Annotated in this window: 98 protein-coding genes (1 of these 98 running past the window's edge); 64 read left to right on the top strand and 34 right to left on the bottom strand. The window is 57.6% G+C overall.

The window, feature by feature from the left end:
• The 3 genes from ABIE59_RS03680 to ABIE59_RS03670 form a co-directional block, all read left to right on the top strand.
• On the top strand, positions 1 to 537 hold the 3' portion of the coding sequence (locus ABIE59_RS03680) for a DUF2931 family protein (RefSeq protein WP_354444350.1). 93 nt of this gene lie to the left of the window's left edge; only the last 537 of its 630 coding nucleotides appear in the window; its start codon lies beyond the left edge, outside the window; the stop codon is at positions 535 to 537.
• A 324-nt stretch (positions 538 to 861) separates the two neighbouring features.
• Positions 862 to 1200, top strand: coding sequence for a hypothetical protein (locus tag ABIE59_RS03675; RefSeq protein ID WP_072677933.1), 339 nt, complete (start codon positions 862 to 864; stop codon positions 1198 to 1200).
• Positions 1201 to 1689, top strand: a complete 489-nt coding sequence (locus tag ABIE59_RS03670; RefSeq protein WP_354444348.1) for a hypothetical protein — start codon at positions 1201 to 1203, stop codon at positions 1687 to 1689.
• A gap of 51 nt (positions 1690 to 1740) precedes the next feature.
• Here ABIE59_RS03670 and ABIE59_RS03665 read toward each other — a convergent pair whose 3' ends face one another.
• From ABIE59_RS03665 to ABIE59_RS03655, 3 genes are read right to left on the bottom strand one after another with little or no spacing between them, the layout of a single operon-like run.
• Complete coding sequence (locus ABIE59_RS03665; RefSeq protein ID WP_354444346.1) at positions 1741 to 3399, bottom strand: acetolactate synthase large subunit; 1659 nt, start codon at positions 3397 to 3399, stop codon at positions 1741 to 1743.
• Positions 3396 to 4583: an L-lactate dehydrogenase gene (locus ABIE59_RS03660; protein WP_061332324.1), complete on the bottom strand. Its 1188-nt coding sequence runs from the start codon at positions 4581 to 4583 to the stop codon at positions 3396 to 3398. Before ABIE59_RS03660 ends, ABIE59_RS03665 begins: the two co-directional genes overlap by 4 nt.
• A gap of 4 nt (positions 4584 to 4587) precedes the next feature.
• Positions 4588 to 6201, bottom strand: a complete 1614-nt coding sequence (locus ABIE59_RS03655) for an FAD-binding dehydrogenase (protein ID WP_354444344.1) — start codon at positions 6199 to 6201, stop codon at positions 4588 to 4590.
• A 90-nt stretch (positions 6202 to 6291) separates the two neighbouring features.
• Between ABIE59_RS03655 and ABIE59_RS03650 the strand changes: the two genes are divergently transcribed.
• Positions 6292 to 7296 (top strand): AraC family transcriptional regulator, encoded by a 1005-nt coding sequence (locus ABIE59_RS03650; protein WP_354444342.1) that lies wholly within the window; start codon positions 6292 to 6294, stop codon positions 7294 to 7296.
• Positions 7297 to 7298: 2 nt separating this feature from the next.
• Here ABIE59_RS03650 and ABIE59_RS03645 read toward each other — a convergent pair whose 3' ends face one another.
• The 4 genes from ABIE59_RS03645 to ABIE59_RS03630 form a co-directional block, all read right to left on the bottom strand.
• The gene (locus tag ABIE59_RS03645; protein ID WP_354444340.1) at positions 7299 to 9236 is read right to left on the bottom strand and encodes a CocE/NonD family hydrolase; all 1938 of its coding nucleotides are present in this window, start codon (positions 9234 to 9236) and stop codon (positions 7299 to 7301) included.
• Positions 9237 to 9413: 177 nt separating this feature from the next.
• Positions 9414 to 10799, bottom strand: a complete 1386-nt coding sequence (locus tag ABIE59_RS03640) for a PhoH family protein (RefSeq protein WP_061332321.1) — start codon at positions 10797 to 10799, stop codon at positions 9414 to 9416.
• Positions 10800 to 10823: 24 nt separating this feature from the next.
• On the bottom strand, positions 10824 to 11315 hold the full coding sequence (locus ABIE59_RS03635) for a CBS domain-containing protein (protein WP_072677927.1): 492 nt from the start codon (positions 11313 to 11315) through the stop codon (positions 10824 to 10826).
• Between the two features lie 104 nt (positions 11316 to 11419).
• Entirely contained in the window at positions 11420 to 12151 is a 732-nt protein-coding gene (locus tag ABIE59_RS03630) for an START domain-containing protein (protein WP_354444337.1), read from the bottom strand.
• A 137-nt stretch (positions 12152 to 12288) separates the two neighbouring features.
• On the opposite strand from ABIE59_RS03630, the gene ABIE59_RS03625 reads away from it, so the two are divergent.
• Positions 12289 to 13296 carry a DUF2804 domain-containing protein gene (locus ABIE59_RS03625; RefSeq protein WP_354444335.1) on the top strand — a complete coding sequence of 336 codons (1008 nt, stop codon included), beginning with the start codon at positions 12289 to 12291 and terminating at the stop codon, positions 13294 to 13296.
• Positions 13297 to 13310: 14 nt separating this feature from the next.
• Here the strand turns inward: ABIE59_RS03625 and minE are convergent, their stop codons facing one another.
• The 5 genes from minE to ABIE59_RS03600 all read right to left on the bottom strand — a co-directional run bounded on the left by minE (position 13311) and on the right by ABIE59_RS03600 (position 15871).
• Complete coding sequence (minE, locus tag ABIE59_RS03620) at positions 13311 to 13562, bottom strand: cell division topological specificity factor MinE (RefSeq protein ID WP_061332319.1); 252 nt, start codon at positions 13560 to 13562, stop codon at positions 13311 to 13313.
• A 3-nt stretch (positions 13563 to 13565) separates the two neighbouring features.
• Positions 13566 to 14378: a septum site-determining protein MinD gene (gene minD / locus ABIE59_RS03615; protein WP_061332318.1), complete on the bottom strand. Its 813-nt coding sequence runs from the start codon at positions 14376 to 14378 to the stop codon at positions 13566 to 13568.
• 64 nt (positions 14379 to 14442) lie between these two features.
• Positions 14443 to 15207 carry a septum site-determining protein MinC gene (gene minC, locus ABIE59_RS03610; protein WP_354444333.1) on the bottom strand — a complete coding sequence of 255 codons (765 nt, stop codon included), beginning with the start codon at positions 15205 to 15207 and terminating at the stop codon, positions 14443 to 14445.
• A gap of 23 nt (positions 15208 to 15230) precedes the next feature.
• Positions 15231 to 15593 carry a HopJ type III effector protein gene (locus ABIE59_RS03605; RefSeq protein WP_354444331.1) on the bottom strand — a complete coding sequence of 121 codons (363 nt, stop codon included), beginning with the start codon at positions 15591 to 15593 and terminating at the stop codon, positions 15231 to 15233.
• A complete protein-coding gene (locus ABIE59_RS03600) occupies positions 15593 to 15871 on the bottom strand; it encodes a DUF1244 domain-containing protein (RefSeq protein ID WP_058091762.1) in 279 nt (92 codons plus the stop codon). Before ABIE59_RS03600 ends, ABIE59_RS03605 begins: the two co-directional genes overlap by 1 nt.
• A gap of 115 nt (positions 15872 to 15986) precedes the next feature.
• On the opposite strand from ABIE59_RS03600, the gene dinB reads away from it, so the two are divergent.
• Positions 15987 to 17051 (top strand): DNA polymerase IV, encoded by a 1065-nt coding sequence (dinB, locus tag ABIE59_RS03595; RefSeq protein ID WP_354444328.1) that lies wholly within the window; start codon positions 15987 to 15989, stop codon positions 17049 to 17051.
• A 38-nt stretch (positions 17052 to 17089) separates the two neighbouring features.
• On the opposite strand, the gene ABIE59_RS03590 is transcribed toward dinB, so the two are convergent.
• On the bottom strand, positions 17090 to 17635 hold the full coding sequence (locus ABIE59_RS03590) for a phosphatase PAP2 family protein (RefSeq protein ID WP_354444326.1): 546 nt from the start codon (positions 17633 to 17635) through the stop codon (positions 17090 to 17092).
• Positions 17601 to 18848, bottom strand: coding sequence for a glycosyltransferase family 4 protein (locus ABIE59_RS03585; protein WP_354444324.1), 1248 nt, complete (start codon positions 18846 to 18848; stop codon positions 17601 to 17603). The genes ABIE59_RS03590 and ABIE59_RS03585 overlap by 35 nt, the downstream gene beginning before the upstream one ends.
• A gap of 86 nt (positions 18849 to 18934) precedes the next feature.
• On the opposite strand from ABIE59_RS03585, the gene ABIE59_RS03580 reads away from it, so the two are divergent.
• The 4 genes from ABIE59_RS03580 to ABIE59_RS03565 all read left to right on the top strand — a co-directional run bounded on the left by ABIE59_RS03580 (position 18935) and on the right by ABIE59_RS03565 (position 23363).
• Positions 18935 to 19972, top strand: a complete 1038-nt coding sequence (locus tag ABIE59_RS03580; protein WP_354444322.1) for an NADP(H)-dependent aldo-keto reductase — start codon at positions 18935 to 18937, stop codon at positions 19970 to 19972.
• A gap of 221 nt (positions 19973 to 20193) precedes the next feature.
• A complete protein-coding gene (locus ABIE59_RS03575; protein WP_354444320.1) occupies positions 20194 to 20529 on the top strand; it encodes a hypothetical protein in 336 nt (111 codons plus the stop codon).
• A gap of 144 nt (positions 20530 to 20673) precedes the next feature.
• Entirely contained in the window at positions 20674 to 22887 is a 2214-nt protein-coding gene (locus ABIE59_RS03570; protein ID WP_354444318.1) for an acetyl-CoA hydrolase/transferase C-terminal domain-containing protein, read from the top strand.
• Positions 22887 to 23363 carry an FKBP-type peptidyl-prolyl cis-trans isomerase gene (locus ABIE59_RS03565; RefSeq protein WP_354444316.1) on the top strand — a complete coding sequence of 159 codons (477 nt, stop codon included), beginning with the start codon at positions 22887 to 22889 and terminating at the stop codon, positions 23361 to 23363. The genes ABIE59_RS03570 and ABIE59_RS03565 overlap by 1 nt, the downstream gene beginning before the upstream one ends.
• Here ABIE59_RS03565 and ABIE59_RS03560 read toward each other — a convergent pair.
• Together ABIE59_RS03560 and ABIE59_RS03555 are read right to left on the bottom strand one after the other, a co-directional pair.
• On the bottom strand, positions 23323 to 24138 hold the full coding sequence (locus tag ABIE59_RS03560; protein WP_354444314.1) for a lysophospholipid acyltransferase family protein: 816 nt from the start codon (positions 24136 to 24138) through the stop codon (positions 23323 to 23325). The genes ABIE59_RS03565 and ABIE59_RS03560 overlap by 41 nt on opposite strands.
• 17 nt (positions 24139 to 24155) lie before the next feature.
• A complete protein-coding gene (locus ABIE59_RS03555; RefSeq protein ID WP_354444312.1) occupies positions 24156 to 24917 on the bottom strand; it encodes a GNAT family N-acetyltransferase in 762 nt (253 codons plus the stop codon).
• 241 nt (positions 24918 to 25158) lie between these two features.
• Here ABIE59_RS03555 and ABIE59_RS03550 point away from each other — a divergent pair, with 241 nt between their 5' ends.
• The 3 genes from ABIE59_RS03550 to glpK all read left to right on the top strand — a co-directional run bounded on the left by ABIE59_RS03550 (position 25159) and on the right by glpK (position 29265).
• Positions 25159 to 25893: a response regulator gene (locus ABIE59_RS03550; protein WP_354444310.1), complete on the top strand. Its 735-nt coding sequence runs from the start codon at positions 25159 to 25161 to the stop codon at positions 25891 to 25893.
• 58 nt (positions 25894 to 25951) lie between these two features.
• The gene (locus ABIE59_RS03545; protein ID WP_354444308.1) at positions 25952 to 27526 is read left to right on the top strand and encodes an ATP-binding protein; all 1575 of its coding nucleotides are present in this window, start codon (positions 25952 to 25954) and stop codon (positions 27524 to 27526) included.
• A gap of 257 nt (positions 27527 to 27783) precedes the next feature.
• Positions 27784 to 29265: a glycerol kinase GlpK gene (gene glpK / locus ABIE59_RS03540; RefSeq protein WP_354444306.1), complete on the top strand. Its 1482-nt coding sequence runs from the start codon at positions 27784 to 27786 to the stop codon at positions 29263 to 29265.
• 9 nt (positions 29266 to 29274) lie between these two features.
• Here glpK and ABIE59_RS03535 read toward each other — a convergent pair whose 3' ends face one another.
• Both ABIE59_RS03535 and argF read right to left on the bottom strand, forming a co-directional pair.
• Positions 29275 to 30348, bottom strand: coding sequence for an ABC transporter ATP-binding protein (locus tag ABIE59_RS03535; RefSeq protein ID WP_354444304.1), 1074 nt, complete (start codon positions 30346 to 30348; stop codon positions 29275 to 29277).
• Between the two features lie 3 nt (positions 30349 to 30351).
• Positions 30352 to 31266 carry an ornithine carbamoyltransferase gene (gene argF, locus ABIE59_RS03530; RefSeq protein ID WP_354444302.1) on the bottom strand — a complete coding sequence of 305 codons (915 nt, stop codon included), beginning with the start codon at positions 31264 to 31266 and terminating at the stop codon, positions 30352 to 30354.
• A 210-nt stretch (positions 31267 to 31476) separates the two neighbouring features.
• Here argF and grxD point away from each other — a divergent pair, with 210 nt between their 5' ends.
• Positions 31477 to 31803, top strand: a complete 327-nt coding sequence (grxD, locus tag ABIE59_RS03525; RefSeq protein WP_061332302.1) for a Grx4 family monothiol glutaredoxin — start codon at positions 31477 to 31479, stop codon at positions 31801 to 31803.
• 8 nt (positions 31804 to 31811) lie between these two features.
• Here grxD and ABIE59_RS03520 read toward each other — a convergent pair whose 3' ends face one another.
• From ABIE59_RS03520 to ABIE59_RS03505, 4 genes are all read right to left on the bottom strand, one after another.
• Positions 31812 to 32477 (bottom strand): TonB family protein, encoded by a 666-nt coding sequence (locus ABIE59_RS03520; protein WP_354444299.1) that lies wholly within the window; start codon positions 32475 to 32477, stop codon positions 31812 to 31814.
• A 98-nt stretch (positions 32478 to 32575) separates the two neighbouring features.
• Positions 32576 to 34786 (bottom strand): DUF1631 domain-containing protein, encoded by a 2211-nt coding sequence (locus ABIE59_RS03515; RefSeq protein WP_354444297.1) that lies wholly within the window; start codon positions 34784 to 34786, stop codon positions 32576 to 32578.
• Positions 34787 to 34947: 161 nt separating this feature from the next.
• Complete coding sequence (locus tag ABIE59_RS03510) at positions 34948 to 36249, bottom strand: HlyC/CorC family transporter (RefSeq protein WP_354444295.1); 1302 nt, start codon at positions 36247 to 36249, stop codon at positions 34948 to 34950.
• A 75-nt stretch (positions 36250 to 36324) separates the two neighbouring features.
• Positions 36325 to 37131, bottom strand: coding sequence for a cytochrome C assembly family protein (locus ABIE59_RS03505; RefSeq protein ID WP_354444293.1), 807 nt, complete (start codon positions 37129 to 37131; stop codon positions 36325 to 36327).
• Positions 37132 to 37290: 159 nt separating this feature from the next.
• Here ABIE59_RS03505 and ffh point away from each other — a divergent pair, with 159 nt between their 5' ends.
• The 13 genes from ffh (at position 37291) to ung (ending at position 50970) form a co-directional block, all read left to right on the top strand.
• Positions 37291 to 38676, top strand: a complete 1386-nt coding sequence (ffh, locus tag ABIE59_RS03500; RefSeq protein WP_354444291.1) for a signal recognition particle protein — start codon at positions 37291 to 37293, stop codon at positions 38674 to 38676.
• Positions 38677 to 38841: 165 nt separating this feature from the next.
• A complete protein-coding gene (gene rpsP / locus ABIE59_RS03495; protein WP_058091782.1) occupies positions 38842 to 39081 on the top strand; it encodes a 30S ribosomal protein S16 in 240 nt (79 codons plus the stop codon).
• A gap of 29 nt (positions 39082 to 39110) precedes the next feature.
• Positions 39111 to 39638: a ribosome maturation factor RimM gene (rimM, locus tag ABIE59_RS03490; RefSeq protein WP_152437468.1), complete on the top strand. Its 528-nt coding sequence runs from the start codon at positions 39111 to 39113 to the stop codon at positions 39636 to 39638.
• A gap of 3 nt (positions 39639 to 39641) precedes the next feature.
• Positions 39642 to 40400, top strand: coding sequence for a tRNA (guanosine(37)-N1)-methyltransferase TrmD (gene trmD, locus ABIE59_RS03485; RefSeq protein WP_354444288.1), 759 nt, complete (start codon positions 39642 to 39644; stop codon positions 40398 to 40400).
• Between the two features lie 25 nt (positions 40401 to 40425).
• The gene (gene rplS, locus ABIE59_RS03480; protein WP_022988899.1) at positions 40426 to 40782 is read left to right on the top strand and encodes a 50S ribosomal protein L19; all 357 of its coding nucleotides are present in this window, start codon (positions 40426 to 40428) and stop codon (positions 40780 to 40782) included.
• A gap of 99 nt (positions 40783 to 40881) precedes the next feature.
• Entirely contained in the window at positions 40882 to 41787 is a 906-nt protein-coding gene (xerD, locus tag ABIE59_RS03475; RefSeq protein WP_354444286.1) for a site-specific tyrosine recombinase XerD, read from the top strand.
• A gap of 90 nt (positions 41788 to 41877) precedes the next feature.
• The gene (locus tag ABIE59_RS03470; protein WP_354444284.1) at positions 41878 to 42612 is read left to right on the top strand and encodes a DsbC family protein; all 735 of its coding nucleotides are present in this window, start codon (positions 41878 to 41880) and stop codon (positions 42610 to 42612) included.
• A gap of 143 nt (positions 42613 to 42755) precedes the next feature.
• A complete protein-coding gene (locus ABIE59_RS03465) occupies positions 42756 to 44057 on the top strand; it encodes a homoserine dehydrogenase (protein WP_354444282.1) in 1302 nt (433 codons plus the stop codon).
• Positions 44058 to 44068: 11 nt separating this feature from the next.
• Positions 44069 to 45469: a threonine synthase gene (thrC, locus tag ABIE59_RS03460; RefSeq protein ID WP_354444280.1), complete on the top strand. Its 1401-nt coding sequence runs from the start codon at positions 44069 to 44071 to the stop codon at positions 45467 to 45469.
• 6 nt (positions 45470 to 45475) lie between these two features.
• Positions 45476 to 47209, top strand: a complete 1734-nt coding sequence (gene recJ / locus ABIE59_RS03455; protein ID WP_354444278.1) for a single-stranded-DNA-specific exonuclease RecJ — start codon at positions 45476 to 45478, stop codon at positions 47207 to 47209.
• 339 nt (positions 47210 to 47548) lie between these two features.
• Positions 47549 to 48644 (top strand): peptide chain release factor 2 gene (prfB, locus tag ABIE59_RS03450; RefSeq protein ID WP_354444276.1). Its coding sequence is split into 2 segments (ribosomal slippage): positions 47549 to 47620 and positions 47622 to 48644, totalling 1095 coding nucleotides; the frame shifts between segments, so codons are not numbered across the junction.
• A 51-nt stretch (positions 48645 to 48695) separates the two neighbouring features.
• Positions 48696 to 50231 carry a lysine--tRNA ligase gene (lysS, locus tag ABIE59_RS03445; protein WP_354444274.1) on the top strand — a complete coding sequence of 512 codons (1536 nt, stop codon included), beginning with the start codon at positions 48696 to 48698 and terminating at the stop codon, positions 50229 to 50231.
• A gap of 4 nt (positions 50232 to 50235) precedes the next feature.
• Entirely contained in the window at positions 50236 to 50970 is a 735-nt protein-coding gene (ung, locus tag ABIE59_RS03440) for a uracil-DNA glycosylase (protein WP_354444272.1), read from the top strand.
• A gap of 157 nt (positions 50971 to 51127) precedes the next feature.
• Here the strand turns inward: ung and ABIE59_RS03435 are convergent, their stop codons facing one another.
• From ABIE59_RS03435 to nadB, 5 genes are all read right to left on the bottom strand, one after another.
• Positions 51128 to 51961, bottom strand: a complete 834-nt coding sequence (locus ABIE59_RS03435) for an HDOD domain-containing protein (protein ID WP_354444270.1) — start codon at positions 51959 to 51961, stop codon at positions 51128 to 51130.
• A 102-nt stretch (positions 51962 to 52063) separates the two neighbouring features.
• Positions 52064 to 53047: a CAF17-like 4Fe-4S cluster assembly/insertion protein YgfZ gene (gene ygfZ, locus ABIE59_RS03430; RefSeq protein WP_354444268.1), complete on the bottom strand. Its 984-nt coding sequence runs from the start codon at positions 53045 to 53047 to the stop codon at positions 52064 to 52066.
• Positions 53048 to 53075: 28 nt separating this feature from the next.
• Positions 53076 to 53537 carry a hypothetical protein gene (locus tag ABIE59_RS03425; protein ID WP_354444266.1) on the bottom strand — a complete coding sequence of 154 codons (462 nt, stop codon included), beginning with the start codon at positions 53535 to 53537 and terminating at the stop codon, positions 53076 to 53078.
• Positions 53521 to 53793: an FAD assembly factor SdhE gene (locus ABIE59_RS03420; RefSeq protein ID WP_061332284.1), complete on the bottom strand. Its 273-nt coding sequence runs from the start codon at positions 53791 to 53793 to the stop codon at positions 53521 to 53523. Before ABIE59_RS03420 ends, ABIE59_RS03425 begins: the two co-directional genes overlap by 17 nt.
• Before the next feature lie 36 nt (positions 53794 to 53829).
• Positions 53830 to 55437 carry an L-aspartate oxidase gene (nadB, locus tag ABIE59_RS03415; protein WP_354444264.1) on the bottom strand — a complete coding sequence of 536 codons (1608 nt, stop codon included), beginning with the start codon at positions 55435 to 55437 and terminating at the stop codon, positions 53830 to 53832.
• A 211-nt stretch (positions 55438 to 55648) separates the two neighbouring features.
• On the opposite strand from nadB, the gene rpoE reads away from it, so the two are divergent.
• The 13 genes from rpoE (at position 55649) to pdxJ (ending at position 68967) form a co-directional block, all read left to right on the top strand.
• Entirely contained in the window at positions 55649 to 56266 is a 618-nt protein-coding gene (gene rpoE, locus ABIE59_RS03410; RefSeq protein ID WP_106693516.1) for an RNA polymerase sigma factor RpoE, read from the top strand.
• A gap of 15 nt (positions 56267 to 56281) precedes the next feature.
• On the top strand, positions 56282 to 56845 hold the full coding sequence (locus ABIE59_RS03405) for a sigma-E factor negative regulatory protein (RefSeq protein ID WP_354444261.1): 564 nt from the start codon (positions 56282 to 56284) through the stop codon (positions 56843 to 56845).
• 16 nt (positions 56846 to 56861) lie between these two features.
• Positions 56862 to 57914, top strand: a complete 1053-nt coding sequence (locus tag ABIE59_RS03400) for a MucB/RseB C-terminal domain-containing protein (protein ID WP_354444259.1) — start codon at positions 56862 to 56864, stop codon at positions 57912 to 57914.
• A complete protein-coding gene (locus ABIE59_RS03395) occupies positions 57911 to 58360 on the top strand; it encodes a SoxR reducing system RseC family protein (protein WP_354444257.1) in 450 nt (149 codons plus the stop codon). The genes ABIE59_RS03400 and ABIE59_RS03395 overlap by 4 nt, the downstream gene beginning before the upstream one ends.
• An 81-nt stretch (positions 58361 to 58441) precedes the next feature.
• Positions 58442 to 59920 carry a DegQ family serine endoprotease gene (locus ABIE59_RS03390; protein WP_354444255.1) on the top strand — a complete coding sequence of 493 codons (1479 nt, stop codon included), beginning with the start codon at positions 58442 to 58444 and terminating at the stop codon, positions 59918 to 59920.
• Between the two features lie 116 nt (positions 59921 to 60036).
• Entirely contained in the window at positions 60037 to 62763 is a 2727-nt protein-coding gene (locus ABIE59_RS03385) for a bifunctional diguanylate cyclase/phosphodiesterase (RefSeq protein WP_354444253.1), read from the top strand.
• A gap of 103 nt (positions 62764 to 62866) precedes the next feature.
• A complete protein-coding gene (gene lepA, locus ABIE59_RS03380) occupies positions 62867 to 64669 on the top strand; it encodes a translation elongation factor 4 (RefSeq protein WP_354444251.1) in 1803 nt (600 codons plus the stop codon).
• 15 nt (positions 64670 to 64684) lie between these two features.
• On the top strand, positions 64685 to 65473 hold the full coding sequence (gene lepB, locus ABIE59_RS03375; RefSeq protein ID WP_354444249.1) for a signal peptidase I: 789 nt from the start codon (positions 64685 to 64687) through the stop codon (positions 65471 to 65473).
• Positions 65474 to 65498: 25 nt separating this feature from the next.
• The gene (locus ABIE59_RS03370; protein WP_354444573.1) at positions 65499 to 65885 is read left to right on the top strand and encodes a DUF4845 domain-containing protein; all 387 of its coding nucleotides are present in this window, start codon (positions 65499 to 65501) and stop codon (positions 65883 to 65885) included.
• Entirely contained in the window at positions 65882 to 66571 is a 690-nt protein-coding gene (gene rnc, locus ABIE59_RS03365; RefSeq protein WP_354444247.1) for a ribonuclease III, read from the top strand. Before ABIE59_RS03370 ends, rnc begins: the two co-directional genes overlap by 4 nt.
• Positions 66571 to 67488, top strand: a complete 918-nt coding sequence (gene era, locus ABIE59_RS03360) for a GTPase Era (RefSeq protein WP_354444245.1) — start codon at positions 66571 to 66573, stop codon at positions 67486 to 67488. Before rnc ends, era begins: the two co-directional genes overlap by 1 nt.
• Before the next feature lie 7 nt (positions 67489 to 67495).
• On the top strand, positions 67496 to 68236 hold the full coding sequence (recO, locus tag ABIE59_RS03355; RefSeq protein ID WP_354444243.1) for a DNA repair protein RecO: 741 nt from the start codon (positions 67496 to 67498) through the stop codon (positions 68234 to 68236).
• Positions 68233 to 68967, top strand: a complete 735-nt coding sequence (gene pdxJ, locus ABIE59_RS03350) for a pyridoxine 5'-phosphate synthase (RefSeq protein ID WP_354444241.1) — start codon at positions 68233 to 68235, stop codon at positions 68965 to 68967. Before recO ends, pdxJ begins: the two co-directional genes overlap by 4 nt.
• Before the next feature lie 7 nt (positions 68968 to 68974).
• On the opposite strand, the gene ABIE59_RS03345 is transcribed toward pdxJ, so the two are convergent.
• Complete coding sequence (locus tag ABIE59_RS03345) at positions 68975 to 71845, bottom strand: ATP-binding protein (protein ID WP_354444239.1); 2871 nt, start codon at positions 71843 to 71845, stop codon at positions 68975 to 68977.
• 225 nt (positions 71846 to 72070) lie between these two features.
• Between ABIE59_RS03345 and cysM the strand changes: the two genes are divergently transcribed.
• The 5 genes from cysM (at position 72071) to ABIE59_RS03320 (ending at position 78001) form a co-directional block, all read left to right on the top strand.
• On the top strand, positions 72071 to 72964 hold the full coding sequence (gene cysM / locus ABIE59_RS03340) for a cysteine synthase CysM (protein ID WP_354444237.1): 894 nt from the start codon (positions 72071 to 72073) through the stop codon (positions 72962 to 72964).
• A 41-nt stretch (positions 72965 to 73005) separates the two neighbouring features.
• The gene (gene rlmD / locus ABIE59_RS03335) at positions 73006 to 74349 is read left to right on the top strand and encodes a 23S rRNA (uracil(1939)-C(5))-methyltransferase RlmD (protein ID WP_354444235.1); all 1344 of its coding nucleotides are present in this window, start codon (positions 73006 to 73008) and stop codon (positions 74347 to 74349) included.
• 85 nt (positions 74350 to 74434) lie between these two features.
• Positions 74435 to 76672: a GTP diphosphokinase gene (gene relA, locus ABIE59_RS03330; RefSeq protein ID WP_354444571.1), complete on the top strand. Its 2238-nt coding sequence runs from the start codon at positions 74435 to 74437 to the stop codon at positions 76670 to 76672.
• A complete protein-coding gene (mazG, locus tag ABIE59_RS03325; RefSeq protein ID WP_354444233.1) occupies positions 76669 to 77508 on the top strand; it encodes a nucleoside triphosphate pyrophosphohydrolase in 840 nt (279 codons plus the stop codon). The genes relA and mazG overlap by 4 nt, the downstream gene beginning before the upstream one ends.
• Positions 77509 to 77656: 148 nt before the next feature.
• On the top strand, positions 77657 to 78001 hold the full coding sequence (locus tag ABIE59_RS03320; RefSeq protein WP_061332269.1) for a hypothetical protein: 345 nt from the start codon (positions 77657 to 77659) through the stop codon (positions 77999 to 78001).
• Positions 78002 to 78081: 80 nt separating this feature from the next.
• Here ABIE59_RS03320 and ABIE59_RS03315 read toward each other — a convergent pair whose 3' ends face one another.
• Positions 78082 to 78315 carry a hypothetical protein gene (locus ABIE59_RS03315; protein WP_354444231.1) on the bottom strand — a complete coding sequence of 78 codons (234 nt, stop codon included), beginning with the start codon at positions 78313 to 78315 and terminating at the stop codon, positions 78082 to 78084.
• A 104-nt stretch (positions 78316 to 78419) separates the two neighbouring features.
• On the opposite strand from ABIE59_RS03315, the gene ppc reads away from it, so the two are divergent.
• The 6 genes from ppc (at position 78420) to ABIE59_RS03285 (ending at position 85415) form a co-directional block, all read left to right on the top strand.
• Positions 78420 to 81065, top strand: a complete 2646-nt coding sequence (gene ppc, locus ABIE59_RS03310; RefSeq protein ID WP_354444229.1) for a phosphoenolpyruvate carboxylase — start codon at positions 78420 to 78422, stop codon at positions 81063 to 81065.
• A gap of 57 nt (positions 81066 to 81122) precedes the next feature.
• Positions 81123 to 82493: an HDOD domain-containing protein gene (locus ABIE59_RS03305; protein WP_354444227.1), complete on the top strand. Its 1371-nt coding sequence runs from the start codon at positions 81123 to 81125 to the stop codon at positions 82491 to 82493.
• 228 nt (positions 82494 to 82721) lie between these two features.
• Positions 82722 to 83375 (top strand): adenylate kinase, encoded by a 654-nt coding sequence (gene adk, locus ABIE59_RS03300; RefSeq protein ID WP_354444225.1) that lies wholly within the window; start codon positions 82722 to 82724, stop codon positions 83373 to 83375.
• A gap of 33 nt (positions 83376 to 83408) precedes the next feature.
• Positions 83409 to 84113 (top strand): tRNA (adenosine(37)-N6)-threonylcarbamoyltransferase complex dimerization subunit type 1 TsaB, encoded by a 705-nt coding sequence (tsaB, locus tag ABIE59_RS03295; protein ID WP_354444223.1) that lies wholly within the window; start codon positions 83409 to 83411, stop codon positions 84111 to 84113.
• A gap of 103 nt (positions 84114 to 84216) precedes the next feature.
• Positions 84217 to 84591 carry a UDP pyrophosphate phosphatase gene (locus tag ABIE59_RS03290; RefSeq protein WP_354444221.1) on the top strand — a complete coding sequence of 125 codons (375 nt, stop codon included), beginning with the start codon at positions 84217 to 84219 and terminating at the stop codon, positions 84589 to 84591.
• Positions 84591 to 85415, top strand: coding sequence for a class I SAM-dependent methyltransferase (locus tag ABIE59_RS03285; RefSeq protein ID WP_354444219.1), 825 nt, complete (start codon positions 84591 to 84593; stop codon positions 85413 to 85415). The genes ABIE59_RS03290 and ABIE59_RS03285 overlap by 1 nt, the downstream gene beginning before the upstream one ends.
• Positions 85416 to 85444: 29 nt before the next feature.
• Here the strand turns inward: ABIE59_RS03285 and plsB are convergent, their stop codons facing one another.
• Positions 85445 to 87916 carry a glycerol-3-phosphate 1-O-acyltransferase PlsB gene (gene plsB, locus ABIE59_RS03280; protein ID WP_354444217.1) on the bottom strand — a complete coding sequence of 824 codons (2472 nt, stop codon included), beginning with the start codon at positions 87914 to 87916 and terminating at the stop codon, positions 85445 to 85447.
• A gap of 140 nt (positions 87917 to 88056) precedes the next feature.
• On the opposite strand from plsB, the gene nudC reads away from it, so the two are divergent.
• Complete coding sequence (gene nudC / locus ABIE59_RS03275; RefSeq protein ID WP_354444215.1) at positions 88057 to 88887, top strand: NAD(+) diphosphatase; 831 nt, start codon at positions 88057 to 88059, stop codon at positions 88885 to 88887.
• Positions 88887 to 89732, top strand: coding sequence for a glutamate racemase (murI, locus tag ABIE59_RS03270; RefSeq protein WP_502915330.1), 846 nt, complete (start codon positions 88887 to 88889; stop codon positions 89730 to 89732). Before nudC ends, murI begins: the two co-directional genes overlap by 1 nt.
• Here murI and ABIE59_RS03265 read toward each other — a convergent pair.
• From ABIE59_RS03265 to ABIE59_RS03250, 4 genes are all read right to left on the bottom strand, one after another.
• On the bottom strand, positions 89710 to 90717 hold the full coding sequence (locus tag ABIE59_RS03265; RefSeq protein WP_068351570.1) for a DUF2156 domain-containing protein: 1008 nt from the start codon (positions 90715 to 90717) through the stop codon (positions 89710 to 89712). The genes murI and ABIE59_RS03265 overlap by 23 nt on opposite strands.
• 45 nt (positions 90718 to 90762) lie before the next feature.
• Positions 90763 to 91416, bottom strand: coding sequence for a class I SAM-dependent methyltransferase (locus ABIE59_RS03260; RefSeq protein WP_061332259.1), 654 nt, complete (start codon positions 91414 to 91416; stop codon positions 90763 to 90765).
• 234 nt (positions 91417 to 91650) lie between these two features.
• Complete coding sequence (locus ABIE59_RS03255) at positions 91651 to 93828, bottom strand: EAL domain-containing protein (RefSeq protein ID WP_354444211.1); 2178 nt, start codon at positions 93826 to 93828, stop codon at positions 91651 to 91653.
• Between the two features lie 21 nt (positions 93829 to 93849).
• A complete protein-coding gene (locus ABIE59_RS03250) occupies positions 93850 to 95814 on the bottom strand; it encodes an HDOD domain-containing protein (protein ID WP_354444209.1) in 1965 nt (654 codons plus the stop codon).
• 287 nt (positions 95815 to 96101) lie between these two features.
• Here ABIE59_RS03250 and ABIE59_RS03245 point away from each other — a divergent pair, with 287 nt between their 5' ends.
• The 11 genes from ABIE59_RS03245 to ABIE59_RS03195 all read left to right on the top strand — a co-directional run bounded on the left by ABIE59_RS03245 (position 96102) and on the right by ABIE59_RS03195 (position 115281).
• Positions 96102 to 97379 carry a MinD/ParA family ATP-binding protein gene (locus ABIE59_RS03245; protein ID WP_354444207.1) on the top strand — a complete coding sequence of 426 codons (1278 nt, stop codon included), beginning with the start codon at positions 96102 to 96104 and terminating at the stop codon, positions 97377 to 97379.
• A gap of 253 nt (positions 97380 to 97632) precedes the next feature.
• Positions 97633 to 99171: a fatty acyl-CoA reductase gene (locus tag ABIE59_RS03240; protein WP_354444205.1), complete on the top strand. Its 1539-nt coding sequence runs from the start codon at positions 97633 to 97635 to the stop codon at positions 99169 to 99171.
• A 300-nt stretch (positions 99172 to 99471) separates the two neighbouring features.
• Positions 99472 to 101421: an acetate--CoA ligase gene (gene acs, locus ABIE59_RS03235; RefSeq protein ID WP_354444203.1), complete on the top strand. Its 1950-nt coding sequence runs from the start codon at positions 99472 to 99474 to the stop codon at positions 101419 to 101421.
• A gap of 41 nt (positions 101422 to 101462) precedes the next feature.
• Positions 101463 to 102128: a LuxR C-terminal-related transcriptional regulator gene (locus ABIE59_RS03230; protein WP_058090659.1), complete on the top strand. Its 666-nt coding sequence runs from the start codon at positions 101463 to 101465 to the stop codon at positions 102126 to 102128.
• Between the two features lie 353 nt (positions 102129 to 102481).
• Positions 102482 to 103573, top strand: a complete 1092-nt coding sequence (locus ABIE59_RS03225) for a fatty acid desaturase family protein (RefSeq protein ID WP_354444201.1) — start codon at positions 102482 to 102484, stop codon at positions 103571 to 103573.
• Positions 103574 to 103714: 141 nt separating this feature from the next.
• Positions 103715 to 106564, top strand: coding sequence for an SNF2-related protein (locus ABIE59_RS03220; protein WP_354444199.1), 2850 nt, complete (start codon positions 103715 to 103717; stop codon positions 106562 to 106564).
• Positions 106565 to 106583: 19 nt separating this feature from the next.
• Positions 106584 to 107834: an ATP-binding protein gene (locus tag ABIE59_RS03215; protein ID WP_354444197.1), complete on the top strand. Its 1251-nt coding sequence runs from the start codon at positions 106584 to 106586 to the stop codon at positions 107832 to 107834.
• Positions 107831 to 109243: a DUF6880 family protein gene (locus ABIE59_RS03210; RefSeq protein WP_354444195.1), complete on the top strand. Its 1413-nt coding sequence runs from the start codon at positions 107831 to 107833 to the stop codon at positions 109241 to 109243. The genes ABIE59_RS03215 and ABIE59_RS03210 overlap by 4 nt, the downstream gene beginning before the upstream one ends.
• Before the next feature lie 60 nt (positions 109244 to 109303).
• Positions 109304 to 111256, top strand: coding sequence for a site-specific DNA-methyltransferase (locus ABIE59_RS03205; protein WP_354444193.1), 1953 nt, complete (start codon positions 109304 to 109306; stop codon positions 111254 to 111256).
• Positions 111257 to 111283: 27 nt separating this feature from the next.
• Complete coding sequence (locus tag ABIE59_RS03200) at positions 111284 to 112972, top strand: AIPR family protein (RefSeq protein ID WP_354444191.1); 1689 nt, start codon at positions 111284 to 111286, stop codon at positions 112970 to 112972.
• On the top strand, positions 112969 to 115281 hold the full coding sequence (locus ABIE59_RS03195) for a DEAD/DEAH box helicase family protein (protein WP_354444189.1): 2313 nt from the start codon (positions 112969 to 112971) through the stop codon (positions 115279 to 115281). Before ABIE59_RS03200 ends, ABIE59_RS03195 begins: the two co-directional genes overlap by 4 nt.
• The last annotated feature ends 62 nt before the right edge of the window (positions 115282 to 115343 follow it).

Genomic DNA, 115343 nt, shown 5'->3' with positions numbered 1-115343 from the left:
GCCGTTTCTGTTGCGGGTGGGCCGCAGGGATGGCCAGTTTGGGTAGAAGATATTTCCTTCGATGAAACGTGGAGTGCCCGTGGCGGGGCACTCCGTGGCGGTTATGATCGCGTGCCCCCCGGGGGAGCTATTGTGGGTATAAGCCCTAAACCTGCCCCCAGCACCGTGCACGCCCGCTGGTTTTCTTTCCGAACCCAAACGTTCTATGAGGTCACCTTCTCGCTACCCGAGGATCTTGATGACAAGCTGCGCAAATGGTACAGAGACTATCCGCTTGATGACTACAACCATACTCTGATCGTTGGGTTTTCGGGTAAAGGCGAAGCACTTGCCTGGTGGGAGGCGTTCTGTAACACCTGCAATTATGATCGCAGCCACGATTTCCACACGCCACTGGCTGAAGACGTTGTCGCTGAAATTGTCGAAGGTGATCCTGGCCGCTACAACGTCAGAACTCGCGATTATGTAGAGGAAGGAATTATTCCGCCACCACCAGCCTGGCTCAGCCGTCGGGCTGATGGTGATGCAGTAAATTGAGAAGCAACTACTCAGGTTAACGGAATTGTGAGTTGGGAGAGGTGAGTGCGCAATAACACGATTCTCAGAATCGGGGTGATTATCCTGCTGCCGCTTTTAGTCACAGCCTGCTCATCGGAACCCCGCGAGTACGACTTCGCCGTGTCCGTGGCGGGAGGCCCAAAAGGCTGGCCGGTTTGGGGCATGGCGTCGCGCTTCATACGTGCGTAGAAGCTGTACGTTATGCCCTCGCTACCTGTCGCAAATACACGGATTTACATGTAGCTGGTTCGGGGATAGTCTCTTGAATGCAACAAATGGACGGTGTAACTCAAGGAGGAAAAAATGGAATGTCCTGATATTACTGGACTAAAGCTTGATTATGATGATTGGGAAGCCATCGAGGATATTCGCAGAAGACAAAGGGCAGGGAATATGCTCGAAATTATAATGCCCGCAGGGGCGTTGGCAACGATATTTCTTGGAAATAATTCGGCACAAGCGACCTTCAATATCAGTGGCTTTGACTTCGTTCTTTTCACGAAAGCAATGTCTCAGGCAGGAGATATTGTAAGAAAATCAATAGAAAAGGAAGCTAGAATGCAATACTTGTCTCCTGGTAAGAGCTATGAGCAGCGTCAGTTCTGGAAGGCTATCTATAGCGGCTGCACAGGAGGTGTATAAATGAAACGTGTAATGATTATTTGTCTTCTTTTCCCAGGGCTTGTTTTGGCTGAAGGCCCAGATTTCGCCAAGAAAACTATTGACCTGAAATTACAGAAGTACGAAGAAAAATTGGTTGCATGCGAAAGGGTAGAGAGTAACAGATATTCACCGGGAGACGATGCATTAGATGTACTGAGAAGGTATGACGACGATGATGTTAGGCGCTTTCTCGTGTCTAAAAGCTCTATATCCCTCCATAACTGCACGATGCCTGAAATAGGTGATGCATCGTTCATCGTCGGAGCCATTCTCGAGTCCCGTGATGTGAGTGAGGCTACTAAAACGTATGCCGCTGACAAGCAATTTCTACTTCACGTGTCATCTTGGGGCTTCTACGAACATTTAAACAACCTTCCTCCAGATATGTTGGCTGAACTGGCAAATTATCATTATTTTGACGAGCCTTTCGATGCACTAAAAATTCTGGATGAGTTGGGTGTTTTCTGATCCAAAGGGCGCAGCCATTCTCCAGTGGTTGCGCCCTTTCTAATTAGCCCCTCAGGGCGCAATTTTCTTCTTAAGCGCCTTGGTCAGTGGCCTTGGCAGGCTCGGCAGCGATTTCAGCAGCCAGGGCAGAACCTTTCTTTTCACACCATTCAATGATTCCGGTACCACCGCCTCAATCAGGTGGGGGCCGGGGTTGTGTTTGGCGTATTCCATGGCTTTGATCAGTTCTTCGGCGGTGGTCACCCGGGTGCCGTGCACCCCCATGCTCTGGGCCAGCAGCGCGTAATTGGTCACCGGGCCACTGATGTCGAGTTGAGACTTGGCCTTGGCCCCCGCTTCCTCTGCGCCAACCCGTTCCAGCTCCACGTTCAGGATGGAGTAGGAGGCGTTGTTGAAGATAATGGTGGTCACGTTCAGGTTTTCCCGGGCCATGGTCCACAGGGCCTGGTTGGTGTACATGGCGGTGCCGTCACCGATCAGTGCGTAGACCTGGCGGTCGGGGCAGGCGATGGCCGCGCCGACCGCGTTTGGCATGCCTTGCCCGATGGCGCCACCGGTGAGGGTGATCATGTCGTGCCTCGGCGAGCCGGCGGTCATGGCGTTGAGCATCAGGCCAGAGGTAATGGATTCATCCACGATGATGCTGTTCTCGGGCATCAGTTCGCCCACCGCACGGCAAACCTTTTCAGCGGTGAGTTTGCCTTTCGGCAGTCCGGGGCGGCCAGGCGCCTGCAGCTTTGGTTGAGCGCTGCTGGCACCGAGGGTATCGGCCAGCTTCTTGAGGCTGGCGGCGGCATCCTGTTCCGGTGTGCTCAGGGTGTGAGCGGTGCAGTTGTCCGGCACCAGGTAACTCTGTTTGCCCGGATAGGCGAAGAAAGATACCGGCGCCTTGGCGTCCACCAGAATCAGATGGTCGAACTCGGAAAGCTGCAGGGTAGCGAGTTCTGCCAGGTAGGCGATCCGCTCCACCGGCGGCAGGCCGGCGCCCCGTTCAATGCGGGTCGGGAAGGTTTCAGCAAACAGGGTGACACCCTTGTGGGCGGCAATGCGGGCTGCTTCCAACAGGGCGGGCTCACGCAGGGCACGACCACCCAGCAGCAGAGCGGTTTTCTTGCCACTGCCAATGGCCTCGGCGGCGGCCTGAACGGCATGGTCATCGGCCGCCGGTGCCTGCGGCTGTGTTGGTGCTGCACAAGGTTTGCCGCCTTCGCCCCAGGACACGTCCGCCGGCAGAATCAGCGTGGCTACCTGGCCCGGCAAACCCCGGGCCGCGGTGATGGCTTCGGCGGCGTCCTGGCAAAGGGCTTCTGTGCTTTGTGACGTGCGCACAAAATTGGGGGAGATGTTGCGGGCCACGGTTTCGATGTCGGACTGCAACTGGGCGTCGTATTTCACATGGTAGGTGGCATGGTCGCCAACAATGTTGACCACCGGCACCTTGCCTTTGCGGGCGTTGTGCAGGTTGGCCAGGCCGTTGCCCAGGCCGCAGCCAAGGTGCAGCAAGGTGGCGGCGGGTTTGTCGGCCATCCGGGCATAGCCGTCGGCGGCACCGGTGGCGACGCCTTCAAACAGGGCCAGCACCGCTCGCATCTTGGGTTCGCTGTCCAGGGCGGCGACAAAATGCATTTCGCTGGTGCCGGGGTTGGTAAAGCAGACTTCAATACCCGAATCCACCAGGGTTTTCATGAGTGCCTGAGCGCCGTTGGTCATTGTTGTTCTCCAGCTTGGGTCAATTTGTGTGTGTTTGGCAGATCCAGGTGGGCTGCGCTGATGTCAGCAATTCGGGTGACGCCGGTCAGGGTCATGGCCAGTTTCAGTTCCTGCTGCCAGGTGTTCAGGAGTCGGGTTAATCCGGCCTGGCCTTCCGCCGCCAGGGCCCAGGCCCAGGGGCGGCCAACCATCACGCCGTTAGCCCCCAGGGCGAGGGCGCGGAAAACGTCCACGCCGTTGCGGATGCCGCCATCCACCAGGATCTCGGTGTCTTTACCAACGGCGGCAACGATATCAGGGAGTTTGCTGGCGGTGGCGGCCACACCGTCGAGCTGGCGACCGCCGTGGTTGGAGACCACGATGCCATCGGCACCCACGTTGACGGCTGCTTTGGCATCGTCCACCTCCAGAATGCCTTTGAGGATCAGCTTGCCGGGCCAGCGTTCCCGCAGCCATTCGATGGCCTGCCAGGTAACGGAGGCATCAAACTGGGTATCCACCCACTGTTTGAACGAATCCAGATTGCTGGCCTCTGGCACTGCGTCGCTCAGGTTGCCGAAGGTCAGCGGTTTGCCTTTTATGGCCACTTGCCAAAGCCAACCCGGCCGCGACAGCAGTTGCTGTGCCTTGAGGGCGACGGAACGGGCACCGCTGCTGTCCAGACCGTTGCGGGTGTCCCGGTGTCTGGGGCCAGGTAGGGGCAGGTCGATGGTGAAAATCAGGGTCTGGCAGCCGGCATTCCAGGCTTTTTTCAGCAGAGTGTCCACGTACTCCCGGTCACGAATCATGTACAACTGGAACCAGAAGGGTGCATTGGCGGCGGCTTTCACTTCGTCCAGCGGGCAGATGCCAACGGTGGATAGGGTGAACGGTACCTCGGCGGCATTGGCTGCCCTTACCGCCTGGGCTTCTCCCCGCTGTGCCATCATGCCGGCCAGCCCCAGGGGCGCCAGGGCCACTGGCATGCTGCAGGATTGGCCGGCCAGCTGGGCGCGGGTGTCTACGTTGTCGACATCAATCAGAACACGCTGGCGCAGGGCGATATCCTGCCAACCGCTGACATTGGCCCGCAGGGTTTGCTCTTCGGTGGCACCGCCGTCCAGGTAGTCTGCCAGGAAACGGGGCAGTTTACGGCGGGCGAGGATCTGGTAATCGGCGGCAGTGGCCGGATAACTCAGGGGCATGGTGTCAGCCTCCGTTGGTGATGGAACGGGCGGCCGCCCGGGCAGTCAGAATGCAACCGGGCAGGAAGGTGCCTTCCAGTGATCGCTTGCCGTTGCTGCCGCCGCCACCAAAACCGGCCGCTTCACCCACACAGTACAGGCCTCGGATGGGCTGGCCGCTGGCATCCAGCACCCGGCTTTGCAGGTCGGTACGAAGGCCGCCCAGGCTCTTGCGGGTGGTCAGTTGCATGTGGATGGCGATGAAGGGGCCGGCCCCTGGTTTTTGCAGTGGTGCCGGTTTGCAGGTGCGCAGCCGGTCCGGCCCCCACTGGCGGGCATGGCGTATCATGCGGATTTGCGGATCGTTGTTCAGCTGGCTGCCTTTGCTGAAATTCGCGTCGAAGGCATCGGCGGAGGCCTTCAAGGTGGCGGCGTCGATGTCCAGGGAGCAGGTGAGGGCATTCATCTTCTTCGCCAGCCCTTCCAGGGTGTCGTCCACCAGGAAGTGACGGCTTTCGTTCTGCATCTGATTCACCAGCGGTTTGTTGCCCAGCAGCAGTTCTTTCAGGAACAGGGGGAATTGCTTGTCCCGGATGCGGGCGTTGTGTTCGGCACCGGAGATAGCAAATTCTTTCAGGGCGATTCGCCGGTTCAGCAGGTGCCAGGTCCAGGGTTTTTCCTGTTCGGCCACGCGCTGGCACAGCCAATGGGTATCGAAGCCGGTCACCAGGGGCTCCGGCCCGATACGCTCGCCCCGGTGGTTCAGCCAGAGCGCGGATTTACATGGAATGGTAGACAGGCCATGGCCCGGGAAATGCGGGTAGGGGTGGGGAAAGCCTGCCGCATAGTTCCACATTTCGCCGGCGTGGGTAATGCGCGCGCCGAGGTGGTCTTTGGCCCAGTGGTGCAGCTTGCCATCGGCAAACGGGTGGGCGCCATTGAGCATGGTGGCCGGTTGCGGGCGATGTTTGGGCCAGTTGGCCCGGCATTCGGCGTGGCTGCCGTTGATACCGCCCATGGCCAACACCACATTAGAGGCCGCAAAACGGACCTCTCCGCCGGTTTCCTCGTTGATGGCAATGGCGCCGCAGACCTCACCCGCCTGATGGTCCAGCCCGGTGATCCGGTGGCGGTGATGAATGGTGAGGCGGCCGCTGGCATTTTCCTCATGCAGGGCGTTAACCATGCAGCGCACCAATTCCCGGGAGGTGCCCCAGGTAACATGGTAGCGGGGCACGCTGTTGCCATCGCCGAACCGGCCACGCTCTACCCAGTTCACCGCAGGCATGAATTTAATGCCCTCGTTGGCGAGCCAGTCGTGCACCTCGGAACGGGAATGTTCAACGTAATAGCGGGCCCACTGCATGGGCCATTCATCATTGGGGGCCAGTTCACCAAAGCGCAGCCAGTCCTGAAGGGCCAGTTCCGGCGAGTCGGCAATTCCCATACGCCGCTGCAGTGGGGTGTCGATCAGCGCCATGCCACCAAAGGCCCACAACGCGAGGCCGCCAAAGCGTTCGGGGGTGTCCCGGTCAACGATGGTGACAGTCTTGCCCGCCCGCAGGGCTTCGAGGGCGGTAACCATGCCCGCCAGGCCGCCGCCGGCAATCAGGATGTCTGAGCAATCAGGTTTTGCCATGGTGCATGTCCAAAATGTGTTTTTGGTTTTGTTGTTACAGACCATATAACGCTATGATCGGATCTGAATTGACTTCAGAGGCCAGAATAATTGACTTTAGAAGCCACCGTTTCCATGGGGTGGGTCAACACCGTGATCGATACCGCCCGACGTCTGGGGGTTGGCGACACCGTGTTGCTCGAAACTGCGGGCTTGCCAGCACAGGCGCTGAGCTGGGAACGCTGGCCCATCGATTTCATTACCCGGCTCTGGCACGCCGCCGAGCGCTGTACCGACGATCCGGGTTTTGGTCTGAAAGTGGGCACGGGCGTGCGCCCGGCCAGCATTGATGCCGTCAGTTTTGCCATGCAGAGTGCGGCCACGCTGCGCGAAGCCATTACCCTGGTGCAGAAGTATCAGCGCCTGATCTCCGACGGTGGGCGCTTCCAGATGTTGCCCGGTAGCCGGGGTACCTGGATTGTCTACCATCCAAGGCAGGGCCGGCTGGCATTCAGCCCCCACCAGATTGAGGCTGTATTGTCGGCGGTGGTGAGCCTGACAGACTGGATAGCGGGATCGGCGGTGCGGCCGGTGCGGGTGCAGTTCAGTCAGGCGCGGCTTGGGCCGGTTCGCGGTTACCGGGAGGTGTTTGGCTGCCCGGTGGATTTTGAGCAGGCATTCAGCGGGCTGCTGGTCGGAAATGAGTTACTGGACAAACCCTTGCCACAGGCGGATCCGGCCCTGGCTCAAGTGCATGAACAGTACAATGCCGGGCGACTGGCGGCCCTCGAAAAAGGCGCTGTATCGGCGGAGGATCTTCGCCAGTGGCTGATGGCCAGGATAGGGCCAACGCTTCCCCGGCGCGCGGAAGCGGCCAGGGTGCTGGGCATCAGTGAGCGCACCCTGGCGCGTCGCCTGGATACCCAAGGCTACACTTTCAACAGTTTGCTGGACGAAGTACGCCGGGAGCTTGCCCTTGCGGCGGTGCGGGAATCCCGCCAGTCCCTGGCAGACATTGCCCTGTCCCTGGGGTTTGCCGAACCCAGTACCTTCTACCGGGCCTTCCATCGATGGACGGGGATGCCCCCGGCGCGCTGGCGCCGGGAGTCATCATAGCCCTACTTGATGGATGTGAGCCGATTTTGACCATCGGAGGTCAGGATCGGCAGTGCCACTTCGCCGGAAACCTGAACCGCTGGGACCAACAGGTCGCGGGAGAAGGCACCCACAAACGTCGGGTGCTGGCCGTAAATCATCAGTACGAGACGGTCACCATCGCTCAGCCGCTCTGCAATACCCGTGAGCTGAACCTTATGGTTACCCAGGCCGCGGATTGGTTGCACTTGCTCGTCAATGAGTTCCGGTGCGCCAAATCCGTTTTTGATCACGCCCACGCCAACAAACAGGATGGCGTCGCAGGTGCCCAGGCTCAGAATCGGATCAGAACTTTCAAGGCAGGCATTGTCCAGAGTCTCCGAGCCAAGACTGACATTGAGATCGACGGTGGGGATGCCGGCAATCACGCCATCTTCCGGCATGGTGGTCAGGGGAACGATGGTGGGCAGCACACCAGCCGGGCCGATCAGCGCGGAAACCGGGAATGACGCTCCGAGTATGTCATGGGCAATCGGGAAGCTCTGGCCGCCCACGGTCACCTCCGGCGCGGATACAGCGTCACCCGGAGACAGGGTGTAGCAGATCTGTTGGCCGGTGGTGATCACATTGTCTGCATTACCTTTGCCCAGCAGCTTCTCGTTAAACCAGGCCACGGTCGCCCGGTTGATCTCGATATCGCCGCAGCTGGCCAGGGTGTTCAGGCCGGCGGCAGGCAGTTCGGGCACTGCGCCCAAATAGAAATCAAAACTGGCCAGGGTTTCCTGAATCAGCCCCACGTTGGGTGCCAGGTAGTGATGGCTGAACGGGTAGGTCAGCAGCCTCACATCGCCACCGGCTTTCTTCATCGACAGGTAGTTTTCATAGGCTTCGTTAAACGGGAACAGGCTGTCGCGCAGGCCCTGGAACATCAGCACATCCACCGGGTAGGGCGTGCTCTGGGGTGTCTTGATGATATAGCGGCCATCGCTGGTAATGGGCAGCCGGCCGGTGATCGGGTCAAGCAGGTATTCCTGACTGTTACCGCTGTCGAACAGCTCAAGCCCGCGCTCGTTATCCGAGAAGTAGCTGGGGCTGTGGTAGTGGAAGAAGTCCAGAGCGGCCTCCGGGAACCGGTTGCCGACAATGCCATCGATCAGGGTGCTTCGAATAAACGGGTCCATAGCGCCCCCGGTGCCGGCATCACCGGCCAGGGACAGGAACGCTGCCCAGTAGTTCTTGGTGACGCCGCCCTGGTTCAGGCTGTAGGTAAGATCATGCCAGGTGATCTGGGGCACCATGGCGTCCATGCGCTGATCCGGGTCTACGTTGTAGAGCAGATACTGGAAACCACCACCGTAACTGCCTCCAACACCGCCGAGCAGCAGATTGTTGTCCCGGTATTTCAGGTAATCCAGATGGGTTTCGGCCCAATCGACAATCTGTACCAGGTCTTCGCCTTCAAAGTCCGGGTCCATTACCCGAACCGTTCCGCCGCTTTCTCCATGGCCTCGCTGATCAATACTGATCACAGCATAGCCCGCGTCTATCAGCGGCTTGATCGGTGCCAGAGGGTCATCGCCTGCGGTTGTGGTGCGTGAACCACTGAAACCATGGCCCTGCAGTATCAGCGGGTGCTTGGTATCGCAGTCGAACAATGAGGGTTCGAATACCTCGAACACGATGGCGGCACCGTCCACGCGGGATGGCATTTGTACCCGGTAGCTCCGGCCGCCAGCCAGGTCGGTTGCCTGATTACACGAGGCAGGCTCGAGCGCGCTGGTGCTGGCTGGCATGGGGCGGCTGATGGCTCTGGCGGTCGGTTGCGGTTGGTTGGCTTGTGGCGTGCTGGCCTGTACACCGGAGTTGTTGGTTTCCGGGGCGGCGTCGTTGCCACCGCCGCCACAGGCAGCCAGAAGGGCAGCGCTCAAGCTGGTGATAGCGAACTTGGTTAGATGGTTCATCGGTTTGCCTTATTGTGAGTTGTTGTAACGACAGGTGTCGAAATGTGACAGAGTTCACGATAAGGCGGAAAGAGGGGCGGCACGATGGCCAGTCTGCCGGCCAAAAATGGCGAGAGGGCCAAAAGGCCCTCTGCGACAAGTGTCAGAATTGGCCGGCAGGCGGAGCCGGCGATGGCGTTAGAGGTTGGCTTCGGCGAACTCCGCCAGCACCGACCTCGGTACACCTTGCAGGTGAATGTGGCCTCCGTGGCGGAAGCCCTTGAAGCGCTCGGTCATGTAGGTCAGGCCGGAGCTTAGCGGGCTGAGGTAAGGCGTATCGATCTGCGCCAGGTTGCCCAGGCAAATCACCTTGGAGCCGTTACCGGCACGGGTGATGATGGTTTTGATCTGGTGCGGGGTCAGGTTCTGGGACTCGTCAATAATGATCAGGCTGTGCTGGAAGCTGCGGCCGCGGATGTAGTTCATGGATTTGAAGTGCAGCGGCACTTTGCTGAGGATGTAGTCGACGCTGGCGGTCATGTTCTCATCGTCTTCGTGCAGGGCTTCCAGATTGTCCACGATGGCGCCCAGCCAGGGCTCCATTTTCTCCGCCTCGGTGCCAGGCAGAAAGCCGATGTCTTCGTCCAGCCCCTGGGTAGACCGGGTGGCGATGATCCGCTTGTAAAGCTTGCTGGCCACGGTCATTTCAATGCAGGCGGCCAGGGCCAGGATGGTTTTGCCGGAGCCGGCGGAGCCGGTCAGGTTAACCAGGTGGATGTCCGGGTCCAGAAGCAGGTGCAGGGCCATGGCCTGGTAGATATCCCGTGGCACCAGCCCCCAGACTTCCTCGTTCATCAGGTCGTGCTGGTGCAGGTCTTTGATCACCAGCTGGTCGTCGGAGATGTCCACCACCTGGCCGACAAAACCGTGTTCATCAATCACGAACTCGTTGATGTTCAGTCTGGCCAGTTCGCCCTCACGTTTGAGCAGGTGTTCGGTGACCCCTTCACGCTGTACCGTTTCTACCTTGGCGATGTTATCCCAGAAGGAGTTCTGGAACTCCTTGTAGCCTTTCGGTAACAGATCGATGTCATCCAGCAACTGGTCGTTGTGGTAATCCTGGGCTTCCACACCAAAGCCCCGGGCTTTCAGGCGCATGTTGATGTCTTTGCTGACCAGGATAATGTCACGGGATTTGTGCCGGGCCTGCAGGGCGGCCAGGGTATTGATGATCTTGTTGTCGTTCAGGTGTTCCGGCAGGGAATGATTGCCGATGCCCTCGGTACTCATGATGATCGACAGGGTGCCCAAAGGCTCCGCCTTTTTGCCGCGAACAATCGGCACACCTTTTTCAATCACTTTCGGGCTGGCATCGCCCAACAATTTGTCGATGTTGCGAATGGCCTGGCGGCAATCGGCGGCGACGGTCTGTTTGCCGGACTTGAGGCTGTCGAGTTCTTCGAGAACCGTCATCGGAATGATGACGTCGTGTTCTTCAAAATTCAGGAGGGCGTTCGGGTCGTGAATCAGGACGTTGGTGTCGAGGACGTACATTTTTCGGCGAGCTTGCGGTGCTCTTGGCATAGGTAGGGCTACCTCTCTGGTGGCTCAGTCGTTCTCGGCGCAGCGTTGCGTCAGTTCCTTCTGGGAAATCAGCTTCAGCATATCGTAAGTGGTTATGATACCGGTAATTTTTGAGTCCCTGGTGACAAAAATACGGTGCAGGTGTTCGCGCATCATGATATTGGCAATGTCTCGCACCGGGGTATCTTCGTCAACCGAAAGTACGATGGGGGTCATGATATCTCGCACTTCAACAGGCACCTTGCCCATTTCCTCGAAGATGACCATGCGTAGTCGACGGGCTTCCTCCTGCTCTTCCGGGGTCAGGCTGGGCTGGCCCTCGGAGCGAGTCGCATTCCAACGGAATTCGGTGATGTCCTTGAGCGTCGCGATGCCGATAATATCGCCGTTGTCGTCTGTTACCGGGCTACCGGTGATTTCGTTGTCCGTCAGAAAACGCGCCAGCCGGTCCATGGTCCAGTGGTGTGGTACGGCTTTGACGGTTGGGGTCATGATCTCATGGGCGAGAACGCTCATTGGTGGGCTTCTTCCATTTGCAGTCCTTTTGATGAAGCTTAGCCGTTCCTTGGCTGTCCGTCACCCCTGTATCATTGTGTTGTTCAACCCCTGGCATCGGTTGGTTAACGGTCAGCGGGGATGACCGCCTGAAGATTGCCGTTTTCACCCCATTCAAGTTGGTAGCCTTGATACTTGTCTTCTTTGGCCACGGCCTCCAGCGCTTGCAGGGACTTCACTGGGATGTCGACCAGCAGGTTATTCACCAGCCAACCCGGGAGTGCTCCGTTGGGTTCGGTGTGTTGCACCCAGACCATATGGGTTTTATCGCCGTTAGGGGTGAAACGGTACAGGGTGTCTGAGCGATCAACCCGAACCCGGCTATTGAATTCCGCCCGCATACCCGGCACGGCATTCAGGTCCATCACCACTTCGCCGGTGTCGGCGTTGCCACGGGTGCGTATACGCAGCACGTAATCCCGGTCGGTCACCGGCCAGGGCATGTCGTTAACGGAGTAAGCGTATCGATCGTGGAACTCGCCCTGGCCAAAGGCGTAGGATTCTGTGCAGTTATGGACCCACTCTTTGCAGGATTCCGGGTTGATCATCACTGCCATGAGGTTTTCCAGGGGAACGTCCAGATCAGCCACGGCCTTGAAGGCCTGAAACCCGGAATCGCTCTGGTCCATGGTGTAAATGCGAATGTTGTCGACTTCCTTGCGCAGGGTCCACTCCACGGCATCCTCCGGCGGTAGAGGCGGGTGGTCACTGGCCAGGCTGGGCAAGGTCAGAAACATGAGGGTAGACAGTGCGCCCGCCATCATGCCCTTGAAGCCATGGGCTCTGGTTATTGTCATAATCTACACTTCCGTGATGAAGGTGTGCCGAGCTTACCATGGAGCCGCTTATTGCTTTTCGGCAGGAATTAGGGATTGTGAACCAGGTAGCGTACTGTTGCGCTTCAACTTATGAATGGCCTGATCTGACGACAAATATGAACAAAAAAAACCTGATTGACGCCAAGGGCAGAATTGCACCGGGAGTGCTGGAACACCCGGTTGAGACGATTAACTACATGGACTACGACCTGCGGACGGTCATGGACCGGCCCCGGTCCCGGTTGGCCCGGCGCTGGCGGTTCAACCAGTTCCAGTTTGTCAGCGCCATGGCGCCGGGCTGGGTGTTCGGCATGGCAATTGTGGACCTGAAACTGGTGGGCAACGGTTTTTTCTATCTGTTTGATTTTGAAAGTGGCCAAATGTTTGAGCAGTCGTTCATGCAGCCGCTGGCCCGGCACACCGATATTGAACCCTATCCCGAACATGGTCATGCCCGGTTCCGCAAAGGCGAGGTGTCGATGGCCATCGAGCCGGCTACCGGAGGCCGCAACATCCGGGTAACGGCCCCGGGTAACATTCAGGTGGACCTGGAGTTGCAAGACACCGAACAACCCCTGAGGCTGGTTTGCCCGGCAGGCTACAATGGCTGGGTTTTTACCCGTAAATCGGCCGGTGTGCCGGTTGAGGGAGAGGTGCGTTGGGGCCAGCAGGTGTGGCGCTGTGATGAGCAAACCCGTGGCTCCATCGACTGGAGTTGTGGCTTTATGCGCCGGGAAACTGCCTGGAATTGGGCCTGTCTTGCCGGGGTAACGGAGCGGCGGGTGTCTGTGGGGCTTAATCTGGCGGCCGGTGTGAATGAAACCGGGATGACTGAAAATGCCCTGTGGCTGGATGGCCGGTGTGTGAAGCTGGGCGCCGCCCGCTTCGAGTTTGACCGGTATCGGCCGGGTGCCGATTGGCGGGTTACCACCGAGGATGGCCTGGTGGACCTGAGCTTTGTGCCTGCAGGCATGCGCAAGGAACGCCTGAACGCTGGCGTGCTTGCCTCCAATTTCCGGCAGTTTGTGGGTACGTTCCGGGGCACGGTCAGAGATGAGGCGGGCCAGTCAGTCCCCGTAGACGGGCTGCGGGGACTGATGGAAGACCACTATGCCCGCTGGTAAGGCGGGCGTAGCGATTATTTTTCCGGCAGGGTGACGTTCAGTTCCAGTACCGAGCAACTTTCGTTACGGTCTACGTCTACCTGAACCATATCGTCACTGATCTGCACATACTTGCGAATCACGTCCAGCAGCTCCTTCTGGAGCTGTGGCAGGTAATCCGGCATGTCGCGCTGGCCCCGTTCGTGGGCCACGATAATCTGCAACCGTTCCTTAGCAACGCTCGCAGTATTGGTCTTCTTGCTTCGGAAATAATCCAGAAAACTCATCCCTTAGCCCCCTTTGAACATCCGTGAGAAGAAACCTTTTTTCTGAGAGGTCATGAAGCGGTGTTCGCGCTCCTCTCCCAGAAGCCGGGCAACGGCGTCGTCATAGGCCTGGCCGGCATCGCTCTGGTCTTCCAGAATCACCGGCAGGCCCTGGTTGGAGGCGTTCAGTACCACCTGGCTCTCCGGGATTACGCCCAACAGCGGTATCGCCAGAATCTCTTCGACATCGGTCACCGACAGCATCTCGCCGCGTTCTACCCTGTCCGGGTTGTAGCGGGTCAGCAGCAGGTGTTCCTTGACCGGGTCCTGGCCCATCTCGGCGCGCCGCGACTTGCTCTGGAGGATGCCCAGAATGCGATCGGAATCCCGCACAGAGGAGACTTCGGGGTTGGTGACCACAATGGCCTCATCGGCATAGTACAGGGCCATCAGAGCGCCGTGTTCAATGCCTGCCGGGGAATCGCAGACGATGTAATCGAAGGTTTCCGACAGTTCGTTGATGACCTTTTCCACACCGTCTTTGGTCAGTGCTTCTTTTTCACGGGTCTGGGAGGCGGGCAGAATAAACAGCGTGTCTACCCGTTTGTCTTTGATCAGCGCCTGATTAAGTGTGGCTTCGCCCTGGATCACGTTGACGAAGTCATACACCACGCGGCGCTCACAATTCATGATCAGATCAAGGTTGCGCAGGCCCACATCGAAGTCGATTACGACGGTCTTGTGGCCGCGCTTGGCAAGGCCGGTACTGATTGAGGCGCTGGTGGTGGTTTTGCCAACGCCGCCCTTTCCTGAGGTAACGACAATGATTCTAGCCAAGGTTCAGTTCCTGTTTCGCAGTGGATTCGTCATGTCTTCAACGTTGTTATTGGCTGTCACAACATCAGGCCTTGTCCAGTGGCGTCACCACCAGCAGGTCGTCCCTGAGCTGGATCTGCACAGCGCTTTTCCAGCCATTGTCCTGAAGATCTTCGGAGATTTTATAGTGTCCGGCGATGGACACAAGCTCTGCTTCAAGTGACTGGCAGAATACCCGGGCGGTTTCAGCCCCATGGATGCCTGCCAACGCCCGCCCCCTGAGTGGTCCGTACACGTGGATATTGCCTGCGGCGAGCACTTCGGCACCGGCCTGAACCGGGGCCAGGATGATCAGGTCCCCTTCCGGCGCATAGACCTGCTGGCCCGAGCGAACGGTTTGGCTGACGATCTTGGCCGCAGCCGGTTCGCTGGTGGGAACGTCAGCGGGGCTGGAGGTCTCGGCTTCCGGACTGGATGCCTCATCAGGCTTTGTCCGGGCCGGTGCCTGGTCGCGCGGGCTGCTGCCGGGAAACAGCGCCAGTGAGGCCCCGCGCGCCAGGCGGCGCTGATCGTCGTTGCCGGCCCGAACGCCGATCACATGGATGTTATGGCGGCGGCAGGTGCCGATCATCTTGAAGAAGTCCAGCTCACTGTCCAGCCCCTCGTATTTCTCCAGGCTGATCACCAGGGGGATATCTTTGAAAAATCCCGGAGCCTGGCTGATCTTGTCCCGGAGATTGGCTTCGAAATCGTCGTTGTCGAAGTAATAAAGTTCCAGGGCTGTCAGCGAAACAGAGGCACTTTTCAGCTGGAAACTCTGTTTTAGCCCGGAGGCGGCGGTATCGCTCATGAATCAGTGTCTTCCCTGGTGGCTTACTGGTTGGGTTCGTTGCGGGCTCGCAGTGGCTGCTGATCAAACCGGATGCCAGACCAGCCTGTGCTGATGAACTGGCGGATGTTGCCATGGCTTTCGCCTGCTGGGTCGCCCAGTACCTGCTGATAGTGTTGGGCAAACAGGTTCAGGGTATCCGCCTCGTTCAGGTTGCAGTACTGGCCCAGTGCGAAGACCCGGCAGGAACCGGCATTTTCGCCGGCTTCATTTCTCAGGGGGCCATTGTTGAAGCCCGTGGGCTGAAATTCGAAATACTGGTCGATCAGCGCCAGGGTATCATCAAAATTGGCGTGGCCCGCGTCGAGAGAAGCCAGGTGGATGCGCACTGCCTCATTGATATTCATTATTTGTGATCCTGCTTCGGACCAATCTGATATTTTTCTTTCCACTGCTCATAGGGCATGCCGTAGATTTCTTCCCGGGCGTCCGGATCGGATAGCTCAAAGCCTCTTTCCTGTGCTTCTGCCCGGTACCATTTGGACAGGCAGTTGCGGCAGAAGCCCGCCAGGTTCATCAGGTCAATGTTCTGCACGTCGGTATTCTGGCGTAAATGCTCCACCAGGCGCCTGAAAGCAGCGGCTTCGATCTCAGTGCGGTCAGACTCGGGTATGGGGTTGGTCATGGGGCCTCGCAGATGACGTTCCGGTTTGATGTTCGGGTTCCTGACATTCTCTGCATGTTAGCTTAAGATACAAGGCTGTATAAATGTACAGATTGTTTACGCGAGCCCACGGACCATGCCCCAGCGCAAGATCATTCATGTGGATTGCGACTGCTTCTATGCGGCGGTCGAGATGCGCGACGACCCAACGCTGAGGGACGTGCCCCTTGCGGTTGGGGGCGCCGGAGGCCGGGGCGTGGTGACGACGTGCAACTACCGGGCAAGGGCCTTTGGTGTGCGCTCGGCCATGCCCGGCAGTGAAGCCCGCAGGCTCTGCCCGGGGCTGGTGACCGTGCCACCGGATATGGCGCGATATCGGGCGGTGTCTCAGCAAGTAATGGCCATTCTCCGGGAAATGACCGATCTGGTTGAGCCCCTCTCACTGGATGAAGCCTTTCTGGATGTGTCTGACATAACGGAACACCGGGGCAGCGCCACCCTGATGGCCCGGCATTTGCGCGAGCGGGTCCGGCAGGAAGTGGGTATTACCATCTCCGCCGGCGTGGCCCCGAACAAGTTTCTGGCCAAGATTGCCAGTGACTGGCGCAAGCCCGATGGCCTGTTTGTGATCACGCCGGAGCAGGTGCCGGAGTTTGTCGAATCCCTGCCGGTGGAAAAGCTGTTCGGTGTGGGACAGGTGACGGCCGCCAAACTGCATTCAATGGGCGTGAAAACCTGCGGTGACATGCAGTTGCTGGGGGTGGACACCCTGATTGAGAAATTCGGCAAGCAGGGCTACCGGTTATCTGAAATGGCTGCGGGCCGGGATGAGCGGCCGGTGATTGTCTCGCGGGTGGCGAAATCGGTCAGCGTGGAGCGGACGTTTTCCCAGGATCTGCCGGATAAGACCGCCTGTGAAACCGTGATGCCCGCCCTGGTGGCGGATCTCAATCTGAGACTGGCCAGGAAGGGGCGGCAGAAGCCCATCCACAAGCTGTTTGTGAAAATCCGCTACAGTGATTTTTCAACCCATACCCTGGAGCGGGTACGGGACTCAGTGGCCGAACCCGAGGTTGCCGATTACCAGCCCTTGCTGGATGAGTTGGTCACCCGCGAGGATCGCCCGGTTCGTTTGTTGGGTGTAGGCGTGCGTTTTCGCAACGATGAAGCCCCGGTTACCCAGCTGAGGCTGTTCGACTGATTTTTCTTTTTGGCTTGAGCTTTCCGGAATTCAAAACATCAAGCGAACATCACCACCGACCCCCAGCCCATGGCAGCGCCGATGACGGCGCCGGCGGCGACGTCGCTCGGATAGTGGAGGCCCAGGACCACCCGAGAGGCGGCTACGGAAAGCGTGAAGGGCAACACATACCAGCCTGCCACCGGCATAACCACGAATAGCATGGCCTGGAAACAGGCCGCATGCAGGGTGTGCCCGGATGGGAAGCTGTAGCGATCCAACGGCGGGGTGCCGCAGTTAATGGCCGGAAACGAGATAAACGGGCGCTCCCGGATCAGTTTGTGTTTCAGGCCTTTGTAGGTGAGGGTGCAGGTGAGTCCGGTAAAGGCCATCAGCACCGCCAGCCCCAACCCCTGTTCCGGAGCCAGCAGAGGCAGGGCGAGGATCAGTGCGTACCAGAACCAGCCGTCGCCAAGGCGGCTGACGACCCGGAAGTAGCTCAGTACAGGCCGGAACCTGACTGTACGGTTGATGGCCTGGCACAGCGCATACTCGCGCTGGTCGGCCAGGTCAAAGAAGCGAGATGCCTTGTTTGCTAATGCCATGGTATCGGGCCTGTGCCGGTTGGTTGAGTACCAGGTGTTCAAACTGTTCAATCTGGCTGTTCCAGCTAAGATCCAGCGCATCCAGGCGGGCCTGGGCGCGAACCCGGTTCAGAAGCGTGGGCTGGTCAGCCAGTCGCAGTGCGTGGTTGATAAAGGCTTCGTCTTCCGCCAGCCCTGCCTTCAGTCCGTTCTCTTCATGGCGAAGGTGCTCGGCGGCCGCGGCGTCGTCAAAGGCGATCACGCCCAGCCCGCTGGCCATGGCCTCAAGGACTACGTTGCCAAAGGTGTCGGTTTTGCTTGGAAACAGAAACAGGTCGCCCGAGGCGTAGTGCCTGGCCAGATCCTCTCCGCGCTGGGTGCCGCAGAAAATGTATTCCGGGTGGCGTTCCGCCAGTTGTTTACGCATTGGGCCATCGCCCACAAGAATGAAACGGGCATTGGGGTGGAGGCCACGGATCCGTTCAAAGCAGGCGACCGCCATGCGCAGGTTCTTCTCGGCGGCCAGTCGGCCCACGTAGAGTACCGCCCGGTCACTGCTGGTCAGCCCCCAGCGGGCGCGCAGGTCATGGTCACGTTTGTGGGGAGTAAAGCGATGACAGTCCACACCGCGGCTCCACAGGCCGGTCGGGTGGATACCCATGGCTTGTGTAACCGTTTGCATTTTGCGGGTTGGCACCAGGGTGATGGCGGTTCGGTTATGGAACCAGCGGCCATAGGCGCAGAGCAGTCGTTCCAGGCCCCCGGCACCGTAGTAACGGGAGTAGCTGTGGAAATTGGTGTGAAAGCCGGACGACACCGGGATGCCAAGACTTCGGGCGGCGGATACCGCCGCGACCCCCAGCGGGCCCTGAGTGGCAACGTAGATGGCGTCTGGGCGTTGGCTTTGCCATAGCCTTTTCAGGCTGGCCTGGCGCGATATGCCGAACTGCAGGTCGCTGTATCCGGGCAGGGGCAGGCCGGTGACCAGCAGTTCACGGGTGAAGAGACCATCGCCCGTGCTTTCAAACAACCCTTTCTGTTCATGGGCCTGCTTGGGCCGCACAACGGTGATCTTGTGTCCGCGCTGCATCAGCCCCTGGCACAGATGCTTCAGGGTGTTGGCCACGCCGTTGATTTCCGGCGGAAACGTCTCCGAAACAATGGTAATGTGTTGCGGGCGCCGGTCAGTCAGCCTGGGGTTGGTCACGATGCGTCCTGAAAATGTCACTGTCATGCTTCTACTATGGAAATCCGGCATGACAGCCATGCGACAACTTTGTGACATTCCCTTTACGTCTTCTATGTGCACGAGGAGAACTCATGCAAACGCGAAAACTTGGACAAACCGACATTGACGTCAGTCTGATCTGCCTGGGAACCATGACCTGGGGAGAGCAGAACACCGAGCAGGAAGCGTTTGAACAACTGGATTATGCCACTGGAGCTGGTATCAACTTCATTGACGTGGCCGAGATGTATCCAGTGCCGCCACGGGCGGAGACCCAGGGTTTGACTGAAAGCTACCTGGGCAACTGGCTTGCTCGCCGGGGACGCCGGGACGATCTGGTCATCGCCACCAAGGTGGCCGGGCCAGGCAATGGTTTGAGTTACCTGCGCGGCGGCCCGAGACTGACTCGGGAGCATATTCGGGAGGCCTGTGAAAACAGCCTGAAGCGTCTGCAAACCGATTACATCGACCTTTATCAGGTGCACTGGCCAGACCGCAGCGCAAACTTCTTTGGCAAGCTGGGGTATCAGCGTAACCCGGATGAAACCTCGACACCCATTGAGGAAACCCTGGGTGCCCTTAATGAGCTGGTCAAGGAGGGCAAGGTTCGCCACGTTGGCTTGTCCAACGAAACGCCCTGGGGGACCATGGAATATCTTCGCCTGGCCCGCGAGAAGCAGTGGCCTAGGGTGGTTTCCATCCAGAATCCTTACAGTCTGCTCAACCGGTCGTTTGAGCTTGGCCTGGCGGAGTTTGCCCACCGGGAAGGCACCGGATTATTGGCCTATTCACCCCTTGCATTCGGCATGCTGACCGGTAAGTATCTGGGGGGCAAATGGCCGGAGAAGGCCCGCTTGACGCTTTACGAACGTTTCAGCCGATACACCGGGGAAAGGGCGGCTGATGCTACTCGTGCCTACGTGGAACTGGCTCATCACCATGGGTTGACCCCGGCGCAGCTGGCGTTGGCCTGGGTGAATAGCCGGGAGTTTGTAACCAGCAATATTATCGGCGCAACCACCATGGATCAGCTGAAGGAAAATATCGGGTCTGCGGATATCCGGCTCAGCCCTGACCTGGTGGCGGCCGTAGAGGCTATTCACGACGAGTTCACCTACCCCTGTCCCTGAAGAGCCAACCGCCAGAGGTGTCGCCCTGTTTCATTGGCTTTGGGCAGGGCAGTTACAGATTGCAATACAAGTGATCATTTGTTGACAAAAAAATAACCAGTTTGCGTCGAACGGCTGGCGCATTTGTGTGCAAAGTCACACCATTTTCGGTGGCAATCATTAGACTTTAGTACTGAAGCATCAATGTTCCGAAATCATTTTTCTGGGTGTGTATTGTTATCATGATCATTCGTCTGTTTGTCGCCCTGCTGGCTCTCAACTTCGTCGCGTTCGTTGTCCGCGCAGAAGCCGCTGAGCCTATTCTGGCCGATCGTATGATGGCTGAGCGTGATGACATGGTATCGGCCGAGGAAATCTACGAGCTTCAGGAGTGGATGTCCGGAGATTACGAGGACGACCATCTGGACGCCTTTGCCGCTATTGGTTCGCGTTTGTTGAGTATTGGATTGAGCCGCCGCGCCCAGCAGAAGACCTACGCATCTGACCCCGCGCAGCCTGATCACGGCATTGGCCTGTTGAACGAGGGTGCGGCCCTTAATTTGCGTTGGCGTTTCTGAGTTACCTTAAAGCCCCCCCGTTTTAGCTTTTTCCCCGAGCTACTTCCTCTAATCAACCAATCTCATGACTTGACGCATTGTCAGCTTCATTCTGTCGTGTGATCATCGAACCCGTTGCGATTCTCAAACAGTGGGGAGCTGGTGATGGCAGAACAGAACGGAGTCTATTATGACGACGCGAACGCGTGCGTCGACCGGGTAATCGAACGGGTTGGCAAGCGGATTACGCTGGGGTTGCCTCTTGGTCTTGGCAAGCCGGTTCGCTTTGCAAATGCCCTCTACCAGCGCGCCAAGGATGATCCGGAAATTCAGCTTCACATTGTCACCGCTTTGTCATTGCTGGCTCCCGAGGGCGCATCATCCCTGGAAAAGCGTTTTCTCGGGCCGTTTACCAAGCGCCTATACGGCAACATTCCCGAGCTCACATACGCGAGAGACGTCAATCGGAACCGGCTGCCAGACAACGTCACCGTCTCGGAGTTCTTCTTCAAGGCAGGCAGTTACCTTAATAATCAGAGCCAGCAGCGCAACTACGTCTCTACCAACTATACACATGCTGTCCGGGACCTGATGGCTCAGGGGGTTAATGTGCTGGGTCAGTTGATGTCACCCGGTGAAGATCATGGTCAGCCGGGACAACTCAGTTTCAGTTGTAATCCCGATTTGTCGCTGGACATCATGCCACTGCTCCGGGAACGGGAAGCTTCGGGCACTCCGGTAGCGATGGTGGCGGAACTGAATCACCACCTGCCGTGGTTCGGTCATCACGCCGAAGTTGACGCCAGCCAGTTTGACGTGATCCTGTCCCACCGGGCCTCTGACTATCCGTTATTCTCCGCACCCCAGATGGCGGTCAGCCCGGCGGACCATATGATCGGGTTTTATGCCAGTAGCTTGCTGAAAGATGGCGGTACCCTGCAGGTGGGGATCGGGTCTCTTGGCGCCGCCCTGGTGCACAGCGCCATTATCAGGCACAAGCATAATGACGCTTGGAAAGCCGTGTTCGATCACTTGCAAGTGAAGGATCAGTTCCCGGTGGTGCAGGAGTATGGTGGAACAGAACCTTTTGAACAGGGGCTGTATGGATGCAGCGAAATGATGGTGGACGGTTTTGTCTATCTGCTGCAGGAGGGCATTCTCAAACGAGAAGTCTATGACCATCCGGAACTGCAGACCCTGATCAATCGCGGTGAACTGACCGAGACTCCAAGCCTGGAAGCCCTCGATGTATTACATAAGGCAGGCCTGATCGACTCGCCGTTGCGGGCGCGGGATGTGAACTGGCTGGTCCGGCACGGGTTGCTGCGTGACCATGTTGAGTTCAAGGGTGGACGGATTCGACTCAATGAGGAAGTATCGGTTGAGGCGGACCTTTCTAATGACGATACCCGAAAGGCGCTTGAGGCGCTGGCGCTGGGTGACAAGCTGGCTGGCGGTATTGCCATGCACGGCGGCTTCTATGTTGGTCCGGAGAAGTTTTATCAGGCCCTGAGAGAGTTGTCAGACGAGCAGCGCGACAAGATCTGTATGACCAGCGTGAATTTCATTAACCACCTGTATGATCACCGTTTTGGTGATCAGAAACTCAAGGCTGCTCAACGGGTTCATGGCCGTTTTATCAACTCTGCCATGATGTATACCCTCAACGGAGCAGCGGTTTCCGACGGTCTGGCGGATGGTCGCGTAGTGAGTGGTGTCGGCGGCCAGTACAACTTTGTGGCCATGGCCCATGAGTTGCCGGGGGCTCGCTCCATCCTGGCGCTGAGGGCTACCCGGATATCCGGTGGCAGGACCGTCTCGAACATTGTGTTCAACTACGCTCACTGCACCATTCCGAGACATCTGCGGGATATAGTGATCACCGAATATGGTATCGCAGACCTTCGTGGGCAGTCTGATGAAGAGGTGTTCCTGAGGCTGATACGGATCGCCGATTCCCGGTTCCAGGAGTCACTGTTGGCCCAGGCCAAGAAAGCCGGAAAGGTAAAGTCGGACTTCAAACTGCCAGCACACTGGCGCCAGAATTCCCCTGAGAACGTTGCCCGGGCCCTGAAAGCCGGGGGTGAGGGCGACTGGTTCCCGGCGTTCCCGTTTGGCAAGGATTTCACCGACGAGGAATTGAAGTTAGGGAAAGCCCTTAAAGGGCTGAAAGCCGCAACCGCCACTCCCCGTGGTAAACTGGCGACCATCTGGCAGGCCCTGAAGGCAGATGACGAAGAAGGACGCTATGATGCCCTGATTGACCGGATGGGGTTGAAAAAGCCGTCAGGATTCCGGGAAAAGCTGGACCGGAAGCTGGTTATCCATGGCCTGCAAAAACTTGAACCCCGTAAAGATACAGGAACCAAAACAAGCTGATGCAAGCCGATAAGCCGCAAGTAAAGCCCGAAGTATTCACTGTCCATTACGTGCTCAAGAACCGAGTGGGTGAACTGGTGGATACCTCGGAAGGCAGTGAGCCACTGCACTTTCTGTACGGCAGCCCCGAAATCATTGCCGGTATCCAGGAAGCCGTGAAAGATCGCCGGGTGGGGGATTGTCTTGAAGTGACCATTCCCCCGGACATGGCCTACGGAGACTATCGCGAGGACCTGGTTCGCAAGGTGCCCCGCTCCCTGTTTGAAGGAGTGGAAAACCTGCAGGTTGGTATGAAATTCCAGACCAACTCGGGTGATCAGGCGCAAGTGGTACAGGTCGCAGCTATTGATGGCAATCTGGTGAAAGTGGACGCCAATCATCCTCTGGCTGGCTTTACCCTGTACTTTGATCTGGAGATTGTCGGCCGCAGGGAGGCTACGGAAGACGAGGTAGCCCAGGGGCGGCCGCTGTTCTGAGGCCGCTGGATGCCGTCTCGAATCCACCAGAATGAATCTGCTTTAGCCCGGAGCTGATCTGCTGGTGGATTAACGCAGTCAGCGCGTTGCTCGATTCCACCTGGGCCGGGTCAATGGCTGGGTGAATCACTACGTCTACCTGGGTCGGCGGTTGCCTGAGCAGCCGAGCCAGGTGGGTGTGGAAGCTGTCGTCGCCAATGAACGGAGCTATCGGATCCGGGCGATGTGCTCTGCGGTAACCTATGGATATCGGCTGGATCGGTGTATTGGCGTTGCTGGCTGCAGCCAACAAAAAGCCGTGGATTGGCAGTACCGCGACACCTGAGCTGGTGGTGCCCTCCGGAAACACCAGGACGGACTCCCCGGCGTTCAGGCACCGGCTTATCTCCGTTTTTATTCGCCTGGCCTGGCCGCTTCCGCGTTGGATGAACAAGGTGCCTGCTTGCCTGGCGAGCCAGCCGATAATTGGCCAGTTGCCCACCTCAGCCTTGGACAGGAATTTCAGAGGCGTTATGCACCCCAGGATTGGAATATCAGACCAACTGATGTGGTTGGCAACGTAGAGTGCATGAGCGTCTGTTGGCTGGCCATGCACCTGAATGCGGAACCCCAGGCACTGGCAGGCCCGGCGGAAGCAGAAAGCGGCCCAGGGCGCCCGGTCGACCGGTTGTCGCCGGAACAGGTCGACCAGTTTCAGGGTGATGGCCAGGGCGCAGGTGCCCGCAAGAAACACCAGGAACCCGGTAAGCCGGATCAGTAATCGTATCCACCCCATTTCCTGCTCCTTTGCCTTCAGGCAGTGCGCCCCATGAAATGCCGACTATACCTGGCGGTCAGTTTGCTGACCTCCAGAACCACCAGCAGGTCCGCGCAGCGGAAGTCCGGATCCCAGCAGGGTTCTCCGCACACCCTGGCGCCAAGGCGCATGTAGGCGCGAATCAGGGCTGGCACGTCATCGCTTTGTTCGTGTTCGGCGCGGGTCAGGTGGGGCAGAGCCCGGCGCGGGGTTGCCCGGAATGCCGGGGCGGCAAGGTATTCATTCTGCAGGTGCCGAGCTATCCGCCAGGCTTTCATGCCGCCATCGGCCATGCTGATACTGGCGCAGCCAATCAGGTAATCTACGTTCCGGCTATCCAGGTATTCCGCCAGGGCTGCCCACAGGAGGGTGATGGTGCCACCATTGCGGTAATCGGGATGCACACAGGTTCTGCCCAGTTCCGCAAGCGTGCCCGGCAAGCTGCCCAGATTGCTCAGATCGAACTCGCCTGACGAGTAGAAGCCGCCAACCGAAGGCACGTCGTTCTGGTGCAGGATGCGAGTGGTTGCAACCACTTCACCGGTGCCGGCGTCGGTAACAATCAGATGGTCGCACAGGGCATCATAGGCATCGGCGTCTATACCCGGCGTGGCGGCGCCAAGATCACTGCCATACTCCTCGGAGAAGACCCGGTAGCGCAGGCGCTGGGCGGTTTCGATGAGCTGTGGGCAGCGTGTCAGGGTGGTTTTTAGCTGGCGTCCCCGGCGTGGCTGGGAGCGGGCGATTTGTGCTGTCATGGCCTTGGCCTCTTGTTTCAATCACAAGCCAAGGCTATGAAGCTCCTGTGACAGTGAGGTTAACTGCCGGTGACGTCTGTATGACAATGGCCGGCAACGTCCACAAACCGGATTTGTGTCACAGGCTGTAACCCTATGACCGTTCCATGTATATTTCTGAATAGCATGTATAATTGCTGTAACGGTACGTTGCCTGTATTGTCGGGTGGACGACCCCAAAAACCGGAATAAAAAAACAGAGATGGATGGCGTGGAACAGACAAACGAGAGTTGGCGAATCCTGATCGTAGAGGACGATGAACGGCTTGCGGACCTTACCCGTGAGTACCTCGAAAATAACGGGCTGACGGTCTCCCTGGAAACTCACGGTGGTGCCGCAGTTGAACGAATCCGTAATGAGCAGCCAGATCTTGTTGTTCTGGACCTCATGTTGCCGGGCGAAGACGGGCTGTCGATCTGCCGTCGAGTCAGGCCTTTCTATTCTGGCCCCATCATCATGCTCACTGCCCGAACCGACGACCTGGATCAGGTACTGGGTCTGGAAATGGGTGCGGATGACTACATCGGCAAGCCGGTGCAGCCAAGGGTTCTGCTGGCCCGCATCAGGGCGATGCTTCGGCGGGTGGAAACCGCACCTGCCGGCAAGCCAGAGGAAGGTGGTGAGGAGCCTGTGCGCCTGCAGTTCAATGACCTGGTGGTTGATCGATCTATGCGGGAGGCCTGGCTCAGTGAAGAAAGCATTGATCTGACCAGCGCAGAATTTGACCTGCTTTGGCTGCTGGCCAGCAATGCGGGGCGGGTGCTTAGCCGCGAAGAGATCTTTACCGCCTTGCGCGGTATCGAATATGACGGCCAGGACCGCTCGATCGATGTTCGGGTGTCCCGTATAAGGCCGAAAATCGGCGATGATCCCATTCACCCCCGTCGCATCAAAACGGTACGCAGTAAAGGCTACCTGTTCGTAAAAGAAGCCTGACCGTTTTTCCGCGGCCTGCACGCTCTGGCGGGCAGGCCGTGTTACCAGGGTAGGCCCCATGTCCCTGAAATTTTTCCTGACAGTCTATGCTCGCCTGGCCGGTGTAACCGCGCTGGTCATCCTCATGTGTGTTCTTCTGTTTAGCGGAATCAACTCCGTTCGTCATCAATTCTGGCATGAGCGTTTTGCAGACCCTTTGATGCGATGGCTGGCGGCGACGCCCGCGCCCGCCAGGCAGTATCACTGGATGCCCTCTCTGTTCGATCTGCGCTCTGGTCCGCCGGAGCAATTTGATCTCGATAAGGTGGTCGTCGAGCGGCTGGGGTATGGGCAGGTGGTGGCGCAACGTACGGATGTTGGGTTTCGCTATCTGGTTCGTTCGTTTGAAGGGGAGGTTGTCAGCCTTCGCCTTGAACAGCCATATCGGGAAATGGCCCAGGCGGTTGCCCTGGTGGTCCGGTGGCACCTCGAAACCGTCAGCCCGGAGCAGCGAGCCGATGTTGCCGGGCAACTGGCGGAAGCGTTAGGCGTGGATGTTGAGCCGATTCAGGACCTGCAGGTACTGCCCGATCAGGATGTCCTTGACGACATCACCAACAATGGCATGGTGGTCTTTAGTGAGCAGGGCACCAGAAACGCCCAGGTGTTACTGCGCCTGTCGGAAGGCGATCTGGTTGTTGTCCGTATGCCGCAGCCATTCAATCCTTGGGCCTGGCCAATGATTGCATTGCTTGCCGTTGTGGTGGGCTCAGTGCTGGCGGTAGCCCTGCTACTGGCCATGCGGTTTGTTGATGGCCATCTCCGGAAGGTGGAGTCTGTAGCAGTGCGTATTGGACGCGGTGAAATGGGGGCAAGAGTGGAGTCGGAGGATGGCACACTGGTGTCGCGGCTCGCCTGCTCTTTCAACAGTATGGCAGAGCACATTCAGCGCCTGGTTCAGGTGCAGCGGGAAATGATTCATGCCGTTTCCCATGAGCTGCGCACTCCCGTTGCCCGAATTCGCTTCGGTGTCCAGATGATCGAATCCGGAAGTAGCCAGGAAGTACTGGAAAAACAACTTGAGGGTATCGACGGTGATATCCAGGAGCTTGATGAGCTGATTGATGAAATACTGACCTATGCTCGTCTGGAGCAGGGCGGGCCGGTTTTCAGCTTGCGCGAGGACTCGGTAACAGACCTGGTTCGGCAGGTGGTATCTGAACAACAGATGATCCGCCCGGAGATCCAGATTGAGTGTCGGATAGATGAAGAATCTGAGCGCTGGGCGCTGTCGGATGTGGAGCCGAGGTACATTCACCGGGCTATCCAGAACCTGGTGGGTAACGCAGGACGCTATGCCGCCGGAAGGGTGCTGGTGAACTGCCATCTTGATGAGGATAACTGCCGGGTTGATGTAGAAGATGATGGCCCGGGGATCCCCGAGCAGGATTGGGAGAAGGTGTTCACGGCCTTTGCCCGGCTGGATGACAGCCGCACCCGAACCTCCGGTGGCTATGGCCTGGGGTTGTCCATTGTACGGCGCATTCTGTACTGGCATGGTGGCCAGGCATTTGTTGGGCGCAGTGACGAACTTGGTGGCGCAAGGTTCAGTCTGGTCTGGCCAAGACGTAAGCCGGACGATGCCATTTTGTGAGCCAGTGCTCATGACCTCACCTGATGTAACAAAGCTCTACAGAATAACTACTGAATGGGGCGGCTCCCCGGCTGAGAATAGACAGCGTAAGGGATGACTTTTGAGGTTGTAGTTCTTACGAACTTTCCTTGTTTCATTCGTCATTTGAGGGCCGGATTTATCCGGCCCTTTTTTTATGCAAAATTTCCCGCCTCTAGTGGTTATTCACACCGGGATTGCGTTCGGGCTGGTAGACTCTCCGAAAAAAGGAGAACCTAATGTCCCGCTATTTGCTTGCCATTGATCAGGGTACCACCAGTTCCCGGGCAATCGTTTTCGATGCCAGGGGGGCACAGGTGGCGGTTACCCAGCAAGAGTTTCACCAGTATTTCCCTCGCGACGGCTGGGTAGAGCATGACCCTGTGGAAATCTGGGACAGCACTCTGGCAGTGTGTCGCAGTGCTCTGGATAAAGCTGGTATCCAGGCATCTGACCTCGCGGGTATCGGCATCACCAACCAACGGGAAACGACGGTTGTATGGGACCGTGAAACCGGCGAACCCATCCACCACGCCATCGTCTGGCAGGATCGCCGTACCGCGTCCCTGTGTACCAAACTCAAGTCGGATGGCCATGAGGCCATGGTGGTTGAGCGTACTGGCCTGCTGATTGATCCGTACTTTTCTGCCACCAAAGTTGCCTGGCTGCTGGATAATGTAGAGGGTGCGCGCGAGAGAGCTGAAGCCGGCAGGCTGGCGTTCGGTACGATCGACACCTGGTTGCTGTGGAACCTGACCAACGGTCAGTCCCATTACACAGATGCCACCAACGCATCGCGAACAGCCCTGTTCAATATCCACAGCCAGGATTGGGATGATGACCTGCTGGCGTTGTTTCGGGTGCCGAAAGCGTTGCTGCCAGAGGTGCTGGACTGCGCCGATGAGTATGGGGACACCCGTGAGGAGTGGCTAGGTGCACCGGTTAAGGTGGCAGGTATTGCCGGTGATCAGCATGCCGCGCTGATCGGGCAGGCCTGTTTCAAACCTGGTATGGCCAAGAGCACCTATGGGACGGGCTGCTTTCTGATGCTGAATACCGGTGATAAAGCCCTGCGTTCGGAAAACCGGTTATTGACCACCCTGGCGTACCGGCTGAATGGCAAACCGTGCTATGCGATCGAGGGCAGTATTTTTGTTGCCGGTGCCGCCATGCAATGGCTCAGAGATGGTCTGCGCTTGATTACCCATGCCAGCGAGTCGGCAGGCCACGCCGAGACGGTGGGCGTGGATAACCCGGTTTACCTGGTGCCCGCTTTTACCGGGCTGGGGGCGCCACACTGGGATCCAAATGCCAGGGGGGCCATTCTGGGCCTTACCCGTGACACGGGGATTGCTGAAATCGTCACCGCCGGGCTGCAATCAGTGTGTTACCAGACCAAGGATCTGGTGAGGGCAATCCGCAATGACGGCGCAAGCCTTGAGTCTATCCGTGTGGATGGCGGCATGGCGGTTAATGACTGGGTAATGCAATTTCTATGTGACATTCTGAACGTGACCGTTGACCGACCCCGGGTAACAGAAACCACGGCGCTGGGGGCGGCGTATCTGGCAGGATTGCAGACCGGGGTGTTCGAGAGTCTGGACCAGATCTCCGACCTGTGGGAGTGCGAGCGGCAATTTCGACCGGATATGAAGCCGGCGCTCAGGGAATCGCTGTATGCTGGCTGGCTGGATGCCGTGGAGCGGGTCTGTAACAACTGACCCGCTCTATTAACTGGTGCGCTCGAAGGCAATCAGGTGATCGGCTTCGACACGCACCGGCACGTGTTCGCCCATGTGGAAATCCAGGTGGCTCCGGAACAGGGCCTCGAATTCGGTATCTTCCGAGCACCGGAACCGGTAAAGGGTTGACGTGCCTGCGAAGGTTTTTTCCACCACTTTTGGCTTCAGGTCTGAGTGCTCGTCGTAGACGATGTCGTCCGGGCGAATCAGAACATCCAGCAGTGTGCCCGGTTTCCATTTATAGGCCCGATTGCCGTGGATCACGCCCAGTTCGGATTCAATGGTGTCGGGCCCCAGAGCAGTGCCGGGAATGAAGCCACCCTGGCCCACAAAGCTGGCTACGAAGCGATTGGCGGGTTCGTGGTACAGGTTGTAAGGCACGTCCCACTGCTGCAGCGTACCGTCTTTGAGGACGGCCACCTGATCACACATGGCGAACGCTTCCTGTTGGTCGTGGGTGACCAGAATAGCGCTGATGCCGAGTGTTTTCAGGATATCCCGCACGTCCAGGCTTAGCCGGCGACGAAGGTCGGTATCCAGGTTTGAGAATGGCTCATCCAACAGAATAAGCGTTGGCTCAGGCGCCAGCGCCCTGGCAAGGGCTACCCGCTGTTGCTGGCCGCCGGACAGCTCGTGGGGGTAGTTGTTCGCCAGGTCTTGCAGATGCACCAGGTTGAGCAGCTCCATGACTTTCTGACGGCGCTCGGCCTTGTCCATGTTCCTCAGGCCAAACCCGACATTATCGGCGATGGTCAGGTGGGGAAAAAGTGCATAATCCTGAAATACCATGCCGATACGGCGCTTCTCGGGAGCCAGGGTGCGCCCGGGGAGGCTGATTGCCTGAGACTGAAGCTGGATTTCTCCGCTGTTTAAAGGCAAGAAACCGGCCAGGGCTCTGAGAATGGTACTTTTGCCGCAGCCGCTGGGGCCGAGCAGGCAACCAATGTCACCATGGCTCAGGGCGAAGCTGACGTCTTTTACGACAGAGTCGCCACCATAGCCGCAGGACAGATTGTTGACTTCCAGCAGCCTGTCGGCTGGTGGCAGTATAGTTTCAGGCATGGATCAGTCCAGGCGATTAAGGATGAGGAACTCGAGCAGGGCCTTCTGGGCGTGTAAACGGTTTTCCGCTTCATGCCACACCACAGAACCGGGGTGCTCCATCATATCGGCGGAAATCTCCTCGCCACGGTGTGCCGGCAGGCAGTGCATGAACAGGGCATCCTTGGCGGCCACAGACATCAGTGCCGGGTTGATCTGGTAGTCCCGGAAGGCCTTCTCGCGGGCTTTCTGTTCGTCTTCCTGGCCCATGGAGGCCCAAACGTCTGTGACCAGCAGGTTGGCGCCCCTTGCAGCGTCTTCCGGATTGCGAACCACGGTTACCCGATCACTGTGAGCGTTCAGCAGCTTGCTGTCAGGTTCATAGCCTTCCGGGCAGGCGACATTCAGGTGAAAGTCGAATTGGGCCGCCGCGTTGATGTAGGAGTGGCACATATTGTTGCCATCCCCAATCCAGGCAACGGTGCCTCCGCGGATGCTGCCGCGATGTTCACGATAGGTTTGCATGTCGGCCAGCAGTTGGCACGGGTGGAATTCGTCGGTCAAGGCATTGATTACCGGCTTGCTGGACGCCGAGGCGAAGCGCTCAACGGTTTCGTGGGCAAAGGTCCGGATCATCACCGCATCCACCATGCTGGAGATCACGATGGCAGAGTCCTCGATGGGCTCACCCCGGCCAAGCTGGGTGTCCCGGGGCGACAGAAACATGGCGGTGCCACCGAGTTGGGTCATGCCCGCTTCAAAGGAAACCCGTGTGCGAGTGGACGACTTTTCAAAGATCATCGCCAAAACCCGGTTTTTCAGGGAATCCCGGGTTTTCCCGGCATGCCACTCTTTACGAAGCCTGGATGCATGATCAAGGAGCTGTTCCAGCTCACTGGTGGTCATGTCGTTCAGTGTCAGAAAATGTCTTGCCGCCATGAAAGGACCCTGTTTCAAGGAAACTGCTGTACGGTTAGCATCTGAAAAGGGCATCAAGTCTAGCCCTTCACAACCCGTAAAACAACGCCAGGCGCGGGGTGGTTGCTCCGGGTCAAACACATCGGTTTGGTGGCTAATCCACCAGCCGTGTACAATAGCGGTTAAATGCCGTGTGACGGTAAACCTGACTTCAACCAGAGGTATGAGTTCATGGATATCAACGAAACCATCAAGAGCCAGCTCGAAGAGAACCCGGTCATTCTGTATATGAAGGGCACTCCGCAGGCACCGCAGTGCGGTTTCTCCGCCCGTACCGTCCAGGCTCTGATGGCGTGCGGTGAGCGGTTTGCGTTCGTGAACATTCTGGACAATCAGGAGCTGCGCGAAGCCCTCAAAGTCTACTCAAGCTGGCCGACCTATCCGCAGCTCTACATCGGTGGTGAACTGGTGGGTGGTTGTGACATCGTTCTGGAAATGTCGGAAAGCGGTGAGCTGGCCAAGGCGGTTAAAGATGCCGTCAAGCAAGCCGAAGCCTGATCTGTCGGTTAGCGGCGCTTCGGGGTGAACACCAGTTTCACCTCGAAGTGGTCCCGCTCTTCTCCTTTTGGCTCCGGATAGGGGCTGGCAGCCAGCGCTGCCCGATACGCTGCCTCATCAATCCCCTGTACACCCGTCGACTCGACAACCCGTGCCCGGGTCAGCGCGCCGTTGGCGAGCAGTCTTAATTCCAGTTCCATCGTGAGTGTTTCCTGCAGACCAGCGATTGCAGGTACCCGTTGCCGCTCTAGTTGTTCCGCCAGATGGGTCGCCAGCAGTATCAGATAAGGATCTTGCTCTGAGGGTGACAGGGTTATCCGCTGAATTGCCTCGGGTTTGTCTGTTGTGGTGGAGGTTGCCGGCTTGATGGCTGCCGATTCAGGGCTAGCCAATTGCTGTGGCGCGCTGTACTGGCTGATCTCGGTTCTGGCTGATGGCTCCGGGCTGCGCCGGGTGGCTTGCTGTGGGGCGGGCCTGGCAATTCGCTGGTTTGCCGAATCGGTGGTGATTCGCTCTGGTGCCTCAATAGTAAAATCCGGATGCCTCAGGCGATGTGGGTCGGCATCGCTGGGGCTGGAAGCGGAACTGGCTTCGGAGGCGGGGGACTGGAGGGTAAATACCAGGCGGTGACTGACCTCGCGGGCTTCCCTGAGTGGTGAGGGAAACCCGGCCAAGAATAATGTGTGTGCAGTCAGGGCAAGGGATATGGCCAGAATCAGCCGATAGGACGCCGGGATCGACGGAGGTCGAGGGCCTGACTCCGGCATCGCTATCAGGCGGTTTTGCTGCGCAGGTTGCCTACAACGGCATTCAGGGCACGGTCAATCAGCGCTCCCTGCTCGAGAAGCGTCAGGCGGCCCCGTCGCATTTCGTGAGCGAGTTCCACCCTCGTTTTCTCGATCACCTTCAGGCCCATGCGATTCACAAAGACGAAACAATTCGCCTCTTCAATCACCGCAGACAGTTTGCATCGGAAGCTGGTGCCGTTGACCAGCTTGAACTCGACCCAGTTGCCAATTTCAATGTCATCCAGCTTCGCTACATACTCTGCAATCGCGGCATCTTCCAGTTCCTGCTGGCGCTCAACCGCTGTCTGATGCACGGTGGGCGCCTCTTCCAACTCTTCGGAGCTGTCCTGGCGTGCCTCGATGGCCGCATTGGTGCGGAAGGCTTCCGCCAGTTCGTGCTTAAGCTGCCCCATCATCTGGTCCAGGCGGGAGGCGTTGTAAGACACTTCTTCAAGGCCGGCCCGGAGTGTCTTGAGCAGGGCAGGAACAACCCGTACCCACTGATCCCGCTCTTCATCTTCCTCGTGGGGGTGCAGGCACCAGATCAGGTCGTCGACCACCCGGGCAGTCTCGTGCCAGCGGTGCTCGGTATCGTCACGCAGGTAGGCCAAAAACATGACCCGGCTCCAGCCATTGATCAGGATGTCGTGCACCGGTTCAGGCAAACGGTACCGGGAGACTTTTTCCTTGAGTAGCCGGTCGACCGCTTCCTGGGCTTTCTGGGACTTGATGCGACCCCGCTCGGACTCCCGGGTGCGTTGTTCCACCAGAGAGGCTTTGCGGTTTTCGCGTTCAAGGAACTGCTCAAACTCCTGGTTCAGGGTTTCAAACAGGGTCACATCGCCGTCAAACTCGTTGAGGATTCGTTGTACCACGTTGTGAATCTGCCCGTAGAGCTTGTCTCTGGCTTTCTCGTCGCTGGAACTCCAGCCAATGCCGGCACGGGCAAGGGAGTTGAGCAATTTTCGGGCAGGATGGGTGGCCTTGCTGAAGAAGCTTTTGTCCTTGATGACGACTTTCAATATCGGAATTTGTAGTCTGCTGATGAGCACTTGCACCGGGGCGGACAGATTGTAGTCATCCAGAATGAACTCAAACAGCATGGAGACCAGGTTGATCAGGTCTTCGTCGACTTCATTCAGCGCCGGTTTGCGCCCATCCTGGCCTTCCGCTCTTGCCAACAATTGCTGAACGACCTGGCGCAAATCTACTTCTACCGGCTTGCCAGTGCTCAGATCGCCGCTGTCCTCAAGGTTGAAGTGGCTGGGCAGGGTATTGAGCATATCTGCCAGTTCCGGCCCTCCGACCACGCGCAAGGCGGGGTCGGCGCTGCGCGGTGGCATGCCTGAATGGGCCCTTTGCAGTGCCAGCATCTGGCGAATCTGATCGAACAGGGCGGTATCTTCAGGCCGTTGCTCGTAACCGGCGTTGTCATCGGCTTTGGACCCGGTTGTATCGCCCTGTGCTGGCTTACCCGCGGCCTTTTGCTGTTGGCCTGCCTTGCCATGGAAACGGAAGTTGGGGATGACGCCGGCCTGGATCAGTATCCGGTTGGCTTCGTCCAGCAGCATGCCCAGGTTGGACACCACGTAGCGGTCAAACTGCTTCAGAACGATCAGCCGCTCCCGAATCTGGATTTCCAGCGCCTGGATGGCCTCGGTAAACGCGCTGCACAGGTGTTCCGGTGCCATAGGATTAATAGGCACTTCTTCTGTGGCGTCCGGGTATACTTCGGTGAATCTTGCCTGCAGCTGAATCAGGGGGCCCTGGAAGTGCGCTTTGGCCTTGGTGATCATTGCATTCAGGGCAACCTGCTCTTCCAGGTCATCGTTACCGACCAGTGACAGGGTGTCTGCACTCGCCTGTTGGGAGGTGTCCTGGGTTTGCAGTTGTCCGGCGTGGGGCGGGTTGGCAAAGAATTGGGCAACAGCGTTCTGGAAATGCCGTTCAACCCCTTTGCGCTTTATGCGGATTTCCCGCATCGCTTCAAAGTATCGATTTTGCTCGTTATTACTACGGGCATTATTCGCCAGTTCGAAGAGTGAATCATCGACAGCGTCAAAAGCCCCTTGCAGCAAATCTCCCAGACCCGCGACAACCGTGTCACGAATACGGGTTACCTCCTTTGGAACCGGCCGGGAACTAGCTGCTTCCCGGTGTTCGCGAAGGTAATGTATGCCGGACTGCTTGTTCATGGCCGACTCCTGTTTACGCCTCAACCGGATACATGACCGAGCTTGCTATTCTTCTATTCTGAATTATTGGTTAAATTTAGCGCATTTTGGGTCGGATTAACATGAATAAACGCTAACCTGAGACGCTTTTCAAAAAGCCGGCCTCATCGGCCGTGTCCGGTTCATCGAGCCGGTCGAGGTTCGAGGGCAGGCCGGGACCGTTTGCCGAGGCGTTTGGGGTGCACAATTGCCGCTTTTACCACGTTGTCTTTGATTTGCAGTACTTCCACACGGTGGCCGCCGACTTTCAGGCAAACGTTGGTTTCTGGAATGTTTTCCAGCTTTTCGGTGATCAATCCGTTCAGGGTCTTCGGGCCATCGGTAGGCAGTTTCCAGCCCAGGGTTTTGTTGATGGATCTGACCGCTGTGCCGCCGTCGATGATATAGGTGCCGTTGTCCTGCGGAATGATGTCCTGTGAGGTGGCCGAGTAGTCAGTGGTGAACTCGCCCACAATCTCCTCGAGTATGTCTTCCAGTGTGGCCAGTCCCAGGACCTCTCCGTATTCGTCCACCACGATGCCAAAGCGGCGACGGCCTTTCTGGAAATTGAGAAGTTGGGTGTTCAGAGGTGTGCTTTCCGGAATGAAATAGGGCTCCTGGCTTAGCTGCATCAGCATGGCTTTGTTGATTTCCGTCTCCTGTAGCAATTTCGCTGCGCTTCGAAGATGCAGAATGCCCTGGATGTTGTTGATGTCTCCTTTATACACTGGCAGTCGTGTGTGCTGGCTGCTTCTGAGCTGGCGCAGGATAGTGTCGGTGTCGTCTTCAAGGTCTATGCCCGCCACTTCGTTGCGGGGCACCATGATGTCGTTCACTGTGACTTTTTCCAGGTCCAGTATGCCAACCAGCATGTCTTTGTGCTTGGCAGGTATCAGTGCGCCAGCCTCATTCACAACGGTCCTGAGTTCTTCCCGGCTCAGGTGGTCCTCGGTGGCCTGGGCTGACGACACGCCAAGCAGGCGCAGAATGCCTGTGGTGAACAGGTTAACTGCCCACACCAGCGGGTAGAGGATCTTCAGTAGCGGCCTGAGCACGTAGCTGGCTGGAAAAGCTATTTTCTCCGGGAACAGGGCGGCCAGTGTTTTCGGGGTAACCTCGGCAAAGATCAGGATGACAATGGTGAGCAGTACGGTGGCGATAGCGATGCCGGCATCACCCCAGATCCGGATGGCGATTACCGTGGCGATGGCTGAGGCAAAGATATTGACGAAGTTGTTGCCGATCAGGATGACGCCGATCAGCTGGTCGGTTCTGTTCAGGAGTTTTTGCGCACGGCGGGCGCCTTTGTGGCCGGTTTTCGCCATGTGTTTCAGGCGGTACCGGTTGAGGGACATCATTCCCGTCTCGGAGCTGGAGAAGAAGCCCGAAAGGATAACCAGGCCGACAAGAAGAATGAACAGCGCCGTCAGCGATGTTTCGTTCAAAAGAAAAGCCCTTATATTGACGACAAGAGTGGAAAATAGGGTGACTGGGTTTGCAGTGTCAAGTGATTCGGGCGATCAGCCGCCTCTCTGGAACAGCAATTCAAGCACAAATTTGCTGCCGTAAAATGCCAGCATCAACAGGGCACACCCCGCCAAGGTCCAGCGGCTGGCTGTCATTCCCCGCCAGCCTTTGGTGTAGCGGCCCACCAGCAGGCCTATAAAGACCATAAGAGAGAGCATTGAGAACAGCGTTTTGTGTGCCAGGTCCTGGGCAAACAGGTCTTCGATAAAGACCGCACCAGTGACAATGGCCAGAACCAGAAGAACAACACCCGCCCAGACCATTTCAAACAGCAGGGATTCCATGGTTTGCAGCGGTGGCAGGTTGCGGATCAGCAGGCTGTTGTAGTTGTGTTTGAGCTGCCGGTTCTGGAAATACAGCAGTACCGCCTGAATGGCTGCAAGGGTGAACAGGCTGTAGGCAGTCACCGACAGAGCAATATGTGACAGCATACCGTAGCTCTGATCCGGCACCAGCCGGGATGGGGTGTGGGTGATCAGTGCCATTACAATCGTCAGTGCCGCTATGGGATAGGCCCCGAGGAACAAGCTGGCGACTGGTTTAGTCAGATTCAGGCCCAATAGAAGAAAGACGATCAGCCAGGAAATGAGCACCGAGCTTTTGAAAAAGCTCAAATCAAAGCCGCCATCCATGTGGACTGTCTGGGCGATCAGCAAACCGTGGCCAATCAGTGCCAGGATGCCAATCAGGGTGGTAATGGCCAGATTACTCTGCACCCGCCCCCTGAAGTGCAAAGCCTGCAGGGCGGTTCCAACGCTGTAAAGAAAGAGTGCGGTAACCGCGAGAATCAGCGTTCCCATGACATCCTTAGAGTGTTGCCTTGTAATGAAAGCGGGCACGGAGTTGTTCAGAGGCTCCGTAGTCTGGGTATAATGTCGCGATTATGCAACAGGAATCAAGCAGCCCGGGCTGGCTTCTTGATTTGTGTGAACAATTTCTCCGGGGTACGGAAGAGCATCATGTTTGAGAACCTCCAGGACCGGCTATCCGGTAGCTTGCGCAAGATCTCCGGCCAGGCACGCCTGACCGACGACAACATCAAAGACACGCTTCGCGAAGTTCGTATGGCGCTGCTGGAAGCGGACGTCGCGCTGCCGGTCGTAAAGGATTTCATTGAAGGTGTCCGGCAGCGGGCTATTGGTCAGGAAGTCCAGCGCAGCCTTACGCCGGGCCAGGTGTTTGTAAAGGTTGTCCAGCAGGAGCTGGAGCGTGTGATGGGCGAGGGCAATGAATCCCTCAACCTGTCTACCCGGCCGCCGGCGGTGATCATGATGGCTGGCTTGCAGGGTGCTGGTAAAACCACGACGGTTGCCAAGCTCTCCCGCTTCCTTAAAGAGCGTCAGAAAAAATCGGTGCTGGTGGTCAGTGCCGATATCTACCGGCCGGCGGCCATCCGACAGTTGGAAACCCTGGCCGGTGAAGTGGGTGTCGAGTTTTTCCCCAGCACCACCGATCAGGATCCCGTGGATATTGCGAACGGTGCGATTGAGGCGGCCCGCCGCAAGCATATCGATGTGGTGATTCTTGATACCGCCGGCCGCCTGCACGTGGATGAGCAGATGATGGGCGAGATCGGGCGGCTGCACAAGGCAGTGAGCCCGGTGGAAACCCTGTTCGTGGTTGACGCCATGACCGGTCAGGATGCCGCCAATACGGCCAAAGCGTTCAATGATGCCCTGCCGCTGACTGGTGTGGTGCTGACCAAAACTGATGGCGATGCCCGCGGCGGTGCGGCCCTGTCTGTGCGTCACATCACCGGCAAGCCGATCAAGTTCCTGGGTGTGGGTGAGAAATCCGATGCCCTGGAGCCGTTTTATCCAGACCGTGTTGCGTCCCGCATTCTGGGGATGGGGGATGTGCTTTCCCTTATTGAGGAAGCAGAGCGCAAGCTGGATAAACAGAAGGCCGAGAAACTTACCAAAAAGATCAAGAAAGGTAAGGGCTTTGATCTGGAAGATTTCCGCGATCAGCTCCAGCAAATGAAGAATATGGGCGGCATTGGCGGCCTGCTGGACAAGTTGCCGGGTATGGGGCAGATGGCTCAGATGGCGCAGCAGCAGGTAAATGACAAGTCTGTTGGTCAGATGGAGGCCATTATCTGCTCCATGACGCCTAAGGAGCGCCGGTACCCGGATGTGATCAACAACTCCCGCAAGCGCCGCATTGCCGCTGGCTCCGGCACTCAGATACAGGATGTGAATCGACTGCTGAAGCAACACAAGCAGATGCAGAAGATGATGAAGAAAGTTGGCAAGAAGGGCGGAATGGCCAACATGATGCGCGGTCTTGGTGGTATGATGCCGCCCGGCGGCGGTGGTGGCATGCCCCCGTTCGGCCGTATGTAAAAAGCCTTACATATAAAATGGGGAAACCGAGCGTTTCCCTGTTTTCATTGGCGCTTTTTTGGCATAGAATAGCGCCCCTTTCGAGTATGGGTCTTCTCGTCAGCCGCCAGTCGGCATGGTGAGAATCGTACAAAGTTCGTACAACAGAACAGGATATTGGTCGAAATGGTAACAATCCGTTTGGCTCGTGGCGGCTCCAAGAAGCGCCCGTTCTACCATCTGACAGTCACTGACAGCCGTAACTCCCGTGACGGCCGTTTCATTGAGCGTGTTGGTTTCTTTAACCCGGTTGCCCGCGGCCAGGAAGAGCGCCTGCGTGTAAATCGTGAGCGCGTTGATTTCTGGCTGGGCCAGGGCGCCCAGGCAAGTGATCGCGTTGCCCAGCTGCTCAAAACTGCTGGTTAATTGCACGTAAAGACCGGGGTTTGACAGGCATGACACAGCATCCACAGGAAACTGTGATCGGCCAGATCACCTCGGTGTTCGGGGTCAAGGGTTGGCTTAAAGTCTTCTCTTACACTGAGCCCCGGGAAGGGATACTCACTTATCGTGACTGGACTCTGGTTCTTGACGGTAAGCGTATCCCGGTAAAGCTTGAGGAGGGTCGCCGCCAGGGGCAGGGGATCGTTGTCAGGCTTAAAGGTATTGATGACCGTGAGCTGGCTCGCTCCTATGGCGGTGCCGAGATCCGGGTTCCAACCGAGCAGTTGCCGGAATTGCCTGAAGGGGAATTCTACTGGCACCAGCTGGAGGGGCTTGAAGTGTTCACGGTTGAAGGTGAGTGCCTGGGTAAGGTGCATCACCTGCTGGAAACAGGCTCCAACGATGTCCTGGTGGTGCGCGCAACGGCGAGCTCCATTGACCAGCGCGAACGGCTTATCCCCTATCTGCCTGATCAGGTGGTTCACGGGGTGGATCTGGACAACTCGCGCATGGTGGTCGACTGGGATCCGGAGTTCTGACGGGTGTGGATTGGCGCGGTCAGTCTGTTCCCGGATATGTTTTCTGCGGTGACGGATTACGGTATTACCGGCAGGGCAGTTCGTGAAGGGTTACTGACCTTCAACTGCTGGAATCCCCGGGACTATACCCACGATCGGCACCGCACGGTGGATGACCGGCCCTATGGTGGCGGCCCGGGAATGCTGATGAAAATTCAGCCCCTCCGGGACGCAATTCATGAGGCCAGGGCATCGGCACCCGGCAAGGCCTGTGTGGTCTACCTTTCGCCCCAGGGCGAAAGGCTGGATCAGTCGGTGGTTGAATCTCTGGCCGCCGAACAGCAGCTGATTCTCGTTGCCGGTCGCTATGAAGGCGTTGATGAGCGCCTGATATCGGCGGAAGTCGACCGGGAAGTGTCACTGGGGGATTTTGTACTCTCCGGTGGCGAACTGGCGGCGATGGCTGTGATTGATGCGGTAACACGCCTCATCCCCGGAGCGCTGGGTCATGCGCAGTCAGCGGAGCAGGATTCCTTTGCTGATGGTTTGCTGGATTGTCCGCACTATACCCGGCCCGAGGTTTACGAAGGTCAGGCGGTGCCGGAAGTTCTTTTGGGCGGTCACCATGAACAGATCCGGCGTTGGCGATTGAAAGAATCGTTGAGGCGAACCCGGGAGCGACGCCCCGACCTGCTGGAAAAGCGGGTGCTTACGGAAGAAGAGCGTCAGCTTCTGGAAGAAATTTTGAACGAACCGGGTGTCTCTGAGTCATCAGGGCATTGAAAGATTGGGTATCAGGAGCATTACGATGAGCGGCAAGAACAACATCATCAGTCAACTTGAAGCAGAACAGATGACCAAGGAAATCCCTGCGTTCGCGCCGGGTGACACCGTGGTTGTTCAGGTTCGCGTAACTGAAGGTAACCGTGAGCGTCTGCAGGCGTTTGAAGGTGTGGTTATCGGCAAGCGCAACCGTGGCATGAACTCTTCCTTCACTGTTCGTAAGATTTCTTACGGCGTGGGCGTTGAGCGTACTTTCCAGACCTTCTCCAAGCTGATCGACAGCGTGAGTGTGAAGCGTCGTGGTGACGTGCGTCAGGCCAAGCTTTACTACCTGCGCGACCTGTCTGGTAAGGCAGCTCGCATCAAGGAAAAGCTTAACTGATTCAGGCCTCTGGCCATTCAGTTGCAAAAAAAAGCAGCCTCGAGGGGCTGCTTTTTTTATGCTGTAATGCCGACAGGCAGCGAGTGAAGAGGTATAGCCTTGCCCCGGCCAGACGATGAGCAGTTGATAACCCGGTTTTCCGATGCCATCTGGTTAGAGGATGGTCTGGGTGAGAAAACCCGTCAAGCCTATGCCAGTGACTTGTTCAGGCTGGCCGATTGGTTGCAGGCCCAGCCCGGTTCGCCAACCCTGCGTGCTGCCCGGCGTACCGATCTACTGGCCTGGATGTCGAGGGGGTTGGCGGACGGTCTCAAAACCAGTACTGCTGCCAGGCGGTTGTCTGGTATTCGTCGTTTTTACCGTTTCCTGCTGCGTGAAGGTTTGATTGCCGAAGATCCGACTCTGAGAATTGACAGCCCGCGTTTGCCCCGGCGTCTGCCGGATACCCTGACAGAGGATGACGTGGACGCCTTGCTCACTGAGCCGGATCCAGAGGAGCCGATTGAGCTGCGGGATCGGGCCATGCTTGAGATTCTCTATGGTTGCGGACTTCGGGTGTCGGAGTTGACAGGGTTGGCCGTTGATCAGGTTAATCTGCGCCAAGGGGTTGTCCGAATCAGTGGCAAGGGAGGTAAAGAACGTCTCGTGCCGCTGGGCGAGGAAGCCGTCGACTGGTTGGTTCGCTATATGAAAGAGGCTCGCGGTGAACTCCTGAAGGGCAAAAGCAGTAACGCCCTGTTTCCTGGTAATCGGGCCACTGCCATGACGCGCCAGACCTTCTGGCACCGAATCAAGCATTATTCGGTTCGTGCCGGGATCCGTAAGCACATTTCACCACATACCCTGCGCCATGCCTTTGCCACACATCTGCTTAATCACGGGGCGGATCTTAGGGTGGTGCAGATGTTGCTGGGGCATTCCGATCTTTCAACAACTCAGATCTACACCCATGTAGCGCGCCAGCGGCTTCAGGATTTGCATCAGGCACACCATCCCCGGGGCTAATCTGGTATGTTAGCCGGATGAACTTTTGCCGAGTGGCGGTGTCGCATCACAAGGTTTCGAAATTACAAACACAGAAGGTAAGTTAAACCCATGAATCTGAATATTGTGGCCGTTGTGGCGGGTCTGGTGATGTCACTGACCGGGGTTTCAGCAGTGAATGCTGGCGACACCGAGGATCGAATTGCCAAGCGCCTGATGGACGCGGTGCCGGGTTTGAAAGTGACTTCGGTACGGAAATCCGAAGCGGCCGGCCTTTTCGAAGTGCAGAGCAATAACGGCGACACCATTTACACCACGGCGGATGGTGTTTACCTGCTGACCGGTGATCTTTTGAAGATTACAGATAATGGCATTGCCAATGTGTCAGAGGCGTCGCGGGCCGGCCAGCGTAAAGAGCAGATGGCCACGTTTTCCGGCAAGGGTGTGATTTCCTATCCGGCCAGGGGTGAGCAAAAGGCGGTGATTAATGTGTTTACCGATATCGATTGCCCTTATTGTCGGAAAATGCATGATGAGGTGCCTCAGTTAAACGAATACGGGATCACTGTGAACTATTACGCGTTCCCTCGCTCGGGCCCCGGAACGCCGTCCTTCAGAAAGTATGTGTCGGTATGGTGTGCTGATGATCAGCGGGAAGCGATGGATGCCGCCAAGGCTGGCAAGTCTGTGGCCCAGAAAACCTGTGATAACCCGGTCGAGGAGCAGTACCGCCTGGGTGGTCAGGTAGGGGTCACTGGCACGCCGGCCATTCTGCTCGAAGACGGTAACATGGTCAGGGGCTACGTACCTGCGCAAAACCTGGCCGAAGGGCTTGGGATTCTGTGATTGCCTCCGGAGCTGGCGCACAGCTCCGACATCCATCGTGTTAACTGCAACCGATTCAGGGCTTATTCAGAGGCCACTGAATCGGTATACTATCGCCCTTTGTTGCAATCCATCAGCACCCCATCGGGATCAGAGGTGAGAGCTTGAAAGACGTTAATGTCGGAATTTGCGGACTGGGAACCGTTGGCGGCGGTACATTCAATGTCCTGACTCGCAATGCTGCGATTATTGCGGGGCGTGCGGGCTGCAATATCCGGATTACCCGGGTGGCCAGCCGTCACAGCCGGGATGATCTGGAGCTTGGCAGCGTTCCTTTCAGTACCGACATCTTCGATGTGGTGAATGATCCTGACATTGATATCGTGGTTGAGCTGATTGGTGGCTATGATGCCGCTAAAGAACTGGTTCTGGCCGCGATTGCCCAGGGCAAGCACGTGGTGACCGCCAACAAGGCATTGATTGCCGTGCACGGCAACGAGATTTTCGAGGCGGCCGAAAAAGCCGGCGTTGTTGTCGCCTACGAAGCCGGCGTTGCCGGTGGTATTCCGGTGATCAAGGCGGTACGTGAAGGCCTGGCGGCCAACCGTATTGATACCATTGCCGGCATCATCAACGGCACGGGTAACTACATCCTGACCGAGATGCGCGCCGGTCGCGAATTTGGCGAAGTTCTGAAAGAAGCCCAGGCCCTGGGATACGCCGAAGCCGACCCGACCTTCGATGTCGAAGGCATTGACGCAGCCCATAAGTTGACCATTCTGGCGGCGTCAGGTTTCGGCGTTCCCCTGCAATTCGAGAAAGCCTACACCGAAGGCATTTCCGGCATTACCCCTTACGACATTTCCCATGCCGAGCTTCTCGGCTATCGGGTAAAGCATCTGGGTATCGCCCGTCGTCGTGATGACGGTATCGAGTTGCGTGTCCACCCAACGCTGGTGCCACAAAGTCACTTGATTGCCCAGGTGGATGGCGTGCTCAATGCGGTGCTGGTAGACGGTGACGCGGTAGGGCAGACCATGTACTACGGCCCTGGTGCCGGTGACGAGGCCACAGCATCTGCGGTGATTGCAGACATTATTGATGTGGCCCGCGCGGTTGCCAGCAACAGTCAGCAGCGTGTTCCCTATCTGGGCTTCAGTCCGGCGGCTCTGGAAGATCTGTCGGTCCTGCCAATGGAAGATGTGCAGTCGGCTTACTATCTGCGTATTCAGGCCTTTGACCATCCGGGCGTGCTGGCCAAGATTGCCGCGATCCTGAGTGAGCATGGCATCAACATCGAATCGATCATGCAGAAAGAATCCGAATTCAAGGATGGCCGGATTCCGGTCATCATCCTGACCCACACGGTTCAGGAGCGCCAGATGAACCTGGCCATTGACGAGATGGAATCCCTCGCCGACATCGATGGCAAGGTTGTCCGCATCCGCGCTGAAAACTTTAACTGACAGGTACGCACGTGAGATACATCAGTACACGGGGTGAAGCGCCCGCTCTGGGCTTTGAAGACGTTCTTCTGACAGGCCTGGCCACAGACGGTGGCCTGTATGTGCCGGAATCCCTGCCGCACTTCAGCGTGGAAGAAATTCGTAGCTGGCGTGGGCTCTCCTATGCAGAGCTGGCCTACAAGGTGATGTACCCGTTTGTGGAAGACGCCATCCCGGCTGATGACTTCCGCAAGATGCTGAATGAAACCTACAGCGTATTCAGTCACCAGGCGGTCGCACCCCTGGTGCAGCTGGATACCAATGAGTGGGTGATGGAGTTGTTCCGCGGCCCCACGCTGGCGTTCAAGGACTTTGCCCTGCAGCTGTTGGGTCGACTGCTGGATTACGTCCTCGAGAAGCGCAAGCAGCACGTTGTGATCATGGGTGCCACCTCCGGTGACACCGGCTCTGCCGCCATCGAAGGGTGCCGCCGTTGCGAGCATGTGGATATCTTTATCCTGCATCCGTACCAGCGAGTATCGGAAGTACAGCGCCGGCAGATGACGACGGTGCAAGGTGACAACATCCATAACATCGCGGTCAAGGGCAACTTCGACGACTGCCAGCGCATGGTAAAAGAAAGCTTCGGCAACCAGTCATTCCTGGGTGGCAAAACCCAGTTGGCAGCGGTGAACTCCATCAACTGGGCGCGGATCATGGCCCAGATTGTTTACTACTTCCAGGCGTCCCTGGCCCTGGGTGGCCCGGATCGCAGCATGGCGTTTTCGGTACCCACCGGTAACTTCGGTGACATCTTTGCCGGTTACCTGGCCAAGAAGATGGGCTTGCCCATCAGCCAGCTGGTGATTGCCACCAACCGCAACGACATCCTGCATCGCTTCATGAGCGGCAACAAATATGAGCAGCATCAGCTGGAGCACACTTTGTCGCCGAGCATGGATATCATGGTGTCCAGCAACTTCGAGCGCCTGCTGTTCGACCTGCACGGCCGTGACGGTGCGGCGGTGAAAGATCTGCTGGAGCGGGCAGCCAAGGGTCCTGTCAGCATCGAAGACTACCGCTGGAAGCACGCCCGCAAGCTGTTCGACAGCGACGCGGTGGACGACAAAACCACCTGCGACACCATTCGGGACATTTACGAGAAGAACGAATACCTGCTGGACCCGCACACCGCCATCGGCGTACGCGCCGCCCGCAACTGCCGCCGCGACGGCACTGTGCCGATGATTACCCTGGGTACCGCCCACCCGGCCAAGTTCCCGGACGCCATCGCCGAGTCTGGCCTGGTTGTGAAGCCGCAACTGCCGGCCCACATGGCGGACCTGTTCGAGCGGGAAGAGCGCTACACCGTGCTGGATAACAGTGTGTCCGAGGTGCAGGGCTTTATCGCCAAGCATTGGAAGAACGCCTGATCCGGCATGACTCCTAAAAAGATCCTGCGTCGCCCCCAGCCGTCTGACGTGACGGGCTGGGGGCAAAACCTGCCTCCGATCCTTCGCCGCCTGTACGCCGCCCGCGGTGTGCATTCTGACGACCAGCTCCAGTACACCCTGAAACACCTGGCGTCGCCCATGCAGTTGCGTGGCATAGATCGCGCGGTTGAGCTGCTGGCCGAGGCCGTTGCCCGGAAGCAGCGGGTGATGGTGCTGGGGGATTTCGATGCCGATGGCGCTACCAGCACTGCCGTCGCCATGCTCGGGCTGTCCATGCTCGGTGTTGCAGCCATTGATTTCCGCGTGCCCAGCCGCTTCTCCGATGGCTATGGCCTGACGCCGGGCATCATTCACCGGTTACAGGACGAAGGCGACTTACCCGACTTGCTCGTTACCGTCGATAACGGTATTTCCGCCATCGAAGGCGTGCGCGCCGCCCGGGAACTGGGCATCAAGGTGGTCATCACCGATCACCACCTGGCCGGTGAGGAACTGCCAGACGCCGACGCCATCGTTAACCCCAACCAGCCTGATTGCCCATTCCTGAGTAAGAACGCTGCCGGTGTTGGCGTGATGTTCTACGTGCTCACCGCCCTGCGCAAACACCTGCGGGACAACAGCCTGCTGCCAGACCCGGAGCCCAACTTGGGCAACCTGCTGGACCTGGTGGCCCTGGGTACCGTGGCAGACGTAGTACCGCTGGACCACAACAACCGGATTTTTGTCGAGCAGGGCATCCGCCGCATTCGCAAAGGCGAAGCCCGCCCGGGCATCCTGGCCCTGCTGGAAGTGGCGGGCCGTGACTACACCGAAATCAGCGCTACGGACCTCGGCTTCGTGGTTGGCCCGCGCCTGAACGCCGCCGGCCGGCTGGACGATATGAGCATCGGCATCGCCTGCCTGCTCGCCGACAGCCGCGACGAAGCCCTGCGCCTGGCCCGGGAACTGGACAATTTCAACCGCGAACGCCGCAGCATCGAAAAAGACATGAAAACCCAGGCTCAGGATCTGCTTGCTTCCATGTCCCTCGACGTTGAAGGCCTTCCCTGGGGCCTGGCCCTGTTCGACCAGGACTGGCACCAGGGCGTGATCGGCATCCTGGCCGCCAGAATCCGCGAACAGACCCACCGCCCCACCATCGCCTTCGCCCCCGATGACGACGGCGAACACCTGAAAGGCTCCGCCCGCTCCATCCCCGGCCTGCACATCCGCGATGCCCTGGCCGTGGTCGATGCGAAAAATCCAGGCCTGATGAAAAAATACGGCGGCCACGCCATGGCCGCCGGCATGACCATTGCCCGGGACGACCTCGAACGGTTCAGCAACGCCTTCGACCAGGCCGTGCGCGATACCCTGAAACCGGAAGACCTGGAAGCAGCCATCACCACTGACGGCCCCCTGACACCGGACGAACTGAACCTGGACACCGCCTACCTGCTCAAACGCGCCGGCCCCTGGGGGCAGCATTTCCCGGAGCCGGTGTTTGATGGCGAATTCCGGGTAGTGAGCCAGCGCATTGTCGGCGAGAACCATTTGAAGCTGGTGCTGCAGCCGGTTGAGGGTGGTGGCATTATTGATGGCATTGCGTTCAACACCGGGCCTGAGGTGCCGGACTTTACCCGAAGTGGCGCGCGGGTGGTTTATAAGCCGGATGCCAACACGTTTCGGGGGAGAACCAACCTTCAATTGTTGGTGGATTATCTGGAGCCATTGGGCTGAACTCTCTTTGGAGATTGGCGATGGAGAAGGGTGGGGTCTGACCCCGAGGGGTCAGACCCCTTTGTAGCCGGCGAGTGGGGAGCCCCAGAGCTATGTCTGGGCGCGGGGTGGGAGGGAACCTTTCCGGGAGTATCGAAAACAGGGATGTTTTCGCTAAGCGTACAAGGACGTATTAACAGCGTCTCCCGGAAAGGTTCCCTCCCACCCGGTGCTTGCACCAGAGCTCAAGCCCACAGCCTGAATACTCCGTACTTTCCGCCTGCTGATTTACCCCGCGAATTCCGGTAGAATCCGCCCTCTGTTTTTATCGCACCATTTTCCAAAGCGAGACAAGGTTTCATGGAAATTAATCCCATAGTGACGAAGATCAAAGAGCTTCGCGAGCGCACCGAAGCGCTGAGGGGGTATCTTTGACTACGATCAGCGCAGTGAACGCCTGACCGAAGTCGAACGCGAGCTCGAACAACCCACCGTCTGGGACGATCCCGAGCGGGCACAGGCCCTGGGCAAAGAGCGCTCAGACCTTGAACTGATCGTCAAAACCATCGACAACCTCACCAACGGCCTGGCAGACGCAGAAAGCCTGCTCGATATGGCCGTGGAAGAGGGCGACGAAGGCACCGTCCAGGAAATCGAAGCCGACCTCGAAGGTCTCGACAAAGAACTCGAGAAACTTGAATTTCGCCGCATGTTCTCCGGTGAAATGGACGCCAACAACGCCTACCTGGACATCCAGGCCGGCTCCGGCGGCACCGAAGCCCAGGACTGGGCCAACATGCTGCTTCGCATGTACCTGCGCTGGGCCGAGCGCCGTGGTTTCAAGGCCGAAATCGTCGAACTGCAGGAAGGTGAAGTGGCCGGCATCAAGAGTGCCACCATTCACATCCAGGGCGACTACGCCTACGGCTGGCTGCGCACCGAAACCGGCGTACACCGCCTGGTGCGCAAATCCCCGTTCGATTCCGGCAACCGTCGCCACACCTCCTTCTCTTCCGTGTTTGTATCGCCGGAAGTGGACGACAGCTTTGAAATCGAAATCAACCCGGCGGATTTGCGGGTCGATGTATACCGCGCCTCCGGTGCCGGTGGTCAGCACGTTAACCGGACCGAATCCGCGGTGCGACTGACCCACAACCCCACAGGGATCGTTGTTGCCTGCCAGGCCGGCCGAAGCCAGCACCAGAACAAAGACCAGGCCATGAAGCAGCTCAAGGCCAAGCTCTTTGAACTGGAAATGCAGAAGCGTAACGAAGAGAAACAGAAAGCCGAAGACTCCAAGTCTGACATCGGCTGGGGTAGCCAGATCCGTTCCTACGTGCTGGACGACAGCCGTATCAAGGACCTGCGCACCAAGGTGGAAACCAGCAACACCCAGTCGGTGTTGGATGGCGACATCGACAAGTTTATTGAAGCCAGTCTGAAGATGGCGCTGTAATCAGCGCCATTCACCCACACCCGGACAATCCCGACTTCTTAGTGAGCCAACATGACTGAATACACCCAGAACGCTGCACAGCCCGAGGACAACAAGCTGATTGCCGAGCGCCGCGCCAAACTGGCAAACATGCGCGAGCAGGGCAATCCGTTCCCGAACGACTTCCGTCGCGATGCCACCGCTGCCGAGCTGCAGGAAAAATACGGTGACAAATCCAAGGAAGAGCTGGAGTCCCTGGGTATCAAAGTGGCCATTGCCGGCCGCATGATGCTCGACCGCAAGGCGTTCAAGGTGGTTCAGGACATGACGGGCCGCATCCAGATTTACGCGTCCAAGGATGTCCAGAAAGACACCAAGCACTGGGATATGGGTGACATCGTGGGTGTGCGCGGTACCCTGTCGAAATCCGGCAAGGGCGACCTGTACGTCACCATGGATGAGTACGTGCTGCTGACCAAGTCTCTGCGCCCGTTGCCGGAGAAGCACAAGGGCCTGACCGACACCGAAGCCCGCTACCGTCACCGGTACGTGGACCTGATGGTGAACGAAGACAGCCGCCGCGTGTTCCATGCCCGGTCGAAGATCATCAACGCCATGCGCCAGTACTTCACCGAGCGTGACTTCATGGAAGTGGAAACCCCCATGCTGCAGGTGATCCCCGGTGGCGCCACTGCTCGTCCGTTCGTGACCCATCACAACGCCCTGGGCATCGACATGTACCTGCGTATTGCCCCGGAGCTGTTTCTCAAGCGCCTGGTGGTCGGCGGCTTTGAGCGGGTGTTTGAAATCAACCGCAACTTCCGTAACGAAGGCTTGTCTACCCGGCACAACCCCGAGTTCACCATGGTCGAATTTTACCAGGCCTACGCCGACTACAACGACCTGATGGACCTGACCGAAGACATGCTGCGCACCATCGCTCAGAAAGTGCTGGGTACCACCACGGTGATCAACACCCGGGTGCTCAAGGACGGCAGCGAAGAAACCATCGAATACGATTTCGGCAAGCCGTTCGAGCGCCTGACCGTGGTTGACGCCATCCTGCGCTACAACCCGGACATCACCCGCGAGCAGCTGGCAGACGACGCGCAGGCTCGTGCCGTGGCGAAGAACCTGGGTATCCACGTGAAGGATATCTGGGGCCTGGGCAAGGTGCAGATCGAGATCTTCGAGGCGACGGCCGAGCACCGCCTGATGCAGCCAACCTTCATCACCGAATACCCGAAAGAGATCTCTCCATTGGCCCGCTGCAAAGACAGCGACCCGTTCGTGACCGAGCGCTTCGAATTCTTCGTGGGTGGCCGCGAGATTGCCAACGGCTTCTCCGAGTTGAATGATGCGGAAGACCAGGCCGAACGCTTCCAGGCCCAGGTGGCGGAAAAAGACGCCGGCGACGACGAAGCCATGTTCTACGACGACGACTACGTCATGGCTCTGGAATACGGCCTGCCGCCGACCGCCGGCGAGGGCATCGGTATCGACCGCCTGGCCATGCTGCTGACCAACTCACCGTCCATCCGCGACGTGATCCTGTTCCCGGCCATGCGCCCCGAGCACAAAGCCGAACAGAAACCGGAAAGCGAGTAAGCCCATGCACCCTGCCGAGGCACTGGCTCAACAACTGAAGCCCGGCCGCGGCTGGGATGAGTGGCTGGCGGACGAGTTCCGCCAGCCTTACATGCTGCAACTGGCCGAATTCCTGGCTGCCCAGGAACAGGCGGGCAAAGTACTGTTCCCGGAGCAAAGACACTGCTTCAACGCCCTGAACAGCACCCCCCTGAACCAGGTCAAAGTCGTCATCCTCGGCCAGGACCCCTACCACGGCCCCGGCCAGGCCCACGGCCTCTGCTTCTCCGTGCGCCCGGGCGTGCCCACGCCGCCGTCCCTGGTCAATATCTTCAAAGAAATCGAAACCGACCTGGCCATCCCCCCGCCAGACCACGGCTGCCTGCAACCCTGGGCCGAGCAGGGCGTTCTACTCCTGAACGCGGTCCTCACCGTTGAACAGGGCAACGCCGGCGCCCACCAGAACAAAGGCTGGGAGACCTTCACCGACAAAGTGATCGAAACCGTCAACCGGGAGCGGGAGGGCGTGGTGTTTCTGCTCTGGGGCAGCTACGCCAGAAAGAAAGGCCGACACATTGATCGCAATCGCCATCTGGTTCTGGAAGGACCGCACCCGTCACCGCTGAGTGCTTATCGAGGATTTTTCGGTTGTCAGCACTTCTCGCAAGCTAATGACTGGCTGCAGAAACAGGGAATAGCTCAAGTTGATTGGGCACTGCCAGATAAAGTGCAGCTTATCCAGAAATATGCGAAGAGCTGAGGGCTGTCTGGGGAGTAGTCTTTGCGGCGGGGTTGAGCTCACAAAACCTTGCGGAGCCAGGGATGGCGGAGCAGAGCGTACAGGGAAGTATTCACAGCGTGTTTTGGGAGCTCAACCCCGCCGTAAAGACGGGCGTCAAGCTCCCGAAACATAAAGATCACTGAAGCAACGCCATCGCCGCTTCCATCTGAGCGTTGAGATCCTCCTCCTCGCTCATATCGATATTCGGATCCAACCCCAAACGCCCAAAGGCAGGAATGGTATTCCAGTCCATCTCCGTCCACGGGTGATCCGTACCCGCCACCAGTTGCAGATTCGCCACCATCACCAGATCAGCATAATCCGCCGCCGGCACCTCGCGCTGGAAATTGGCATACTCCAGCGGCACATTCTGAAGATCATTCGGGAAATCCCACTTCTTGAGAATCAGCGCGCCAATGCGCGGGTGCAACTGGTCAATCACATTATCCAGCATGATACTGCTGATCTGGATATCCCGGTCCTCCACATAGCGCAGAATCGGCAGCACCCCAATAAGGTGAACAAGCCCTGCCAGCGTGGCCTGATCCGGTTTGAGCTTGGTGTAATGCTGGGCCAGAACATGGCATACACCGGCCACTTCAGTGCTGGTTTGCCAGGTGGCGCGCAGCCGCTTATCGACCATGTCTGAGGTGGCCTGGAACATCTGCTCCATGGCCAGACCCATGGCCAGGTTGCTGGTGTAGGCCATGCCAAGGCGGCTGACCGCCATGTTCAGGTTTTCAATCGCGCGGCTACCCCGGAACAGCGGGCTGTTGCACACGCGGATAATTCGGGCAGAGAGGGCTGTGTCGTTACTGATGACCTTGACCAGGTCAGCGATTGCCGAGTCTTCGGACTCGGCGATGTCCCGAACCTGAAGCGCCACCTCCGGCAGGGTTGGCAGCACCAGTTTGTCGTTCTCAATGGCTTCCGTCAGGTCAGCTTTGATGGTATCTACAATGTTGGCCATGGTCAGTAACGTTCCGCTTGTCTGGGTGCGCTGCTCGCGCGCACGGGGTAAACCGGTATGTGGTTTAATTTATAGCAAATTTTTCCGGTTTTTCCTGTCAACTTATGTATCTGCCTGCGTTGCGGGCTGTTGCTCGGGCACCGGGTAAGGCAGCGGTTGCATGGTCACGGTCACCGTGTTCATGCCTTCCAGAGCCAGGGTGCCTTGCTGAGCGTCGTGCCGGATAACCGCCAGCATCTCACCAGCCTGTTCAGACGTGAGCTCTGCGTTAACTACCTCGCCAACGTTCTTGCCTTCGCTCAGTAGCCTGGTGCCCGGTTCCGGTCCAGTGTCGGAACCCTCAAAACGCAACCGGAACAGGCTCTTCTTGAGCTGCCCCAGAAAGTGCATTCTGGCGATCACTTCCTGACCGGTGTAGCAGCCCTTCTTGAAATGAACCCCTTGCAGGTGTTGCAGGTTAAGCATCTGCGGAACATAGGCCTCCCGGGTCTGGGCGGTTAGCCAAGGCACGCCGGCGGAAATGCTGGCAGCGTTCCAGTGTGCCATCGACAACTCGGGCAGTTCCTCCGGCAGCGGTTGGTCTCCCTCAAGCTGCCACCATTCGTAGCGGGCCGTCTGGTCACTGGTATCCTCGATTCGAATCAGGATTCCGGAACCGGTGGCCAGTGTCTGCCCCGGCCGGGAAAGCGATTCGGCTGCGTCTCCGCAGGCAGTGATGGCGGCTGGTTTACCGATCAGGCCAAGGATTCGGGCGGAAGGCAGCACGTCCATGCTGGTGCCACGAAACAGCATCAGGTACTTGCGGAGGTGGCTCAGGGTGTCATCCGCCAGCTCTGCATCCAGGTCCATCAACAGGTCCTGGCCGTGCCGTACCATGCGGGTTACGCAGTAGGCTCGCCCCTTGGGTGTGCAGGCGGTTGCCCGCAGAGACTGGGTCTGTGTCACCTCATCCACATGCTGGGAAAACTGGCCCTGGACAAACTTGTCGGCGCCCGGGCCGCTGATGCGCACCACCAGTCTGTTGGTGAGCTGGGTGTAACCGGCGTCAGACGAATAGTGTGGCCGAGGGTTTTCCGTGGGGTTCATCGTGATCTCCATGTTGGGTCAGCGGAGTTCAGTGAGCGTTACGCGTATGGCCGATTCTCAGCCATACCCGCAGGCGTCGAAACTCATGCTCGGGAGCATTGGCCTGGAATGGCCCGATCTTGCCGGTAATCATTACCATGATGCTACCTGATCTGGAGTCTTGGGGGTGGAGTTTCAAGATCAGGCAGGACGCACCCAGGGTACTTGAGGCGCAGACCCGAACGGGTGTCTCATGGCCATCGCCGAACTGGCAGGTTATGCCGCCACTGTCGGTGCGCAGGGCCTTAATGGCCTTGGGCCCGCGTAACAGGCCATAGCGACGGAAGTTTCGCCAGGCGAAAGTGATTGTGACCGGCACTGCCATCAGTAACCAGAGGCTGGTTTCCAGTGCCGCACCAAGGGCAAAAGCGCTGAGCAGTAACCAGGGTGCACTGGCCAGCAGGCCCGTGATGCCGGAGGGGGATAGAGTCAGATCAATCCGGCTGGACACGGTTCAGGATGATGTCAACGATGCGCTGAAGATCCGGGTCTTCCGGCCGGCTGCGTTGCATGAACCATTCGAACATATCGGTGTCTTCACAGCTCAGCAGTTTCTTGTATCTGGCCTGGTCGTCCGGCTCGAGGTCCCGGTACGCTTCCTCCAGGAAGGGTAGAAGCAGAACATCCAGTTCGAGCATGCCCCGGCGGCTGTGCCACCACAGGCGGTGAAATTCGGTATGGTCGTTGGACGCATTGGTGTCTGACATAGTCGGTTGCCTTGAAAAAGGAGTGGAGTCTCCCGGTCAGGGAGACGATGTACGATAGGTGGTAGGTACCAGAACCGTGTCCTGCGGGTCGTTCAGCAATCCCGGGTAATCCAGTGTGTAATGCAGCCCCCGGCTTTCCTTGCGTTGCAGGGCCGAGCAGATGATCAGGTCGGAAACTGTCACCAGGTTACGCAGCTCGATCAGGTCATTGGTAACCCGGTAATTGCTGTAGAACTCGCCGATTTCCCGGGACAGCAGATCCACCCGGTGCTTGGCCCGCTGCAGGCGTTTGGTGGTACGCACAATGCCCACGTAGTCCCACATGAAATGACGTAATTCGTCCCAGTTGTGGGAAATCACAACGTCTTCATCGGAGTCCCGTACCTGGCTTTCATCCCAGTCTGGTGCGACCGGTGGCTCCGGAATGTCGGATTCTCGCCGGGCAATGTCGGCGGCAGCGGCGCGGCCATACACCAGGCATTCCAGCAGGGAGTTGCTGGCCATGCGGTTGGCGCCATGCAGTCCGGTGAAGGCCGCTTCGCCCACCACATACAGCTGGTTAATGTCGGTGCGGGCCCGTTCGTCGCTGACAACGCCGCCACAGGTGTAGTGGGCAGCCGGCACTACCGGAATCGGTTCTTTGGTAATGTCGATGCCGAAGTCCAGGCACTTCTCATAAATGGTCGGGAAGTGGTGTTTGATGAAGTCCGCTGGCTTGTGGCTGATGTCCAGGTACAGATGGTCGGCACCCAGGCGTTTCATTTCATGGTCGATGGCCCGGGCGACGATATCCCGGGGCGCCAGTTCGGCCCGCTTGTCGAACCGGTCCATGAAGCGGCTGCCGTCCGGCAGTTTCAGTACGCCGCCTTCACCACGGACCGCCTCGGTAATCAGAAACGATTTGGCGTGGGGGTGGTAAAGGCAGGTGGGATGAAACTGGTTGAATTCCATGTTGGCCACCCGGCACCCGGCCCGCCAGGCCATGGCGATGCCATCACCGGATGCGCCGTCCGGATTGGTGGTGTAGCGGTAGGCCTTGGAGGCGCCGCCAGTGGCAATCACGGTAAACCGGGCGCGGAACAGTTCTACGTGGTTATCTTCCAGGTTCAGTATGTAAGCGCCTACGCAACGGTTGCCTGGCAGGGCGAGTTTGCGGTTGGTGATCAGGTCCACTGCTACCCGGCCCGCTTTAAGATCAATATTGGGGCAGGCCTGGGCCTGACTGGCGAGTGTGGTCGACACCGCATGGCCAGTGGCATCGGCGGCATGGATGATGCGCCGGTGGCTGTGGCCACCTTCCCGGGTCAGGTGGTAGTCTTCGCTGTCATCCTGGCGGGTGAACTTTACGCCCGAATCAATCAGCCACTGGATGCTCTCTTTGCTGTGCTCCACGGTAAAGCGCACGGCATCTTCATGGCACAGGCCTCCTCCGGCGTTGAGGGTATCCAGAATATGGTTTTCAACGGAGTCGGCATCATCAATCACCGCAGCAATGCCGCCCTGGGCCCAGAGTGTGGCGCCGGAGCTGATGTCTGCCTTGCTGACTACGCACACGCTGAGGTGCTCCGGCAGATTGAGCGCTACGGTCAGGCCGGCAGCGCCGCTGCCGATAATGAGAACGTCGTATTCGAAGGACTGTGGCATTGAGTCGTTGTCGCGGGCCATAATGTGGACGTGTATTGAACTAAACTTTACGCTTGCTGTCTATTTGGCCTGATGGATAAGCCGCCCGTCGGTTGCTGTCCAGGACCATGGGTTCATGATCGAACGCCGGAAGAGCCGAATGACACAAGCAGCAAATCTTATCAAGGCCACTCCGTTGGCCACCAAGACAGGACATTCTGTTACGTCGTCCATGACTCCTGATAACGACTGGAAGCCGGGTGAGCAGACCGACAGTCAGACGGATCTGCAGTTGGTTCGCAAGGTTCGCAATGGCGATCGTGCGGCCTTTGATCTGCTTGTGGTCAAGTACCAGTCGCGAGTGGCCTCCATCATCAGTCGATACGTCTACGACAGCCAGGAAGTGATGGATCTGACCCAAGAGACCTTTGTCAAAGCGTTCCGGGCGGTCGAGCGGTTCCGGGGCGACAGCGCATTCTACACCTGGCTATACCGGATTGCCGTCAACACCGCCAAAAACTACCTGGAGGCCCGTGGTCGCCGGCCACAGGGATCGGCAGACTCGGCAGATGCCGAGAATTTCGACGATGGCGGCCGGTTAAGGGATGTCGCTTCCCCGGAGCGGCTTTTGCAGCGGGAACAGCTGCAAAAAGCACTTTCGGAAGCAATAGCAGGCCTGCCTGAGGAACTTCGCTCCGCTTTTCTGCTCAGGGAATATGATGGCCTGAGTTATGAGGATATTGCCCGGATTCTGGAGTGCCCGATCGGAACCGTTCGGTCGCGGATATTCAGGGCCCGGGATGCAGTGGACCGGCACTTGGGCCCCTTGCTCAATCATTCAGTGACGTAAATGAGGTTGCATCCGATGGATGAGCGTCTCAGAGAAACCCTCTCCGCCATGATGGACGACGAAGCAGATGAACTATCGGTTCGTCGCCTGTTGTCCCATGGCAATCAGGATGAGGTCCGAAACCAGTGGCAACGCTGGCAGCAGGTTCGTGACCTCATGCATGAAAGTCATGGCCCCGAAGAGAGCGTCGATGTGGCAGTGGCTGTACGTGAGGCCCTTGACGGTCACGTACGCCCTGAACCTTCAAGGCTCAAGACTCAGGTTGTTGCGGGCTCCTACTGGCGATGGCCAGTGGCGGCTATGGTCGTTATGGCTCTGGTCATCGGATTTGGTGCCGGCGCCGGATGGGATGGCCAAACTCAGGAGCCGGTGGCTGCGGTGGCAGTGACCGAGCTGTCTGATGGGGATGCACTGGCTTTGTCTGCCCGGGTAGAGGAAGTCGCCTTGCAGCGCCTGGATGAAGAACAGCTCAAACAAATGCGCCAGTTTATGCTCGAACATGCCCAGCATAACAGTGTTGGCGCGGGTCGGGGTTCCGTTGGCTATGCCCGGCTGGTGAGCGCCAGTAGTGGCTACTGACCTTGGGGAACAGCCGATGAAGTGGGTGATGAGCAGTCTGTTGTCCCTCGGCCGAAGTGTGTTGGCGGGTGTGTTTGCAGGAATCTTGATCGTGCTACCTGCTTATGGGGTCGCTGCCACGGCCAGCAATGAAGCCGCCGCCGAAGGTTCCGCCGATGCGATGGCTTGGCTGAAACGTCTCGGGCCGTCTTTGAATATGACATCTTACCGCGGTGTGTTCGTCTATGCCCGTGGAGACCAGGTCCATTCCATGAGGATTGCCCATCGGTTTCGGGACGGCCAGGTCGAAGAGCGATTGGTCATGCAGGATGGCGGTGGTGGCGAGATTGTCCGCAAGGGCATGAACGTGGTTTGTGTGCTCCCGGATCGTGGTCGGGTGAGCTTGAACGAAGTGATTCCCTCCGGCCCATTTGCCGAGGCGTTCACCAGTCAGCTGATGCCGTTTGGGCAATGGTATCGCTCGGAGCTGGCGGGTGAAGATCGCATCGCCGGTTACGATGTCGTGACTATTGCGTTAACCGCGCGTGATGACGAGCGATACAGCCATCGGTTGTGGATGGAAAAAGACACCGGCTTGCTGGTCAAGAGCCAGGTGCGAGACGGTGACGGGGAAGTGCTGGAGCATTTTCAGTTTACCAGTCTCGAAATTACCAATGACATTGCCGACGATGAGCTGGAAATACAGACCCAGGGGCGCGAGATAACCCGCACGCTGGCGACCAGAGATCCTCAGCAATCGGTGGTCGGCCGGATGAGCGGCTGGACCCTCAATTGGCGGCCGGAGGGGTTTGCGCCAGCGGCCGCGCCGCGCTCTGGCAAGGGTAAAGCTGTGGCTTTCTCTGACGGGCTGGCTGCGTTCTCAGTGTTTGTCGAGCCGGTTGGTCAGTTAAAAATGCCTACCGGCGCCTCCCGGGTAGGGGCAACAACCATCTACATGCGCGAGCTTATGGTAGCCGATCGCCCGTTTCTGGTTGCCGTAGTGGGAGAGATTCCGCCGCGTACTGCCCGGAAAGTAGCTGATGCTGTTGAAATAGACGATGCCCTGGCCCTGGAGTTATCAGGACTGTGATCACCGAGACCGGAAAGGTTGTGGCACTGAGTGGTGATTGTGTCTGGGTGCAAACCATCCGCACCAGCGCTTGCCAGAGCTGTTCCGCCAGGGCCGGTTGTGGTCAGCGGGCCCTGGCCAAGGTGTCCGGGGGGCGGGCGAATCAGATTCTGGTGGCGAATACCGTGGGTGCCAGGGTGGGGGACGAAGTAGTGATTGGTATTGATGAACAGTCGCTGCTGTTGGCGTCGCTTGCTGTGTATGGTGTTCCATTGGCGCTGATGGTTCTGGCCAGCATTGCTGCCTACCGCTGGCTTGGCGCTTCGGACGCCGCTGCTATTAGCGGTGCCCTGGTCGGGCTCGGGGCCGGATTTTGCTGGGTGCGTCGATGGCAGCACCGGAGTGGCAAACGATACCAGCCGCGGCTGATCAGGGTGAACAGCACTTATTCCGTGACATGTCTGTGAATCCTACTGTTTTGTAAGTTGAAAAAAGGGTTTCCAGCCCCAGAATGTCGGTGTAGTTACGAGCAAATCAGGGGGTTCCACATGCCGAGATCAAACACAGAGGTTGCCCGTCTTGCCCCGGCCCGGAGCGCAGGACACTACTGGGCGGCCCTGCTTATGCTGTCAGTCATGGTTTCAGTCTTCTGGAGCCAATCTCTCGCGGCGCGGGGCCTGCCGGACTTCACCGAACTGGTTGAAGAAAACTCCAGCGCTGTGGTCAATATCAGCACCACGAGTGAACCGCGTAATCAGGGCTCCCGTTTTCAGGGCTCTCCTTTCGATGAACGTCAGCTTGAGCAGTTGCCCCCGTTTTTGCAGGACTTTTTTCGTGGTCCGCAATCACCGTTCGGCGGGGCACCCCGTTCGCAGCAGCCTCAGCGTTCCATGGGGTCTGGCTTCATCGTGTCAACAGACGGTTATGTGCTCACTAACAACCATGTAGTGGAAGGTGCCGACGAGGTCATCGTGCGGTTGAACGACCGTCGGGAATTCCAGGCTACCATTGTCGGCACCGACCCCCGCTCAGACATGGCGGTGCTGAAGATCGAGAACGGTGAGGATTTGCCCGTGGTCAAGGTGGGGCGTTCACGTGACCTCAAGGTAGGGGAATGGGTGTTTGCCATCGGCTCTCCGTTCGGTTTTGACTACACGGTTACAGCAGGCATTGTCAGCGCCCTTGGCCGTTCACTGCCCTCGGAAAATTACGTGCCATTCATACAGACAGATGTGGCTATCAACCCCGGCAACTCTGGTGGACCGCTGTTCAATCTCGATGGTGAAGTGGTCGGTATTAACTCCCAGATCTATACCCGCTCTGGCGGTTTCATGGGGGTTTCCTTCGCCATTCCCATTGATGACGCGATGAACGTTTTCAGCCAGATCCGGGACAAGGGCAGCGTTGTCCGGGGCTGGCTTGGCGTGCTGATCCAGGAAGTGAACCGGGATCTGGCGGAATCGTTTGGCCTTAAACGGCCGAGGGGGGCGCTGATTGCTGAAGTCATGCAAGGTTCACCCGCCGAGAAAGGTGGCCTGGAATCCGGCGATATCGTACTTGAGTACAACGGCGAGCCGGTTCAGTTATCCTCAGACCTGCCGCCGCTGGTGGGCCGCACACCGGTGGGTGAATCTGCCCGGCTGACGGTACTGCGGGGTGGCCGCGAGATTGAGCTGGACGTGACCATCGGCCGCCTGCCGGACGATGGTGATAACAGTCCAGACCCAGTGGTTGGTGAAAACAATGCGCCGTCACAGGACCCGCTGGGCCTGGCGGTTGAATCCCTGACACCGGAGCAGGCCAGTGCGGCCGGTGTCCAAGGTGGCGTGCTGGTCACCCGAGTGGGCCAGGGCCCGGCAGCGGAAGCCGGGATTCGTTCCCGGGACATTATCACGGAGATCAACCGCGAACAGGTGCGCTCAGTGGAGGATTTCCGGAACGCCACCCGCAAGCTGCCGTCGAACCGGGCAGTTTCGGTCAGAATCGTCCGCCAGGGTCGTGCCATCTATCTGGTGATGAAGCCCTGACACCATAGAAAACCGGCGTTTCGCAAGCCCCCGGTGTCTTTGACGACAGTTCCGGGGGCTTTTGCTATACTCGGCCGAACCGATAACAAATGGGGTCATGGAACGGACCGTAAACAATGATGACCAACAAGGAACTTCCCCTCCGACAGCTTCTGCGATTTCGCCACGCCTGGATTGCCTGGCTTGTGTTTTCTTGCGCCGTCGTTGCCACTCTGCTGCTATGGCAGGTGTCAATCCGCCTGGTTGATGATCGTACCGAGGCCCACTTCCGCACCCAGTCCCTGCAGTTGAAAAGTGCCATTGAAGAGCGGTTGCTCAATTATGAGCAGGTTCTGGCAGGCAGTTCCGGCCTGTTCTCGGTAGCCGGGGAGGTAACCAGGGACCATTGGCGGGAGTATGTCGAGAAAGTGGATATCGACCGTTACTACCCGGGGATTCAGGGGATCGGGTTTGTACAGCGGATTGGCGTTCGGGATATGGCCGATCATATCGCCTCGGTGCGGGCCGAGGGTGTTTACAACTACCTGGTCAAGCCGTTGGGTACTGGTCCCTTCTATTACCCCATGGTGTACCTGGAGCCGGGCACAGATCGTAACCGCAGGGCGCTGGGTTATGATGCCTTCAGTGATCCGATACATCGGGTGGCTATGGAGAAAGCGCGGGACGACGCAGTACCAACCGTGACGGGTAAGGTGGTTCTGGTTCAGGAATCGCTGGCGGAAGATCAGGCCGGGTTCCTGATGTATTACCCGGTATATCAGGGCGGAGAAATCCCGGACATTCGGGCAGAGCGCCGAATGATGCTGTCTGGTTATGTGTTCAGCGCCTTCCGGATGAATAACCTGATTGATGGCATCGTCGGTCTCATCTCACCCTTTCTGGACGTACGGATCTACGACAGTGGTGTGGTGGGTCGGGACACACTGATGTATGGCTCCAACCTGGGGTCTTTGGATAACGAGTTCAGCTTTGAAATGAGCCAGACCATTTCCCACGGGGGGCGGGACTGGCTGTTGCAAACCCGCTCAACACCCGCTTTCGACTTTCTGGCGGCAGATCCTCGCCCACCGATCGTGCTGGGGTCCGGATTGGCTATCAGTGCTTTGTTGTGCCTGTTTGTGTTGGCGCTGATTCGTTCCCGCTTGATCGCGCAGATCAGCGCGGGTCGTTACCGGGCCATTACTGAGGGGGCTGCCAACGTCACGCTGGTGATGGATCGCCATGGCGAGCCCATCTACGCCAGCCCATCAAGCCGGGACATACTGGGTTTTGATCCTGACAAGGTTCACTCCATGCAGTTGGCAGCACAGGTGCACCCGGACGATCTTCCCCTGCTGCAACGCGGTTTTGAGGAGTCCATGCGTGCTCCGGGAAAACAGATGCCTGTCATCCGGGCTCGTATCCGGGATTCTGAGGGCCAGTGGCGTGACATGGAGGGTACCTATACCGCCATGTTGTCAGTGCCTGGTGTTAATGGTGTGGTACTGAGCCTGCGGGACCTGACCCAGCTCAAGGCGGCCCAGTCCGAGTTGCATCGCCTGGCGTTCTACGACCCGCTCACCGGGCTGGCAAACCGTCAGCTGTTCCGGGACAGGCTGAACCACGTGGTACGTCGGAGCCGCCGCAGTGGTGAGCCAGCGGCGCTGATGTTCCTGGACCTTGATGGCTTCAAACGCATTAACGACACCCTGGGGCACGATGCCGGGGACGAGCTGCTGAAGCAGGTGGCGCTGTGGCTGGAAGGCTGTGTGCGAGAGGAAGACTCCGTGGCCCGCCTTGGGGGGGATGAGTTTGTAGTGCTGTTGTCCCAGATCAGCGGGCCGGATGCCGCCGGAAAGGTGGCAGAATCCATACTCCGGCGCCTGTGCCAGCGAATTCGTCTGAATGACCACGAAGTGGGTATAACCGTGAGTATCGGCATTACCATGATTCCGCACGACAGCGAGGATGCCGGTACCCTGATGAAATACGCAGACCTGGCCATGTACCGGGCTAAGGAGCTGGGTCGCAATACCTATCAGTTCTTCACCCCGGCCATGAATATCAAGGCCGCCCGGCGCCTGCTTCAGCAGGAGGAACTGGCCACGGCTCTGGATGGCGACCGGTTTGTTCTGCATTACCAGCCAAAAATCGACCTCGTCAGCCAGCGGGTGATTGGCGTTGAAGCGTTCCTTCGGTGGCACCACCCGGAAAAAGGTCTGGTTTCCGCGCAACAGTTTATCAACCTGGCGGAAGAGACAGGTCTCATAGTACGGCTGGGCGAGCTGGCCCTGCGGCAGGCCTGTATTCAGGTGCAGGCCCTGGAGCGGGCTGGTTTTGAATCTCTGAAAATGGCGGTGAACCTGTCGGTGCGACAGCTGACCGATTCCGGCTTCCTGGACATGATTCGCCAGGTCATTACGGAAACCGGCGTGTCCCCGGAGCGCCTGGAACTGGAAATGCCTGCAGAGCTGTTAAACGAAGATCCGCGCATGCTGCGTGAACTCCTGGTATCACTGAACGACCTGGGGGTTTGCCTGATTCTGGATGATTTCGGGACGGGTTCCTGTTCACTCGTGGCATTGCAGCAACTGCCTCTGGATGTCATCAAGATTGATCATCGGTTCATCCGGGACATTCCCTACAACGTCAGTGCCACCGATGTGGCGTCGGCTGTCATTGCGCTGGCGAAGAAGCTTCATTTGACTGTGGTGGCTGAAGGCGTGGAAACGCTGCAGCAGCTGAGCTTCCTTAAGTCCGCTGGTTGCGCCCAGTGTCAGGGCAATCTGTTCAGCTACCCGCTGGACGAAGATGCCTTGATCGGGTTCCTGATCCGGCAGTACGAGAAGCCGCTTATTTCCTGATCATGGCAATAGTGGCCGGTAACCGGTAAAATCACGCCGTTCCCGGATCCGGTAGCGGCCATTCCGGGCTCAACCCTACGTCTTATATGAGTAATCATTGTCTGTGACTGAACTGAGCCGAATCCGTAACTTTTCCATTATTGCCCACATTGACCACGGTAAATCCACACTGGCAGATCGTTTTATCCAGATTTGCGGCGGGCTGACCGACCGCGAGATGGCCGAGCAGGTGCTCGATTCCATGGATCTGGAGCGGGAACGGGGTATTACCATTAAGGCTCAGAGCGTAACGCTCAACTACACCGCCAAAGATGGTGAAACCTACAAGCTGAATTTTATCGACACTCCGGGCCACGTGGATTTTTCCTATGAGGTATCCCGGTCACTTTACGCCTGTGAGGGCGCGCTGTTGGTGGTGGATGCCGGGCAGGGTGTGGAAGCGCAGTCGGTGGCCAATTGCTATACCGCGATCGAGCAAGGGCTTGAGGTTGTGCCGGTACTGAACAAGATGGACCTGCCCCAGGCCGAGCCGGAGCGGGTAGCGGCGGAGATCGAGGATATCATCGGCATCGAAGCCGCCGATGCGGTGCGCTGCAGTGCCAAAAGTGGTCTGGGCGTGGAAGATGTGCTTGAAGATCTTATCAGGAAGATTCCGCCACCCAAAGGCGATCGCAGCGCACCCCTGCAGGCCCTGATCATCGATTCCTGGTTCGATAACTATCTGGGCGTGGTGTCCCTGGTTCGGGTGACCGAGGGCGTTCTGCGCAAAGGCGACAAGATTGTCATCAAATCCACCAAGAAAGCGTGGAATGCCGACAAGGTGGGTATCTTTAATCCGAAACCCACCGACACCGATGTTCTGGAAGCCGGAGACGTCGGCTTTGTGGTGGCGGGTATCAAGGATATCCACGGCGCACCGGTGGGCGACACCATCGTGCACCAGAAGTTCGCCGAGGAAACCCCGATGTTGCCGGGTTTCAAAAAAGTTCAGCCGCAGGTCTACGCCGGTCTGTTCCCGGTCAGCGCTGACGATTACGATGACTTCCGTGATGCCCTGGAAAAGCTCACGCTTAACGACGCCTCGCTGTTTTTTGAGCCGGAAAATTCCGACGCCCTCGGTTTCGGTTTCCGCTGTGGTTTTCTGGGCATGCTGCACATGGAAATTATCCAGGAGCGGCTGGAGCGTGAGTACGATATCGATCTGATTACCACGGCCCCCACGGTAATCTATGAAGTTATTACCAAACAGGGTGAGACCCTGTCGGTGGACAACCCCTCGCGGCTCCCGGATATTGGCTCTATCGAGGAAATGCGTGAGCCCATCGTGGAGGCGAACATCCTTGTGCCCCAGGAGCACCTGGGTAACGTGATCGCCCTGTGTGAAGAGAAACGGGGCGTTCAGAAGAACATGCATTTCATGTCGACCCAGGTTCAGCTCACCTACGAGTTGCCAATGGCGGAAGTGGTGATGGATTTCTTCGATCGGATCAAGTCTGCCAGCCGTGGTTTTGCCTCGCTGGACTACCACTTCGTGCGCTTTCAGACCGCGAACCTGGTACGTCTGGATGTGCTGATTAACGGTGAACGGGTCGATGCGCTGGCGTTGATTGTTCATCGGGACCTTGCCCACCGCAAAGGGCGCCAGCTAATTGAAAAGATGAAAGAGCTGATCCCCCGGCAAATGTTTGATATTGCCATCCAGGCGGCGATTGGTACCCAGGTGGTGTCACGGGTTACGGTCAAGGCGTTGCGCAAGAACGTAACAGCCAAGTGTTACGGTGGTGACGTCAGCCGGAAGAAGAAACTGCTGCAGAAGCAGAAAGAAGGTAAAAAACGTATGAAGCAGCTGGGCAATGTCGAGGTGCCTCAGGAAGCGTTTCTTGCTGTATTGAAAGTGGATAACTAAAACTAAGGCTCCCGGATGGATATTGATTTTCCGCTGGTACTGGTGGTTCTGACCTTCGCGACCGGAGTGATCTGGCTGGCGGATAAAGTAATTTTAAGCAAACGGCGCCAGGCAGCCGTGGCTGAGGTTGGCGGGGCCGCCTCCGGTGATGCTGGCGAGACCAGTGAACCCTGGCTCGTGGATCTGAGCCGATCCTTCTTCCCGGTACTGGCTGTTGTGCTAATACTTCGTTCCTTTCTGGTGGAGCCCTTTCAGATCCCCTCCGGTTCGATGTTGCCGACACTCGAGGTTGGAGACTTTATCCTGGTAAACAAGTATGCCTATGGGCTTCGGCTGCCAGTGGCCGGCACCAAAGTGGTGTCTGTGGGTGATCCCGAACGGGGTGATGTCATGGTATTCCGCTATCCGGAAGATGGCGCCACCAATTACATCAAGCGGGTAATTGGTCTGCCGGGTGACCGGGTGCGCTATCGTGATAAGCAGCTGTTTATCAATGATGAGCCAGTAGCCCGGGAGTTTGTTGCCCGGCTTCCGCCGATGGAGCGTTGGCGGGAGGAGGTGGGCGGAGTGGAACACGACGTCTACCTGACCCTCGGCCGGGTTGCCGCCAACGGGGAAGGAGAATGGCTGGTGCCTGACGGCCACTACTTTGTGATGGGGGATAACCGGGACAACAGCAACGATAGTCGTTTCTGGGGCACCGTGCCCGATGAGTTGGTGGTCGGAAAGGCCTTCGCCATCTGGATGCACTGGAAATCGCTGACAAGTCTGCCATCTTTTGATCGAGTGGGTAGCATTGACTAACCCCGCTGTGCCGGAGAGAAATATGATGAAAAAGAATAATCCCGTCGGATTGCAGCAGCAGGGCGGCAGCGCTCTGACCATGCTGATTGTCGCGCTGTTTTTTGGCAGCCTGCTGGCCCTGGGTCTGAAAATCGGCCCCGCCTATCTGGACGATTTCACCATTCAGGAGGCACTGGAAGGTCTTGATGGCACCGAGGGCCTGTCACGCATGGGGCCGGCGGAGGTGCGCAACCTGATTAACCGGCGCTTGAGCGTCAATAACATCAGTGGTTTTGACGCCAAGCAGATCAGCGTTGAGAAGAATGGCGAGTTCGTAGTGATCAAGGTGGACTATGAGGTTCGCAACCATCTATTCGGAAACGTGGACACCATCGTCCATTTCCAGCACGAGTATGAGTTAAAGGGACAGTGAGTTCACAACCAGATCTGGATCAGTTACAGCGTCGTATCGGATACACCTTCAAGCAGCCCGAGAGGTTGCTGCTGGCCCTGACCCACAGAAGTTACGGGAACCAGAATAATGAGCGCCTGGAGTTCCTCGGGGATTCCATCGTTAATATGGTGATTGCGGAGCATTTGTATCTGCACTTCGAGAAAGCCCGGGAAGGCCAGTTGAGCCGACTCCGGGCGCGCATGGTCAAAGGCGTGACACTGGCCGAGATTGGCCGGGAGTTCCAGTTGGGGCAGTATCTCCGGCTGGGCTCCGGTGAACTCAAAAGTGGTGGTTATCGGCGCGAGTCAATTCTGGCTGATGCGGTTGAGTCCATTATTGGTGCCATCTACCTGGACAGCGATTTTCATACCTGCCGTGAGAAGGTTCTGCGCTGGTTCGAGCATCGCCTGGCCAATCTTGATATCCAGGACACCCAGAAAGACCCAAAAACCCGGTTGCAGGAATACCTGCAATCCCGGCAGTTTCCGCTGCCTCGTTATGAAGTGATATCCGTTGATGGTGAGGCCCACGAGCAGACGTTTCACGTCATCTGTGCCTTGCCCTCACTGGACCGAAAGACCAGTGGCACCGGTAGCAGTCGCCGCATAGCAGAGCAGCAGGCTGCCCGTAATGCCCTCAAGCAATTGGGCGTGGAGAACTCCTGATGAATGATATTACCCGCCCAGAAGATCCGGATAGCCGTTGCGGCTTTGTGGCGATCGTAGGCCGCCCGAACGTGGGCAAATCCACGCTTCTTAACCATATCCTGGGCCAGAAACTGAGCATTACCTCCCGCAAGCCGCAGACTACCCGGCATCAGGTGCTGGGTATCAAGACCGATGGGCCGGTTCAGGCCATCTATGTGGATACCCCGGGCATGCATGAAGACGAGCCACGAGCGCTGAACCGGTATATGAATAAGGCGGCGTCGTCGGCCCTGATTGATGTGGACGTGGTGGTGTTTGTGGTGGACCAGCTGGCTTGGACCACTGCCGATGACCTGGTGCTGGAGAAATTGTCACGGTTGAAATGCCCGGTTATCCTTGCAGTCAACAAGGTGGACAAGGTTGAGAACCGGTACAAACTGTTGCCGCACCTTGAGGCACTGTCCAAAAAACGGGAATTCGCCGAAATTATCCCGTTGTCTGCGTTGAAAGAAACCAACCTCCAGCCACTGGAGGAAGCTGTGGGACGTTTCCTGCCGCAGAGTGTGCACTTCTACCCGGACGATCAGATTACGGATCGCAGCGAGCGCTTTATGGCGTCGGAGATGGTGCGGGAGAAAATTACCCGCCAACTCGGTGCTGAATTGCCTTATTCGGTGGCCGTAGAGATTGAAGAGTTCAAGCACGAGGGGAAAACTCTGCATATCTCGGCCCTGATTCTGGTGGAGCGGGAAGGCCAGAAGAAAATCATTATCGGTGACAAAGGCGAGCGCTTGCGCCGCATTGGTCAGGAAGCCCGGGTGGATATGGAACGCATGTTTGGCTCCAAGGTCATGCTGCGGTTGTGGGTCAAGGTAAAACGCGGCTGGGCAGACAGCGACCGGGCATTGAAAAGCCTTGGCATGAGCGATTTCTGAGGTCGCTATGAAGGGAGCGGTGCAGCAGGAGCCCGCTTATGTGATTCACCGGCGCCCCTGGCGGGAAACCGCCTTGCTGGTGGATCTGTTTACCCTGAACCATGGTCGTATGAGCCTGGTGGCGCGCGGGGCCAACAGTGCCAAAAGCCCACTCAAGGCCCAGTTACAGCCCTTCCAGCCGCTGCTGGTTGACTGGACAGGCAAGAGTGACCTGAAAACTCTGTTGCAGCTTGAAGTCCGTTCAGCACCGCTGCTCACCCAACCCCGTGCCTTGTACAGTGGCCTGTACATCAACGAATTGCTGCAGCGCATACTGCCAGCGGCAGACCCTCATCCCACTCTCTTTGCCAGCTATATAGAAAGCCTGCAAGCCCTTACAGCACTGTCCGCGAAAGCGGATGTCGAACCGGTACTACGGCACTTTGAGCGGGCGTTTGCCGGTGCCCTCGGGTACGATTTTGCCTGGAATGAAGCCACCGATACCGGCTTGCCAGTGGAGGCCGGTGGTTACTACGGTTATGATCCGGTGCAGGGTATTGTGTCTGCCGCTGCCACCGGGGTTCGATTGCAGCAGATTCCGGGCGAGGCTCTGCTGGCCCTGGCCGAAGGCGACTTTACCGGTGAGTTGCCGCGCAGGACCGCCAAGCGGATCATGCGTGTTCTGGTGGACTATCTGCTGCAGGGTAAACCGTTGCACAGCCGCAACCTGTTCAGCCATTCCGTTTCATCATCAGGGAGAACCCCATGAATTCCAGAGTGTTGCTCGGAGTGAATATTGACCACGTGGCCACCTTACGCCAGGCCCGAGGCACCCGCTATCCGGACCCTGTCCAGGCGGCACTGGTGGCCGAGGAAGCGGGCGCCGATGGTATTACCATCCATCCTCGGGAAGACCGCCGGCACATCCAGGATCGTGATGTACTGCTTCTGCGGGAAGTCCTGCAGACCAAGATGAACCTGGAAATGGCGGTAACCGATGCCATGCTAGCCTTTGCCGAACAGGTCCGGCCAGAGTGTGTCTGCCTGGTGCCGGAGAAACGTGAAGAGCTGACCACCGAGGGTGGCCTGGATGTCGACGGCCAGGAAGAACGTGTGGCCAGGGCCTGCGACCGGCTGGCAAAGATCGGTGCCGAAGTGTCACTGTTCATTGACCCGGACCCCGTGCAGATAGACGCCGCTGTGCGCTGTGGTGCGCCGGTTGTCGAGTTGCACACCGGTGAGTACGCCGAAGCCCAAAACCCGGCGGTTCGTGAAAGATCCTTCAAACAGCTGGCCGATGCCGTGGCCTATGCCCGCAAGAAAGGCCTGATTGTGAACGCCGGCCATGGCCTGCACTACCACAACACAGAGCGGGTGGCAGCGATTCCGGGTATTAATGAATTGAACATCGGTCACGCCATTGTTGCCAGGGCAGTATTTACCGGTCTGAAGGAGGCCGTCAGGGAGATGCGAGGCATTCTTGATCGCGCCCGGAGCTGATCCGGCCTCAGGTGGTCTCCGGCTGGCGCTGCTGTTCCCTGAACAGTTGCTGCCAGTCGGTCTGTTCACTCCAGATTTGCAGGCGGTCCATGGCGCCCAGTAACTGGTCCTTCTGTAGCTCCATATCCGGCGCCTGGCATTTAAGGGCGGTCTCAAAACGGTTGGCGGCGGTTCTCAGCTCTGGTACGCCGCAATAACGGGTTGCCCCGTGCAGCTTGTGCACGCACTCGAGCAGCTCGTCGGTCTCTTGGTTGTTCCACAGCTCGGTTACGCGTTCGATGTCTATGTGCAGCTGCTCCAGCAACATGCTGAACAGTTCTTCCGCCAGGTCGGCCTTGCCGGCGGCCAGTTGAATGCTTTCTTCAACGCTCACGCAATCCTGTTGCATGCGACGGTTTGATGGCCGCAGGGTGCGGCGGGTATCCCGGACTTCTGAGATTTTGAAACTGTCGTTGCTGCTCTTGCAGTCATAACCCGTGTATTCTCGAATCAACTGAACCAGCTGGGTGCTGCTGATCGGTTTTGGCATGTAACCGTCGAAGCCTTGCTGGGTCAGTCTTTCCTGTTCATCGGCCAGGGCATGGGCGGTCAGGGCGATGATCGGGGTGTGGTGGGAGCCGGTGTCCAGATCCCGGATGCGCGCCGTGGTTTCCACGCCATCCATGCCCGGCATTTGCAGGTCCATAAATACCAGATCAAAAGGCTTCTGCCGGGCCTTGGTCAGCGCCTCGAAGCCGCTGGAGGCGCCCTCTGCCTCCAGCCGACAATCCTGCAACAGCGTCATCACCAGTTTCAGGTTGGCGTCGTTGTCATCCACCGCCAGCACCCGAGGAATCCGTGCGGGGCCGTTGCTTCTGAGTGGCAGGGAAGACTCTCCCGCGCCCCGACTACTTGCCTGGATGCCATGGATCAGCAACAGCAGCTCATCGTAGAACGCATCCCGACACACCGGTTTGGTGAGGTGGCCGCTGGACAGGCCGGAGAGCGGCGTGTCGTGGGTTTCCAGTGTGGGGGTCAGCAGCAGAGTCCGGCAGTCCCGCTCCACTTCCAGCGACCGGACCATGTTGCAGTACTGGCTGGAGTTCAGCAGGTGGCGGGTGATACCGATAATGGCAGCCGCGTAGCCTTCCTGCTTACGCTGGGCTTCCTCCACGTGTTCCACCAGGGCGGCTGGCGAGGACACCCGTTGTACCGCCACGCCCCAGTCCCGTAACAGGTGTTCGACCGCGAGCCCGGTGGTTTTCTGCTGTTCGAGGTAGATGATCCGCTCGCCGCGCAGGGCGTCTTTCGGCGCGCTGGTGTCGGCGGCGGCAGACAGCTCCGGCGTGAGGGTAAACCAGAAGGTAGAGCCTTTGCCGAGTTCGCTTTCCAGGCCAATCTTGCCACCCATTTCCTCCACAAGCCGTTTCGAAATGGCCAGCCCCAGCCCGGTGCCGCCATACTGCCGGGCGGTTGAGGCGTCAGCCTGGCTGAAGGCATTAAACAGCGATTGCTGCTGGGCCCTGGACAGGCCCACGCCGGAGTCGGTGATGCTCAGGCGCAGGGTTACTCGATTACTGTCGGGTGTTTCATCTTCCAGGCTGGCGCGCAGCACTACTTCACCGGTCTGGGTGAATTTGATGGCGTTATTGACCAGGTTGGTGATGACCTGCTTCACCCGTAACGGGTCACCCATGATGTTATCCGGCACATCGTTGTAGACCAGCGGCACCAGGTCCAGGTTCTTGGCATGCGCCGCTGGCGCCAGCATAACCATCACTTCTTCGACGATATCCCTGAGCTGGAATGGCACCCGGTCGAGAATCAGCTTGCCGGCCTCAATTTTGGAGAAATCCAGGATGTCGTTAATGATCGTCAGCAGAATCTCGGACGATTTCCGGATGGTGTTCAGGTGGTCCCGTTGCTGACGGGGCAGCGGGCTTTTCAGCAGCAATTCGGTAAAGCCGATGATGCCATTAAGGGGTGTGCGTATTTCATGGGACATGTTGGCCAGGAACTCGGACTTGATCCGGCTTGCTTCCAGAGCTTCCTTTCGTGCGAAGTCCAGTTCGATGTTCTGGATTTCAATAGTTTCCAGGGTCTCCCGGAGGTCTTCTGTGGCCTGATCAATGTTCTGCTGCATCTCGGCCTGGGCCTTGCTGAGCTCTGAGGCCATGTCATTCAGGCCGGATTCCAGTTGTTCGAACTCCGGGCCAGCACTGGTGTAAACACGAGTGCCCAGCTTGCCTTCCTTGAGCCGGGCTACGGCTTCATTGAGCTGGAACACCGGATCGGTAAAGGCCCGGCTCAGGCGCAGGGCTATGGCCATGCTGAGCAGTACCCCGCCAATCACCAGCAGCAGCGAAATCAGTAGCGCCTTGTAGGTTTCCTTTTCTGTGCGGATGTGGGACATCTCCACCGCAACCCAGCCAAGCGGCTCCTGGAGCCGGTTTGCCGACTGCCTGACATCCGGGTCGAGCATGGTTTCGATCATCAGGTCCTGAAGATAAACCGGGGTGACAAACCGGGTGCTGCTGTCCCGGGTAATCTTTACCGCAAGGTCTGGCCTCAGGGAGGATTCGTCGATGGCATCTGCCCCCCCGGGGCCCGTATGGAGCAAGCGCCGGCCGTCTGGCGAGAAGAAAGTGATCGAGCGAACGTCCTGCTCTTCCAGCAGCGCGTTGGACAGGCTGCTCAGCAGGCTGCGATTGGCGGTGAAAAGGCCATACTCGGAACCGGCAGCCAGCTGGCGAGACAGGGATTCACCGCGATCCCTGAGCAGGTTTTCGATGTTGTTAACCCAGCTGTAGGTGAAAAAAAGCCCCAGCAATAAAGTGGTCAACAAAGTGGGAACCAGTGTTACCACCAATACTTTTTTGCGAATGCCCCAGCGCCGCATAGATATGTTCCTGCTAGTTTCCTGAGCCTGGCCGGCCGAACTTTCCCGGAACCGGCACTTCCCTGTGTTATGAGCATAGTTGATCTGATTCCCGAAAACTGTGGTAAAGGTTCCGGGAACAAACAGTTATAGCCGCGGGTCATGGATATAGCGACAACCTGTATTGGGACAATGCGGCCATAACGAGTATGATTCTGCCCCAAAAGTGTATCACAGGGTCTCGTTATGATTTTCCCGACCATTGAAGATTATGTAGGGCATACCCCTCTGGTTCGTTTGCAGCGTCTGCCGGGGGAAACCTCCAATGTCATTCTGGCGAAGCTGGAGGGCAATAACCCGGCCGGGTCGGTAAAGGACCGGCCTGCCATCAGCATGATTCAGGAAGCCGAACGCCGTGGTGAAATCAAGCCAGGCGATACCCTGATTGAAGCCACGTCAGGAAACACCGGTATTGCCCTGGCGATGGCTGCGGCAATCAAAGGTTACCGGATGGTTCTGATCATGCCGGCTCACATGAGTGAGGAGCGTCGTGCTTCCATGCGGGCCTACGGTGCGGAGATCGTCACCGTCAGCAAAGAAGAGGGTATGGAAGGCGCGCGGGATCTGGCCGCGCGAATGGAGGCGGAAGGCAAGGGCAAGGTGCTGGACCAGTTCAGTAATCCGGATAACCCGCTGGCCCATTACCGCACCACTGGCCCGGAGATCTGGGAGCAGACCCAGGGTACGGTGACTCACTTTGTCAGTTCCATGGGTACCACCGGCACGATTATGGGGGTATCCCGTTACCTGAAAGAGCGCAATCCGGACATTCAGATCATTGGTTTGCAGCCCGAGGATGGTGCCTCAATTCCCGGCATTCGCCGTTGGCCTGAGGCCTATCTGCCATCAATCTATGACGCTGCCCGGGTCGACCAGGTGCTGGATATCGGCCAAAAGGAAGCAGAAGACACCATGAGGGCACTGGCGGCCAAAGAGGGTATTTTCTGCGGTGTGTCGTCCGGTGGCTCGATCGCGGCCGCCCTGAAATTGTCCCGCGAGGTTGAAAACGCGGTGATCGTGGCCATTATTTGTGACCGCGGAGACCGATACCTGTCTACCGGTGTTTTTCCCGGCGCCTGAACCGGTCAACCAAGCCGGCCACACAAGAGAGAATAACCCCTATGAGTAAGCGTCGCCGCAAGGTTCTGCCCCAGGAACCGGTGCGTTGTAAGATTGAGACCCTTGGCCATGACGGCCGGGGGATTGCCCGGGCAGAGGGCAAAGTCCAGTTTGTGGATGGAGCCCTGCCAGGTGAAACGGTGATGGCGAAGATGGTCAGCACCCGCAGCAAGTTCGATGAGCTTCGTACCCTGGAGGTTCTGGAAGCGGCTCCGGATCGCCAGCAAACGCCCTGTGAGTTTGCCGACCTTTGTGGTGGCTGCAGCCTTCAGCACATGAGCGCTGATGCTCAGATCCGGTTCAAGGAAGATACGCTGAGGGAGCATTTTGCCCATTTTGGAGGCATTGAACCCCAGGAGTGGGTTGAACCCATGCGCTCACCGGATACCCTGGGCTACCGACGCAAGGCCCGCCTGGGTGTTCGTTATGTGAAAGCCCGGGAATCGGTGCTGGTAGGCTTCCGGGAAAAGCGCAACAGCTTTCTGACCGATATCGACCGCTGTGTGGTACTGGACCCGCGCATTGGCGACCGTATCCAGCCTCTTCGGGAACTGCTTCACGGCATGGCGGCTTTCGATCGGATTGCCCAGGTGGAAGTGGCCTGTGGTGATGACGTTGCCGCCATGGTGTTCCGCAACATGGACGAACTGATTCCCGAAGACCGGGAAAAGCTGATCGCCTTCGGGCAGGCCCATGATTTGCATATCTATCTGCAGCCCAAGGGGCCGGACACAGTCCACCGGATCTGGCCGGAGTCGGCTGGTCGCGACAGTGAGCGCCTGAGCTACAGCCTGGATGAGTTTGATCTGACCATGAAGTACCATCCGATGGACTTCACTCAGGTCAATGCCGGTATCAATCGGAATATGGTTCATCGCGCAGTGGAGTGGCTGGATGTTCAGCCCGGTGAGCGGGTATTGGATCTGTTCTGTGGCCTGGGTAACTTTACCCTGCCGTTGGCTCGCAAAGGTGGCCAGGTGGTTGGCGTCGAAGGCGATGATGCCATGGTGGTCCGGGGCCGCGAGAATGCCCGGCTTAATGGCCTGGAGAATGTTGAGTTTTTTGGTGCTGATCTGCACGGCGATTTCACCGGCCAGAGCTGGGCGAAGGAGGGTTTTGACAAGATCCTGATTGATCCGCCCCGTTCCGGCGCGGAGGACATCTGCAAGTACCTCACCGCGTTCGGGGCCAGCAGGATCGTCTATGTTTCTTGTAATCCGGCCACTCTGGCAAGAGATGCCGGCGTCATGGTGCGCAATGGCTACCGCCTGGTGCGCGCCGGTGTGATGGATATGTTCCCCCACACCACCCATGTAGAATCCATTGCTCTTTTTGAGCGTGAATGACTCTGACTGATCCCTCGACAGTCAGATGCCGGGTCGCCGGGATCGCGACCCGGGTAACCGGAAAATCAGTGGGTATGCCTCTGCTATGGTAAAAGTTCGGGAAGATTATTCGGTCACCGGTGACGGCGAAATCGATATTGATCGTTGCGTTCGCCACATCGCTGAACAGACGCACCTGGATAATCCGGAGCAGCTCCGGCAGGCCTGTGAAAAGGCGGCCAGGATTGCCGTGCAGGCCTTCAGGGAAGATCGACTCTGGACGCCGGGCTCCAGCAGTTTCCGCACCGGCCTGGAAATGGCGCAGGTGCTGGCGGAGCTACACCTGGATCAGGCCAGTCTGGTGGCTGCTGTGCTATACCGGGCCGTTCGTGAAGAGCGGGTACCCCTTGAGGAAATTCGCAAGGAGTTCGGTGATGAGGTCGCCGGGCTGATTAACGGTGTGCAGCAGATGGCGGCCATTTCGTCTGTGCATCACCCGCTCAAAGGCAACGTGCTGGGGCAGAGTGAAGGCCAGCTCGACAATGTCCGGAAAATGCTGGTGACCATGATCGACGACGTCCGGGTGGCGCTGATCAAACTGGCTGAACGGACCTGTGCGATTCGGGCGGTCAAGGATGCGCCGGAAGAAAAGCGCATGCGGGTGGCCAGGGAAGTTTTCGATATCTACGCGCCCCTGGCGCACCGGTTGGGTATCGGTCACATCAAGTGGGAACTGGAAGACCTTTCTTTCCGGTACCTGCACAGCTCAGCCTACAAAAAGATTGCCAAACTGCTGGATGAGAAACGGCTGGACCGGGAGGGCTATATCCGGCGGGTAATCGAGACCCTGCAAACCGAACTTCAGGCCTCCGGCATCAAGGGTGAACTCTCTGGCCGGGCCAAGCATATCTACAGCATCTGGCGCAAAATGCGCCGCAAGGGTATCGACTTTTCCCAGGTCTATGATGTTCGCGCGGTGCGTATCCTGGTGCCGGAGGTCCGGGACTGTTATGGCGCGCTCGGCATTGTCCACACCCTGTGGCGGCATATTCCCAACGAGTTTGATGACTACATCGCCAACCCCAAGGAAAATGGCTACCAGTCGCTCCATACGGCGGTGATCGGCCCCGAAGGCAAGGTGATGGAAGTGCAAATCCGCACCCATGCCATGCATGAGGAAGCCGAACTGGGCGTCTGTGCCCATTGGTTGTACAAGGGTACCGACAAGAACAACAAGTCCACCGGCTACGATGCCAAGATCAACTGGCTGCGACAGGTACTTGAGTGGCAGGAAGAACTGGGTGACCTGTCCGGGCTGGCCGACCACCTGAAATCGGATGTCGCGTCTGACCGGGTGTATGTGTTCACCCCGGAAGGCCACGTGGTCGACCTTCCCCAGGGCGCCACACCCGTGGATTTCGCATATCGGGTGCACACCGAAATCGGTCATGCCTGCCGGGGTGCCCGGGTGAACAGCCGAATCGTCCCTCTGACCTATCCACTGAAAACCGGCGATCAGGTGTTTATCCTGACTTCCAACAACCCTGCGCCGAGCCGTGACTGGCTGAACCCAAGCCTGGGCTATATCCAGACATCCCGGGCCCGGGCCAAGGTTACCCACTGGTTCAAACAGCAGAATCGCGACCGGAATATCACTGATGGCCATGCCATCCTGGAAGACGAGTTCAAGCGCTTGTCGCTCTACGACGTTGACCTGGGAGATCTGGCCAAAAAGGTCAATTACCATTCCCCGGACGATATGTTCGCTGCCATAGGTGCCGGTGATTTGCGGCCTGCCCACGTGGCAAACGTGGCGCAGCAGATGCTGGAGCCGAAGTCCGAGCAGTTGGACCTGAAGCTGACTGCTGCCCGTAAGAAAGATTATGACACCGAGTCAGACATCCAGATTCTTGGCGTGGGCAAGCTCAAGACCCAGGTTGCCAAGTGCTGCAAGCCGTTGCCGGGGGATCCTATTGGTGGATACATCACCGTCGGTCGGGGTGTCACTGTGCACCGGCAGGACTGTCTGACCTTCCTCAGCCTCAGAGAGTTCGAGCCCAACCGGATTATCGAGGTGAATTGGGGTGGCAAGCCGGCCTCTGTGTACCCTGTGGACATCGAGATCGAGGCCTATGATCGTTCCGGACTGCTGCGGGACATCACCCACGTGTTGTCGTCGTCCCGCAGTGATGTTCTGGCCCTGAACACCCTGACCAACAAAGATGAGAATATCGCCACCATGAGGGTGACGGTGGAAATCTCCAGCCTGGAACAGTTGGCGCGGTTGCTGGCCCAGATTCGCAACCTGCCGAACATCATCGACGTAAGGCGAAAGCGCGGATGAGCTATTCCATTGATGACCTGAAAACCCTGATGGCCCGGCTCCGAGACCCGAAAATCGGTTGCCCCTGGGACATCCGGCAAACGTTCGACAGCATCGTACCCCACACCATTGAGGAAGCCTACGAAGTGGCCGATGCCATTGAGCAGGCGGATTATCCGCATCTGAAGGATGAGTTGGGGGATCTGCTTTTCCAGGTGATCTTCTACGCTCAGATGGGGCGTGAGGAAGGGCATTTCGATTTCGACAGCATTGTTGATCACCTGGTCCGCAAACTGATTCGCCGGCATCCCCATGTCTTCCCAGAAGGCACCCTGGACAGCCGTATTGATCCGGATAACCGGCCCGGTGAGGCATGGATCAAGGAAAGCTGGGAGCGTATCAAGGCGGAGGAGCGGGCCGAGAAACCTGTTGTTGAGTCGTCGGTCAGCCGCCTGGATGGCATTGCCCGAACCCTGCCGGCCATGGCCCGTGCCGAAAAATTGCAGCGCCGGGCTTCGCGCCATGGCTTTGACTGGCCTGAGATTGGCCCGGTTTTCGACAAGCTTCATGAGGAAATCGATGAACTGAAAGACGCATGGCAGGCCGCGCAGAACGGTAGTGGTGGCCAGGATGCGGTCGAGGATGAACTGGGTGATCTGCTGTTCGTATGCGTGAATCTGGCACGATTCATGAAGGTGAATCCTGAGCAGGCCCTGAACCGAACGAACCGCAAATTCGACGCGCGTTTTCGGGCGATCGAATCGGTGCTGGAAAGTGAAGGGCGTGATCTGGATGAGGAGTCCCTTGAAGCGTTGGATGCCATATGGCAGAAGGTCAAGGGGGTTGAAAACCGGTAACGGTCAGTGCCGCGGAACAGTCGCCGATAAGTACAATCCGTTACCAATTTTCAGTCACTGAAATGTCATTCTTCGTCTACACTTCCAGTACGGCTTGCACTATATCGGTGCGCTGTACCGTCAGATAAGATGCAGGGGTGAAGGCACCATGAAAATCAAAGATCTGGTCAAGCATTGGGACAAGCACGGTCGTGGTCGGCTCACTCGTGATGCCGCGTACCTATCGTTGTCTGACCAGCATCACGAGCTGTTGCAGAAAGTGGCAGCGATGTATCCGATGAAATCGTCTCAAGACCTGATGCGCGATCTGATCTCCGCTGCGCTTGATGAGCTGGAAACCAGTTTCCCCTACGTTCAGGGCGACAAAGTGGTTGCTTATGATGAGGACGGTTTCGAGATTTACGAAGACCAGGGGCTGACGCCGCGGTTTGTAGCCCTGAGCCAGAAGCACATCAAGCGGATCAAAGCCCGTCAGCTCGAATCCGTAGCCTGACGTCAGCACCGGTTCGGCTCACCACCGGGTTTCCATCAACCCAGGCGCCCTGCGCTTGGGTTGATGTCTGCTTATCTATATCACTTTCCCTTGTCTGTCAGGCGATCCTTTAGTGGCCCCTGGGTAATCAGGTCGTCCAGGGCGGCGGCAATCATGTCATTGAGAATCTCGCTTTCACTGCGATCTGGATAGAGTTCAGCCAGCGCGGCTACCCGGGCTGCGTCCTCAAGGGGCAGGCGCAAATTGTATTCGTGTGTGCGTTCCATCGCCTGTTTTTCCTGTTCCCAGTGCTGGGGCAAATCGGTCACTTTCATGGTGGCTCCTTGGGGCGAGGGGATTGAATCGCCAATAGACTTTTCGAACGGATCCTTAGTATCGTAAGTTTACTTCGTCTCCGTCAATTCAGAAGGAACTTAACGTGACCGAACTGCACCCCGATCTGCGAGAAAATGTGCGCCTGCTGGGCGAATTGCTGGGCCAGAGCATCCAGCGTTTTCCCGGGCAGGACTGCTACGAGCGGATTGAGGAAATTCGGGCGGCCGCAAAAGCTGACCGCCGGCAGGAGAGTGGCTCCGGCCAGCGCCTGGTGACCCTTTTGGGGCAATTGAGTGACGATGAATTGCTGCCGGTCACCCGGGCCTTCAACCAGTTTCTCAACCTGGCGAACCTGGCTGAGCAATACCATGGGATCCGCCGCAAGCAGGGACATCCGTCAGACCTGATGGTGGAGTCGCTGGGTGAGGTCTTTGAGCGGCTTAAATCCGGGGGCGTTGATCCTGAGGAATTGCACCAGCGGGTGGCGGACCTGCGAATTGAGTTTGTACTGACGGCTCACCCCACGGAAGTTGCACGCCGCACCATGATTCTGAAATACGATGAAATGTCCGATTGCCTGGCCCGGCTCGACCATGACGATCTGATGCCGGCGGAGCGTGATGAGATTGTTGCCCGCCTGTCGCAGCTGATCACTGAAGCCTGGCACACCGACGAAATTCGCCACGAGCGGCCAACCGCGGTCGACGAGGCCAAGTGGGGCTTTGCGGTCATTGAGAACAGCCTCTGGCAGGCCTTGCCCAGATTCCTTCGGAGCCTGGACCAATCACTTTCGGATGCGACGGGCAAAGGCCTGCCCCTGCAGAACTCTCCAATCCGCATTGCGTCCTGGATGGGAGGAGACCGTGACGGTAACCCAAACGTTACCCACGACGTGACTCGCCAGGTATTTTTGCTGGGCCGCTGGATGGCCGCCGACCTCTACCTGCGGGACATTCAGGCTCTGAGGGCCGAACTGTCCATGTGGCAGGCCAGTGATGAGCTCCGCGAGCAGGTTGGGGGCTCCCGGGAGCCCTACCGTCAAGTGCTGGCTGAGCTGCGTGAACGTCTGATCCGCACCCGGGACTGGGCCGAGGCCGGTGTCAAAGGCGGGGTGGCTGACAACACCGGCATCCTGTTTGAGAACGAAGACCTGACGGCACCCCTGGAGCTGTGTTACCGCTCGCTGGTGGAGTGTGGCCTCGAGCATATTGCCAACGGCCCGCTGCTGGATACCATTCGTCGAGCCCACACGTTCGGCCTGCCGCTGATCCGCCTCGATATTCGCCAGGAGGCTTCCCGGCATGCGGAGGCGGTGGCAGAGATGGTGGATTACCTGGGGCTGGGGGACTACCTGTCCTGGTCGGAAGACGACCGGCAGGCATTTCTGCTGCGTGAGCTGCAAGGCCGTCGGCCATTGGTGCCCCGCAACTGGGAACCCTCAGAGCCGGTCAGGGAAGTGTTGGCCACCTGTGAGGTGGTGGCGGGCCAGACCCCGGAGGCGCTGGGTTCCTACGTTATTTCCATGGCCAGCAAGCCGTCGGATGTATTGAACGTGATCCTGCTGTTGCGGGAAGCGGGAATGAAGTTCCCGATGCGTGTGGTGCCTTTGTTTGAAACCCTCAGCGATCTTCAGGGCGCGCCAGACAGCATGGCCGCCCTGTATCAGGTTGATTGGTACCGCGAGTACTGTCAGGGCCGCCAGGAGGTGATGATTGGCTATTCAGACTCGTCCAAGGACGCCGGCCAGCTGATGGCAGCCTGGGCCCAGTACCAGGCGCAGGAAAAACTCACCCAGGTGGCCCGCCAGTATGGTGTGCACCTGACCCTGTTCCACGGTCGCGGCGGCACGGTTGGCCGTGGCGGTGGCCCGGCGAACCGGGCGATTCTGTCGCAACCGCCGGGATCGGTGAACGGCAGTTTCCGGATTACCGAGCAGGGGGAAATGATCCGATTCAAGTTCGGTTTGCCCCGGCTGGCGGTTCAGAGCCTTACCCTGTACACCACTGCCGTCATTGAGGCGACCCTTGCGCCGCCGCCGGAACCTGAGGACAGCTGGCGCGAGATGATGGACTGGCTGACGGAGCGTTCGTTGAAGTCCTATCGGGAAGTAGTGCGGGAAGATCCGGACTTTGTACCGTATTTCCGCCAGGTAACGCCTGAAACTGCGCTGGGTAAGCTGGCCCTGGGCAGTCGGCCGGCGCGCAGGAAGCCCACCGGCGGCGTGGAGAGTTTGCGGGCTATTCCCTGGATTTTCGCCTGGACCCAGATGCGCCTGATGCTGCCCAGTTGGCTGGGTAGCGATGTGGCCCTCGAAGAAGCTGCCCGGCACCAGCGTTTGCCGGAGCTTCGCGAGATGATGCGGGGCTGGCCATTCTTCCGCACCTACGTGGACATGCTGGAAATGGTGCTGGCCAAAGCCGACCTGCGCATTGCCAGCTATTACGAGCAGACGCTGGTGGAAGATGAAACCCTAAAGGCCCTTGGGGCCAGTCTCAGGGAACGGTTGAGGGGATGTATCGAGCGTGTGCTGGAGCTCAAGGAGCAGCAGGCCCTGTTGGAGAGCGAACCGGTGTTTGCCCATTCCATGAGAGTGCGCAATCCCTACACGGACCCATTGCATTACCTCCAGGCTGAACTGCTCAAACGCGACCGGGAGAGTGAAGGCAAGGGCGAGGTGCCGGATATGGTTGAACGGGCGCTGAAAGTCACCATGGCTGGTATTGCCGCGGGTATGCGCAATACGGGCTAACGTGCATAATAACGCCGGGGCCGGAACGCCCTGAACCGGATAAAGGAGTCTTCCCCGTTGGCACTGTCAGAGCGACTTTCTCGTTATTTCGCCCGCAAGGGCATCAGCTATCAGCAGATTGAGATTGCCCCGGTGAGCAATCTCGACGCGGCGGTTCTTGCCTCCGGCAGGTCTCAGCATGATTTTATCCAGCCAACGCTGCTGATTGATATCAATGGCGTGGTCATGGCGGTGCACCGCTTCGACAGTAGCCTGGATATGGACACGCTGCGCCAGTTTACCGGTCGTCGCCTGCAGCCCCTGACGGCACGTCAGACCGCGCGGCTGTTCGGCGACTGCGAGCCGGGTTTCGTGCCACCGGTCGGGAACGCCTGGGATTTGCCGGTGCTGATTGATGAAGATCTGTCCACTGCCGACCAGGTGGTGTTCTCTGCTGGCACCAACGATACCCTGATTGCGATGGACGGCCGCTCGTTCCGGCTTGCGCTGGCGGGGGCCCGGGAAGGTCACCTGGTTATCCGGGGGCAGGGCAATGGTTCCCGTGGTGCCCTGAGTCTTGACGAAGTGGCCGACAAACTGCAGAAACTCTACCGGCTGCCGCCCATGCCAGCACTGGCGTTGCGGATATTGCGCCTGACTGCTAATACCGAAGCGACAGCCAGGGAGCTGGCAGAGCTGATCGAGTTTGACCCCAGCATGACCGCACAGATCATGCGCTACGCGCGGTCGGCACTGTTCAATTACCCTGGCCAGATCAACTCGGTGCAGGAAGCCGTTACCCGCGTGCTGGGGTTTGACCGGGTAGCCCACATTGCCATGGGCATTGCCTCGGTGAGGGCGTTTGATGTGCCCAGGGATGGAATGCTGGGCATGGATAACTTCTGGCGTCACTCACTGTACTGTGCCTTCCTGTGCCAAAGCCTGGCGGCGCGTTCAGGCCGGGACAAGGGGCTGGCCTATCTGTGCGGGCTGTTGCACAACTTTGGCCTGTTGCTGGTTGGGCACCTGTTCCCCTCTGAATTTCAGGAGCTGAACGCCCTTCGGGAGATCAACCCTGAGGCCAGCATGCATTCACTGGAACAGGAAGTGTTTGGCCACAGCGAGCGCCAGGATATCCTGGCGGTTGGTCATGGTGCCATTGGCGGTATTCTGCATCGGCTCTGGCAACTGCCGGAACCGGTTATCAAGGCTGCCGGCATGCACCAGCACCCGGGTTATCACGGCGAACATGAAGAGTATGTTTTGATGGTCCAACTGGCGAATGCACTGCTGAAAGAGCAGGGTATTGGCGACGAGTTCAACCAGGATGATATCCCCGCACTGACAGAAGCGCTTGGCCTGGAGCCGGCAACACTTGCGCTGGTTCAGGAAGAAATCCAGGCGGTTGCAACTGATCTGGATGTGCTGGCGTCGTCGCTTGCATCCTGAGCAAAACGGCGTCAGGCTTCTTTGCCTGAAGCCCGCTGTCTTCCGGTAATTCCAACCATGATACGGAGGTCGACTTTCTCTGTCGGGGAGGACTTCGTATAATGCTGCCTCAATTTTGGGCAGGCGCGCCAGACAGTGGGCCACCGGGCCCGGAGAGGTTGTCGCAAAGGCGACGGTTTTTGCCGCAACTTTTCAAACGATAATATAAGACAACGGGAGCACAACGTTATGAGAATCATCATGTTAGGCGCGCCAGGCGCTGGTAAGGGTACTCAGGCTCAATTCATTACCGAGCGTTTTGAGATTCCCCAGATCTCCACCGGCGATATGCTCCGTGCTGCCGTCAAGGCCGAGTCCGAGTTGGGCAAGCAGGTCAAGGAAGTGATGGCCTCCGGTGGTCTGGTGTCTGACGATATCATCATCGCCCTGATCGATGAGCGTATTCAGCAGCCAGATTGCAAGAACGGTTTCCTGCTGGACGGCTTCCCGCGCACCATTCCCCAGGCGGAGGCACTGAAGAATCAGGGCATCGCCATTGATTATGTGGTGGAAATTGCGGTTGAAGACGAAGAAATTGTCAGCCGTCTGTCTGGCCGTCGTGTGCACGAGGGCAGTGGCCGTATTTACCACGTGAAATACGATCCGCCCAAGGTAGAAGGCAAGGATGACGAAACCGGCGAGCCGCTGGTACAGCGTGAAGACGACAAGGAAGAAACCGTCCGCAAACGCCTGAACATCTACCACGAGCAGACAGCGCCACTGATCGGCTTCTACCAGGACTGGGCCGGCAAGGCTCCTGCCGATGCGCCCAAGTACGTGCGCGTGGAAGGCGTTGGCAGCCTGGACAGCATTCGCGACCAGATCCTGTCCCAGCTTAAGTAATTGAAACCGGAGTAGCCCCGGAGGCTTGATTCTGTGAAGCTTTTAGCACTGGATACGTCTTCTGAGGGCTGCTCCGCCGCTCTCTGGCTGGATGGCCAGATCAGCGAACGGTTTGAACTGGCTCCACGGGGTCATACCCGCCTGCTGATGCCCATGGTCCGCGAACTGCTGGCCGAACAGGGGCTCACCCCGAAAGATCTGGATGCCCTGGCCTTTGCTCGCGGCCCGGGTTCCTTCACCGGTTTGCGTATAGCAACCGGGGTTATCCAGGGTCTGGCCTGGGGGCTAGACTTACCGGTTGTACCGGTGTCGTCGCTGGCAGCGGTTGCCCTGGACGCCATTGAGCAGCACCAGTTGGCTGAGGGCGACCACATTGCGGTGGCCTTCGATGCCCGAATGGGCGAAGTGTACTGGGGGACCTTCCGCTGCCATCAGGGCTTGCCGATGTTGATTGGCGAGGAGCGGGTTTGCCCGCCGGGGGCGGTCAGCCTGCCTGATCCCGGCGCGTCAGCGAACTGGACCGGTGCGGGTAAAGGCTGGGCGTTAAGGGGCGATATGCCTGAAGTGGTGGTCTGCCGTATCCGAACAGTGGATGATGCCCTGGTAGCCCGTGCCGCCATGGTTGCTCGGCTGGCGGAACAGGATTTCCGTAATGGCATTGCGGTGCCTGCGGAGCAGGCGCAACCGGTCTATATCCGCGACGAAGTGGCCTGGAAGAAACTACCCGGCCGGGCATAGAAGTTCGTTTTCTGATCAAAATTGTTGTCGCCCGCCTTTCCAACGGGACCAGGTTCTTCCATAATGCTGCAACACACTTGAACCGTTCCTGTGGTTGCGCATTATGATCGGTGGTATCAATCCTGCAAATTCCTCCCTGATCCAAACGGGTAACAACAACCCCGCACGAGAGCGTACCGACGTCGCCAGGTCGCCGGCGGCCTCGCCTCAGGCTCCGGGTACCGACTCGGTTCGTCGCGACCTGAATGCGCCCCAGCAAAGCCGCGATACCGCTCCCGGCAGCCAGACTAGCCCCGAAGCTACTGAACGTCGCATTGAAGCCCGCAGGGCCGCTGAAGATGCCCGGCTGGAGCGATTCCGGGCTGACGAGCTGCCATTGCCTGCGGCCAGAGCGCTGTCCACCTTTGCCGGCGTGGCAGCCGCTGGTCAGGAATTCGAAGGCGGCTCGGTTATTTCCGGTATCGATATTCTCGTCTGATGCCCGATTCCCCAATGGATGCCAGCCATTCCCTGATGACAACGGTTGCCGTTGGTTGCAGCCCTCTGGGTGACCAGATAGCTGCACGACAGCTGGCGGAAGACCTGGGGTTGCGTTGGCTGGGTCTGGTTAAACCCAAACAAATCCGGGAGTTTCCGGTTTTGTTGTACATAGACGAGGAAGGCCTTGCCCTGCAACTGACCGGCAAAGGGGTGCCGGGGCCAGTTCGGGCGGAGTTTGTGACCGGAAAAATGGGCTACCGTCGGGAACATGGGGGTGGCACTGGTCAGTTGGTGGCCCGGGCGGTCGGTTTGCAGAAAACCAGGGCTCAGCTACATGTGCTGGATGCCACGGCCGGCCTGGGCCAGGACGCTTTCGTGCTCGCCAGCCTGGGCTGCCGGCTAACCCTGCTGGAGCGCAACCCGGTGATCCACGCATTGCTGGCGGACGGACTGGCAAGGGCCGCACTGAACATCGATTGCGCGCCCCTGGTGGCGAATATGCGGCTCGAGGTCGGCAGTTCCATTGACTGGCTCCAGAGCGCCGGCAAGGATGCCGCAGATATCGTGTATCTGGACCCGATGTTCCCCCACCGGGACAAAACTGCCCTGGTCAAAAAAGAAATGCAGGTATTCCGGCAAGTGGTGGGGGATGACGACGATTCCGAGCAGCTGCTTGCCGCAGCCCTGGCCTGTGCCCGTTATCGGGTGGTTGTGAAGCGCCCTCGCAAGGCGCCTGCGGTGGCGGGGCCGGAGCCCACTACGCGGCTGGAAGGCAAAAGCAGCCGCTACGATATCTATTCCATCAAGGCGCTGCCGGCCTGAGATAACCCGGGCCGGCCCACCTTAACGGCTCACGCATCCAGCATGGTGACCTGCTGAATGGCCTGTCGTTTCTCAACGCTCAGTACCAACCGGGCATCCTCGGCCACCTCATCCAGGCCTTCTCCGTAACAAAGCAGGCCGTTGTCATTGGTGGTCAGCACGCCGGTTTTCTGCATATTGGCGATGAAGTTCCGGAACAGGGTTTTGTCGAAGAACTCCGGTGCGTTCAGGCCAAACAGGATAGACATCCGCTCGGCCAGCAGTGTGCTCTGTTCTTCCAGTTCCGCCGCAGTCAGTTTGCCCGAACCATACTTGCGCAGAATCCCCAGGGTAATGTGGTAGCGCTCCAGGGTCTGGATAATAAAACGGGACAGAATGCGGGCCCGCAGCATGGCTTCGGTGCCTTCCTCCGGCCGACCCAGGCGCTCGTCATCCAGTTGGATGACCAGGCCCTGCTCAATCAGCACGTCGATCCACTGGTTAATGACCGATTCAACTTCATCCTGTCCGAATTTCAGGAACAGTTCGGACTGCAGGTAAGGGTAGGCAACGCTGGTAAGAAACAGAACCTTGTCTCTGCGCAGGCTGGTTTTGTTCTCGAACAGGCTGACAATCAACGCCGGCAGTGCAAACAGGTGCTGGATGTTGTTCCGGTAGTAAGTCATCAGAATGGCATTGGCGCCTTCCAGGGCAATGATATCGCCCAGTTTCTGGGGTTGGCGGGTGATCAGCCCCATATTCTCGCAGTAAGCAACCCAGTCCCGTGCGGAACCCTCTGGCAAGGTGACGGTGTTGGCGTACGGGTAGGCCTTGAGCAAGTTGGCATATTGATCCATCAGCCTGATCAGTTGCCCCTCATCCATGGCCAGGCGCTCGGTGCCCAGCAACACGGTGGCCGTCATGCCAATCGGGTTGACCGCGACCGAAGCGTTGATGTTGCTGGCTACCCGCCTGGACAGTTCATCCACCGCCTCGGTGAGCCACGTCGGCCGGTACTCGGCGTCGTAAGCCTCGTTGCGCCAGCTTTCATGGACTTCGTCCAGAACATCGGCCAGTGGTATGGCGTCACCAAAGTTTACCGCTACCCGGCCGAACGAGTTGGTCAGTTTCCGGGCGGTTTTGGCCAGACCGAAGACGCTCTCCTTCTGTTTCTTTTTACCGCGCAGCTCGCCCAGGTAGGAGCGACCCTCCATCACTTTCTCATAACCGATGTAAACCGGCACGAATACGATGGGTTTGCGGTGATCCCGCAGGAAACTGCGCACGGTCATCGACAGCATGCCCGGCCGAGGCGGCAGCATGCGCCCGGTCCGGGAGCGGCCGCCCTCGACAAAGTATTCCACCGAGTAGCCGCGGGTGAACATCACGTGCATGTATTCGTTGAAAACCGTCGCGTATAGCGGGTTATCCCGGAAGCTGCGGCGCATGAAGAAGGCCCCGCCCCTGCGCAGGATAGGGCCAACAATGGGCATGTTCAGGTTGATGCCGGCGGCAATGTGGGGAGGCATCAGGCCGTTCTTGTACAGCACGTAGGACAGCAACAGATAATCAATGTGCGAGCGATGGCAGGGAACATAGACCACGGCATGGTCCTGGGCCACTTCCTTGGCCACCTTGATGTTGTTGACGGCGATGCCGTTATAGATGCGGTTCCAGAGCCAGGCCAGCGCCAGTTCCAGGAACCGGATGGTTACAATGGACATGCTGGCGGCGATTTCGTCCGCATACTTGTAGGCTTTGGCGCGAACTTTTTCAGGCGGGATGTCGTCTTTGGCGGCGGTTTCCCTTATCGCTTCCTTGACCGCCTGGGTGCGTACCAGGCCTTCCACCAGGGTGCGGCGGTGAGACAGATCCGGCCCCAGTACCGCCTGGCGAACCCGGCGGAAATGGGTGCGCAGAATGCGTGCGAGTTTCCGTTTGGCTTTCTCTTCGTTATCCCGGTACTCCTCGACCACCTGCTTCAACGAGAGGGGCTGATTGAACTGCACATAGGTGTTGCGACCATGGACGAGGATGATCAGGAATTTCTGCAGTCGACCAGCGACGGACCAGGTGTCTGACAGCAACAGCTTGACCAGGGATTTCTCTTTATCCGGGGAGCGACCCCAGAACAACGAAACAGGAACAATCTGAACGTCCTGTTCGGGATGTTCCAGGCCGAACTGCACGAGACCGGTGAACTCTTTAGTGGGAACCGGGGTTTGCCGGCCACCGCTGAACGGCCCACCAATGCGCTTGTAAAGATAGAAAAACGAGTGGGCTGGCCCGTTCTTTACCGGCAGGGCATCGGTGGCACCGGGCAGGCGGGCATGGATGACCTCTTGCTCAAGCACCAGGCGGCTGGACAACGAGCTGTATTGCAGCACATAGCACACCGGTTTGTCCGGATCGAGCCCCAGGGCCTCCAGAGTATTGCCGCTGACATCGGTCCTGACCCATAAAAACAGGATCTTGCGGAAAAGAGACAGGATCAGGCTGCGAATGCCCTGATAAAGTCGCATAAGATGTTACTCCGGTACTGGAAACAGGCGCCAAGTTTAACGGGTTGAGGCGGGTGCGGAAAGCGGTATACAGATTCTTGGTAGTGATTGTGATGTGTTACATTGCCGCTCAGACAAACGGTTGCTGAAAAGGCAAAAGCATGGTGAGCAAAAGCGAGCAGTGGTTGCCGGGCTGGTTTGAAGACGTCCCTGTGCAAGGGGACCTGCTTCTGGCGTTTTCCGGTAACAATGTCCTTAAGCCGGATAACGGCTGGTTGTTGGCCTGGGGCGGTCCGGAAATGGGCGACAGTCGCCCGGAGGCCCTAGCGCTGGGTACCTGGAATGGCCGGCGTCTGTTCGTTTGTACCTTGCCAGACTCCGGGCTGCCTGGCGCCCAGTTGGTTACCTTGAGGGACGCCCTGCTGGTGTCACCCGAGGCGCCTGCAGATCTGCTCAGTACCGGCTTCCAGGTATTGCAGTGGTGGCAGGACCACCGCTATTGCGGTCGGTGCGGAGAGCGCACCGAGTCACATCCCCGGGAGCGGGCTCGCTGGTGCAGCCGTTGCAATATCCCCTGGTATCCCCGAATCGCACCCTGTGTGATTGTGGTCATACGGCGCGGCAGCCAGTTCCTGCTGGCGAGGTCTTCCAGGGTGACCCGGAATTTCTTCAGCCTGATTGCCGGTTTTGTCGAACCAGGGGAAAGCCTTGAGCAGGCCGTGGCCCGGGAAGTAAAAGAAGAGACAGGATTGGACGTTGGCAATATCCGCTACCGGAGTTCCCAACCCTGGCCTTTTCCCCATCAGATGATGGTGGGTTTTTTTGCCGATTATCAGGGTGGTGAACTCAGCCTGCAGGAAGATGAGCTGGCGGATGCCGGCTGGTTCAGTGCCGACGATCATCCCCCCATTCCGCCCGATACCACCATTGCCGGCCGCCTGATCAGTGCCATGAAACAGGAAATTGCCGAGAACGGGAGCGATGCCGGATGATGGCCGGGTTGCCCCCTCGGGTGCTGGTATTCGATTCCGGAGTTGGCGGGCTCAGTGTGGCTGCCCGCATTCACCAGTCGCTTCCCGGTGCGGACCTGGTGTATCTCGCGGATAACGCTGGTTTTCCCTACGGCGGTCAGAGCGAGCAGGTGGTGATTGAGCGCTGCTGCTCCCTGATCCGGCAAAGCCTGCAACAGTCGCCTTGTGACATCATCGTGGTCGCCTGCAACACCGCCAGCACGGTGGTGCTTCCGCATTTGCGGGCTATGACGGAGCTACCGGTTGTGGGTGTGGTGCCGGCGATCAAACCCGCCGCCGCCTGCACCGTGAATGGTCGGGTCGGGCTACTGGCAACGCCGGCAACGGTACAGCGACCCTATCTGGATAAGCTCATTGCCGAGTTTGCCAGTGACTGCGACGTGGTGCGGCTTGGCCACCCTGGGCTGGTATGCTGGGCAGAGCAACTGGTGCAAGGCGCAGAACCGCCCCAGGATGAGCTGGATGAAGCCATGGCGCCGCTGCGTGAGGCTGGTGTAGATACCGTAGTGCTTGGCTGTACTCACTATCCGCTGTTGTTACCCTGGCTCCGGAAAAGCCTGCCGGAGGTCACTGCATGGGTGGATTCCGGTGACGCCATCGCTCGCCGGGTCGCCTTTCTGCTGGGCGAATCCGGGCGTTTGGCGGCAGCGGAAACCCCCAGAGCGGATACCGGTGGCGTGGTGTCAGAGGCCCACTTTACCGGGGACGCCCCCCCGGATGTTGCCCTGTTCATGGCCGAAATGGGGATTTCAGTGGCGCGGGTTTGCGAGCATTGGCCCGGCGTTACAACAGCCGGGTCAGCTTGAACATGGCGAGGAATTCCAGAGCCGGAATAGCGCGTTTGTGGCAGCAGTAGGTTTTGAAGTTGTCACCCCGGAAGCGGGATTTGGTGAACTCCAGGCCTTTGAAGTTGTACAGGAAATTGCCTTTCTCGTAGATGCCGTGCATCAAACGTTTCAGTAATCGGCTTTCCTGGTGCTCGGTGGCCTGGTCCAGCGATAGCGGAATCAGGCCCAGGTCCAGGAAGGGCACACCTTCGGCCTTGAAGGTGTCCATGGCGTGGGCCATCAGGGTGTAGAAAATGCCCTGTCGGAAATCGGCGTTGGCGCGGGAGATATTCGGTACGTAACTGATGATCTCGTTGTTGCGGTAGATCGGATCAAAATAGATGAAGCCCACCGCCTTGCCGTCCTGGTAGGCGTAAAAGTGCCGCTCGTTTTCCCGATAGTCCATTTCCATGGGCCGAATCAGGAAGCGGATCTCGTTGCTCTTGCACTTGCGGGTGCGTATCCAGGCTTCGGAGATCTCTCGGGTGTGGTCATCACTGAACCGTTCCATGACGGTAATGCCGTTCTTCTCGGCCTGGTTAAGTGCGGTGCGCAGAATCTGTTTCTTCTTGCCGGTCAGGCTCCAGGACCTGAGATCAATCCGGGATTCGCAGCCAAACTGGGTGCCATACAGGCCGAAGCGAAGGTGCAGAAAATCCACCACCGATTTCGAAACCTGGATGTAGCAGGCGTTAGGAAAGGTCTGCTGGAACTTCTCCAGCATGGCAGGGAAATGTTCGGGAGCGCTCACCGGGTCTGATAACACAAAGGTACCGCCCCATTTGCGCATGTAAGCGATGTAGCCCATACCCGGTACGTCAAAGTACTGCATTCCCGGCTGCAGGGTGGAGAACGACTGTGAGTGCTGTCCGTACTTTTTGAGATAGTTGACGCGCTCGGCGAAGCTGAACTGGCCGTCTGCTAGTTCCCTGATGTTGTCGAGGGCAAGAATCTGATCTGACATGATGAAGCTCCCGGTAACCTGTTGTTATTTTGAGTCGGAAGAGATTCAGGCTTGCTTGCGGCCAAGAATCGACCAGTAGCAATCCATGTTCAGAAGTTTGAAATGCTTTTTCTCGGTAACCTGCAGGCCCAGGCGCTGCATGTGTTCCGGGTAGTTGTAGATCTTGTGGAAGGCGTTGTTGGCAAACAGCCAGAAGATGAACACCGCCATGTACCAGTAGAGCTTCTTGAACATGCGGGAGAGGATGTTGCCGGTCGGGTAGCAGAAGTCACCAACCACCACGCTGGCGTCTGCCTTGCCCAGGCGAATCAGGTGTTCCAGCACTTTCACCATCATGTCTTCGTCAAACACGTTGAGGAAAAAATTCGCCACTACCATGTCGTACTGCTCGAACTCGTTCACCTTCATGATGTCGCTGTGAATACGGCGTATGGTCAGGTTCGGCGCTTCTTTCTGCTGGGCATCGGCAAACTTGCGCAGCATGGTTTCAGACAGGTCGACCACGGTTACATCGGCGCCGAGTTCGGCGGCGCGGATGGCGTCCCGGCCATGCCCCACACCGGCAAACAGAATGCGGTCACCGGGTTTGACGGTTTCCACGTCGAGCATGGCGGTTTTGCAGCGGTGAATATTCTTGCCGCTGTAGAGGTTGCTCAGGAAGTCATAGACGGGGCCGATGTATTTGTACTTGTCGCGCATGATGACTGCTGCCTTCTTCTTGTTCGCTGGTTGAACGTCACCGTTATTGTGATTGTTATTCCGACAATCTGTCGGACAGTCCGGTGATCGGTTACTGATAACCTGAGCTTAGAGAAGGGGTGGGTTCAAAGATGTGCAGTACTGCGCAATTCCAGATACACAAAGTAACGTATCGAAACACTTTGCAAACCGGGTCAACGTTTCAGTTAGGAGTGTCCGACAATCTATAATCGTTTATCCAGTGTGGGCGAAGGCGAGGCCATCGCGGCTCAGCAACCGGTCGATATCGGCAGCGGGTCTTGCGGGGCCGTAAAAGAATCCTTGCACCTGATGGCAGCCCAGGCTTTTCAGGTAATTGAGCTGGTCGTCCGTTTCTACGCCCTCTGCGACGATCTCCAGTTTCAGGCCATGGGCCATGGCAACGATGGCATTTACGATGCAGGCGCCGTCCTCTCCGCTGCGTATGGCCCTGACAAAGGATTGATCCACTTTCAGGGTGTGGATGGGCAGCCGGTGCAAATAGTTGAGGGAGGAGTAGCCGGTGCCGAAGTCGTCAATGGCGATGCGTATGCCGCAGTCTGCCAGTTCTTTCAGCTTCCGGCTGATCTGTTCCAGATCGTTCATGATCACGTTCTCGGTGATCTCGATTTCCAGGTTGTTGGCGGGAAAACGATGGGATTGAACCTGCTCCAGTAATGTCTCGACAAAGCGGGGGTGTTCCACCTGGCTTGGGGACAGGTTGACTGCCAGGCGCAGGTTCGGGTGCCCGCTGCTGATCCAGCGACCTACATCCCGGCAGGCCTGGTCCAGTACCCGCTCACTGAGCTTGCCGATCAGCCGGGTTTCTTCCGCCAGGGGCAGGAAGTCTCCGGGGTAGATGAGCCCCCGCTCCGGATGTTGCCAGCGCACCAGCGCTTCCAGCCCCACCACCTGGTTGGTCTTGGAGCAGACCTGGGGCTGGTAGAATACCCTCAGCTCATCCCTCTCCAGGGCCAGTCGTAAATCCCGCTCAAGGCTGAGCCGGTTGGCGGTATTGATGCTCATGCTGTCGGAATAGAAGCGATAGCCATCTTTACCACGAGCTTTGACGTGATACATGGCAATGTCCGCGTTCTGGATCAATTGGTCCATGGTGTTCCCGGCATCCGGAAACACCGCGATGCCAATACTGACTCCAACAAAGACTTCATGGTTGCCCAACTGGAACGGATCTTTCAGGGTGTGTATCAGTTTTCTGGCAATGCCTCGGGCATCCTCCGGGCTGTTCACAGAGGGCAGCAGAAGGGTGAATTCATCGCCACCGAAGCGAGACAGGGTATCGCCCCGCCGCAGGCACTTTTCCAGCCTGTGGGTCACGGCCTGCAGCAGGCGGTCACCCATGGCGTGGCCCAGCGTATCGTTGACGACCTTGAACCGATCGAGATCAAGGAACATCACCGCCAGTTTTTGCTTGGCCCGCCGGGCCTGTGTGATGGCCAGTTCCAGGCGGTCCTTGAAGAGGGCCCGATTAGGCAGTCGGGTGAGCAGGTCGTGGTAGGCCTGGAAATTGATGAAGGCTTCCGCCTCCTTTCTTTCGGTGACATCCCGGGCGATGCCGTAATAACGCGCTGGCTGTGCGGTTGAGCCGCCCCGCGTTTCGCCTGTCTGGGGCCAGGATTGCGGGTCCACGGGGAAGGCGGTGATCTCGAAATGCCGGGTTGCTTTGCTGCTGCCTCGGGTTTTCAGGCGCACTTCCAGCGTTCTGGGGTTGTCCACCGAGATGTCAGGGCCCTTAAGCGCGTAGGTGCCCCGGGCCACATCCCGGTCATCCAGAATGTGTCCGAAATGACGACCGCAGAGCTCTGAAGGCTGGTAACCCAACAGGCTTTCTACCTTGTTGTTGATAAAGCAGATATGCCCCTTTTCATCGAGCATGAATACGATATCCGGCGAGCTGTTGACGATGTAGCGATGCAGGGCTTCGGATTTTTCGAGCCGGGTCTGAATCATTTCGTGGGCTTTGATCAGAGACTGCTTGCCAAGTACGCCTTCAACGGTGGTTAGCAACTCATCGGGATCAAAAGGCTTGCGGATGTAGTCCAGGGCTCCCCGGCGCAATGCCCGGCTGACGGTACCGAAGGACCCTTCGCCGCTAACCACAATCACACCGCAATCCGGCTGTTGGCTGGCGATGCGTTCCATGACCGCGAAACCATCGGTGTCAGGCATGTTAAGGTCAAGCATTGCAAGGTCAAAGGCTTTTTTGCCGAGCTGTTCAAACGCCTGCCTTCCGCCATTGGCTTCTGTGACCTCGAACCCCCGACCTCTAAGCAACTTCGCCAGGCTGGCCAGGAGGCGAGGTTCGTCATCGGCGACCAGAATCCTGGCCGGTTCGGACCCATGGAAGGGCTGCTTGCTCTGCTCTAATGCCATTGGTCTGTTTCCGCTCATTCGTCAGTCGGTATCGTGCTTTTCGTGGCCTGCCGCCGGGAGCAGAATCCGGAAGGTGGTGCCCTCCTGCCCCGTGTGACAAGCGATGATGCCCTCCATGTCATCAATCAGTTGCTTAACAATGCTCAGGCCAAGGCCGCTGTGGCCCTGGCCCTTTGAGCTGGCTACTGGCGCAAACAGGTTGCGCCTGACGGACTCCGGTATGCCGGGGCCATTGTCGATAATCTGCAATTCCACCCAGCGGCGCTGGCTCTGGAAGATCGGTGCCTTTGTGCTCACGGTAATCTCACCGCTCCCGGCCTCCAGGCTTTCAACGGCATTTCGGATCAGGTTAATGATGATCTGCCTTACGCCAGAGGCGCCGCCCTGAACCAGGGTGTCTTCCCGGCATGGGTTCAGTTTCAGGGTGCGGTCGTCACGGTTGAACAGGCTGTCCTGAAGGATGCGCGCCAGGCTCTCAAGTTCGCGGTTCAGGTCTGTACCACCAGAAGCGCCGGTTGTGTCGCTGGTGCTGATCTGCAGCAACAGATTGCCCGCCCGATCCAGCTCTTCCTGAATAATGTCGAGATCATCCTGGATGGTTTCATCACTCATCCGGGCACGAAGTTGGAATATGTATTGCCTTATGATGGTCAAGGGGTTGCTGACTTCGTGCACCTGGCGACGTATTCGGTCATGGGCAATCTCACTGTCAATGCCCGGCTCCTCAGTTGTCTGGCTGTCAATCAGCTGCGTAAGCTCATGGGTGAACAGCTGGACCAGATGGGTGGTTGCCACCAGTGACTCGGAGTCCAGGCCCAAGGCAAAGACGGCGTGTGCTTGCCCGCCATGTTGCACGGGAATCGCCATCAGCGAGGGTGTTCTGAGAAGGGTCAGCAATTGCCGGTCAAGCACGGTGGGCTCGCGTTCACCCAAGCTGATTATTTTGCCCCCGATCCATGCATCGGTGAGGACACTGCCGCCAGGCTGGGGCGACAAGCGCAGATCCGGCAGGTTGGTGCCGGTGCCTGACAACAGCCTGAGCTCCTCTGAGTCAGGACCGAAACACAGAGCTGGCAGCCCGGTCAGGACACCGAGACTACTGACAGTACTGGCAATCAGGTTGCTCGGGGTTGTGCTGCCTGTCGTCCGCAGATCAAGGGATCTGCTGGCGATTGCCTGGTTTATCAATGTATCCCTGAGCCGGCGGGTGCCCTCGTCACCTTGGTAGGGGGTGTCCAGAGGAATTCCGAAAGAGGCCGCCATGGTGACTACTTCTTCGTTGATTCTGCCGCAGATTTCCCGCGTCAGGTCTTCCTGTAATCCGAAGATGGTGCCGGCAGCCGCAATACCCGCTGAGTCGGACAGGGCGAGCCGGGTCGACAGGCTGATCAGTTTGACGAGGTGGCTGGCGTCCCTGAGCTGTGTGGGCAGCGACTGTTGATAGCGCATGGCATCCGCCGCCAAGGGGCCCAGCCCCCAACCGGTCACAAAATGAGCGGCAATCTCATTCTGGTGATTGAGGATCTCCTGTTTACGTTCCGTAGTTGGTGTCTTGATGGCAATCAGTTCACCAATGTTGTGAACCATGCCAAGCAGGAAAGCTTCCTCAGGGCCGGGGTAGCGCGTCAGGGTGGCGAGGGCCCTGGCGGTCAGCGCGGTGGTCAGGGAGTGACGCCAGAAATCCCGCAGTTGCTGCCACTCGTCGCCGCCGAGCTCAAACAGCAGTTGGCGTAATGCCGAGGTGAGCAGCAGGGTCTGGAAGCGGCGGGTGCCCAGACGAAGAAGTGCCTGCTCAACGGAACCAATGGGAGGATCGGTTCTGTACAGGGCGGAGTTGGCTAGCGACAGAAGCCGGGCAACCAGCGCGGTGTCGGTGGCGACAATCTGGCTGATCTCACGGTAGCTGTCCCCGGCCTGGCATGCTTTCAGCGCCCGCAGGGTTATCTCCGGCAGGCTCGGTAGTTGAAGATCAGCTGCAATATCCATCGCATTACTCATCGCGCGCCCTTTGTCCCTGCCCCGCGTTATTTTGGTTGCGGGTAAGGTTCCCTGTTCTGTATCAAAGTTTTATGACAGGGTGTTCATCCTTCTTATAAGTCAGTGAGCTTAGACAATAATTCGCCAGTGTTAAACCGTTATTGCTGATTTTTTAAGCAGGGTATTATCAAGTCTGTGATATGTGTAACCTTTTTACAGGTTAAAATGTCGCTTATAGTGACAAGTCTCTGGATTCGTCTGTTTTCGGTTGCTCAAGCTACGAGGGAAGGCAAAAGTTGCGCCAACCAAGAACCATCGCAGTAACGGGCGGTAAAGGTGGGGTAGGAAAGACCACCGTTGCCGTCAATCTGGCGCTTGCCCTCGCCAAAGGCGGGCAGCGGGTGCTGTTGCTGGATGCGGACACGGATCTTGCCAACGTGAGTCTTCTGGTCGGGCTCTATCCGGAACGCACCCTTGCCGATGTGATCGCCGGCCGCAGTGATTTTGCGGATGCCATTTTGCAAACCCACTACGGGCTGGATATTGTCCCCGGGGCTTCGGGTGTGCAGGCTTGCATGGAGATGTCTTATGAAGACAGTCTGGGGCTACTGAAATCGCTGCATGAACTGGAGCATCGCTACGACTATGTGATTATCGACACCGCATCGGGACTGCAATCCGTTGGGCTGCACATGATCGCAGCGGCGGAACTGGCCTGCGTGGTGGTCACGCCAGACCCCGCCTCTCTCACCGATGCGTTTTCACTGATAAAGGTGCTTAAACGCCGGGGGTACCGGCGCAAGCCGTCTGTGATCGTCAATATGGCCCAGGGCGCCAGTCAGGCACGGTCAGTGTTCCAGCGGCTGAACGGGGCCTGTCAGCGACACCTGCAGTGCACTCTGCATTACCTGGGGGCGCTTTGGCGGGACGAAACCCTTCGGCAGTCGGTGCTCGACCAGAACCCGGTGACTCTGCTGCCAACCTCGGATCCTTCCTGCCGGCAGTTCCATACCCTGGCGGAAATGCTCAATGTGCACCTGGCGGCCCTGCCGCGGCGCAAGGCCGGTATCGCCGCATACTGGCATCAGGCTGCGCGCCGGCAATCCGGTCAGGGCAAACCGGTTATTCCAGACACACCCACCGTCGAATCCAGCGGCCAGCAGTGCCGGTCCCTGATCGGGCAGTTGGAAAGATTACTGTCGGCAAAGCCAGACGATGCCATGCTCCGGTATGACGCATTTACCCGCTTGTTTGCACTGTTGGGGCGCAATCCCGACGCTGATACCGTAGAGATCGTACAGACCGGCCTGGCATCAATGAACTGGGAGTATCTGGCCCGGGTCGACCGGGACAGACTGGCGGCTCACCTGCGACATCTGGCAGAGGAACTGGTATCGCCGCCGGCTCAGTCAGAGCCTGCTGAGTACCCGCGTCAGATTGAGGGCCCGCTGTATGATCGCATCAGCTTTGGTGAGCAGGATCAATTACTTCGCGTACTGCGTGAAAAACCTTCGGATGTTTCCCTCGATGACCTGTTACGTTCACTCGCAGGTAAAGATCGAACCCGATCCTGATGAAATCATGAGCACCTGACCACTATTTGGTCATTTTTTCAGGGATGTTTGTGTCGTAATTTTGCAGTCTGTCACCGCCCTGTCACGATCGCTGTGCAAGAATTGATCGGAATCGTGGCCCGCATTATGCAGGCAGCTCTGACAGGCGGATGCAGGATGGATGCACTTATGTCGGGGCAAAGGAAACCGCCCCCCGCGACTTTTTACCAGCGTTGATCGCCGGTGACATCGATATCAGAGAAGGAGTTCTACCATGGCAAACCAGCAAGTGAATCAAAAAGAATCTTCGTCGAAGGTGCTCAGGCAGCTACGTGGCAAGCGGGTGTTGATTACCGGCACCACCGGTTTTCTGGGAAAGGTGGTTCTGGAGAAACTGATCAGAACCGTTCCGGACATCGGAGGCATCTACTTGCTGATTCGGGGTAACAAGCGGCACCCCGATGCCCGCAGTCGATTTGTTAATGAAATTGCTACGTCATCGGTGTTTGATCGCCTCAGAAGTGCCGATACGGACTGGTTTGAAACCTTCCTTGAAGAGCGGGTTCATTGCATTACCGGTGAAGTGACCGAGCCATGTTTCGGGTTAGGTGAGGATGCCTGCCACAAGCTGGCCGGAGAGCTCGACGCTGTCATCAACTCTGCCGCCAGTGTGAACTTCCGGGAAGAGCTGGACAAGGCGCTGATGATTAACACCCTGTGTCTCGAGAATATCGCCGGGCTGGTCCGCCGGAATAGCCGGCTGGCCGTCCTGCAGGTGTCGACCTGCTATGTCAACGGAATGAACTCCGGGCCGGTGACCGAATCGGTGATCAAGCCAGCAGGTGAGGCAATTCCGCGCTCCAGTGAAGGCTATTACGACATTGAAGAACTGGTGCAGTTACTGCAGGACAAGATTGCCGATGTTCGCGCCCGCTATTCCGGCAAAACCCTGGAAAAGAAGTTGGTAGACCTGGGTATTCGGGAAGCCAATCGTTATGGCTGGAGCGACACCTATACCTTTACCAAGTGGCTGGGCGAACAACTGCTGATGAAGGCGCTTAACGGGCGCAGCCTGACCATTGTTCGACCGTCAATTATTGAAAGCGCCCTGGAGGAACCGGCGCCTGGCTGGATCGAGGGCGTCAAGGTAGCCGATGCCATTATCCTGGCCTATGCCCGTGAGAAGGTGACACTGTTTCCGGGCAAGCGCTCGGGCGTGATTGATGTCATTCCGGTGGACCTGGTGGCCAATGCGATTGTACTTTCGCTGGCTGAGGCCCTGGCAGAACCAGGCCGTCGCAGGATTTACCAGTGCTGCAGTGGCAGCTCCAATCCGGTTTCCCTGGGCCAGTTCATCGACCATTTGATGGCGGAATCCAAGGCCAATTATGCGGCCTATGACCACCTGTTCTACAGGCAGCCCAGCAAGCCCTTCATTGCGGTTAACCGTACCCTGTTCAACCTGGTCGTCAGCGGTGTGCGCCTGCCTCTGAGTGTCACGGACAAGGTGCTGAAGTTGTTGGGCAATTCCCGTGACCTGAAAATGCTCAAGAACCTGGACACCACCCAGTCACTGGCCACTATTTTTGGTTTTTACACAGCCCCGGATTACATCTTCCACAACGACGAGTTGCAGGCGTTGTCTGCCAGAATGGGCGAGGTCGATAAGGGGCTTTTCCCGGTGGACGCCCGCCAAATTGACTGGGAAGTCTATCTGCGCAAGATCCACCTGGCGGGTTTGAATCGCTATGCCCTGAAAGAACGAAAGGTCTACAGCCTTCGGGCTTCCAGGCAGCGCAAAAAAGCTGCCTGATCATCCTTCGGGGGTCCGGCCAGTGGCCGGGCCTTCGCTCGCCACGTCTTGTTTTGCCATTCCCCGATCTGCAACTATTCTAGATAAAGCCGCTGTTAATGCTGCTAAACCCTGCCTTGATCGCTGCATTTCTGAACAGGTTAGCCCGAAAATGGCGGTAGGTTAGGACGTTAGTCTAATTCATTGTGCGGTGGCACACATGTTGAACTACGTGCATCTGTCTTATGGGCAACAATCGCCCGACCACCCTGAATTTAAAAAACCGACAATGACAACAGACTCTGATTAAGGGGGAGCACAATGACTGATAAACAGGTATATCCGGTGAGTCCGGAAGTTGCCGAGCGGGCACTGGTAAGCAAAGAACAGTACGAAAAAATGTATCGCCAGTCCGTGGAAGACCCAGACACGTTCTGGGGTGAGCATGGCAAGCGCCTCGACTGGATCAAGCCCTACAGCAAGGTCAAGAACAGCACCTACGATTACAACAACCTGTCCATCAAATGGTTTGAAGACGGTGTGCTGAACGCCTCCGCCAACTGTCTGGACCGCCACCTGGAGAAACGCGGCGATCAGACTGCCATCATCTTTGAAGGCGACGATCCTTCGGTATCCCGCAACGTTACCTACCGGGAGCTTTACGAAGAGACCTGCAAGTTTGCCAATGCGCTGAAAGCCCAGGGCGTAAAGAAAGGCGACGTGGTCACCATCTACATGCCAATGATTGTGCAGACCGCAGTTGCCATGCTGGCCTGTGCCCGGATCGGTGCGATTCACTCGGTGGTGTTCGGTGGCTTCTCCCCGGAAGCGCTCGCTGCCCGGGTTGTGAACGGCAAATCCCGTTTTGTGATTACCGCTGATGAAGGTTTGCGCGGTGGCCGCGCCATTCCGCTGAAGAAGAACGTGGACCACGCGCTCAAGCACGAGGAAGACGCCAAGGTCGATAAGGTGATCGTGGTTACCCACACTGGCAACAAAGAAGTCCCCTGGACTGAAGGCCGTGACGTTCGTTACGAAGACCTGATCAAGGAGGCGTCGGCCGAGTGCGAGCCGGAGCCGATGAACGCTGAAGATCCTCTGTTCATGCTCTACACGTCCGGTTCCACCGGTGCTCCGAAGGGTGTACTGCACACTACGGGCGGTTACATGGTCTATGCCTCCATGACCCACCAGTATGTGTTCGACTACCACGATGGCGACGTGTATTGGTGTACCGCGGACTTCGGTTGGGTAACCGGCCACAGCTACATTCTATACGGCCCGCTGGCCAATGGCGCCATCACACTGCTGTTTGAAGGTGTGCCCAACTACCCGGACAGCTCCCGCATGGGCCAGGTTGTTGATAAGCACAAGGTCAACATCCTGTATACCGCACCCACCGCCATCCGTGCGCTGATGGCTCAGGGCGAGTCCTGCATGAACGGCACTACCCGCGAAAGCCTCAAACTCCTGGGTTCGGTTGGCGAGCCGATCAACCCCGAGGCCTGGGAGTGGTATCACCGGGTGATTGGCAACAGCAAATGCCCGATTGTGGACACCTGGTGGCAAACCGAGACCGGCGGCATACTGATTTCTCCGCTGCCTGGCGCGATAGATCTGAAGCCGGGTTCCGCCACTAAACCGTTCTTTGGCGTTCAGCCTGCATTGGTGGACAACGAGGGCAATATCCTGGAAGGCAAAACCGAGGGCAACCTGGTCATTCTGGATAGCTGGCCGGGCCAGATGCGCACCATTTACGGTGATCATGAGCGGTTTATCCAGACCTACTTCAGCACCTACAAGGGTATGTACTTTACCGGTGACGGTGCCCGCCGTGATGAAGACGGCTACTACTGGATCACCGGTCGGGTGGACGACGTTCTGAACGTGTCTGGCCACCGCCTGGGTACTGCCGAGGTTGAGAGTGCTCTGGTAGCTCATGACAAGGTGGCCGAGGCTGCGGTGGTTGGCTATCCCCATGAAATCAAGGGGCAGGGCATCTACGTGTACGTGACCCTGGTGCAGGGTGAAGAGCCGTCGGACGAGCTGAAGAAGGAGCTGGTTCAGTGGGTTCGTAAAGAAATTGGCCCGATTGCCTCTCCGGATGTGATTCAATGGGCGCCTGGACTGCCCAAGACGCGTTCTGGCAAGATTATGCGCAGGATTTTGCGTAAGATTGCTGCGAACGAGCACGATCAGCTTGGAGATACTTCCACCCTGGCTGACCCGGGCGTAGTGGATGACCTGATCAGCAGTCGCGCGTTTCAGTAACGCCGACGGCTGACAGCCCTAACCTGTGAGGAATCTGTTGAATGACACAAACAATTATCGTCGCTGATGATCACCCGTTGTTTCGGGCTGCATTGAAACAAGCGGTCAATCAGGCGGTGCCGGATGTCGAGACTGTGGAGGTCGACAGCATCAAGTCACTGCAGGCGGCGGTAGAGTCGCACCCGGATGCAGACCTGATCCTGCTGGATCTGAACATGCCGGGTGCCCATGGTTTCTCCGGGCTGGTGTTCATGCGAGGCCAGTACCCGGGGCTGCCGGTGGTGGTTGTGTCGGGTTCCGAAGACTTGCAGGCCATGCGTCGCTCCATTGACTACGGTGCCTCCGGGTTTATTCCCAAGAGTGCACCGCTGCCTACCATTACTTTGGCCATTCAGGCGGTGCTGGAGGGCGATGTCTGGCTGCCTGAGGGTATAGCCGACAAGATTGAGCGGATGCAGTCTGAATCCACCGATTTCTCGGAGCGCCTGGCGTCTTTGACGCCGCAGCAGTTCCGGGTGTTGGGGATGCTGGCTGAGGGGCTTTTGAACAAGCAGATTGCCTATGATCTGGATGTGTCAGAAGCCACCATCAAGGCCCATATCACGGCGGTGTTCCGCAAGCTTGGTGTTCGTAACCGGACTCAGGCGGTGATTGCCATTCAGCAGATGGAGCTTGATCCTTCGGAGCAGTCGCTTTCGGGGGGCTGACTTTCAGATTTTTGAGTTTTCATCGAGAAAAGGAGCCTTCGGGCTCCTTTTTTTGTTCTTGGGTTTTGGTGGCAGGGAGAAGGTTGGAGGGCTTTTCTGAAACACGCTGTGAATACGTCCGTGTACGCTCCGCTCCGCCATCCATGGCTCCGCAGGGTTTCAGAAAAGCCCTCCAACCTTCTCCCCGTAGTCCAGCAGTGAATTTAGAGTACATGTGTAATCATGTATTTTTGTATTGATTAAAAAAAATACTCCGTAGCCATTGTTTAGTTGATTTTCTTGTTATAAATTCGGCGCACACATGTACGCTGTAAATCTATTGTTGTCGAAATTCAACTAAGCAAAGGTGAAAAATGAACGCAGCAGTGAAACCGGGAGCGGCGGAGGCCGTGGTTTATGGTAAGCCGGACGAGCGGGAGCTTCGGGACCGGATGAAGAAGGAGCTTCCCGCTGATACGTTCAAGGCTCAGACCTGGCGGGTGATCTGGTTCTTGCCCCTGCAGGCGATTATCTGGGGTGGGCTGGCGGCGATTCTGATGGCGGGGTTGCCCTGGTATGCCAATCTTGGCCTGGCGTTGCTGGTGGGGCATACCATTGGTTGCCAGGCTTTATTGGCCCACGAGGTGTTGCACGGCGCCTTGGGCATGAGCCGGCGTTGGCAGAATTTTTTTGGCTGGCTGGGGTTTGGTCCGTTGATGGTGCCGCCGGAGTTCTGGCGTAAGTGGCACAACGTGGTTCACCACGGTAACACCAACACCGGCGACACAGACCCGGATAGCTTCGGCACTCTACGCCGTTATAAAACCAATCCTGGGCAGAAGAAGTTTCACAAGCTGGCGCCGGGTTCAGGCACCTGGTACAGCTATCTGTTCCTGACCTATTCGTTCACTTTTCACGCCCAACTGGTGTTGTGGATTCAGGCGAAACATCGAAAGCAGTTCAAGGGCTTTAACCGCAATCTGGCCATTGCTCAGGTGTTCCTGTGCCTGGCGTTGTGGGTTGCCCTGGCGGTTGTCTCAGGCCCGCTGGCGGTGTTTACCGTGCTGATTCCGTTCATGACGGCCAATGCCTTGGGGCAGGGCTATATCCTGACCAATCACTTCCTGCGGCCGCAGACGCCGACGAATAATCCGTTGGATAACTCCATGAGCCTGCGCAGCAATCCGGTTCTTGATCGATTGCATTTCCGTTTCAGTCATCACATCGAACACCATTTCTTTCCGAAAATGGCCCATAACATGGCGCCGCGGGTTCGGAAGTGGTTGGAGGACAACGAGCCTGAGCGTTACATGGCGATGCCTCATGGCAAGGCCCTGAAAATGCTCTACACCACGCCTCGGGTATACAAGTCCGCCACGGAGCTTGTGGACCCCAATAATGAGAGTCGAGTGTTTGATTTGCTGCCTTTGCAATCAAAATACTCGGCAGCGAACCGATCCCGTTAACGAACAAAGCAACCAATAAAGGTGTATCTCCGACAGATTCCGGTAGATGGCGAGATCAAGGTATTGATCGCAGAGCAATAATCCTTGAGAGTCCGCATGGCGGGAACTATATTGGCGGTCTGTTCTAAAGGAAAGTCGGAGATGTTCACCCCTCACCAAAGCACCTATTTTGCCCACTGGCTAACCCAATCCGGCAAAATCGAAAACCAGGTCTCCAGGGCCATGGCCTCCGCCCGTGTGGATATGAACCCGCACCAGATTGACGCCGCCTGCTTTGCTCTTAAATCGCCATTGGAGCAAGGGGTGCTGCTGGCTGACGAAGTAGGTCTGGGTAAGACAATAGAGGCCAGCCTGGTGATGGCGCAGAAATGGGCGGAGAACAAGCGCAACATCCTATTGATTGTGCCCGCCTCATTGCGGAAGCAGTGGAGCCAGGAGCTCGGCGATAAGTTTGAGCTGCCATCCGTGATCATTGATGGCAAAGTCGCTGCAAACCTCAAAAAAGAAGGAAAAATCAATCCGTTCGATCAGAATGAGCGGATAGTTATCTGCTCGTATGAATACGCGGCTCGACAGCGTGACTATGTGCGATTGGTTAGCTGGAACCTTGTTGTCTTCGATGAAGCCCACAAACTACGGAACCTCTATCAGACTAATGGCAGCAAGAGGGCAAAAGCGCTGGTGGAGGCCACCGAATTCGCAGAAAGCCGGGTCCTGCTATCGGCGACACCGATCCAGAATAACCTCCTGGAACTCTATGGCCTGAGTCAGGTCATAGACCCTCATTTTTTTGGTGATGAAAAGTCGTTTCGGGCGCTCTACGTAAACCGGCAGCGCGATGAGAAGGCTCTGGAAGATCTCAAACGTCGCATTCGTCCATTATGCCACCGAACTCTCCGGCGCCAGGTTCAGGAGGAGGGCGGTATCAACTTCACCAACCGCTATTCCATCACTCAAGATTTCACACCATTGCCGGAAGAATGGGTGTTGTATCAAAAACTGTCCCAGTATTTGCAGCGGCCAGATAACGAGGCGATTAACCCCCGTGCTCGCCATTTGGTGAGTATGGGTTTGCGCAAAATTTTGGCCTCGTCGTCTTTTGCCGTAGCCGACACGCTCAAGGGCATGATTGAACGCCTTGAACAGCAGCAACGGCTTGATGAGGAGGCGCTCTCTGATATCGAAGAAATCGACGATTGGGCAGAGTCTCAAAACCAAGAGGGCGAGGGGAGCAATGAGGAGGCCAGCAACGACGAGTCAGCTGGGGCTTCAAGCAAACTGAGCCAGGAAATCGCCCAACTTAGTGAGTTTCGCGACCTTGCCAAGAGTATTACCAGCAACGCCAAGGGGCAGGCCCTGCTCGCAGTGCTGGAAAAAGCCCTTACCATGACAGAGCGCCTTGGTGGGCAACGTAAAGCGGTGGTGTTTACCGAGTCTTGCAGAACTCAGCAATACCTTCAGGAGCTTCTGGAAACTGGAGGATACGCTGGGAGAACGGTGTTGCTGAATGGCTCCAATAACGACCCTCGCTCCAAGGCAGTCTATCAGGCATGGATGGAGGAGCATAAAGGGTCAGCTCGTATCAGCGGCTCGAAAGCCGCCGATATGAAAGCTGCGCTGGTGGATCAATTTCGCAGCAACAAAGCCGACATTCTTATTTCTACCGAAGCCGGCGGTGAAGGTATCAACCTTCAGTTCTGTTCCGTACTGATCAACTATGATCTCCCATGGAATCCCCAGAAAGTAGAGCAGCGCATCGGTAGAGTTCATCGGTATGGCCAGAAGAACGACGTGGTGGTGGTTAACTTCGTAAACCGCAAAAATCCGGCCGATCGTCGCGTATTTCAGCTTCTTGATGAAAAACTCAAATTGTTTGAGGGTGTTTTTGGTGCTTCCGATGAAGTGCTCGGAGCCATTGAAGGCAGCATCGATATTGAGCGCCGTATTTACGAGATCTATCAGAAATGCCGCACGGATCAAGAAATTGAGTACCAGTTCGATCAGTTGCAACAGTCTCTGGAGGAGACGCTGGCTGCGAGAGAGACGGCTGCCCGTGAGGCCTTACTGAATAACTTTGATCGCGATGTGGTATCAGCTCTGAAAACCCGCCGTGACCAAAGCAAGGATTTCTTGCAAGAGTACGAGCAGGTGCTTATGGACCTGGCGCGAGCTGAGTTGCCGGAGGCCAGGTTTAACACCAACCACTTCTACTTAAATAAACAGCGCTACGACCTGAGCTGGCCGTTGGCGGAGCAAAACGACTCCGAGTTTTTCCGGTTACAGGCTACCGAGCATTATCTGGCCTGGGACCTGGTGCATAGGGCCAAGGCCCGTAACCCGGCGCCAGCGCATCTGGTGTTTCATTATGATCAGCTTCATGGCCAGTATGCGGCGCTTAAGGACTATATCGGCCAGTCGGGTACGCTCACCGCTTTTGAAGTACGGTTCACCTACAACAAGGGGCGAACCCAGAACACCCGTCTGGTGGTTCTTGCACAAACGAGTGACGGCCGCAGACTGACACTTGAGAATGCAGACCACTTGATGTCAATACCGGCCCGTGAAGAGCCTCTCAGTGACGCCATTCCGCAGCGGCACTTCGCCGAGTGGCAGGCGCAGGTTGTGGAAGAAGCCGAAGCCGAAACAGAAGCGGAGTTGGATCAGTATCTGGAGCAGGAATCCGAGAAGCTTGAACGCTGGGCGCAGGACCGCAGGAAAGCGCTCATGGCCACTGTGGATGAGCTAGACGAGCAAATACGGGGCTATAAAAAAGAGGCGAGACAACTGGCTTCGACAGCGGAAAAAATCCAGGCCAAGAAAGAACTTCGCAAACTGGAGCGCAAGCGCGACGATGCTCTGGCAGAATACCACCAATCCAAAAAAGCCATCGAGCAAGAGGAAGACCGCCTGTTGGACGAAGTGAGCGAAAAACTGGAATTGACCTGCGAGATCAAAGAGCTGTTTACCGCCCGCTGGACGCTCACCCACTGAATAGAGGCCAGAGACCAACATGGACAGAGAAAAGCTGGTTAAAGACCTGCTGTACCAGATTCGACTGGGCGAGGACTCCGGATATGAGTTCAAGCGAGTTGAAATCCGTGGCAACAAGATCAAAGGCCCAGACCAAAAAGACCTGGCCGACGAAATGGCTGCCTTCGCCAACCAGAAAGGCGGCTACCTGATTCTGGGCGTAGACGACAAAACCCGGCAAATCACCGGCATTCCGGCCGACATGCTTGAGGCGGTGCAGAAACGTGTTAAAGACGCTGCCACCGACAACGTAGAGCCGCCACTACCCATTGCCACCCGCTTGCTTGAGCTGCCCGACGAACACGGCGACATGAAGAACGTACTGCATGTGGACATTGAGAAGAGCCTGTTCGTGCACAGTATTAACGGCCGTTTTTTCCACCGTGTGGCCGAATCCAAACAACCCATGAAGCAGGAGTACCTGGCCCGGCTGATGATGCAACGCAGCCAGTCCCGGTTAATTTGGCTGGACGAACGCCCGGTGCCTGGTACCCGTTATGAGGATCTGGACCCGAGCCTGTATCGCAAATTTCTGCGAGAAGAGGGTCAGCCGGAACGAACCCAGCTCCGCAAGCTCCGAATGCTGGTGGATGATGACGAGGGTAATGAAAAACTGAGCGTTTCCGGCGTGCTTTTGGGTACCCCAGCCCCGGTCAACTGGCTGCCAAACGCCTACATTCAGGCCGTCTGTTACTCGGGCGACGACCGCGATGCGGATCAACAAATTGACGCTATGGACTTTACTGGCCCCCTGGACCAACAAATCAGCGGTGCCCTGGCCTTTGTCGAGAAAAACCAGCGTGTGGCAGCCCGTAAACTGCTGGGCCGGGAAGACATCCCCCAATACAGCCTGACCGCCATCTTCGAAGCGTTGGTTAACGCTGTCGCCCACCGGGATTACGACATTTACGGCGCTCACATTCGCCTGCACATGTTTGCTGATCGGCTGGTACTCTGCTCACCAGGAGCTCTGGTCAACACCATGGAAGTGGACGAACTCATGGCCCGACAGGCCTCCCGCAATCAGCTCATCACCAGCCTGCTGGCTCGATGCCCCTATGAACACCCTACCATCAACCGCTCCCGCATGATGGACAAACGGGGTGAAGGCGTTCCGGTTATTCTCAACGAATCTGAAAAACTCTCTGGCAAACGCCCGGAGTACCAGATGGTTGGGGAAGAACTTCAGCTAACGGTTTATGCAGCGAAGAAGGAGCCATACCGCCCATGACGCTGGAAGACCGTGCCGCCAGGCTGTCAAAGCAAGACCGGATTCGCGTGCTCCGCGCCGTCTACGGGGTAGAGACTCATATCGATGACATTATCGACCGTTACCTGGCCGCTGGCCATGGGCCCGGGAACGAGGCCTCCACACTGATAGAAACCCTCTCCGCCCAGTTGCAGCAGATTGCTGACGAGGATGAATTCTATGGCTACCGGGGCAGCTACGATTTCAGCGAGCGACTGTCCTCGATTTTGTCGGCTATCGACAGCCTGCTGCGCCCGCAAGATCGCCTCGCCGCGCTGCGGCTGACCGAGACCTTTCTTGAACTGGCGCACGAAGTGTTCCAGCGAGTAGACGATTCCGACGGCTACGTGGGCGGCATTTTCAGGGACGCCACCCGCCAGTGGCTGGCTATCGCGGTTGAAGTGCGCCACCAGAAGCCGGATGCCGAAAACTGGCTGCAAAAAGTACGGACGTTCTTTGACAACAATGAATACGGTGTTCTAGACGACATCATCGCCAACAGCGCTCCGTTATTGTCCGAATCAGAGCTTCGCTCGCTGGCGGCTGATTTTGAGGCAGATGCAAAGGCTGCATTGGCAATGCCACGAGAACCGGGCCGCTATAATGTTGAAGCCGCGCATGCCTGCATCGGCATTAGATCGGTGGCGGAAGCCCTTCAAGATATGGCTCTTTACGAGCAGGCCACCCTGCTTACCAGCCCGGAACCCAATACCCTGCAACTGGCGAGTCTAGTTGAATTTGCATTGACCCTGGGCGATTTGGACCGGGCAGCCAACTGGCTGGAACAGCCTCAATGGCAAGGCGACCAGAACCGTTATCGCTCTTTGCGACACCTGTGGTTAAAACGTAACGGCGATACCGACCAGCTGAAAGCGGAACTCCAACAGGATTTTGCCGAAAGGCCCCACAGCTACACCCTGGAACCGCTGTGGCGAATGGCCAGTGATCAGGAACAGCCTCAGTTGCGACGTCAGGTTGAAAACCTGTCAAGCGACAAAGTTGCACCCGACGAGTGGGTTGCCATGTTGCTGCTGGCAGGCAGCCCCGAGCGGGCCGAAGAGGTATTATTGGCCGAGCCCGGCCGATTCACACCGGTGCATTACGGTACCCTGCTGAGCTGGGCAAAAAGGTTTGCTGACGAAGACCGGCCCCTGGCCCAAGTGGTGTGCTACCGTGCGCTGCTGACCGATCTTTTGGAACGCGGTTACACCCGGGCCTATCGCCACGGTGCGGGCTATTTTCAAAAACTGTTGGCGCTGGATAACCTGATTCAGGATTATCGCGGGCTGGAAAATGCACAGGACTTTATTCGCAGTCTGCAAACGCAGCACTGGCGCAAACGCTCGTTCTGGGAGCTGGCGGACCACCCTAACAAACCGCCCAGCGAATAATGCCAGCGCATTCAGCACCGATAACCCACAGTTCGCATTGACCAAGGACACCGCAGTACCATGACCAACCCAGACAAGCCCTCCACAGACACCCAGATGAACGGCCAGTCCCTAGACATTGCCGAGCAGCGCCGCAAAGAATTCGAACAGCTGTTCCCGGGCATCTTCACCGAAACCCGCGACGACAAGGGCGAGCTGAAGGTAACCATTGATCTGGAACGCTTGAAAGCGGAGCTGGGTGAATTCACCGACATCTACGACAGCCGCCGGGAACGCTACGGCATGGACTGGCCCGGCAAGCGGGACTGCCTGCGGCTGATCCAGCAGCCCTCGACCGCCACTCTCAAGCCGTGCCGGGAAGAATCGGTGGATTTCGACACCACCGAAAACCTGTTCATCGAGGGCGACAACCTCGAAGTGCTCAAGCTGTTGCAGAAGAGCTACTACAGCAAGGTCAAGATGATCTACATCGACCCGCCCTACAACACCGGCAAGGAATTCATCTACCCGGACAACTTCAGTGAAAGTCTGGACACCTACCTGCAATACGCCGGCCTGAAAGACAGCGAAGGCCGCACCTTCTCCACCAACACCGCCAACGAAGGCCGCTTCCACACCAAGTGGCTGAACATGATGTACCCGCGCTTGTACCTGGCCCGCAACCTGCTGAGGGAAGACGGAGTCATCTTTATTTCCATCGACGACAATGAGGTGGAGAACCTGCGGCGGATGTGTGATGAGATTTTTGGGGAGGAGAATTTTATTGCTACAGCGATATGGCAGAAGGTATACGCACCGAAGAGCAGTGCTAAATATTTTTCAGAAGACCACGAGTATGTAGTGGTATACGCGCGGCAGGCCTCAAGTTGGGTTCCTGAGCTTTTACCCAGAACCGACGAGCAGGATGCTGCCTATAAGAATCCAGATAACGATCCTCGCGGCCCGTGGCGCCCTAATAACCTTGCTGCAAGAAACTACTATAGCAAGGGAACCTATCCAATCACATGTCCTAGTGGCAGGGTAATATCAGGGCCACCTTCGGGCTCATATTGGAGAATTTCTAGAGAAAAATTCGATGAGCTCAACAGTGATGGACGAATATGGTGGGGCGAAAACGGTAATAATATACCAGCGCCTAAGATCTTTCTGACGGAGGTCAAGCAGGGACGTGTTCCACAGACACTTTGGACATATAAAGAAGTTGGTCATACGCAAGAAGCAAAAAGGGATCTGCTGAGCAAACTTACCTTTTCTGGCTCGGACTCCGTTTTTGATACCCCCAAGCCAACAAGATTAATCCGGCGAATGGTTCAGATTGCCACTGAAATCGACGACGAGGCAATCGTGCTGGATTTTTTCTCCGGCGCTGCCTCGACCGCAGCTGCGGTAATGGATCAAAATGCCGAAGACGGCGGAAATCGCAAGTTCGTTATGGTTCAATTGCCAGAACCTACTGGAGCAGAGGACTTCAAGACGATTGCCGAGATAGGGAAAGAGAGAATTCGAAGCGCAGCCTCTAGCCTTCGGGAGTCGATGCGAGAACGGTTAGACTTCAATGACGAGAGCAAAATTGATCTTGGCTTCAAAGTCCTAAAACTCAACCAAAGTAACTTCAAACTCTGGCAAGCCCCCGCCAAAGACGTCTCCGATGAGGAGCTCCTCCAACAAATGGAGCTCAACGTCGACCATATCGACCCCAACGCCAGTCAGGAAGACCTGCTCTACGAGCTGCTGATCAAGTCCGGGGTAATGCCCACAGAAAAAGTGGAGCAGATTGAGCTGGCGGGCCACACACTGTTCTCCGTCGCCGAAGGCTCCCTGCTGGTGCACCTGGAGGATAATATCGATCAGGCGCTGATCGACGCGGTTCTGGCCAAAGCCCCCGGCCAGTTTATCTGCCTGGACAAAGCCTTCCACGGCAACGACCAGCTCAAGACCAACGCCGTGAAAACCTTCGAGGCCTTTAATCAGGGCAAGGAAAAAATTGACCAGATCGATTTCAAAACGGTTTGATAAAGACTGCCGGATTCAGGAGCGCCCATGGACATTAACGCAAGCATCATCGACCAGAGACTGGATGGCATTGTCAGTGCTAACAGCGACCTGCTGCCAACAGGTAACGACCCACAGAAGAGAAAGTCTGCCGCTTTCGTGTTGCTCAGTGCAGCCACGGCTCTGGGCATCCCGCTGGAAGAGGCTGCAGAGTACCTCACCGAGGGCGGCGGCGATGCGGGCGTGGATGTGCTTTATGTGGGCGATGTGGAAGATGGCGAATTCCAGGTCACGCTGTTTCAAGGCAAATACAAGCACAAGGATCTGAGTGGCGCCGCGCATTTTCCGGAAAATGGCGTAAAGGCGGCCATTCAGACCATTGGCACCCTGTTTGACCCAGCCAAAGTGCTGGATATGAACGACCGGCTGAAACCGCGAATCGAAGAGGTGCGGTCCCTGATTCGCGACGGATACATTCCGGTGGTGAAGATGGTGCTTTGCAATAACGGGGATCGCTGGAACGACAGTGCTCAAAAGGTAATTGAGGCCGCAGGATTCTCTGCCTCTCAGGTTAACTGGGTACACCTGAACCACAACGACATTGTGCGGGTGCTACAGAACCAGAAATCGGTGGACGACTCCTTGCCACTGCGCGGTGAAGCCGTGATTGAGGATTTCAACTACCGCAGAGTATTGATCGGCAAGGTAGCAATTCAGGATATCGCCGACCTGTTCAATCGACATGGTGATCAACTGCTGGAACGGAACATTCGCCGCTATCTGGGTATGAACCGTAACCGGGTGAATACGGCCATTCACGACACCCTGGTGAATGACGAACGGCGCAAGAATTTCTACTTTTTCAACAACGGCATCACCATGATCTGCCGGAAGTTCCGCCACAATGCGTTGCAGGGCCGGGATTACCAGCTCAAGCTGGAAGGCATTCAGATCATTAATGGCGGGCAAACCTGCAAAACCATCCAGCAAACCCTGAACGAACCAGACCTGCTGCGGGACTTTTCTGAGACCTATGTGCTGCTGCGGCTGTATGAACTTGCAGAAGACGACAAAGAGTTCGTTCAAGACATTACCTACGCTACCAACAGCCAGAACCCGGTAGACCTAAGAGATCTGCGCGCTAACGACGAGCGGCAGCATCAATTGGAGCTGGGTATGAGAGATCTGGGCTTCAATTATCGCCGCAAGCGGGACGATACCTCGGTGAAGAACGACGAGCTGACCAGTTCCGTGGTGGCTGAAGCGGTGCTTGCCGTATGGCGCCGAAAGCCGTTCCAAGCCAAGTTCCGCCGCAAGGAGCTGTTCGGAAAACTCTACGAGGAAGTGTTCGGCAACCTGAACTCCACGCAGGCCATATTGGCGGCGCTTATCTTTCGGATGGTAGAGAATGAGCGTAAGCGCCCGGAGCAAGCCAATCCCCCGATATTCCTGCCGTATGCTTCTCACTACAAGGCCATGTTGGTGGGGGATTATCTGCTGGAAACCGAAGGTGTCACTCTCGCGGAGGTCAACCATCGGAACTATCCGGTGTTACTGGGCCGACTAAATCGCCAGTTTAATGAGTTCCAGCATCGCGCACAGGATCAGATTTCCGAGGCGCTGACGGCTCTGTATGGTGAAAGGGAGATATCCTTGCAACAACTCTCGGCCACCTTCCGCCGCGGCGACCTGATGCAGTACCTGAACCCAGCCCAGGAAGCCGGAGCAGCCCATTGAAACTGAAGTTCAACCCCAATCTGGATTACCAGCAAGACGCGATCGAATCTACGCTGTCGGTGTTTGAGGGCTTGTCTACCGCCGGCGAGCCCTACCGAAAGCTGGGTATTGGCAATACGCTTTCGTGGGATGTGGACAAACTGCTGGCTAACCTGCACCGGGTGCAGGAACAAAACTTTATCGAGAAATCCGCGCACCTGTTCGAGCCTGGAGACGACTACCCGTTCCCGAATTTTTCGGTGGAGATGGAAACCGGAACCGGCAAAACCTACGTGTACCTGCGCAGTATTTTCGAGCTGCACAAGCGCCTGGGCCTGCGTAAGTTCATCATTGTGGTGCCGTCAGTGGCTATCCGGGAGGGTGTGCTGTCGTCTCTCGCGATGATGAAAGAGCATTTCCGCGGCATCTACAACAACGCGCCTTTCGATCACTACGTGTACAGCTCTAAAGACCTTTCCAAGGTGCGCCAGTTTGCCACCGCGAATACCCTGCAGATTATGGTCATCAACATCCAGGCGTTTCAGCGGGATGCAGGGGATGTGGACAACTATGACAGCCTGACCCCGGACGAGATCAAGAAGCTTTCAGTGATTCACCGGGAGCAGGACCGGATGTCGGGTGTTAAACCGATTGAGTTCATCCAGGACGTGCAGCCGGTGTTGATCATCGATGAGCCGCAATCTGTGGACAACACCCCCAAGGCACGCCGGGCGGTGAATCACCTGAAGCCATTGTTTGCCCTGCGCTATTCCGCCACTCACCGTAACCCCTACAACGTGGTGTATCAGTTGGGGCCGGTGAAGGCGTATGACATGAAGCTGGTGAAGCAGATCTCAGTGGCGTCTATCCAGTTCCAGAGCAATGTAAACCAGACTTACCTGCGGCTGAGCACGATTGGCTACAACGGCAAAGCCAAGACCCCCTCGGCTTCGGTGGTGATTTTTGAAGACACGCCCAACGGCACCCGGGAAAAGACCGTCAAACTCAAGCAGGGAACGGATCTGTCTGACCACACCAATCGCTCGGGCTATCAGGGTTATGTGGTGGACGAAATCTACGCCGAGCCGGGTGCGGAATACGTGCGCTTTGCCAACAACGTGATTCTGGAGCCAGAGCAGGAAAAAGGCGGCATCCACGACGATGTGTTGAAAGCGCAGATCCGCCAGACGGTGGAGGAGCACTTCAAGAAAGAGCGCAACCTGCAAAAGCAGGGCCTGAAAGTGAAGGTACTGTCGCTGTTCTTTATCGACAAGGTGGCCAATTACCGTTACTACGATGAGCATGGCCATGTTCAGAAAGGTAAGCTGGCTCGCTGGTTTGAGGAAGCTTACAGCGAGCTGGCCGCAAGCTCGCTGTTCAGCGACTTGCCGAAGCGGAATGTAGAGCAGGTGCACAACGGTTACTTTGCCGAAGTGAAAAAGCGCGGCAAAGTGGTGGAGCTGAAGGACACTAGCGGCACTACCGCAAGTGACGCCGAAGTCTACGAGCTAATCATGAAGCATAAAGAGCGCCTGTTAGATGAATCCGAACCTCTGCGCTTCATTTTTAGTCACTCAGCCCTCAAAGAGGGCTGGGACAACCCGAATGTGTTCCAGATCTGCACCCTGCGGGAATTCGGCAGCGAAAAGGAACGCCGACAGACCTTGGGGCGTGGCCTGCGTTTGTCTGTGGACGCCAACGGCGACCGGGTTTTTGATCCGCAGGTGAACCGCCTGACGGTAGTGGCCAGCGAGTCGTTTGAGGAATACGCCAAGAATCTGCAAACCGAAATGGAGAAAGACATCGGCGGCGGCTTCAAGTTTGGCCGTGTGCCGGTTATCGCCTTTGCGCCGCTGGCGATCAACGACATCCAAACTCTGGGCCAGGAAAAATCCCGCCATCTGTGGCAGGCCCTCAAAGCGGAAGGCTATCTGGACGCCAAGGGCGACCTCACCGCCCGTTTTCAGCCGGACGACATGTACTTCCAGCTGCAAGTGCCGCCGGAATACCAGCCGCTGGAAAATGAAATCATCGACCGCCTGCGCAGCTTCATGTTTGCGGGACGGGTTCAGGACGCTCGCAAGCGCACGGCCGTTTCCTACAACAAACGGGTGGAGCTGAACCCGGATTTCAAGGCACTGTGGGACAAAATCAGCCAGAAAACGAGGTACTCTATTCGCTTTGATACTCAGCAACTGATTGATCTGGCCAGCCACAAACTCCAGAACATGCCAGTGGTCAAGCCGGTAACGCTCACCATTGACCATACCCAGGCCAAACTAACCGATGCCGGTTTCGTAAGCGCCGCTAAATCGACCCTCTTGCCCTAATCGTATTGAGCCACTTTTTTCAAAGCCGGCAACTCAACGTTCCAGGGCAGCAGTGTTTCCAG

This window comes from Marinobacter sp. MBR-99 (assembly GCF_040547575.1).
Taxonomy (GTDB): Bacteria; Pseudomonadota; Gammaproteobacteria; order Pseudomonadales; family Oleiphilaceae; genus Marinobacter.
The sequence above is the reverse complement of the archived record's forward strand: the minus strand, read 5'-3'. Positions and strand labels throughout refer to the sequence as shown.

Bases quoted from the DNA above. Each gene is read 5' to 3' on its own strand.
- ABIE59_RS03675 (WP_072677933.1), top strand. From the start codon at position 862: ATGGAATGTCCTGATATTACTGGACTAAAGCTTGATTATGATGATTGG.
- ABIE59_RS03670 (WP_354444348.1), top strand. From the start codon at position 1,201: ATGAAACGTGTAATGATTATTTGTCTTCTTTTCCCAGGGCTTGTTTTG.
- ABIE59_RS03665 (WP_354444346.1), bottom strand. From the start codon at position 3,399: ATGACCAACGGCGCTCAGGCACTCATGAAAACCCTGGTGGATTCGGGT.
- ABIE59_RS03660 (WP_061332324.1), bottom strand. From the start codon at position 4,583: ATGCCCCTGAGTTATCCGGCCACTGCCGCCGATTACCAGATCCTCGCC.
- ABIE59_RS03655 (WP_354444344.1), bottom strand. From the start codon at position 6,201: ATGGCAAAACCTGATTGCTCAGACATCCTGATTGCCGGCGGCGGCCTG.
- ABIE59_RS03645 (WP_354444340.1), bottom strand. From the start codon at position 9,236: ATGAACCATCTAACCAAGTTCGCTATCACCAGCTTGAGCGCTGCCCTT.
- ABIE59_RS03640 (WP_061332321.1), bottom strand. From the start codon at position 10,799: ATGCCAAGAGCACCGCAAGCTCGCCGAAAAATGTACGTCCTCGACACC.
- ABIE59_RS03635 (WP_072677927.1), bottom strand. From the start codon at position 11,315: ATGAGCGTTCTCGCCCATGAGATCATGACCCCAACCGTCAAAGCCGTA.
- ABIE59_RS03630 (WP_354444337.1), bottom strand. From the start codon at position 12,151: ATGACAATAACCAGAGCCCATGGCTTCAAGGGCATGATGGCGGGCGCA.
- ABIE59_RS03625 (WP_354444335.1), top strand. From the start codon at position 12,289: ATGAACAAAAAAAACCTGATTGACGCCAAGGGCAGAATTGCACCGGGA.
- minE (WP_061332319.1), bottom strand. From the start codon at position 13,562: ATGAGTTTTCTGGATTATTTCCGAAGCAAGAAGACCAATACTGCGAGC.
- minC (WP_354444333.1), bottom strand. From the start codon at position 15,207: ATGAGCGATACCGCCGCCTCCGGGCTAAAACAGAGTTTCCAGCTGAAA.
- ABIE59_RS03605 (WP_354444331.1), bottom strand. From the start codon at position 15,593: ATGAATATCAATGAGGCAGTGCGCATCCACCTGGCTTCTCTCGACGCG.
- ABIE59_RS03600 (WP_058091762.1), bottom strand. From the start codon at position 15,871: ATGACCAACCCCATACCCGAGTCTGACCGCACTGAGATCGAAGCCGCT.
- dinB (WP_354444328.1), top strand. From the start codon at position 15,987: ATGCCCCAGCGCAAGATCATTCATGTGGATTGCGACTGCTTCTATGCG.
- ABIE59_RS03590 (WP_354444326.1), bottom strand. From the start codon at position 17,635: ATGGCATTAGCAAACAAGGCATCTCGCTTCTTTGACCTGGCCGACCAG.
- ABIE59_RS03585 (WP_354444324.1), bottom strand. From the start codon at position 18,848: ATGACAGTGACATTTTCAGGACGCATCGTGACCAACCCCAGGCTGACT.
- ABIE59_RS03580 (WP_354444322.1), top strand. From the start codon at position 18,935: ATGCAAACGCGAAAACTTGGACAAACCGACATTGACGTCAGTCTGATC.
- ABIE59_RS03575 (WP_354444320.1), top strand. From the start codon at position 20,194: ATGATCATTCGTCTGTTTGTCGCCCTGCTGGCTCTCAACTTCGTCGCG.
- ABIE59_RS03570 (WP_354444318.1), top strand. From the start codon at position 20,674: ATGGCAGAACAGAACGGAGTCTATTATGACGACGCGAACGCGTGCGTC.
- ABIE59_RS03565 (WP_354444316.1), top strand. From the start codon at position 22,887: ATGCAAGCCGATAAGCCGCAAGTAAAGCCCGAAGTATTCACTGTCCAT.
- ABIE59_RS03560 (WP_354444314.1), bottom strand. From the start codon at position 24,138: ATGGGGTGGATACGATTACTGATCCGGCTTACCGGGTTCCTGGTGTTT.
- ABIE59_RS03555 (WP_354444312.1), bottom strand. From the start codon at position 24,917: ATGACAGCACAAATCGCCCGCTCCCAGCCACGCCGGGGACGCCAGCTA.
- ABIE59_RS03550 (WP_354444310.1), top strand. From the start codon at position 25,159: ATGGATGGCGTGGAACAGACAAACGAGAGTTGGCGAATCCTGATCGTA.
- ABIE59_RS03545 (WP_354444308.1), top strand. From the start codon at position 25,952: ATGTCCCTGAAATTTTTCCTGACAGTCTATGCTCGCCTGGCCGGTGTA.
- glpK (WP_354444306.1), top strand. From the start codon at position 27,784: ATGTCCCGCTATTTGCTTGCCATTGATCAGGGTACCACCAGTTCCCGG.
- ABIE59_RS03535 (WP_354444304.1), bottom strand. From the start codon at position 30,348: ATGCCTGAAACTATACTGCCACCAGCCGACAGGCTGCTGGAAGTCAAC.
- argF (WP_354444302.1), bottom strand. From the start codon at position 31,266: ATGGCGGCAAGACATTTTCTGACACTGAACGACATGACCACCAGTGAG.
- grxD (WP_061332302.1), top strand. From the start codon at position 31,477: ATGGATATCAACGAAACCATCAAGAGCCAGCTCGAAGAGAACCCGGTC.
- ABIE59_RS03515 (WP_354444297.1), bottom strand. From the start codon at position 34,786: ATGAACAAGCAGTCCGGCATACATTACCTTCGCGAACACCGGGAAGCA.
- ABIE59_RS03505 (WP_354444293.1), bottom strand. From the start codon at position 37,131: ATGGGAACGCTGATTCTCGCGGTTACCGCACTCTTTCTTTACAGCGTT.
- ffh (WP_354444291.1), top strand. From the start codon at position 37,291: ATGTTTGAGAACCTCCAGGACCGGCTATCCGGTAGCTTGCGCAAGATC.
- rpsP (WP_058091782.1), top strand. From the start codon at position 38,842: ATGGTAACAATCCGTTTGGCTCGTGGCGGCTCCAAGAAGCGCCCGTTC.
- rimM (WP_152437468.1), top strand. From the start codon at position 39,111: ATGACACAGCATCCACAGGAAACTGTGATCGGCCAGATCACCTCGGTG.
- rplS (WP_022988899.1), top strand. From the start codon at position 40,426: ATGAGCGGCAAGAACAACATCATCAGTCAACTTGAAGCAGAACAGATG.
- ABIE59_RS03470 (WP_354444284.1), top strand. From the start codon at position 41,878: ATGAATCTGAATATTGTGGCCGTTGTGGCGGGTCTGGTGATGTCACTG.
- recJ (WP_354444278.1), top strand. From the start codon at position 45,476: ATGACTCCTAAAAAGATCCTGCGTCGCCCCCAGCCGTCTGACGTGACG.
- lysS (WP_354444274.1), top strand. From the start codon at position 48,696: ATGACTGAATACACCCAGAACGCTGCACAGCCCGAGGACAACAAGCTG.
- ung (WP_354444272.1), top strand. From the start codon at position 50,236: ATGCACCCTGCCGAGGCACTGGCTCAACAACTGAAGCCCGGCCGCGGC.
- ABIE59_RS03435 (WP_354444270.1), bottom strand. From the start codon at position 51,961: ATGGCCAACATTGTAGATACCATCAAAGCTGACCTGACGGAAGCCATT.
- ygfZ (WP_354444268.1), bottom strand. From the start codon at position 53,047: ATGAACCCCACGGAAAACCCTCGGCCACACTATTCGTCTGACGCCGGT.
- ABIE59_RS03420 (WP_061332284.1), bottom strand. From the start codon at position 53,793: ATGTCAGACACCAATGCGTCCAACGACCATACCGAATTTCACCGCCTG.
- nadB (WP_354444264.1), bottom strand. From the start codon at position 55,437: ATGCCACAGTCCTTCGAATACGACGTTCTCATTATCGGCAGCGGCGCT.
- rpoE (WP_106693516.1), top strand. From the start codon at position 55,649: ATGACTCCTGATAACGACTGGAAGCCGGGTGAGCAGACCGACAGTCAG.
- ABIE59_RS03405 (WP_354444261.1), top strand. From the start codon at position 56,282: ATGGATGAGCGTCTCAGAGAAACCCTCTCCGCCATGATGGACGACGAA.
- ABIE59_RS03400 (WP_354444259.1), top strand. From the start codon at position 56,862: ATGAAGTGGGTGATGAGCAGTCTGTTGTCCCTCGGCCGAAGTGTGTTG.
- ABIE59_RS03390 (WP_354444255.1), top strand. From the start codon at position 58,442: ATGCCGAGATCAAACACAGAGGTTGCCCGTCTTGCCCCGGCCCGGAGC.
- ABIE59_RS03385 (WP_354444253.1), top strand. From the start codon at position 60,037: ATGATGACCAACAAGGAACTTCCCCTCCGACAGCTTCTGCGATTTCGC.
- lepB (WP_354444249.1), top strand. From the start codon at position 64,685: ATGGATATTGATTTTCCGCTGGTACTGGTGGTTCTGACCTTCGCGACC.
- ABIE59_RS03370 (WP_354444573.1), top strand. From the start codon at position 65,499: ATGAAAAAGAATAATCCCGTCGGATTGCAGCAGCAGGGCGGCAGCGCT.
- era (WP_354444245.1), top strand. From the start codon at position 66,571: ATGAATGATATTACCCGCCCAGAAGATCCGGATAGCCGTTGCGGCTTT.
- recO (WP_354444243.1), top strand. From the start codon at position 67,496: ATGAAGGGAGCGGTGCAGCAGGAGCCCGCTTATGTGATTCACCGGCGC.
- pdxJ (WP_354444241.1), top strand. From the start codon at position 68,233: ATGAATTCCAGAGTGTTGCTCGGAGTGAATATTGACCACGTGGCCACC.
- ABIE59_RS03345 (WP_354444239.1), bottom strand. From the start codon at position 71,845: ATGCGGCGCTGGGGCATTCGCAAAAAAGTATTGGTGGTAACACTGGTT.
- cysM (WP_354444237.1), top strand. From the start codon at position 72,071: ATGATTTTCCCGACCATTGAAGATTATGTAGGGCATACCCCTCTGGTT.
- rlmD (WP_354444235.1), top strand. From the start codon at position 73,006: ATGAGTAAGCGTCGCCGCAAGGTTCTGCCCCAGGAACCGGTGCGTTGT.
- relA (WP_354444571.1), top strand. From the start codon at position 74,435: ATGGTAAAAGTTCGGGAAGATTATTCGGTCACCGGTGACGGCGAAATC.
- mazG (WP_354444233.1), top strand. From the start codon at position 76,669: ATGAGCTATTCCATTGATGACCTGAAAACCCTGATGGCCCGGCTCCGA.
- ABIE59_RS03320 (WP_061332269.1), top strand. From the start codon at position 77,657: ATGAAAATCAAAGATCTGGTCAAGCATTGGGACAAGCACGGTCGTGGT.
- ABIE59_RS03315 (WP_354444231.1), bottom strand. From the start codon at position 78,315: ATGAAAGTGACCGATTTGCCCCAGCACTGGGAACAGGAAAAACAGGCG.
- adk (WP_354444225.1), top strand. From the start codon at position 82,722: ATGAGAATCATCATGTTAGGCGCGCCAGGCGCTGGTAAGGGTACTCAG.
- ABIE59_RS03290 (WP_354444221.1), top strand. From the start codon at position 84,217: ATGATCGGTGGTATCAATCCTGCAAATTCCTCCCTGATCCAAACGGGT.
- ABIE59_RS03285 (WP_354444219.1), top strand. From the start codon at position 84,591: ATGCCCGATTCCCCAATGGATGCCAGCCATTCCCTGATGACAACGGTT.
- plsB (WP_354444217.1), bottom strand. From the start codon at position 87,916: ATGCGACTTTATCAGGGCATTCGCAGCCTGATCCTGTCTCTTTTCCGC.
- nudC (WP_354444215.1), top strand. From the start codon at position 88,057: ATGGTGAGCAAAAGCGAGCAGTGGTTGCCGGGCTGGTTTGAAGACGTC.
- murI (WP_502915330.1), top strand. From the start codon at position 88,887: ATGGCCGGGTTGCCCCCTCGGGTGCTGGTATTCGATTCCGGAGTTGGC.
- ABIE59_RS03265 (WP_068351570.1), bottom strand. From the start codon at position 90,717: ATGTCAGATCAGATTCTTGCCCTCGACAACATCAGGGAACTAGCAGAC.
- ABIE59_RS03260 (WP_061332259.1), bottom strand. From the start codon at position 91,416: ATGCGCGACAAGTACAAATACATCGGCCCCGTCTATGACTTCCTGAGC.
- ABIE59_RS03255 (WP_354444211.1), bottom strand. From the start codon at position 93,828: ATGGCATTAGAGCAGAGCAAGCAGCCCTTCCATGGGTCCGAACCGGCC.
- ABIE59_RS03250 (WP_354444209.1), bottom strand. From the start codon at position 95,814: ATGGATATTGCAGCTGATCTTCAACTACCGAGCCTGCCGGAGATAACC.
- ABIE59_RS03240 (WP_354444205.1), top strand. From the start codon at position 97,633: ATGGCAAACCAGCAAGTGAATCAAAAAGAATCTTCGTCGAAGGTGCTC.
- acs (WP_354444203.1), top strand. From the start codon at position 99,472: ATGACTGATAAACAGGTATATCCGGTGAGTCCGGAAGTTGCCGAGCGG.
- ABIE59_RS03230 (WP_058090659.1), top strand. From the start codon at position 101,463: ATGACACAAACAATTATCGTCGCTGATGATCACCCGTTGTTTCGGGCT.
- ABIE59_RS03225 (WP_354444201.1), top strand. From the start codon at position 102,482: ATGAACGCAGCAGTGAAACCGGGAGCGGCGGAGGCCGTGGTTTATGGT.
- ABIE59_RS03220 (WP_354444199.1), top strand. From the start codon at position 103,715: ATGTTCACCCCTCACCAAAGCACCTATTTTGCCCACTGGCTAACCCAA.
- ABIE59_RS03215 (WP_354444197.1), top strand. From the start codon at position 106,584: ATGGACAGAGAAAAGCTGGTTAAAGACCTGCTGTACCAGATTCGACTG.
- ABIE59_RS03210 (WP_354444195.1), top strand. From the start codon at position 107,831: ATGACGCTGGAAGACCGTGCCGCCAGGCTGTCAAAGCAAGACCGGATT.
- ABIE59_RS03205 (WP_354444193.1), top strand. From the start codon at position 109,304: ATGACCAACCCAGACAAGCCCTCCACAGACACCCAGATGAACGGCCAG.
- ABIE59_RS03200 (WP_354444191.1), top strand. From the start codon at position 111,284: ATGGACATTAACGCAAGCATCATCGACCAGAGACTGGATGGCATTGTC.